Consider the following 113,541-nt stretch of genomic DNA (forward strand, 5'->3'; position numbering starts at 1 on the left):
TGTGCCTCGTGTTCGGGGGAGGCCAGCGCGACCGTCTCGTCCCACCAGAGATCGCGGCCTACCGTCCAGGGGACGTCCAGTCCGGTGCGCCGGACCACCAGCACGTGTTCCACCGACGAGTCGGCCACCCCCTCGGTGGCCGACTCATCGTGGGCGGCAAGCGCTTCGTCGACCGCGTACTTGATCGGCGCGGGCTTGCCCCGCCGCCACTGACCGTCGGTGGTGATGACCAATCGGGCCCGGGCGTCCTGCACGCGCTGGCGCAGGGCGCCGGCCGAGAAGCCCGCGAACACCACCGAATGCACCAGGCCGAGGCGGGCGCAGGCCAGCATGGAGACGATGGCCTCGGGGATCATCGGCATGTAGATCGCGACGCGGTCACCGGCCACCAGGCCGAGGTCGGTGAAGTAGTTGGCGGCGCGGGACACCTCGGCCAGCAGATCGGCGTAGGTCAGGTCGCGGGAGTCGCCCGGCTCGCCCTCCCAGTGGATGGCGACCTGATCGCCGTGCCCGTCCAGCACGTGCCGGTCGACGCAGTTGTAGGCGACATTGAGCTTTCCGCCGACGAACCAGCGGGCCACCGGCGCGCCGGACCAGTCCAGGACCTGGGACCACGGCTGATCCCAGTGCAAGCGTCCGGCCTGCTCGGCCCAGAACGCCTCCCGATCGGCGTGCGATCGGTCGTAGAGCGAGGCGTCGGTATTGGCCTGCGCCACAAAGGATTCGCTGGGTGCGAAGGTGGCGGGCCGTGCGATACCGGGTTCGGGGGCCGTGCTGGTCACTGCGTTGACTCCTGTTCCGAGGACGGGATGTTCTGGGGGCGGGGTGTTTGGGGGCGGGGTGTTCTGGGGGGCAGGGCGGAGAGGGGCTGTCATCGTGTGAGACAACCCCTCTCACGTCCGGTGCCGGGCGGCCGGCTACCTGCTCATCGTGGCGCGGCCGCGTGGATTCTCAATGGGAGACGGCCTTTTCGGCGCCGACGCCGGTGAGGGCGCGCACCTCCATCTCCGCGGCCTTGTACGGATCCTCCTTGTCGCGGCCGATGAAGGTTCCGACGATGCCCAGGACGAAGGCCAGGGGGATCGACACGATGCCGGGGTTGGACAGCGGGAACCAGTCGAAGTCCATGCTCGACAACATGGCGGTCTTGTTCCCCGATACCGCGGGGGAGAAGACGATCAGCACGATGGTGGAGATCAGGCCGCCGTACATGCTGAACAGCGCGCCGGTGGTGTTGAAGCGCTTCCAGAACAGCGAGTACAGGATGGTCGGCAGGTTCGCGGCCGCCGCGACCGCGAAGGCCAGGGCCACCAGGAACGCGATGTTCTGGCCGTTGGCGAGAATGCCCAGGCCGATCGCGATGACGCCGACCACGACGGCCGTGATCCGGGAGACCTTGACCTGCTCGTGCTCGGATGCCTTGCCGCGCTTGATGACTCCGGCGTAGATATCGTGCGCGAAGGAGGCGGACGCCGTGATTGTCAGGCCCGCGACCACCGCCAGGATGGTGGCGAAGGCGACCGCGGAAATGATGCCGAGCAGCACCACGCCGCCGAGTTCGAACGCCAGCAGCGGGGCCGCGGAATTCTGCCCGCCCGCCGCGGCCAGGATCTTGTCCGGGCCGACGATGGCGGCCGCGCCGTAGCCCAGCACCAGGGTGAACAGGTAGAACGCACCGATCAGGCCGATCGCCCAGACCACCGAGCGGCGAGCTTCCTTGGCGGTGGGGACGGTGTAGAAGCGCATCAGCACATGCGGCAGGCCCGCGGTGCCCAGGACCAGCGCCAGGCCCAGCGACAGGAAGTTCAACTTGGAGGTGCCGGTGCCGCCGTACTGCGCGCCGGGCGCGAGTACATCGCGTTGCGCCACAGCCTTACTGGTGGATTCCGAGACGTGTTCCTGGGCCGAACCCAGGATCTCGGACAGGTTGAAGCTGAACTTCGACAGCACCAGGACGGTCATGAACGCCGCGCCGGTGATCAGCAGCACGGCCTTGATGATCTGCACCCAGGTGGTGCCCTTCATGCCGCCGACCAGCACGTACGTGATCATGAGCAGGCCGACCACGGCGATCACGATGGACTGCCCGGTGCGGCTCTTGATATCCAGCAGCAGCGCGACCAGGCCGCCCGCGCCGGCCATCTGGGCCAGCAGGTAGAACAGCGAGACCGCCAGGGTGGTGAGGGCGGCGGCGGTGCGCACCGGACCCTGCTTCAGGCGGAAGCTCAGGACATCGGCCATGGTGAACTTGCCGGTGTTCCTGAGCATTTCGGCGACCAGCAGCAGGGCCACCAGCCAGGCCACCAGAAAGCCGATGGAGTACAGGAAGCCGTCGTAGCCGTAGACGGCGATGGCGCCCGCGATGCCGAGAAAGCTTGCGGCCGAGAGATAGTCGCCCGCGATGGCGATGCCGTTCTGCGGTCCGGAGAAGCCGCGACCGCCGGTGAAGAAGTCCGCGGCGGTGGCGTTGTTCCGGCTGGCGCGGATCACCACGACCATGGTGACGGCGACGAACACCGCGAAGATCGCGATATTGGCGGTCGGATTGCCGACGGTGGACTCTGCGGCAAGGGTGCTGGTGCTCACAGCCCGCCCTCCTCGATCTTGGTGCGGAGCGCGGCGGCGCGCGGGTCCAGTTCCCGGTTGGCGAACCGTACGTAGAAACCGGTGATCAGGAAGGTGGAGACGAATTGCGCCAATCCCAGGAGCAATCCGACATTGATGTTCCCGATCACCCTGTGTGCCATGAAGTCGTGCGCGTACGCGCCGAGCACCACGTACAGCACGTACCAGGTGAGGAAGAGGGCTGTCATCGGGAAGACGTACCGGCGCAGCCGGGTTCGCAGTTCCTGAAACTCCGGACTGGCTTGGACGGCCGCGAATTCCGCGGCGGTCGGGGTGTGCGGCGGGGTCCCGCCGATCTCCGTGCTCATCGAACGTCCTAGCTGTGTGACGTGGCTTACTTGACGCAGGACGTTAGCGAGGTCGGGGCGCGGATATCGGATGTGGCGGCGGTCACTCGGTGAAGGTGCCCGACGGTGCGCCGAACGGTCGGTTCGGCGCGACGAGCGGTCGAGGAGTCGATCTACCTGCGGCGCAGCTCGCCCTCGCGGTCCGACCCCAGTCCGAGGCGCTCGGGGGCGTGCAGCCGCACGAAGATTCGGCCGACCTCGCGAGCCGACTGACCATGGGTGAGCTTGCTGACCGCGATCATCGCGGCGAAGGCCAGCGGAACACTCACCGCCGCCGGATAACTCAGAATCGCCGCGAGCCAGCCGCTGGCCAGGTGTTCGTCGATGCCGCCCAGTACCGAGACCACCGTCGCCGCACCCGAGGTGAGACCACCCGCGAACAGTCCGGCCACGGCCCCGGTCGCGGTGAGTCCGCGCCACCAGATGCCCAGCACCAGCAGCGGGCACAGGGTCGAGGCGGCCACCGAGAAGGCCAGACCGACAGTGCGGGACAGGTCGAGGGAGGTGACGGCGATCGAAAGTGCCAGCGGCACAGCGCCGGACACGAGTGCGGCGACCCGGAAGTCGCGGATGCGGCCCCAGAGCATATCGGTGCCGATCACGCCCGCGATGCTCACCAGCAGGCCGGAGGAGGTGGACAGGAAGGCCGCGATGGCTCCCGCCGCCACCAGTGCGCCCAGGAGCTGACCCGGCAGTCCGGCGAGTACCGATCCCGGCAGCAGGAGCACCGCCGCGTCGGAGGCCCCGGTGATCAGCAGTTGCGGGACGTACAGGCGGGCGAAAACGCCCAGGACCGTGGGGAACAGGTAGAACAGGCCGACCATTCCGATGACCGTCAGTGCCGTCGCGCGGGCGGCCCGGCCGTCGGGGTTGGTGTAGAAGCGCACGAGGACGTGGGGCAGGCCCATGGTGCCGAGGAAGGTCGCGATGATCAGCGAGTACACCTGGTAGAGCGGGTGTGGTCCGCCCAGTCCGTTGCCGGGGCGCAGCCAGGCCGCGCCGTCCGCGGGTGCGCCCGCCACGACCGGCACCGCGTCACCGGCTCGCAGGACCAGCGTGGTGCCCGCCGAGAGACGATGTTCGCCGGCGCTCACCTGCACCGGGCCGTTCACCGGCTGTGAGTCCAGGGTTCCGTCGATCGAAATATGCTGCGCCGCACCGAACTGCACTCGTACATCGGTGCTGACGTCCACTGTGGTGCGCTGGCTCACGGTGGGCGGAGCGGGCGTGCCCAGTTCGCGCTCGGCGCCGAAGAAGTGCACCGCCAGCACCAGGGCCGGGATGGCGATGGCGGTCAGTTTCAACCAGTACTGGAACGCCTGCACGAACGTGATCGACCGCATGCCGCCGCCGACCACGGTCCCGATCACGATGGCGCCCACCGCGACCGCGCCCACCCAGCGGGGCAGACCCAGCAGGATCTGCAGGGTCAGTCCCGCGCCTTGGAACTGCGGAATCAGATACACCCCGCACACCAGCACCACGACCAGTGTCGCCAATCGCCGCAAACGCACTGAACCCAAACGGAATTCGGCGAAGTCGGGCACGGTGTAGGCCCCCGACCGCCGCAGCGGAGCCGCGACGAACAGCAGCAGTCCGAGGTAGCCGGCGGTGAAGCCCACCGGGTACCACAGCGCGTCCGCGCCGTACTTCGCGATCAGTCCCGCGACGCCGAGAAACGATGCGGCGGAGAGGTATTCGCCCGAGATCGCGGCGGCATTCCACCGCGCGCCCACACTGCGAGAGGCCACCAGGAAGTCCGACGTGGTTCGCGCCAGCCGCACGCCGTAGACCGCGAAACCCACCGTGGCCACCGCGGCCAGCACCAGCGCCGCCAGCGTGATCCACGAGCCCGAGGTCCACTCCACCTCAGTCCCCGGTCAATTCGCCGAAGTCCTGCTCGTTGCGCTCGGAGAGCCGCACGTACACCCGCCCCACCCCGTACAGCAGCGGATAGACCAGTACCCCCAGCAGCAGCCACGGCACCCGGACCCCGGCCAGGGTGGCGGTTCCCAGCGGTCCCAGGAACAGCAGGGGCAGTGCCCCCAGTGCCGCCACGGTCACCAACCCCAATCGCACCGCCACCCCGAACTGCGCCCGGATCAACCCCCCGATCAGCGCGGCCCCCACCTCTGTCTGCTCCTGCACTTCCACCCGGGTTCGCACCACCCGGGCTCCTCGCCGCGCAGCCAGGACCACCCGCACCCGCTGCTGACTCACCGCTGGGGCCCCGCGAAACCTGAAGCGGCACAGGGTGAACAGGTGACCGCGGATGAGGCCGTGTCGTGGCTGATCGACCCGATACCGCGGCACGTCGACGCCGAGTGTGCTCGATCCACCCGTCCGCCACTCGCATCCACCCAACTCGCGGTCAGGGTGTTGTCGTCACGTCGTTCGGGCGAAGGCAGCGGCGGTCGCGGCGCGCTCGCGCGCGAGGTGCACGAGAGCCGGGCCCGCGTCCGCACGCGAGATCCGGTCCGGTCGCGCCGTGGTTCCAGGCCCTCGGGCGTCCGGCGCTCGTCGGGCGGGACGCACCAGGTCCCGTGCGCCGATCGTCGATCGTCGGTGACGTGGTTGTCGGCGATGCGCGAACGCTGCCTCATCGCGTCCCGCGCGGGCGGTGCGGAATGAGCCGCTGCTTCAGATCGCGGACCTGGCGGCGGGCCACGGGCAGTTCCACGCAGGGGGAGTCGCCGTCGGCGCGGAGGCAGACGACGGTGCTCGTGCCGGTGTTTCGCAGGCCGGCGACCTGGTGCAGAGCCACCAGGTAGGAGCGGTGGACGCGCACGAAACCCGCTTCGTGCCAGCGTATTTCGAGTTCGGACAGGGGGATTCTGACCAGGTGGGAGCCGGTGCTGGTGTGCAGCCGGGCGTAGTCGCCGTCTGCCTCGACCCAGGTGACGGTGGCGCGGTCCACGAGGGTGGTGACGCCGCCGAGTTCGACGGGGATCACCTCGTGCGGATCCGATCGGGACGCGGCGGCGGGCGGTGCGGCGGTTCGCGTCGCGGCGATCCGGCGGACGGATTCGGCCAACCGGGCCTCGCGCAGCGGTTTCAGCAGGTAGTCGACCGCGCCGAGATCGAACGCCGCGACCGCCTTGTCGTCGTGGGCGGTCACGAACACCACGGCCGGCGGGTGGGCGAAAGCCGAGAGGATCCCGGCCAGTTCGAGTCCGTCGAGTCCGGGCATGTCGATGTCCAGGAACACCGCGTCCACCGGATGCGTGCGCAACAGCCGCAGCGCCGAGGTCGCGTCTCCCGCGCCGTGTATCTCCCCGACCTCGTCCTGCGCGCGCAGGAGATAGACCAGCTCGTCCAGAGCCGGCTTCTCGTCGTCCACGGCCAGCACGCGCAGCGCACCGGACCCGTTGTCGGTGGTCTGAGTCACAGCCGTTCCATCGTACGGTGAGCCCCCGGCGCCAGGGACTCGCGTCACGAATCTTCGCCGGATGTCGGTGGCGGCGTCACGTGCCCCGGCTGTGAGGTGGTGTCGGAGTGCGGGGGAGTTCGGCTCGCGAGGGATGCGGTGCGCCTGGCGGTGACGGGTGGTGTGCGGATGTGGTGGAGTTCTGCGGTGCGCGCGGCGGTGTCAGGTGATGGCCGGGTGTGGTGGAGTTCTGCGGTGCGCGCGGCGGTGTCAGGTGAGGGCCGGGTGTGGTGGAGTTCTGCGAGGTGTGATGCGGTGCGCGCGGCAGGAACCGGCGTCCGGGTGCGCGGGGATGCGGTCCGGGTGGCGCTCAGGCGCGAATGCCCGCGCGGAACTTGGGGATTCGCATGCTGACCTTGGTGCCGGCGCCGAGGGCGGTCTCGACGACGAGGCCGTAGTCGTCGCCGAAGGCCGCGCGCAGCCGGTCGTCGACATTGGCCAGGCCGACGTGGGCGGATTCGGTGGAACCCGATGTGCCGGGTGCGGTTCGGAGGGAGTCGAGTTCGCCGGAGCGCAGGAGTTCGGGGTCCATGCCGATGCCGTCGTCCTCGACGGTGATGACGCAGTCGGGGCCTTCGTCGGCGGCCACCAGGGTTACGGTGCCGCCCTTGGGTTTTCCGGCCAGGCCATGCCGGACGGCGTTCTCGACGAGAGGTTGCAGGGCGAGGAAGGGCAGGACCACGTTGAGGACTTCGGGGGCTATCTGCAGGCGTACCTGCAGGGCGTCGCCGAAGCGGGCGCGTTCGAGGATCAGGTAGCGGTCGATGTTCTTGAGTTCGTCTGCCAGGACGGTGAATTCGCCCGCGGTGCGGAACGAATAGCGGGTGAAGTCGGCGAAATCGAGAATGAGTTCGCGGGCTCGGGCGGGGTCGGTGCGCACGAAGGAGGCGATGGTGTTCAGGGCGTTGTAGATGAAGTGCGGGCTGATCTGCGCGCGCAGGGCGCGCACCTCGGCCCGGTCCAGGCGGGCGCGGGAGGCGTCCAGTTCGGCGAGTTCTATCTGGCCGCAGGCATATCGCGCCACCTCGGCGACCGCGCCGAGCTTGCCGGGGTCGGGCTGTTCGGTGGTCACCGCCCCGAGCGCGCCCACGATCCCACCGTGTTCGGTGGCCAGGGGCTGCGCGAGGAGGTTCAGTCCGGCGGTGCCGGGGCCCGAGACCAGCACCGGCCGGCCGGTCGCCACGGCCCGGCGCGCGGCGTCGGCGAACACCTCCCGGATCGGTTCGTACGGACCGTCCCACGCCAGCACGACCGCCTCGGCGTCGGCGATTCCCAGCGCCTCGGCGCCGGTGAGCACGCGCAGATGCGGCGCGGCCTCCCGCGCGGATTCCTCGGTGAGCCCGCGCCGCAACGGCCGGGCCGCCTGCGACGCGGTGTGCAGCGCCATGTGCACCGCGCGCTCGGCGGGCGTGGTCACCGTGCGCCGGGTGCGCGGCCACGCGAGCACCGCGCCGGCGATCAGGATTCCGGCGACCATGACCGCGGCGGCCGTCGCCGTCATCGGGACCGGACGGGCGCCGTCACGCAATCGCTCCGCAACCTCTCCATCCCCCGATTATCACTGTCCCGTTGCCGCAGTGACATTCACCACGCGAATCCGGACAATTCGCACGACACGCAAGGCCGCCACGCCGCCGGAACACCGATGCTCCGCGTGCCTTCAGAAGTAGTCGGTGGGGACGCTTAGTATGTCTGCGTGTCAGCCTCGTCGGGATCATTCGTTCACCTTCACAACCACACCGAGTACTCGATGCTCGATGGTGCTGCCAAGATCACGCCGCTGTTCAAAGAGGCGAATCGCCTGGGCATGACCGCGGTCGGTATGTCCGACCACGGCAATATGTACGGCGCCTCGGAGTTCTACAACTCCGCCAAGAAAGAGGGCATCAAGCCGATCATCGGCATCGAGGCCTACATCGCTCCGGAGTCCCGCTTCAACACCAAGCGTGTGCTGTGGGGCGATCCGTCGCAGAAGAGCGATGACGTCTCGGGTTCGGGTTCCTACACCCACATGACCATGGTCGCGGAGAACGCGACCGGGTTGCGCAACCTGTTCAAGCTCTCGAGCCTCGCCTCGATCGAAGGTCAGCTCGGCAAGTGGGCGCGTATGGACGCCGACATCATCGCCGAACACGCCGCGGGCATCATCGCGACCACCGGCTGCCCCTCGGGCGAGGTGCAGACCCGCCTGCGCCTGGGTCATGAGCGCGAGGCCCTCGAGGCCGCCGCCAAGTGGCAGGAGATCTTCGGCCCGGAGAACTTCTTCCTCGAGATCATGGACCACGGCCTGTCCATCGAACGCCGTGTGCGCGAGGGGCTGCTCGAGGTCGGCAAGAAGCTCGGCATCCCGCCCCTGGCCACCAACGACTGCCACTACGTGCACGAGCACGACGCGGGCAATCACGAAGCGCTGCTGTGCATTCAGACCGGCAAGACGCTCTCGGACCCCACCCGCTTCAAGTTCGACGGTTCGGGCTACTACCTCAAATCCGCCGAGGAGATGCGCGCCATCTGGGACGCGGAGGTCCCCGGCGCGTGCGACAACACGGTGCTCATCGGCGAGCGGGTGCAGTCCTACGACGACGTCTGGGAGCACCGCGACCGGATGCCGATCTTCCCGGTGCCCGAGGGTGAGACCCAGGGCAGCTGGCTGCGCCGCGAGGTCAAGATGGGCCTGGATCGCCGGTTCCCCAACGGGATTCCGCCGGAGTACGGCCCGCGCGCCGATTTCGAGCTCGACGTCATCATCGAAATGGGCTTCCCCGCCTACTTCCTCATCGTCGCCGACCTCATCACCTACGCCCGCTCGGTCGGCATCAACGTCGGCCCGGGCCGTGGTTCGGCCGCCGGTTCGCTGGTCGCCTACTCCATGGGCATCACGAACATCGACCCGATTCCGCACGGTCTGCTGTTCGAGCGCTTCCTGAATCCCGAGCGCGTGTCCATGCCCGATATCGATATCGACTTCGACGATCGCCGCCGCGGTGAGATGGTTCGCTACGCCACCGAGAAGTGGGGCAGCGACCGGGTCGCCCAGGTGATCACCTTCGGTACGATTAAAACCAAAGCGGCGCTGAAGGATTCGGCCCGGGTGCAGTTCGGTCAGCCCGGCTTCGCCATCGCCGACCAGATCACCAAGGCGCTGCCGCCGCCGATCATGGCCAAGGACATCTCGGTCTCCGGCATCATGGATCCCGAGCATGAGCGGTACAAGGAGGCCGCCGAGGTCCGGGAGCTCATCAACACCAATCCGGACGTCGCCAAGATCTACGAGACGGCGCGCGGCCTCGAGGGCCTGATCCGCAATGCCGGCGTGCACGCCTGCGCGGTCATCATGTCGAGCGAGCCGCTCACCGACGCGATCCCGGTCTGGAAGCGCGCCCAGGACGGCGCCATCATCACGGGCTGGGACTACCCGTCGTGTGAGGCCATCGGCCTGCTGAAGATGGACTTCCTGGGCCTGCGCAACCTCACCGTCATCGGTGACGCGCTGGTCAACATGAAGAACAACCGCGGCATCGATCTGGACCTGGACACGCTGCCGCTCGAAGACGCCGCCACCTACGAATTGCTCGCGCGCGGTGACACTCTCGGCGTCTTCCAGCTCGACGGCGGCGCCATGCGTGATCTGCTGCGCCGCATGCAGCCCACCGGCTTCGACGATATCGTCGCCGTGCTCGCGCTCTACCGCCCCGGCCCGATGGGCATGAACGCCCACAACGACTACGCCGACCGCAAGAACGGGCGGCAAGAGGTCAAGCCCATCCACCCGGAGCTCGAAGAGCCCCTGAAGGTGATCCTGGGCGATACCTACGGCCTGATCGTGTATCAGGAACAGATCATGCAGATCGCGCAGAAGGTCGCCGGGTACTCCCTCGGCCGAGCCGACATTCTGCGTCGCGCCATGGGTAAGAAGAAGGCCTCGATCCTGGAAGCGGAGTTCGAGGGCTTCGAAGCGGGCATGGTGGAGAACGGCTTCTCCAAGCCCGCCGTGAAGGCGCTGTGGGACACCATCCTTCCGTTCGCCGGTTACGCGTTCAACAAGTCGCACGCCGCCGGCTACGGCCTGGTGTCCTTCTGGACCGCGTACCTCAAGGCCAACTACCCGGCCGAGTACATGGCCGGTCTGCTCACCTCCGTCGGTGACGACAAGGACAAGGCCGCGGTCTATCTGGCCGACTGCCGCCGTCTGGGCATCCAGGTGCTGCCGCCGGACGTGAACGAGTCGCAGATCGAATTCGCCTCCGTCGGTGGCGATATCCGCTTCGGCATGGGCGCGGTCCGCAATGTCGGCGCGAACGTGGTGTCCGCGATCATCGAGGCGCGCAACGAGAAGTCGAAGTTCACCGACTTCTCCGACTATCTGAACAAGATCGACGCGACGGCCTGCTCCAAGAAGGTCACCGAATCCCTCATCAAGGCAGGCGCTTTCGACTCGCTGGGTCATCCGCGCAAGGGCCTGCTGCTGGTGCACTCCGATGCCATCGACGCGGTCATGTCGACCAAGAAGGCCGAGGCCATCGGCCAGTTCGACCTTTTCGGCGGGCTGGACGACGGCGACGACTCGCTCGCCAGCGTCTTCAACGTGAAGGTCCCCGACGAGGAGTGGGAGACCAAGCACAAGCTGGCGCTCGAGCGAGAGATGCTGGGCCTGTACGTGTCCGGCCATCCGCTCAACGGTGTCGAGCATGTGCTCGCGGCGCAGTCGGACACCAATATCCCGACCATTCTGGAAGGCGATATCAAGGACGGTGCACAGGTCACCATCGGCGGCATCTTCGCCAATGTGACCCGCCGCGTGAACAAGAACGGCTTGGCGTGGGCGTCCGCGCAGCTCGAGGACCTCACCGGTGGCATCGAGGTGCTGTTCTTCCCGCAGTCCTACTCGGTGTACGGCATGGACGTCACCGAGGACGCCATCGTGCTGGTGAAGGCTCGCGTGAACGCCCGCGACGACCGCATCTCGCTGATCGCCAACGACCTTGTGGTGCCGGATCTTTCGGCCATCGGCGTGGATCGCCCGCTCTCGGTGGTCATCCCGACGCGGCTGTGCACCCCGGACAAGATCAGCGCGCTCAAGCGGGTGCTCAGCAGCCACCCCGGAACCGCCGATGTGCACATCCGCCACGTCGGATCCCGCGAGCGCACCACGGTCCTCAAGGTGACCGACAATCTGCGGGTCTCGCACTCCTCGGCGCTGATGGGCGACCTCAAGGCGTTGCTCGGGCCCGGCTGCCTCGCGAGCTGATCACCGCCGAACAGACGTATCGAGGCCCCCGCACGCTCGTGCGGGGGCCTCGATACGTAGGTGGTCGGCGCCGACGGTCAGGGGCGCAGGACGGCGACTGCCCAGCGCAGGGTGGCCACCATGGCGGCCACCAGGACCGCGGCCGCCGGAGAGCCGGTGATCAGCAGCAGCACCAGCGCGGTGACCAGGCCGATCGCGAGGGCCTCGAGTTTGAAGACCGGCCACGCGGTGCCCGCGATATCCACGGTCGCCACCCGGGAACGGGTGCGCGCAGTCTGCGGAGGGTGAACCAAAGCCATATCCACAGGGTACCCGCAGACCTAAAGTTCGGTCCAGCGAACTTTTCTGTCGGGAACATAACAAGATCTGTCCGTGTTTACATCGGTCATGCCACTAACCGGAGAGTATGAACCCAGCACGTCCGACTGGGCACGCGATCAGGCCGAGAAGTACGAGGCATCCAACGGCGCCGAAGCCACCACCATCAAGGGCAAGCCGATCATCCTGCTCACCACGCGGGGCGCGAAGACCGGCAAACTTCGTAAGACCGCGCTCATGCGGGTCGAGCACGACGGCGAGTACGCGGTCGTCGCCTCGCTGGGCGGAGCTCCCAAGCACCCCGTCTGGTACTGGAACATCAAGGCCGAGCCGCACGTCGAACTGCGTGACGGCGCGAACCTGCGGGACTACACCGCCCGCGAGGTCACCGGCGAGGAGAAGGCCGTCTGGTGGGAACGCGCGGTCGAGGCCTGGCCGGACTACGCCGGCTATCAGACCAAGACCACCCGTGAGATTCCGGTGTTCGTGCTCTCGCCCCGCGACTGACCTGAATAATCCCGTTCGTCCGGTATTCAGCAAACGGCCCGCATACCGCCCCCGGCGGTGTGCGGGCCGTCGCGTGTGTCGCGCCGCGAGTTCTGCCGGTCGGGGGAATGTCGCGGCATCGGCCTCAGTAGCATGGTGCGGGTGTCTGACCCGCTTGCGTTTGCAGAGAAAGTGTCCACCCCGCTGCCCGAACTGACGGCGGACGAGATCGACGCTGCCGCGAAGCGAATTTCCGACATTATCGAGCCGACGCCGCTGCAGTGGAACGCGCGGCTATCGGCGCTGACCGGAGCCGAGGTCTTCCTCAAGCGCGAGGACCTCACCGCCGTGCGCAGTTACAAGCTGCGCGGCGCGTTCAACCTCATCGTTCAGCTGACCGACGCCGAGCGCGCCGCGGGTGTGGTGGCCGCCAGCGCCGGAAACCACGCTCAGGGTGTGGCTTTCGCGTGCAAGTCGATGGGCATCAAGGGCCGCATCTACGTGCCCAGGACCACCCCCAAGCAGAAGCGCGACCGAATCCGGGTGCACGGCGGCGAATTCGTGGAACTCATCGCCGTCGGCGACACCTACGATGCGGCGGCGACGGCCGCCGCCGAGGATGTGCGCCGCACCGGTGCGACCATGGTGCCGCCGTTCGACGATCCGCGCACCGCGGCCGGACAGGGCACCATCGCCGCGGAGTTCCTCGAACAGCTCGGCCGCACACCGGATCTGGTGATCGTGCCGGTCGGTGGCGGCGGCTGCCTCGCCGGTGTCGGCACCTATCTGCGCGAACGTTCCCCGGCCACGGCCATTCTCGGTGTCGAGCCGGGCGGTGCGGCGTCCATGACCGCCGCGCTGGTGGCCGGCGGTCCGGTCACGCTGCCCGAGATCGACCCGTTCGTGGACGGCGCGGCCGTGCGGCGGATCGGTGCGGTGCCCTATCGGGCGGTGTCGCGATTCGGTGGGGGAGTGCGCTCGCACGCATCGTTGCCTTTACTGACCACCACCGAAACCGACTCGGGCGCAGGCTCTTTCCGGATGCTCCACATCGACGAGGGCGCGATCTGCACCGCCATGCTCGAGCTGTACCAGAGCGAGGGCGTGGTCGCCGAACCGGCGGGCGCGCTGTCGGTGGCGGCGCTGCGCGAGGTGGACATCGAACCGGGCGCCACCGTGGTGTGCATCCTGTCCGGCGGCAACAACGATGTCTCGCGCTACGGCGAGGTCATCGAACGCTCGCTGGTGCATCGCGGCCTCAAGCACTACTTCCTGGTGGACTTCCCGCAGGAGCCGGGTGCGCTGCGCCGCTTCCTGGACGAGGTGCTGGGCCCGGACGACGACATCACCCTGTTCGAGTACGTCAAGCGCAACAACCGGGAAACCGGCGCGGCGCTCGTCGGTATCGAACTGGGCTCGCCCGACGGGCTGGAATCGCTGATCAAGCGCATGGACGAGTCGCCGATCCGGGGCGAGCGCCTGGAGCCGGGCACCCCGGCCTACCGCTACCTCACCTGAGCGCCGAGTAACCCGAGCACGCGAATATCGTGGGCCCCGAGTCGATGTCGACTCGGGGCCCACGGCGTCTCACCGCACTCGCGGCGGTCGGCCGGGCCGTCGATCAGACCCCCTGACGGTGCGAGCTAACGAATGCCCGCTCGCCGGGCGATTGATCGAGTAGTCGACTACGCGCGAAACCGGACGGTCCTGGCGGGAGGATCCATAGATGGCAAGGGCGGAGAGTTCGAAGGGGTGGGGGAGATGAAACGACTGATCGTGTGCTGTGACGGCACCTGGAAGGCCGAATCCAGCAGCACGGTGTCGAACATCGTGAAGATCGCGCAGACGGTGCGGCTGTCCGGGTCCGATCGCGGCGGGAATTCGGTCGGGCAGCGGGTGTACTACGTGTCCGGGCCGGGTGCGCGGGGCTTCGCCGGCGACCGGCTGCTTGGCGGCGCGTTCGGGCTCGGGCTCGAGGCGAACCTGTCCGCCGCGTACTGGCAGCTGGCGCTGAACTGGGAACCCGGCGACGAGATCTTCATCTTCGGGTTCAGCCGCGGCGCGTACACCGCGCGCAGCCTGGCCGGGATGATCAACCGCCTCGGCATCCTCACCTACACCGCGATGATCGACGGCAAGTATCCCGAGGCGCTGCGGATCTACCAGCAGCGCAAGCTGAACCCGGATGATCCCGATCCGCCCGCGTGGGCCGAATTCCGCAGGGAGAACTGCTATCCCGATCCGGTGACCATCAATTTCCTCGGCGTCTTCGATACCGTCGGCGCGATGGGGATTCCGGGTATCACCGCGTGGCGGCACCGCTTCCACGATGTGCGCCTGGGCCGGAACGTGTTGTGCGCCAGGCAGGCTCTGGCCATCGACGAGCGCCGCCGCGCGTTCGAGCCCTGTCTGTGGGAGGTGCCGGTCGAGCTGACGCCGAAGTACCGCAGGCCCGATCGGGTGAAGCAGGTCTGGTTCGAGGGCGTGCACAGCGATATCGGCGGCGGCTACGAGGAATGCGCGCTGTCCGACATCACGCTGCGCTGGATGATCGCCGAGGCGGAGTCCGAGGGGCTCGCCTTCGATCACGATCGGCTCGCCGTGCTGCACCGGCATTGCCCGTGCCCGCCGAAAACCCATTTCCGGCTGCATGATTCGCTCGGGGCCGGGTTCCGGATCCTGAATTTCGCTCGCCTGCTGCGGCATCCGCGCAGTCCGCGATTCTACTGGGATTCATGGCGGCGCATGCTCGAGCCGCGGGATCAGGCCAGCCGTCTGGCCTCGACGGTCGAACGCGACGGATACGAGCCGCCGAACCTGCGCCGCTGGCGCGAGGCGAGCCGCGGCCCCGACGCCGCACCGCTGATCATCGAGCCGATCCCGCCCGCATCGGATCCGGTGCAGGGCCCGCTGATGGAACCGCCGGACGCCACCCGGAGCCTCGCGGGCCGATCGACGGCCATGGCGCGGCCGGACGACGGGCCGCAGGCGGAGTTGGAGGCCGAGGCGCGGCGGGAAGCGGCCGTGCCCATCTTCGTGCCGGACCCCGGCGTCACGAGGCAGGTCGCCGCCGAGCCGGTGGAAGCGGGCACGGGCGCTCCCGCGTCGAACGGTGGAACACCTGCCTGACACGCCCCGGGACGCCCTTTGTGTCCCGGGGGTCGGTCCTCCGGCGGGTCTCAGCGCACGAGCAGTGCGATCGGCAGCCGGGCGAACAGTTTCTCCAGGCGAGCCCGCCCGGAGAAGGTGTGCCCGGTGAGCCGATCGGTCCAATGCCCCTGCGGCAGATCGAGCACGGTGTCCGCCCAGCCGCCCGCCTCGTCGAGCCGGATGCTGTGGCGGGTGACGGCGACGATCACCTCGGGAGTCTCACCGGAGCGCCCGCGCGCGAACGACACCAGATTGTTGGCGTGGTCGCCGGAGGCGAACAGCGGAGTGTAGGTGCCCCCGACGAAGCACTCCGGGCGTTCGCGGCGCAGCCACAGCGCGTACGCCACGATCCACATCTTCACCGCTCCGGAGGGATCCAGATCCGGTGTGCCGGTGAGGGATTGCAGCAGCAGCGAGCGGTGCGTGAAATCGACCGGGCGACGGTTGTCCGGGTCGACGAGGGAGTCCTCCCACAGTTCGCAGCCCTGGTAGATGTCCGGGATCCCCGGACCGCACAGCTGAAGCAGCTTCTGCGCCAGGGAATCCGACCAGGCGTGCGAGGCGAGATCGGTGACGAACTCGCCCAGCTCCGCGCCGACCGGGCCGTCGATGACGGTGTCGATCCAGCGATGCACCGCGGTCTCGAACTCGGTATCGGTCTCCTCCCAGGAGGATCGGGTGCCGGCCTCGCGAACGGCCTTCTCCGCGAACTGATGGATGCGCTCGCGGAATCCGGGCACCGCGGCGGCGGGGCGGCCGTCCGCGGGCCAGGCGCCGAACATGTTCTGCAGCAGGAAGAGTGTGGTCGCGCCGTCCGGACCGGGCGCGATGTCGTTCCACGCGCCGACCGCGCGCGCCCAGATGTCCGGGACCTGCGAGAGCATGCCGATCCGGGCGCGCACATCCTCGCCGCGCTTGGTGTCATGGGTGGACAGCGTGGACATGGTGGCCGGCCAGCGGATCGCGCGCGAGGCGTTGGCCAGGTGGAACTCGATGAGCGAGCAGCCGAACCGGGCCGGGTCCGCGCCCATCTCCTGCAGCGACACCAGCCGGGCCGCGCGGTAGAACATGGTGTCCTCCACCGCTTTCGCGGTGATCGCGCCGCCGGTCTGATGGAAGCGCGTCGTCGCCTCGCCGTTGATGCCCAGCGCGGTCACCAGCACCTGCAGCGGCGCGGTGAGCTCCTGGTTGCGCCGGGCCACCTCGGCCACGACCGCCCCGATCATCCCGGCCAGCGGTGCGTAGTCGGTGCGGTACACCGGCATGAAGGAGAGCACCTCGATGGTGGCGTTGGTCAGCGCCATGGTGTCGAAGGCGTCGGCGCGGGCATCGCGCTTGATCGCCGCGACCAGGCGGCGCACCTCCGGCACCAGCATGGTCTCGGCGACCGCGCGCTTGATCCGGTGCTCGTTCTCGGTGAACCAGGCGTGATCGCTGCCGTGCCCGGTGAATTGGCGGGACAGGTCGGTGAGCTGCTTCTCCCCGTCCGGGTCGATGAGCACGCCGCCGATATCGGCGAGGGCGTCGTAACCGGTGGTGCCGTCGATGGGCAGGGTCGCGTCGAGGGGTTCGCGATTGGACAGCACCTTCTCCACCAGCAGCAGGCGCTGCGGGCCGATCAGGGTGCGCAGGCGGGCCAGATACTGGGCGGGCTCGGCCAGGCCGTCCGGATGGTCCACGCGCACACCGTCGATGAGGTCGTGCTCGCACCAGGCCGACAGCTCGCGATGGGTGGCCTCGAAGACCGCCGTCTCCTCCTGCCGGATGGCGGCGAGCCCGCCGACGGTGAAGTAGCGCCGGTACCCGCACAGTCCGGACTTCCAGTTGACCAGGCGATAGTGCTGCTTGTCGTGGATGCGCAGCGCGTTCTCGCCGTCGGTGCCGGGTGCGATGGGGAATCGCATATCGCGCAGCGCCAGCATGGGTTCGGCGCCGCTGCGGTCCACGGTCAGCGCGGCGGGATCGTTCTCGTTGGCCAGCACCGGCAGCGCGATGCGCCCGCCCGCGCCGTTGCCCGCACTCCAGTCGATGTCGAACCAGTTCGCGTACGGCGAGGCCTTGCCGTCCCGAAGCACGTCCCACCACCACTGATTCTGCCGGGGATCCCCGACGCCCACGTGGTTCGGCACCACATCGACGATGAGCCCCATGCCGCGGCTGCGCACCTCGTCCGAGAGCGCCTTGAAGCCGCCCGGCCCGCCCAGCCCCGCCGACACGGTGGTCGGATCGGTGATGTCGTAGCCGTGCGTGGAGCCGCGCGTGGCGGTCTGCACCGGGGACAGGTACAGGTGCGAAATACCCAATTGCTGCAGGTATTCGGCGATCGCGCGCGCATCGGCGAAGGTGAGCGCGTCGGGCCGCAATTGCAGGCGGTAGGTGCTGCGGACGGTCGTGTGCCGGGCGATGGGGCCGGTGGTGTGTTCGGGCGTGCTGGTCATGGCGCTTTCGATCATGCCGTACGTCTCAGGACGAGCAGGCAGCGTGCGGGGACTTGCACGGTCGCGGTGGCCGGATGGTCGGTCTCGGTGGCCGGTGCGCCGGTCGGGGTGGAGCAGTCCAGGCTGACCGACCAGGAGTTTCCGTGGTCGGCGTCGGGCAGGGTGAAGGCGAGCGATTCGTCGTGCGCGTTGAAGCACAGTAGGAAGGAATCGTCGGTGATGCGTTCCCCACGCGGCCCCGGTTCCCGGATGCCGTCGCCGTTGAGGAAGACCGTGAGCGCGCGGGTGAAGCCGTTCTCCCAGTCCGCGTCGTTCATCGCCGCGCCGCCCGGGGTGAACCAGGCGATGTCGTCGGGATGGTCGTGGGTCGGCGCGGGCCGGCCGTCGAAGAAGCGGCGACGGCGGAACACCGGATGCGCGGCGCGCAAAGCGACTGCGCGGCGGGTGAATTCGAGCAGATCGGAATTGGTGTGCATGAGCTCCCAGTCCATCCACGACAGCGCGGAGTCTTGGCAGTAGACGTTGTTGTTGCCCTGCTGGGTGCGGCCGATCTCGTCGCCGTGCAACAGCATCGGGGTGCCCTGGGACAGCATGAGGGTGGCCAGCAGATTGCGGCTCTGCCGCGCACGCAGCTCGAGTACCCCGGGATCGTGGGTGGGACCCTCCGCGCCGCAGTTCCAGGAGCGGTTCCAGGTCTCGCCGTCCTGATTGCCCTCGCCGTTGGCCTCGTTGTGTTTGTCGTTGTAGGACACCAGATCCGCGAGGGTGAACCCGTCGTGCGCGGTCACGAAATTGATGCTCGCGCCGGGGCGGCGGCCGGTGGTCTCGTACAGATCCGAACTGCCCGTGAGCCGAGAGGCGAACTCGCCCAACGCCGCCGGTTGCCCGCGCCAGTAATCCCGCACGGTGTCACGGTATTTGCCGTTCCACTCGGTCCAGGCCGCCGGGAAATTCCCGACCTGATAGCCGCCCTCGCCGACGTCCCAGGGTTCGGCGATCAGCTTCACCTGGCTGACCACCGGATCCTGGTGCACCAGATCGAAGAACGTGGACAGCCGGTCCACGTCGTGCAGTTCCCGGGCGAGCGCTGCCGCGAGATCGAACCGGAAGCCGTCCACGTGCATCTCCAGCACCCAGTACCGCAGCGAATCCATGATCAGCTGCAGGGTGTGCGGATGGCGCACGTTGAGGCTGTTGCCGGTGCCGGTGTAATCCATGTAGTGCTGCGGATCATCGTCCACCAGACGGTAATACGCGGCATTGTCGATACCCCGGAAGGAGAGCGTGGGACCGAACTCGTTGCCCTCGGCGGTGTGGTTGTAGACCACGTCCAGGATGACCTCGATGCCCGCCGCGTGGAAGGCGCGCACCATGGCCTTGAATTCGGTGACCGCCGCGCCCGGGGTCTTGCTCGCGGCGTATTCGCGGTGCGGGGCGAAGTAACCGAAACTGTTGTACCCCCAGTAGTTTCGCAGTCCGCGATCCAGCAGGATGCGATCGTGCAGGAACTGGTGCACCGGCATGAGTTCGATCGCGGTGATGCCCAGGCGCACCAGGTGCTCGATGATCGCGGGATGCGCCATGCCCGCGAAGGTGCCGCGCAGCCGCGGCGGGACTTGCGGATGGGTGTGGGTCATGCCCTTGACGTGCGCCTCGTAGATGACCGTCTCGTGGTACGGGCGTTCGGGCGCGCGATCGCCGGCCCAGTCGAAGAAGGGGTCGATCACGACGCCGGTCATGGTGTGGCCGAGGGTGTTCCGGCCATGGTTGTACGGGGCTACGTCCGCGCCGAAATCGCCCTCGAATCCCTTGCCGTACGGGTCCAGCAGCAGTTTGCTGGGATCGCAGCGCAGGCCGCGCGCGGGATCGAAGGGGCCGTGCACCCGGAAGCCGTAGCGCTGACCCGGGGAGATGCCGGGTAGGTAGGCGTGCCAGACGTAGCCGTCCACCTCGTCCAGCGGGATCCGGGTCTCGCGGTTCTCCTCGTCGATCAGGCACAGTTCGACCCGCCGGGCCACCTCGGAGAACAGCGAGAAATTGGTGCCCGCGCCGTCGTAGGTGGCGCCCAGCGGATAGGCGGTCCCCGGCCACACACCCGGTGGTGCGGTGATCGGGGTTGCGGGAGCCATGCCCAGACCCTATCGGTCCCGGCCGAGCCTGGATTCCGGTGCCCGGGCATCGGCCGAAATACGGACTATTCGTACACTCACGCGAGTTCGCGCCGCCATTGCTGACCGAGCAGGTCGTGGCCGAACAGGTGCTGCGGATCCTCCTGCACCAGTTGGAATCCCGCACGCTCGTAGATTCGGCGCGCGGCGACCTGGGTGGCGGTCGTCCACAGCACGATCTCGCGGTAGCCGGCGCTCGCCGCGAAGCGCACGCATTCGGTCACGAGCGCGCTGCCCACCCCCAGTCCGCGGACCGAGGGCTCCACCAGCAGCACCCGCAGCCGGGCGGTGGTGTCGCTCTCGCGCATGCAGAAGACCGAGCCGACCGGCACGCTGTCGTGCTCGGCGATCCAGGCCCGTTCTCGTTGCGGGTCATGGGAATCGAGGAAATCGGCGACGATGCGCGCGACCAGCGCCTCGTAGTCGCGGGTCCAGCCGAACTCCTCGGCGTAGATCGCGCCGTTGCGCTGGATCACCCAGCCGTGGTCGCCGGGGCGCGGGGCGCGCAGGGTCACCGCGGTGGTGTCCGCGGCGGCGGGGGCGTCGAGGATCCGCTCGATGGTGTGCATCGCGCCGATCAGGTGGGCGCGGGTCGCGGGGGAGTGCGGGCCGAGCAACCGGCCGATATCGCGCTGGGTGCGTTCGTCGAGTTCGGCGAAGGCGGTGCGGCCCGCTCCCGTGAGTTCGACGACCTGGCGGCGGCCGTCGACGTCGGAGCGCCGCCGCGCGACCAGGGCGCGGCCCTCGAACTTGGCCAGGATTCGGCTGAGGTAACCGGCGTCCAGATCCAGGGCGCGGCGCAGTCCGACCACTTCGGCCGGGCCGAAATTGGCCAGTTCGAACAGGATTCGCGCTTCGGTGAGGGAGAATTCGGTCCCGAGCAGACCGCTGCGCAGCACGCCGATGATGCGGGTGTAATGCCGGTTGAAGGCGCGAACCGCGTCGATGTGCCGGATGTCGACGGAGTGGGCGGCCGGTGCGGGTCGTGCCTCGGCCGAGGGCGGTGTCTCGGTCGGGCTGGTTCCGGGCGCGTGGGGTGTCATCGCTGCTCCAATCCTTTGACGGAGTCAAAGGTACGCGCTGTGCGGCCGGTCCAGGGCCGGTTCTGGCCTATTCGGTGAATTCCGGCCCGCATGGCCCGAGCGGCTGTTCCGGTGGTAACTTGAACGGCGTTCAAGCCTGTTCCGGTGGCATCCGCGACAGGGTTCGCAGCCCCCGAAGGAAGTCCCGTGGCATTGGCTCCCGAAGAGATCACCGCCATCGACGCGGCGCACGTATGGCATCCGTACGGCGGCTTCCCGGCCACCACAGAGCCGCTCGTCGTAGCCTCCGCCGCCGGAACCCGGCTCACCCTCGCCGACGGTCGTGAACTCGTCGACGGCATGAGCTCCTGGTGGGCCGCGGTGCACGGGTATCAGCATCCGGTGCTGGACGCGGCATTGCTCGCGCAGTCGCGGCGGATGAGTCACGTCATGTTCGGCGGGCTCACCCACGAACCGGCGGCGCGGCTCTCGCAACTGCTCGTGGAACTCACTCCCGCGGGGCTGGACAAGGTGTTCCTGTGCGACTCCGGTTCGGTGTCGGTCGAGGTCGCGGTGAAGATGTGCCTGCAGTACCAGCGGGCGGCCGGGCGTCCCGGCAAGCACCGTCTGCTCACCTGGCGGGGCGGCTATCACGGCGACACCTTCACCCCGATGAGCGTGTGCGATCCCGAGGGCGGCATGCACGCGCTGTGGACCGATATTCTCGCGGAACAGCTCTTCGTGCCCGCGCCGCCGAAAGACTATGAGCTCGAGTACGTCTGGGATCTCGAGAGCCGAATCGCCGCGCACGCGCACGAATTGGCCGCGGTCATCGTGGAGCCGGTGGTGCAGGGCGCGGGCGGTATGCGCTTCCACGATCCGCGCTACCTGGCGGATCTGCGCCGGATCTGCGACGAGCACGGCGTGCTGCTGGTGTTCGACGAGATCGCCACCGGATTCGGCCGCACCGGAACGTTTTTCGCCGCCGACGCCGCCGGGGTCACCCCCGATGTCATGTGCGTGGGCAAGGCCCTCACCGGCGGCTACCTGACCCTCGCCGCCGCGCTGTGCACCACCGAGATCGCCGAAACCATCAGCCGCTCGCACGGCGGTCTCATGCACGGGCCCACCTTCATGGGCAACCCGCTGGCCTGCGCGGTCGCCGTCGCCTCGGTCGAACTGCTGCTCGCACGCGACTGGCAGTCCGAGGTGCGCCGCATCGAAGGCGAACTCCGCACCGGTCTGGCCCCGGCCCGCGACCTACCGGGCATCGCCGAGGTCCGGGTGCACGGCGCGATCGGCGTCATCGAACTCGACCACCCGGTCGACATGCGCAAAGCCACCCACGCGGCCGTCGACGCCGGCGTCTGGCTCCGCCCCTTCCGCAACCTGATCTACACCATGCCCCCGTTCATCAGCACGACCGACGACGTCGCCCGCATCACCACCGCCATGGTCGCGGCCGCCGCCACCTGATCGCGTCGCCGCGCGAGGAGTCGGCGCGGACCGTGGCGCCGGAATCTCCGCGAGGTCGCATCGTGGTCTCGGCTCGACCCTCACGGTGCACTCGTCGTATCTGTCGTCGTCCGCCGAACCGACGGCCTCACCCAGGCGGCGAGTCGATGCGGGGCGGGGGAATCGCTATGCGCGTCGAATGTCGGAATCGCCCATGCCATTCGGGCGAGCATCGCGCGAAACCCGGTACTGGTGCGTGGCCGGTGGCCGCCGGTGGCGAGGCGGTGCGGGAAGGTTGCTCCGGGACGAGCGGTTCGGCGGGATTTTCCATCGGAGGGCGGGTTCGATTGGGGCGGAGGCGGTCTCGGCCGTTTTTCGCGCGTGCCGATCTGGCCTCGTGGCCTCGCTGCCCCGTGTCGCCACCGGACGCCGCTCGCGGCGGGTGTGCGGTGGTGACGCTGGGATGTGGCCGCCTGCGTGCGGGCCGCTCGAGTGCGTCAGCTATTTGGCGCGTTTCTCTCGGACGCGTTCCGCGTTCTCGCTGTCCGACAAGACTTCCCACACACGGAATACGCAGTGGTAGCTGTCGGACCACCCTCGGGCGATCAGCATGAAGGTGTCGCCGTCGCGAAGGATGGTGCGGCGGCTGATCAACTTCGGATGATCGGGGGCGAATTTCGATACGAGGTCGGGCAGTTTCGCGAGTGCTTGTTCGCGGGTGCCCACCACCTCGCTGATGACTTTCGGGGTCCAGGATTTGCTGTCCCCGAAGCCGGTCGTCTGCTCGACCACTATTGCCCATCGTGGCATCGCGCAGCCTCCTTAGACCATCCAGCATAGTCCCGCCGACCGGGCGGGTACCGTCCTGAACGCCGTTCAAGTATGCTGCCGAGCTGTGAGTAGTGCCGATCCCCTCAGTTGGTTGGACGAGCGCGCCGCCGAGCGCGTGGACGCCGGATTGCGCCGGGAGCTGCGCGCGCGGGCCCCCGAGACCGCGAGCATCGACCTCGCCTCGAACGACTATCTCGGGCTGGTGCGCCACCCCGAGGTGATCGACGGCGCGATCGACTCACTGCGCCGCTGGGGCGCCGGCGCGACCGGGTCCCGCCTGGTGACCGGCACCACCGCCGAACACGAACTGCTCGAGCGTGAGCTCGCCGAATTCGCCGGTGCGCAATCGGGTCTGGTGTTCGCCTCCGGCTACGCCGCGAACCTGGGCGCCGTCACCGCGCTGGCCGGGCGCGGGTCGCTCGTGGTGTCGGACGCGGGCAGCCACGCGTCGCTGGTGGATGCCTGCCGGTTGTCCAGGGCGCGCGTCGAAGTCGCCGCACACCGCGATGTGGAGGCGGTGGACCGCCTGCTGGCCGGGCGTGCCGAGGAACGGGCGCTGGTGCTCACCGATTCGGTCTTCAGCGCGGACGGGGATCTGGCTCCGCTGGCGGACCTGCATCGCGTCACCCGGGCCAATGGCGCGGTGCTGATCGTGGACGAGGCACACGGACTGGGCGTGCGCGGCCAGGGCGGTCGCGGCCTGGTGCACGAGGCCGGTCTGGCGGGCGAACCCGATCTGGTGATCACCGCGACGCTGTCCAAAGGCTTTGCCGCACAGGGCGGTGTGGTGCTGGCGAGCGAACGGGTGCGCGCCCATCTCATCGACTCGGCCCGCACCTTCATCTTCGATACCGGCCTGGCCCCCGCCGCCGTGGGCGCCGCGCGCGCCGCGCTCGCGATCCTGCGCCGGGAACCGGAACTGGCCACCCGGGTGCTGGATCGCGCCGCCGATCTGGCGCGCATCGCCGGTGTGGCACAGCCGGATTCGGCTGTCGTGTCGGTCGTGCTGGGGGAGGCGCAGGTCGCGTACGACGCCGCCCAGGCCTGCCGCGCCCGCGGTCTCAGCGTCGGCTGCTTCCGTCCGCCGTCGGTGCCGGAGGGCACCTCACGCCTGCGCCTGACCGCGCGCGCCAACCTGACCGAGGCCGAACTGGCCACCATCGCAACGGTTCTCGGCGAAGTGCTCGCGCACGCCCGCACCCGCCAGGCGGTTTCGGCATGAGCCTGCTGTTCGTCACCGGCACCTCCACCGATGTCGGCAAGACCATCGTCACCGCCGCCCTCGCCGCCACCGCCCGCGCGGCCGGCGCGCACGTGGCCGTGTGCAAACCCGCCCAGACCGGCATGGGCCCGGGAGAACCCGGCGACCTGAGCGAGATCGAGCGCCTGTCCGGCGTGAGTCGCACCCTCGAGCTGGCCCGCTACCCCGATCCGCTGGCCCCCGACACCGCGGCCCGCCGCTGCGGCGCACCCCTGCTCACTCTCGCCGAAACCGCCGCGGCCATCGACTCCTGCGCCGATGCCGACCTGGTTCTGGTCGAAGGCGCGGGCGGCCTGCTGGTCCGGATGGGCGAATTCACCCTGCTCGACCTGGCCCAGAAGCTCGACGCCCCGGTCCTGCTGGTCACCGCGGCCGGGCTCGGCACCCTCAACCACACCGAACTCACCACCCGCACCCTGCACGCCGCCGGGGTGCGCTGCGCCGGTCTGGTGATCGGCTCCTGGCCCGAAACCCCGGACCTGGCCTCGGAATGCAACCGCACCGATCTCCCCGCCGTCACCGGCGTGGACATCGTCGGCACCCTCCCCTCCGGGGTGGGCCGCTGGTCCGGCGCGGAATTCAGCGACGCGGCCCCGGGATGGTTCGACCCCGAATGGTCGGCCCGCCACCTGCACCCGCACGGCTGAGCGCGGGATCGAGCTTCCCCGGATCGGCCTCGCTCTCGGGGTTCGGTGGCAACTCGCCGCGCGGTTCCACATCTCGCTCACCTGCTCACCGCGGCGAGAAAGACGACCCCGCACACCGACACTGTCCACGGGACGCTCGCCGGGCTCGACCCGGATCGGGAAGTCGTGCGGCGCGCCGAGTTCGAGACCGAGAATTCCGCGCTGCGGGGCGAGATGATCACCCGTACCCTGGCCGACTTACTCGGTAGACGCGAGCCGTCGCGCAGCACGACAGTCTGCCCCCGGGCATCTCCTCCGAGGACGTCGAGCTGGGCTTTCGCCTGTCCCCGGCCGAGTCGGCGGACCTCGCAGAGGCAGCGCAACGGCAGTCGGACGGCTGAAATCCGTCCGGCGGATGCTTACAGTGGTTTGGTATGGCCCTGCCGGATTTTCCGAATCCGTCCACGGCCGCCCAGTACGACGATGAGCGGCGGCGCGCTCGCCTGCGCGCTACGCGGCTCGGGCACGACTGGGTGCGGTGGCGGCGAACTCGACGGACGCTGCTGCGCGCCGCGCTGATTCCGGTGGTGTTGCTGGGGATCTTCGCGCAATATCTGGCCTGGGACGTGATGCCCGAGCGGGACCGGCTCGCCCGCACCGAACCGGCGGTGCTGCCCATCGCGGGACCGTCCGATCCCGAAGCCACCGATACCGCCGTGTTCGATCTGGTCGGGCTCGGCGTGCTGGACGCGAGCGATACCGCCCGAGCGCTGCCCGCGCTGAGGAAACTCGGATCGGTGTGGGCGGTGCGGTACGACAACGCCGGCATCGACACCAAGGTGATCGCCGATCTGATCGTGAAGGTCGCGGTCGCCTCGCACACACCCAACGTGATCCTGTCCGGGCACAGTATGGGCGGGGTGATCGCCCTGGAGATCGCCAAACACCTGCACACCGGCAGCGACCGCAAAGTCCTTGCGGTACTGCTGGATTGCACGCCGGTCGATCTGCACGCGGTGCGACCGGAGAGCCGTGATCAAGGCGAGGAGATGCAGCGCTGGATGGGCTGGATACCCGGGGCCCGTGAGAGCCGGGTGCTGCGCTTCATCGTCGAAATGTATGCCCGGCACGAGAATTACACCGGCGGCGGGAAGTACGGGATCCGCGGCGATCGGTTCCGGTATTCGGTCAGGCAGGTGCTGCGCGACAAGATCCTCAATTCCGACACCGCCAGCAACGGGCTGATCGAGGCCCAGTTCAAGGCGATCGTGGCCGGTGGCGCCATCGACGATCTGGACGCCCTGGCCAAACCCGCGCTGGGCAAGGCACGTCCGGCCATCGTGTTCATCCGACCGCACGACGCGTATCGGGATCCGATCGTGGACGTGGAGTATTCGCATCGGGTGCTCATCGAGCAGGTCGGCGGCGTGAACGGCAGGCTGCTGGTGGTCCTGACCCGCACCACCGCGCACGCCAATCCCATTCAGCGGCCCCGGGAGTACAACACCGTCATCGCACAGCAGGTGGTTCCGTTCGTGCGGCAGGTCGAGCGCGAGTCCACCGAGCGCGCCTCGGCGGCCGGGCGCTGAGGGCCGCGGCGAGCGTGTCGGGGTCCGGGATTCGCACTGCGGTAGTCAGGCGGTGGGGGAGACTCGGGAGGGAGCGGTGGGGGAGACTCGGGAGGGAGTTGGGTCGGCCGATGCAATGCCGAGATCCGAAGCGAATGCGCGCGCGAGTTTCACCGAACGCGAGATGTAGCCGGTAACCATCCTGGACGGGTTTCGCGCTCGCCCAATGGCTTTCGATCGTCCCGAGTTCAGCGGACGCGGGTGCCGAGCAGGTGACGCACGCCACTGATGAAGAGTTGCAGGCCGAAATCGAAACGCGAGGTGGCGTCCGTGGTGTCGTACAGCGGCGAATTCTCTTCCGTCAGTGCGCCCGCGGAGTCCATCTGGATGCGGGACTGCTCGTCGACGGTCTGGCCCAGCACGTAGTAGAGCAGGGTGTAGGCCGCGAGATCGGCTTCCTCCCTGGTCATTCCGGCGCGAATGGCGGCACTGGCCAGACGCTCGCGGCCCTTGCTGGTGGTCAGGCGGGAGGCGTAGGTGGCCGACACCAGTTCGGCGCCGTCGCGGTACGCGAGCAGGCAACTTCGCAGGCGGTGCGCCAATTCGCTGATCTGGCCGGACCATTCGTCGGAGTCGAGGGTGTCCTCCATGGGAGCGAGGATGCGGTCCGCCACCGCGCCGAGCAGCGCCTGCTTGTTCGGGAAGTGCCAGTACAGCGCACCGGGCTGCACGTGCAGTGAACCTGCGAGCCGCCGCATGGTCAGATCCGCGAGTCCGTACTGGTCGAGAATGGCGATCGCGCCGTCGACCACATCGGTGCTGTGGAGTTGCACTGAAAAATCCGACCTCTCGTGTTCCGGCTCACGTTCTCGGCTGCTAGCCTACCCTGAACACCGTTCAAGTTGCTCGGCCACACCGGCCGGACGAAGGGATTCGTACGTCATGACCCAGGCCACCGTCAGCTCCGACGCAGCCGCCGCCACCGGCGAAGACATTCTCGCGATCGCTCGTGAGCAGGTGCTCGAGGGCGGCGTCGGCCTGACCCGGGAGCAGACCCTCGAGGTGCTGCGCCTCGGCGACGACCGGCTCGAGGAACTGCTCGGTCTCGCACACGACGTGCGCATGAAGTGGTGCGGCCCCGAGGTCGAGGTCGAGGGCATCATCTCGCTCAAGACCGGCGGCTGCCCCGAGGACTGCCACTTCTGTTCGCAGTCCGGCCTTTTCCAGTCGCCGGTGCGCGCCGCCTGGCTGGACATCCCCAGCCTGGTCGAGGCCGCCAAGCAGACCGCCAAGACCGGTGCGACCGAATTCTGCATCGTGGCAGCGGTTCGCGGCCCGGACGAGCGCCTCATGGCGCAGGTCGCCGCCGGCGTCGAGGCCATCCGCAACGAGGTCGACATCCAGGTCGCCTGCTCGCTGGGCATGCTGAATCAGGATCAGGTGAACCAGCTCGCCGCCATGGGCGTGCACCGCTACAACCACAATCTCGAGACCGCGCGCTCGCACTTCCCGAACGTGGTCACCACGCACACCTACGACGAGCGCTGGGAGACCCTGCGCATGGTGCGTGAGGCCGGCATGGAGGTCTGCTGCGGCGGCATCCTCGGCATGGGCGAATCCCTGGAGCAGCGTGCGGAATTCGCCTCCGATCTGGCCTCGCTGGAGCCGGACGAGGTGCCGCTGAACTTCCTCAACCCGCGCCCGGGCACCCCCTTCGGTGACCTCGAGGTGCTGCCCGCCGCCGACGCGCTGCGTGCGGTCGCCGCCTTCCGGCTGGCGTTGCCGCGCACCATCCTGCGCTTCGCGGGCGGTCGCGAGATCACCCTCGGCGATCTCGGCGCCAAGCAGGGCATCCTCGGCGGCATCAACGCCGTCATCGTCGGCAACTACCTCACCACCCTGGGCCGACCCGCCGAGTCCGATCTGGATCTGCTCAGCGAGCTCAGCATGCCGATCAAGGCCCTGAACGAAACCCTCTGAGATCAGCGAGTCCTCCGAAGCCGGTACCGTGTCGGTACCGGCGCGGCTCGCGTGCCGCACTCGGCGGGGCACAATGAATTCGGCCGTGTGCGATCGCTTGCGGGTCGCTCGAAACAACACCGCTTGCGATCGCTTGCGGGTCGCTCGAAAGCTGCCGTCGGCGACCCTTCGCGGTCGGTCGACATGAGTCCGCTGGCGATCGCCTACGGCGTCGCGCGAAAGGGTACGAGGTGGTCGTGGAGATAGAGGAGCGCTACAACCCGTTCACGGGCAAGCGCATCGTGCCGGGCCTGGACGACGCCGTACCGGCCGCCGCCGCACTGGGTTTGGAGCCGCCGCGCTTCTGCGAGCAGTGCGGTCGCCGCATGATCGTGCAGGTGAGCCCGGACGGCTGGTGGGCCAAATGCTCACGTCACGGTGTGCTCGACTCCAAGAGCCTGGAACACCGCTAGTGGCAACCGCGTTCGCCGCCACCGACCTGCCGCGTCGGCAGGGCGGACCGCTGCTGCGCGAAGTGCGCGCCGCCGGAATCGTTTTCGTGTCGGTCGTCGCCGTCAGCGCGCTGGCGGGAGTGGTGTGGGCGTATCTGGCTCCCGCCGAACAACTTCTGGTGGTGGAGCCCGATCGCGGCTCCGCGCTGACGGGGGAGAGCGCGCACCGCTTCGACTCGCTCGCCATCTTCGTGCTGACCGGCATCGTGCTCGGCGTGCTGACCGCGGCCGCCACCTGGCGCTGGCGCCGGGCGCGCGGACCGCTGCTGCTGATCGGGCTGCTGCTCGGCTCGGGTGCCGGCACCGTGGTGGCGCGGCTGGTCGGCGAGGCGGTAGCCGAGCAATTGCACGCGCGCCCCGCGCATCCGGCGATCCACTCGATCGTCGAATTCGCGCCGACCATCGACGGTCTGTCGGTGCTGATCGTGCAGCCGCTGTTCGCCGCGCTGGCGATCTTGATCATGACGGCGCTGAGCACCTCGGACGATCTGGGCAGCGGCCATCGCGCGCCGTTCGGTGCGGATCCCGAGAACGCCGCGGGACCCGGCCAGTTCGGTTCGGAGATCAGTTACGGCCCGTATCCGGGGGCGCCGCAGGGCTATGTCCGCCAGGATCCGGTGGTTCCGTTCCAGGCCCCCGGCGAGCCGGAGTCCGACCCGGACCGCTGAGCCTTCGCCCGGAGCGCCTCGACCCATCTCGGTGACGGGTCACCACCACCTCGCCGACACTCCGTTCCCGCCGTCTCGACCCCCATCCGGGCTCCCGCGAAATTCGCTGGAGCCCGCCGGACTATCCGGCTACCGTTGCGCGTTGACATGCACGGACACGGGTACTTTCTGCACGGAGGGGGGCGGCGATGAGGGCCGAGACACGCACCGAGAACACGCCGAACGCCACCGAGGCGGAGCGGCCGGATCTCCTCGCCTGGCGCCAGCGCCACGAGCTGCGCCGCTCCAATGCCGCACAGCCCATCCCGAGCGGTCGTCGCTACCGTCGCACCACCAAACACCGCCGCCGCGAACAGGATTGATCACGCGCGGCCGAGGGGACCGCGCGGTTCGTGCGGCCCTCGGTCTACGGAGCCGTGAACTCGAACAGACCCCGCGAGGCGTGGCAGCGTGGCTCTCGGGTTGTGTCGGTGCCCGGCCGACTCGACGGAACTCACCCGGTCGGTACCTCAGCTGGGCGGTCGAAGTGCCGCGAATTCGTCGGTCACCCGGATCTCGGAATCGGTGAAGCGGTACACGGCAGCGGGTCGTCCGCCGGTGCGGCCGGGGGAGTTGGTCGCGCCGGTCGGCATGATCACCTTGCGGCGGGTCAGGACTCGCTGCAGGTTGGTGGTGTCCACGTCGTATCCCAATGCCGCGCAGTAGATTTCACGCAGCGTGGACATGGTGAAGCGGTCCGGGGCAAGTGCGAACGCCATGTTCGTGTAGGAAAGCTTGGCGGCCAGGCGGTTTCGGGCGTGGTCCACCACGATGCCGTGATCGAAGGACATGTGCGGCAGTGCCGATACCGGATGCCAGCGGGTGTCGGGCGGCAGCACCGGTTCGGCGGTCAGCGGCACCAAACCCAGATAGGCCGAGGCGATCCGGCGATCCCCGGGCACCCGGTGCGGATCGCTGAAGACCGAGAGCTGTTCGAGATGGGTGAGCTCCCGGACGTCGACCTTCTCGGCCAGCTGCCGCGCCGCCGAGGTGTCCAGATCCTCCAGATCCCGCAGTTTTCCGCCGGGGAGCGACCAGGTGCCCTTGGCCGGGTCCAGGGCGCGCTCCCACAGCAGCACCGCGAGTTCGGTCCGCTGATCGGGCGGGCAACGCCGGGCGATCGCCGTTTCCGGCGGTATCGAAGCGTCTCCACCTGCGGTGATGGTGGACGGGAAGCGACGAACCTGGAACACGGCGGTGAGCGTTTCGTGGATAGTGCTACGATGGGCCACGTTTTCGATTCTAAGTCGAAAACCGATTGGATGCGAATCGGCGAAGTGGCCGGTCGCATGAGAGAAGGAGCCAGCCATGGCTGCACCAGGTGCGACGATCTCGCTCACCGAGCGCATCGTCGACGGGCCGTCGGGTTTCGGTGGCGTCGATGCCACCCCCGAGTGGGCGCAGGAGATCAAGCGATTGGCGCGCGAGCGCAACGCGACCATCCTGGCGCACAACTATCAGCTCCCCGAGATTCAGGACATCGCCGACCACGTCGGCGACTCCCTCGCGCTGTCCCGGATCGCCGCCGAGGCGCCCGAGGACACCATCGTCTTCTGCGGTGTGCACTTCATGGCCGAGACGGCCAAGATCCTCAGCCCCTCCAAGACCGTGCTGATCCCCGATCAGCGCGCCGGCTGCTCGCTGGCCGACTCCATCACCGCGGCGGATCTGCGGGCGTGGAAGGACGAGTACCCGGACGCCGTGGTGGTGTCGTACGTGAACACCACCGCCGCGGTGAAGGCGCTCACCGACATCTGCTGCACCTCCTCCAACGCGGTGGACGTGGTCGCCTCGATCGACCCCGACCGCGAGGTGCTGTTCCTGCCGGACCAGTTCCTGGGCGCGCACGTCAAGCGCATCACCGGCCGCGAGAACATGCACATCTGGATGGGCGAGTGCCACGTCCACGCCGGTATCAACGGTGACGAGCTCAACGAGCAGGCCCGCACCCACCCCGATGCCGAACTCTTCGTGCACCCCGAATGCGGCTGCGCCACCTCGGCGCTGTACCTCGCGGGGGCAGGGGAGTTCCCTGCCGATCGGGTGCACATCCTCTCGACCGGCGGCATGATCGACGCCGCCAAGGCGGCAAAGTCCAAGCAGGTGTTGGTCGCCACCGAGGTCGGCATGCTGCACCAGCTGCGTAAAGCGGCCCCCGGCATCGACTTCCAGGCCGTGAACGATCGCGCCTCGTGCGCCTACATGAAGATGATCACCCCGGCCGCCCTGCTGCGCTGCCTGGTGGAGAACCGCGATGAGGTGCACGTCGACCTCGAAACCGCCGAACTGGCACGCGGTTCCGTCCAGCGCATGATCGAGATCGGCAACCCCGGCGGCGGAGAGTGACCATGCCCCGCAACGGGGCGGCGACATCGGGAAGCGAGCTCGCGTCAGAGCTTGCGCACCCGGGTCGCGCGATATCGGAAGCTGTCCTGCCGGGCGGCTTCGTGTTCGATGCCCTCGGCCATGCCCCGAGCATGCCAGGCGCCGGGCGATCGGGCGGGGACGCGGCAGCCACCTCGAGAGGTGATGAGAAGTGAACACGACTTTGTCCATCGCGTGGGAATTCGACGCGGATCTGGTGGTTGTCGGCGGCGGAGTCGCAGGGCTGACCGCCGCGCGTACCGCTTCTCGGCGAGGGTTGAGAGTGCTCACCCTGAGCAAGGGCGGGCCCACCGACACCTCCACGCAGTACGCCCAGGGCGGGATCGCCGTGGTTGCGCCACACGGGGATTCGGTGGAATCGCATGTGCAGGACACTGTGGTCGCAGGGGCCGGACTGTGTGATCCCGGCGCGGTGCGGTCCATCGTCGAAGGCGGCGTGGACGCCGTCGCGGCGCTGACCGATCTGGGCGCGGTGTTCGATCACGGACGAGACGGGGAGGTCTCCCGCACTCGCGAGGGCGGGCACAGCACGCGTCGGATCATTCACGCGGGCGGTGACGCCACCGGCGCGGAGGTCCAGCGGGCCTTGAACGCCGCCGGACTTCCGGTGCTGTTCGGCGCGGCCGTGGTGGAGATCATCACCGGTCCCGACGGCGTGCGCGGCGTGGTTGCGGTGTCCGAGAAGGGTTTCGGGATCGTGCACGCACCGGCGGTGCTGCTGGCGACCGGTGGTCTGGGGCAGTTGTACGCGTGCAGCACCAACCCCGCCGGCGCTACCGCCGACGGGATCGCGCTGGCCCTGCGGGCCGGGGCGCTGGTCTCGGATCTGGAGTTCGTGCAGTTCCATCCCACCGTGCTGTTCACCCCCGGCGGGCTGGGGCGGCGACCCCTGATCAGCGAGGCCGTGCGCGGCGAGGGCGCGATTCTCGTGGACTCCGAGGGTGATTCGGTGACCGCGGGGGTGCATCCGCGCGGTGACCTGGCGCCACGCGATGTGGTGTCGCGGGCGATCGCGGCCAGGATGCGCACGCTCGGGACCGACCATGTCTACCTCGACGCCCGAGCGATCGACGGTTTCCCGCAGCGGTTTCCGACGATCACCGCCTCGTGTGGCGCGGTCGGCATCGATCCGCGCACCGATCTCATCCCGGTGGCCCCGGCCGCGCACTACCAGTGCGGCGGCGTGCTCACCGATACCCACGGGCGCACAACGGTTCCCGGCCTCTACGCCGCGGGCGAGGTCGCCCGCACCGGCCTGCACGGAGCCAACCGGCTCGCCTCCAACAGCCTGCTGGAAGGTCTCGTGGTCGGAGAGCGGGTCGGTGCGACAGCGGCCGAACGTCTCGGCGAGGCGGCGCGGGTCACCGGGATCGCGCCGGTCCGGCATCCTCGTGCGGACCGGAAACTGCTGCAGGAGTTGATGACCGAGCACGCCTCGGTGGTCCGTGACGGTGACGGCATGCGTGCAGCGGTGCTGCGCCTGGTGGGGCTGCTCTCGGACGCGGCTGCCGCCGTCGACACCGATCGGGTCGACTCGGCGGCGGTGATCCGGGATCTCGAGGATTCCGCGCTCACCCTCACCGCACGCACCCTGTTGCTGGCCGCGGCCGCCCGCACCGAAAGCCGGGGCTGCCATACCCGTTCGGACCATCCGGACCCGCGCGAGGAGCTGCACCGCAGCACCGCCGTCCGCCTGGGACCGAACGGCCGGCCGCAATTGCTTCCCGCCGGAACCGATATCCACGTGTCGTGGTCCCGCTCGACCGCCCCCGTCGCGCCATGATCGGCGCACCGGCGTTGACGGCATCAACGAGCGATGTCGCCCCGTGGATCAGTTCGCCCGCCCGGTGCCGCACCGGCGCTCGCGGCGTGAGTACCCGCCCCGGCCACCCTGTTCCACGCGCGCGGGTGCATCACGGCATCGCCGTCCGGGAACAGCCGGAGTTCGTATCGTTGCCAGTTCGTTTCATCGAAGAAGGAGTGCAGTGATGGCCCTCGACACCGGAATCGACCGCGACGAAGTCCTCGCGCTCATCCGCCGGGCGCTGCAGGAGGACCTGCGCTACGGGCCCGACATCACCACCCTGGCCACGGTCCCGGACGACGCGATCGCCAAGGCGGCCATGGGTTCTCGGCAGATCGGCACCGTCGCCGGACTCGATGTCGGCCTGCTGGTTCTGGACGAGGTGCTCGGCGCGGGCAACTACGAGGTCACCGAGCGGGTGGCCGACGGGACCCGCGTGCAGCCCGGTGACATCGTCATGCGCTTCGTCGCGCCGACGCGCGGCCTGCTCACCGCCGAGCGCACCCTGTTGAACCTGGTCTGTCATCTGTCCGGCATCGCCACCGCGACCTCGGCCTGGGTGGACGCGGTGCAGGGCACGGAGTGCCGAATTCGCGACAGCCGCAAGACCCTTCCCGGTCTGCGCGCGCTGCAGAAGTACGCGGTGCGGGTCGGCGGCGGCGTCAATCACCGCATGGGCCTCGGCGATGCCGCGCTGATCAAGGACAATCACGTGGTCGCGGCCGGATCCGTGGTCGCCGCCCTGCGCGCGGTCCGCGCACTCGATCCGAACATCGAGTGCGAGGTCGAGGTGGACAGTCTCGAACAGCTCGACGCGGTGCTGGCCGAGGACGTGGAACTGGTCCTGCTGGACAACTTCCCGCTCTGGGCGACCCAGGCCGCGGTGCAACGCCGCAACACTCGTTCGCCGCGCACGAAACTCGAATCCTCGGGCGGGCTTTCGCTGGATCAGGCCACCGACTACGCCCGCACCGGCGTGGACTACCTGGCCGTGGGCGCGCTCACCCATTCGGTCACCGTGCTGGACCTCGGCCTCGACATGTAGCACCGACCGGCCCTGCCCGGGGCGGGTGCCGACTCGCTCGACAGGAGCCGGGTTCGAGGTCCGCCCTCGATGTGGTCCGGACCGTTCGGATGTGATTCCGGACCATTCATCCGGGCGCACGCTCCGAACCCGTTCGTGCCCCTTGCGATTCCGCAGGGGGCACAAGCGTGTGCGGCCTACCCGCGGCTGCGGATCAGAGCCCGAACTCCTGCGGGTCCAGATGCAGCACCTGGCAGACCTCTTTGACCGCCGCGACCTCGTGCGCGTCGAAATTGCCGTCGGCATTGCCGATCATGATGCCGATCTGCACCACGGCACGGGCCTCGGTGGGCTTATCGGTGACCTTCGCGATCTGCTGCATGACGTAGGCGCGGCCGAACGCCGGATCCATGGTGATCCGATTGCAGTTGTCCTCGAACAGGTTCCGCAGATCGTCGGTGGGGAAGTGCTGCAGGATCGGATCCGCGCCGATGGTCTGCGCGACCCGCATCTTCTCCGACGGATCGATGCTGCCGTCCGCCGCGGCGACCAGTGCGCAGATGCCCATGGTGGCGTCCCGGAAGGAGCCGCCGCGCAGATCGTTGCGCTTGGCCATCAGCTGTTCGCGCCACTGTGGTGCCTTGTCCATCAATTTGCTCAGTGAAGTAGCGTGGGAGACAAGGCGGTTCAAGAAGGACATGACACACTCCGAATAGATGTCCCGGACCGATCATCCCCCGTGTCCAGGTCCGGACTGTGCAAATGTACCCCCGAACCCTAACAGTCTCCGGGCTCGCGGGCGTGCGGAAATTCTTCGCAGCCGACCCCACTGCGACCCAGGTCGGCGGGCTGTCGCCGTCGAGTGACCGCAGGCGGTGGTTCGACCTGCGGGCGCGGGGGACGTGGCGAGGCTCGGTGAGGCGGGTGTATCAGGCGGTGAGCTCTCGCTCCAGCGGAGTGCGGAAGCGGGGGATGGGCCTGACCTCCCCGTACCAGGGCGTCAGTCGCGCGGCCTCGGCCTCGATCCGCGCGATGGCCTCGCCGCCGATGTCTTCCAGTGCCCGCCAGACGATTTCGCCGTCGGAGCGCTGTGCCCAGCCGCCCACGATGCGGCCGTTCCACCACACGCTCGGGCCGATATTGCCGTTGCGGTCGAACAGCGCGGGGGCGTGCTCGCCGAGATACCAGTCCCGCGTCTGCCAGCCCATCGGGGTCGGGTCCAGCGCGGGCAGCAGCGCCGCCCAGGGCTCGGGTTCGGGAGTGGGTTCCAGATCGTCGGACAGGACCAGTCCGGTGGTGCCGTCGAGCTCCACCTCGGTGGTGTCCAACTGCGCGAGCGCCTTTCGGACCTCGCCGAGAGACCAACCGGTCCACCATTTGATATCGCTCACCGGGGCCGGGCCGAAGGCGCGCAGCCAGGCCCGCACCAGCTCCGCCCGAGCGGTCTCGGCGGGGACGGCGGGAATCCCCGCCGGAATCCAGGATTCGACCGGGGACCAGGTGTACTGACTGCTGGACCACGTGCCGTTCGGGCGCCCGCGCACGATCCGGCCCGCCGCGCCGAGGGTCACCAGTACCCAGGTGGTGATATTGCCGGGTTTGGAATACGCCTTGCCCGGTGCGGCGTCGACCTGGGTGCGCAGCCGCGCCACGTCCTTGCCCAGCTGCGCCCCGGTCGCGGCCCCGCGCGCCAACAGCGCCGCGTGCGTCTCCTCCTCGACCTCTGTCCACCAGGAGGCGACGTCCTGGTCGATGACCCCGGCCTGTTCGATGAAGCGGCCGTAGGTCTTGCGCTGCTTGTGCGCGAGCGCATCGGCACACGAGGCCTGCAGGATCGGCACGAACTCCACCGGGGCGATGAACATGGTCCGGCGCATGGCCAGCATGCGCAGCAGCGTCCGATCCTCGTACAGCGCCTTCTCGATGTGCCCGGTCTCGACCTCGCGCCCGCGCGCGGCCACCGACAGGAACACCGTGGCCGGATCGGTGGCGTGCAGCACCACCAGGGAGCGCACCACCTCGTTCACGTCGTCGGTGCGCGAATCCATCGCCAGCCGGTGCCGAACCGCCAGTCGTGCGCGCCGCTCGGCCGCATCCATCGAACGCATGGTCGAATACTAGCTTCCGGCTCGCCAGTCGCACCGCTTGATCTTGTAGCAACTTCACAGCAGACTCGGACACGAAGTTCTCCAGCTCGGCGTTTCAGTCATTCGACGATCGCAAGGGAGATGCTCGTGTCGGTGTATCTGTACCGGTGGGGACGATTCGCCTTTCGCCGGAAATGGATCGTCCTGCCCGTCTGGCTCGTCCTGTTCATGGTGCTCGGCGGTCTCGGGGCGAAACTTTCGGAGCCGATGAGCAATTCCTTCGAAATCCCGAACCTGCCGTCCGAGCGTGCCACCGAGATCCTGGACAAGCACTTTCCGGGCATGTCGCAGGGTTTCCAGTTCGATGCCGTCACCGGCACGTACGTCATCGCGGCCCCGGCCGGGCAGAAGCTCACCGATCCGAACAATCACACGGCCATTCAGGGCCTGATCGGCAAGCTGGACGGGTTGGGCATCGTCGATCACGCCAAACCCCTCACCGATCCGATCGCGGCGGCCGAGGAGATGGGCTGCCTCACCGGTGACCGGCAGTCCGGCGCGTACATCTCCAAGTGCAGCGGTGCACCGCTGAACGTGCTGAACAAGACCGAGGCCGACACCGTCGCGGTGATCACGGTGCCGTTCACGCTGAAGGAATTCAGCGACGTCACCGCCGATGACCGCAAGGCCGCCTACGACATCGCCGACGACGCCCGCGCGGCCGGACTCACCGTCGAACTCGACGGCACCATCGCCATGGAGCAGCAGCAACCCGGCGGCAAGTCGGAAATGATCGGTATGGCCTTCGCCTTCGTGGTCATGATCATCGCCTTCGGCGCGATCGTGGCGGCCTTCGTCCCGATCATCACCGCGATCGTCGGTCTCGGCGCGGCCATGTCGGTGATCATGCTCGGCACCTCGGTGCTCTCGATCCCGAGTTTCACCACCTTCCTGGCCTCGATGATCGGCATCGCGCTGTCCATCGACTACGCGCTGTTCATCGTCTCGCGGTACAAACACGAACTCGCGGTGCAGGATTCGCCGGAGGCGGCGGCGGGCACGGCGGTCGGCACGGCCGGTGCGGCGGTGGTGTTCGCCGGCGGCACCGTGATCATCGCGTTGGTCGGGCTCAGCATCGTCGGTATTCGCTTCCTGACCTTCATGGGTCTGGGCGGCGCGCTCGCGGCGGCGTTCGCGGTGCTCACCGCGATCACGCTGATGCCCGCACTGCTGGGCGCGTTCGGCCGCTTCCTGTTCACTCCGAAGCTGCCGCTCATCGCCCAGCGCGATCCCGAGGACGACACCCAGGTCACCAACGGCACCCGGGTCGCGCACTTCATCGGCAAGGCCCCGGCCCTGACGCTCGTGCTGAGCATCGTGGTGCTCGGGCTGTTCGCGCTGCCGGCCACGCATCTGCAACTGGGTCTGCCGGGCGAGGACTCCATGCCCAAGACCATGACCATCCGCAAGGCCTACGATCTGCGCACCGCGGGCTTCGGCGAGGGCAGCAACGGCAAGCTCATGGTCGCCGCGGATCTGACGGACGTGCCGCAGGATCAGCGGACCGCCGCGGTGAACGCCCTGCGCGACAAGCTGACCGGCTACTCGGACATGGATTACGTGACCGAGCCGAAGATCAGCGAGGACGGCGCGGGCGCGCTGCTGGACGCGGTGCCCAAGTCCGGGCCCAACGATCAGAGCACCAAGGACCTGGTGCGCGAGGCCCGCGACGCGGAGGCCGGGCTGCACGAGCAGTACGGCATCGAATACGGCATCACCGGCACCACCGCCATCTACGCCGATGTCGACCACGCGCTGCTCAGCAAGATCGTGCCCTATCTGGCGATCGTCGCACTCGCGGCATTCCTGTTGCTGATCGCGGTGTTCCGCTCGGTGCTGGTGCCGCTGACCGCGGCCCTGGGCTTCCTGCTCTCCATGGCGGCCACCTTCGGCGCGACCGTGCTGATCTTCCAGGACGGCAAACTGGGGCTGATCGACGAACCCCGCCCGATCGTGAGCTTCCTGCCGATCATGTTGATCGGCTTGGTCTTCGGCCTCGCCATGGACTACCAGGTGTTCCTGGTGACCCGCATGCGTGAGGAGTACGTGCACGGTGCGTCACCGAGGGACGCGGTGATCAAGGGCTACCACCACGGCGCGCGCGTGGTGACCTCGGCCGCGGTCATCATGATCTTCGTCTTCGGCTCGTTCCTCATGGAGTCCGATGCCACCGCCAAATCCATGGGCTTCGCGCTGGCGGCAGGCGTCTTCTTCGACGCCTTCCTGGTGCGCATGGTGCTGATCCCGTCCCTGCTCATCCTGATGGGCAAGTCGGCCTGGTGGATTCCGAACTGGCTGAGCAAGATCGTGCCCGATATCGACGTGGAGGGCGCTCGTCTGGTGGAACTGCGCGAGCGGGACGCGGAGCGGGAAGAGAAGGTCTCGATCAGCTGATCTGCGGCTGTGGCTGACCGATGCGCCGCGACGGCCGTGCGATGATCTCGCGATGAGATCTCGCTACCGGCAGCGGATGTTCGGCATGGTGACGGGGCTGCTCGTCGCCACGGCCGTTGCGGCGCCCGGGGTTTCGGCCGAATCGGCGGACGTGTCGATGCGCGACGTGACCCTGACCGTGGACGGGGAGACCGCCACCGGCCGCGTCTACGAGCCGCAGGCCGGGGCCCGCGATCTCATCGTCGCCGTGCACGGGCACGCCGGAAGCGCGGCGGACTTCGAGGGCTATATGAAGTCGATCGTTCGCGACACCGGCGCGGCCCTGCTCACCATGGATCAGCGGTCGGCCGGCGGCACCTGGCGGACCGGCGAGTGGAACGTGTGGGCGGGCTGGCGCGACACCGTCGCGGCCACCCGGTGGTATCGCGGCGACCATCCCGGCCTGGGCCGCACCGTGCTGTGGGGTTGGAGTCAGGGCGGTGTCACCAGCGGCCTGGCGGCGGCGTACGCCCCACCCGGCACCTACGACTACTGGGTCGACACCTTCGGGCACGCGGGCGACGTCACCGCCTGGCTGGAAGCCGATCTGGCCGGACCGGGCCTGCGCCCCGAGATCGAACGCGATGCCGGCGGCTGCTCCCCGCTCACCTGCCCGCAGTCCTACCTCGATCGCTCACCGGCGTTGCTGGCCAACCGAATCGACGTCCGCCGAGCGATCCTCGTGCACGGCACCGGCGACCCCCTGGTGCCCTACGCGCAATCGCTGGAAATGCGCGCGGCCCTCACCGCCGCCGGAAAACCCGTCTCGATGTACACCATCGCCAGCGGCCGAGACATCGACGGCACCATCGCCCCCGGCAGCCACGGCCTCGGCCCGGTCTTCTACGAATCGGGTTGCGTGGTGGAGCGTCTCCTGCTGAACACCGAGCCGATCACCCCCGGCGACCACGACTACCTGGTGGACATCGCCCGCGGCGTGAACACCGCACCACCCGCCCCACCGAACGCCAAATGCGCCGCCTGACTGCGTTTCCCGGCTCTGCCGACGGCGTCCCGGGTATCCGCGCCCGCCCGCGGTCGATCTTCGTGCTCTGCGCCAGGTGAATTCGTGCCGAGGAGCGGTTCCCGTCGGTACGGCCTTCACACAGGCGGCAGTGCCGATGCGCTCGGGCACCGGCGCGGACCGGGTCGCGGTGCCGGGCGGACGCGCTCTCGAATTCGTTCCGGGCCGCGCCGTCGGGCCCGAGGTGCCCGTGCGCGAGGGCACCGGCCCGATGCTCTCTAGTCCGCGCTGACCGCGTCCACGATGTCGAGCCGTGCGGCGCGCAGGGCGGGCGGGATGGAGCCCAGGAGGCTCAGACCCAGTGCGCCGAGGGTGAATACGAGCAGGAGCGGGCCGGGGCGGAAGGTGACGTCTATGCCCATCAGGTCGGCGGCCAGGATCGAGTAGAGGTACTGGTTGGTCAGGCCGAAGGCCACACCCAGCGCCGCGCCGATGACGCCGATGGCGGCGGCCTCGGCCAGGACCATGCGCAGGGCGAAGCGGCGGCTGGAGCCGACGGCGCGCAGGATGCCGAGTTCGCGGCGGCGTTCCAGCAGCGCGAGGGTGAGGGTGTTGAGCAGGCCCATCGCGGCGATGACGGAGACGATGAACAGCATGATGCGGGACAGGACCAGGCCCTGCTCCATCGCTTGACTCACGCCGTCGAGGGCCCTCGCGCCGGAGTAGACGTGGAGCTCGGGAGGCACGACCTGTCCGATGGCGGAAAGCAATTCGTGTGGATCGGTCCCCGGGGCGGCGTCGATCTGCAGGGTGGTGGCCCCGGGGCGGGAGAACCACTCCCGCATCAGCGCCAGGCTGACGGCCGCGGTGCCGGTGAGCGCGGAGAAGTACGAGACCGAGGCGAGCACCTTCGCGTGCTTCTCGCCGCTGGGCGTCTGCACGATCAGATCGTCGCCGGTCGAAACCCCCAGGGCCCGGGCGAGATCCCGGGACAGCACCACGCCCGCCCCCGCCTGCAACTCGCGTTCGATCTCCGGATCCAGCGATCGGGACATGGCGTAGTTGCTGCCGGGCTCCACGCCGTAGACGAGCGCCTTGGTGCCACCGAGGGTCGCGAAGGCCAACTGGCCCTGCGTCACTCGCGCCACCCCGGGCACGGCCGCGATCCGATCGGGCAGCGCGGCGGGCAGCAGCCCGGTCGGCACCATGTCCTCGGGGGTGGTGGTCACCCACACATCGGTGTCGGCGAGGCTGGCGAAACTCGCACGCGCGGAACGCACTCCATCGGCATTGGCGCCGGTGATGGTGATCGTCATGGCCACGGCGATGGTGACGGTCATGAGCGTGGCCCACACCCGGCGCGGGGCGCGGTCGATGTTCACCCCCGCCAGCACCCCCGCCGGACCGAAGCGGCGCGCGAGCAAGCCCGCCAGCCACACGATCGGCCCGGTGGCGGCGAAGCCGAGCGCGATCTCCGCGCAGAACGCCGAACCCAGTGCGACCGAAGCGAAAAGCCCCAGATGCGCACGCGCGATCACGACCGTCGCGACGACCAGAACCACCCCGAGCAGCGCGGCCGAGAGCCGCAGCCGGCGCGGCACCACATCGGCCTGCCCGGCTCCCACGGGAGCCAGCGCCTCCACCGGCGAGACCCGATACACCTGTCGCGCCGCCACCGCCGAGGCCGCCACATTGGTGAGCGTGGCCGCCGCCACCGCGGCCGGTACCGCGTACCAGGGCAGCAGGTACCGCAGCCGGACCTCGGTCAGCTGGGTGAACGCGCCCGGAAGCAGACCGACCGCGTACCGCCCGGACACGATGCCCAGGAGCCCGCCGATCATCCCGCCGATCAGTCCGAAGGCCAGGGCTTCGGCGATGACGTCCCGCACGATGGTCTGCTTGCGCCCGCCGATGGCGCGCAGCATGGAGATCACCGGCCGCCGCCCCGCCAGCGCCATGCTCATCGTGTTGTAGATCAGGAACGCCGCCACCACGAAGGCGATGCCCGCGCCCATGCCTGCGATGAAGCGCAGCATGACTATGCCGTTGCCGGTCTGGGCGGCGCGGGCGCTCGGTTCGGCGACGAGTGCGCGTCCGGCCACCGCCGCGGTCACGGCCGAGTTCAACTGGGCCGCATCGATGTTCGGATCGGCCACGATCAGGATCGAATCGAGCTGTCCGAGACGCCCCGTGATCCGCTGGGCCAGGGGCAGCGGCGCGATCAGATAGTGCCCGCCGTTGAGCCGCTCGAGATCCGCGCCGTGCAGCACGGCCGCGACCGTGACCTGATTCGAGCCCACCGGGATGACGTCACCCTTGTCGTGTCCGGCTGCGGGACCGGCCAATACGCCATCGGGCACGCTCAGCAGCGCGGCCATGTCCCGGCTCTGCACCGCGCCCTTCAGATCGCTGTCGAGGGCCGCGCTGGAGGCGTCCACGCCCAGCACCAGCAGCTGATCCGATTCCGGTCCGACCGCCGCCCGCAGCATCGGCACGGCCGCCGCCACCCCGGGCACGGCCGCCACATCGGCGCGCACCGTCTGCGCGAATCCGGCATCGGTGACACCCGAAACCTCCAGTGCGGCATTGCCCGCCAGTCCGGAGGCCAACTGCTCGACCGAGCCCGTCAGCGATCCCGAGATCCCGATCACGGTCACCACGAAGGCGGCCGAGACGGCCATCACGAACACCGAGGCCGCCGTCCGCCCCCAGTGCGTGCTGAACTCGCGGAGATTGAACAACCGCAGACGATCGAGCAGCGCGATCATGATCTCAGGCTAAGTGCCTGAGACAGACCTGTCCACGAGGGTAGGGCCGGGCCGTACCCTCGAGGGAGGACACCATGGCGAGACGGGGAGTAGCGCAATGAAAGTCGTCGTAGCGGGGGCATCGGGAGCGATCGGGCGGCCACTGGTCACGGCGTTGCGCCTGGCCGGGCATCAGGTCTACGCCATCACCCGGGGCGCGCGCGGGGCCGAACGGGTGCGGGCGCTGGGGGCCACCGCGCTGGTGGCGGATGTGATGAATCGCGGGGAGCTGGTGCGCGCCACCGAGACCCTGCGGGCCGACGCGGTCATCCACGAGCTCACCGCGTACCGCAATTCCCCGCCGACCCACTACCGCAGCCCGGGTCTGCGCCGCACCAACGCGCTGCGCGCCAACGGCAGCAGCCATCTGGTCGAACTCGCCGAAAGAATCGGGGCGACACGGTATCTCACCCAGTCGCTGGTCCTCGGCTACGGCGTGCGGGATCACGGCCCCGAGCCGCTCACCGAGCTCGACCCCTTCGGACGACTGCGGGGCGATGACAACGATCCCGTCATCGCCGCCCTGTACTCGGCCGAATCGCAGGCCTGGCGCGCGGTCGGAGTGGACGGAATCGCGCTGCGCTACGGGCTGTTCTACGGTCCCGGCGCATCGGATCAGATGGTGCGCGCGATGAAACTGCGTCTGCTGCCGCTGCCGTCGGCCGCCACCGGGCACATCGGCTTCGTGCACATTCAGGACGCTGTGGCCGCGACCGTCGCCGCCCTCGAACACGGCCGGCCCGGCCAGGCCTACAACGTCGTCGACGATGAATCGGTCACCTGGGACACCATGTTCGACGCCATGGCCGCGGCGACCGGTGCGCGCCGGCCGCTGCGAATCCCGGCGCGCCTGCTGCGCCTGGGCGCCCCGCTGGCGGCGGCGCAGATGCTCGATATGTCCATGCGGGTCTCGAATGCGAAGGCCGGGGCCGAACTCGGCTGGAAGCCCGCGTTTCCGACCTACCGGGAGGGCGTGGCCACGCTGGCGAATCCACTGCGCTGAGAAGGTCGCGCACGGGGACGGAGGTGTGCCGCGCGGTGTGTCGCCACGCCTGGTGCCGCCTCGCGGAACAGGATCGGTTCGAGCGTGGTTGCTCGAACGGACACCACGCGACCGTGAGAGCGACCGAGAGGCAGCGATGAGCACACCGGCGGACCCGTCCTACCTTTGGAACGGCGCGGATCTGGACCTGGACGCGTATCTGAACCGGATCGGATTCTCCGGCAAGCGCACGCCCACCCTGGCCACCCTGCGTGCGCTCGTGCAGGCGCACACCACGACCGTTCCGTTCGAGAATCTCGAGATCATCCTGGGTCGCGGTGTCCCGCTCGACGTGCACGCCCTGCAGGACAAGATGATCCGTCGCCGGCGCGGCGGCTACTGCTACGAGAACGTGGGCCTGTTCGCGGCGGCGCTCGAGCGCATCGGGTTCGAGTTCACCGGACTGTCCGGCCGGGTCACCATGGGCGCGGCGGGACTGCGTCCGCCCACGCACGCGCTGCTGCTGGTGAGTCCGGCCGACGACGAGCGTCGCTGGTTGGTGGATGTCGGATTCGGTTCGGGCCCGCTCGAACCCGTCGAGTTGACCGGGGATCGCGGCGAATTCGAGCTCGGCGCATGGCGTTACCGGCTCGAGCGCGGCGCCGGCGCACTCGGCAGCGAATTGTGGACGCTGTACCAGTTCGGCCGGGACGGCTGGATCGATCGGCACACCTTCACGCTGAACCCGCAATACCGCATCGATTACGCGGTCGGAAACCATTTCGTCTCGACCTCGCCGCGTTCCCCGTTCACCATGCGGCCCTTCGTGCAGCGGTTCCTGCCGCACGTGCATCACCAGATCGACGGGACCACGTGGACCTTCACCTATCCGGACGGCACCGGCGAGGTGCGCGAGTTGGAGGCGGCCGAACTGCCGAAGGTGCTCGCGGAGGTGTTCGACATCGAACTCGACGAGGCCGACGCGGCGCGGCTGGCGCGAGCGGAGTGGGTGAACCACGAGTAGATCGCGACACGCGGCGATCAAGATCGTGACGTGGCGGTTACCACCTTTAAAGGGACTGCCCAGTACGTGTCACGTCATCTAGTGCCTCTGAGCTGCGAATATAGGTGACGCCGCACACGCTGGACGGGTGATTGCGGCGTAGGTCTCACCGAGATCTCGCTGATATCTCACGCTGACGTCGGCGTGATGCCCGGCGACCGCTACACTCATGCGGGGAAACACGCGGGCAACCGCCTCGTCACAGTCGTCTCGAAAAGAACTTCGGAGTACCGCCATCGAAACCGGCCAAGTGATCGCAGGGCATTACCGCCTGGTCGAACGGATTGGTAGCGGCGGCACAGGTGTCGTCTGGCGTGCCGTCGACGAGCGGCTGGAACGTTCGGTTGCGGTCAAGCAGATCATCACGCAGCCGAGCCTGTCGCAGGCCGACAAGGATGTGGTGCGTCAGCGCGCCGCGCGAGAAGCGCGGAACGCGGCGCGATTCCAGCATCCCAATGCCATCGTTGTATTCGACATCACCGAGCACGAGGGTGACCCGTGCCTCGTCATGGAATACCTTCCGTCCCAAAGCCTGGCGGTGGTGCTGTCCGCTCAGGGCACGTTGCCGCTGCCCCAGGTCGCGCGGATCGGTGAGCAGGTCGCCTCGGCGCTGATCGCCGCGCATCGCGTGAGCATCGTGCACCGGGACGTCAAGCCCGGCAACATCCTGCTCGGCGACAACGGCGCCGTGAAGATCACCGACTTCGGCATCTCCAAGGCCAAGGGCGACGTGACCCTCACCGCCACCGGGCTCATCTCCGGCACCGCCGCCTACCTCGCCCCCGAGGTGGCACGCGGCGCCGAGCCGAGCCCCGCCGCCGACGTCTTCGCGCTGGGCGCGACCCTGTTCCACGCGCTGGAGGGCGAACCGCCCTACGGCACCAACCCCAATCCGCTCGCGCTGCTCTACGCCGCGGCGAACGGTCAGATCAGCGAGCCGCGCAATGCCGGTCCGCTGAGCGACCTGCTGCTGTCGCTGCTCAGCTTCGAGCCCGAAGACCGGCCGAGCATGCACGAGGTGCGCGACCGGATGGCGGAGTTCGCCGAGGTCGGACCCGACGCCGAAGCCACCCGGGTGATGGCCTCGCGCCGTTCGGGCGGTCCGTCGAACCGGCAGCCCGAAAAGCCCTCGGCCCCGCGGTCCGCACCGCGTCAGGCTCGATCGCAGAACGCCGACATCCCGACCGGTGCGATGAGCGCGGCGGCCCTGCTCGAGACGCCGCCCCCGCGGCGGCCCGCGCCCGGCGGCCCACCCACCCGCTCCACCCCGGCGCCGAATCTGGACTACGACGACGTTCCGGCCTCGGGATCGAAGACCAAGATCATCGTTTCCGCCGCAGTCGCGGCGGTCGTGGTGGCGGGCGGTGTCGCCTTCGGCGTGCTGAGCTCCTCGGGCTCGGACAGCGCGGGCGGCGAAACCGGTGGCACCTCGTCGAATTCGACCCAGGCCGCTCCGAACACCACCAAGGGCAATACCCCGGCGCTCGGCCAGACCAAGAGCGCCAGCCAGGTGTCGGTGGGCACCGGTGCGGACACGGTCGACAAGTTCTTCGACAACCTCGTCAACATGAGCTTCAGCGACGCCTGGAATCACCTGACCCCGGCCGCGCAGAAGGTCTACGGCAGCCAGTCGGCCTTCCAGACCTACTGGACCAGCAACCGCGTCACCCGCTACTCCGCAATCTCCGGAGCCCGCGGCAACGACAGCGACAATTCCGATGGCTCGGTGGACATCTCACTGGCCAGCGTCACCTATGGCGACAAGTCCAAGTCCATGACCCTGCGGGTGATCGACGGCGGCAACGGAAACATGCTGATCGACAGCAACACCCAGTAATCGCGACGCCGCGACGAGCCCCTCGCACTCCGCCTGCCGCGGAAAGCGGGGGGCTCATTACGTTTTCCGCGCGTGTGCCGGCGGAACCCCTTCTGCCCGAAGCCGATTGCGGTGACACACCAGCCGGTCCCCGCCTCGGGCCACGCGGGGACCATGGCTGGTCCGGTTCAGGGCGGGGTCAGGACTCGGCGAGTGCCGCGAGCCGTTCCACGGAAGCCAGCAACTTGTCCGAAGTCGTCGCCCGAGCGCGCACGATGCGTTTCTCGTCGTTCAGATTCGTCCAGTCGTAGGTGTGGGTGACAGCCGTCCGCAGGTCACCCAGCGGCTCGACCTCCCACCGCCACAGATGCCCCGGCGGCGTCGCGCCCGGGACGGACGGCAGCCACGCGATCCGCCGCCCCTCCTCGAACTCCACCACGTGGTTCTCCCGAAGCGCCCCATCCTTGGTCAACTCCGTGACGAAAACGTCCCCGACCGCCCGAACCCGCTGCCCGGCATCAGCTTTCGCCAGATTGTCGTTCCCGTCCCATCGAGGCTGCTGCGACGGATCGGCGATCAACTCGAAGATCACCTCGGCGGGCGCGCCGATCTCCAGCCGGGTACTCACAATGCGTGCTTCGCTCTCGGTCATTCCCCGATCCTGCTACACCCGATCCGCCCCCGCACTACTCCAGCCACCCTGATTCCAATCCGGAACGGGCCCCGGCAGATCGTTCGCGACGGCCCTACCCGATCGGGCTGATGATGCCGGGCTTCGTGGTCATCGCGGCCTCGGAGTAGCGATGACCCCAATAACTGGGTTTGTCGTAGGTCCTGGCGACCCAGCTGAGGTCGTCTACCACCAGAGCTCCGTGCCCGAGCTCGATTTGCACGCCGGACGGACTGTTGATGTAGATCGATGTCATCAGATCGTTGGTGTGCCGGCCCAGGGTTTGCATGATCTCGGTGTTGTTGCGCTTCAGTAGATCTATCGCACGGCCGAGATCGTCGATGTTCTCGTACTCGAGCATGAGGTGATTGACGCCCACATGTCCGGGAAGCTCGGAAAGAGCCAGCGAATGATGACGGCCGTTGATGTGATAGAAGCGGACATCGGCGTAGTCCGTGATGATTCTGTCGGACAGTCTGAATCCGAGGACGTCGACATAGAAGCGACCGGCCTCCTGCAGGCTGGGCACCTGGAACACGATGTGGCCGAGGCCCTGATCCCCGGTGACGAAGCGGCCGCGCATCACTCGCCCGGGCTGAAAGGAGTTCGGTTCCGCGGTTTTGCCCCAGCTCAGCTCGTGGCGAAGTCCCCAGGGGTCCAGAAACCAGGCGAGTTCTGCGACTTCCCGCTCCCTGCACAGGTTTTCGGCTGCCCAGTGCACCTCGACCCCGTGGCTCCGGATGTGCTCGACGTAGGCGTGGAGGTCGGTTTCGTTGGCGAGCCCCCATCCCGCGTAGCGAAATTCGTCGATGTCGCCGGGATGGACAGCGATGCGGTACCCCACATCGTCGACCGCGAGCCGCACCGCACCGTCTTGTCCGTCGCCGGTCAGCATCGCGCCGAGCAGATTCGGTCCATAACCGCGCCACTCGTCGAAGCGCGGCGAGGCGAACCCCACGTACGAAAGTTCTTGAATCATCGGCATTCTCCCCGAGCCGGATGGCGTGCCACTCCTGCGGCACGCTCTCAGATTATGCAGGTGTGCCAATGATTGGCAAGCCCTTCTATTGGCAGGCGTGGTGATCTCCGTAAGCTGACCGGCATGGAACGGGAAGATGCGGTCTCGCCGTCGTTGAGCAGCCGCTTCGGGTACCTGCTGGTCCGATCGGCTCTGCGGGTGCGTCAGCGCTATGTCAACGAGCTGTCGACAATCGGCTTGCTGCCCAACCAGCACGCGATACTCAGCACGCTCAACGAGTTGGGTGCGTGTCACCAGAAGGAGCTGGCCGCTCGGATCGGGTTGGACACAGGCGATATCGTCGCCTATCTGGACGGCCTCGATGCTGAAGGCTTCGTCGAGAGAAACCGTGATCCCGCCGACCGCAGACGGCAGGTGGTTTCTCTGCTGCCGGCGGGAAAGGTCGTTCTGGCGACCGCCGACCGCGTGCTCGATGCGGTCGAAGCCGAAACGTTCGGGTGCCTCGATCCGGCCGAGCGTGTGGCGTTCGGGCGAAGCCTCGACAGGCTGTACGAGTCGTTGACCACTTAGCCGACCGGCGTCCGCGGATGTGGCATATCGCCATGTCTGCCACGGCGTGTCAGTCGAGTTCGAGTCGCGTGTCTTGTCCACGGCGACTTGGACATTCGGGCGCTCTGCGGGCGCATGTCCGGGGCGGGCCGCTATTCGGTGTGCCGTCTCGGCGGATCTATTGCCGCACTCTCGCGCCGACTGCTAACCTTGCTACAGAAGCGATTGCTCCGATTTAGCCATCAAGTATAATACCCGATATCTCTGCTGTTTCCACTGATTTAGCTTGCCGCGCCGTCGCATCCCTGATGCGCAGAAGTCGGTGAAAGCGAATACTCCTGCGGATTCATGACTGGTGCGAGAGATGTAAGACCTGCGCACTGTTTCATCTGTCTTGTCCGCGCTGAGAAGGTGCGTGAACAATGCTTACCCATGTGCAGCCGGACCGGTGGAGTGAATCGGTCGAAGTCAATCCTCTGTATAGCGGTCTGGTTCCGCCCGGCGGGGTGCCGAAATTCAAACTCTCCGAGTATCCGATGTCGCCCGACGCCGCCGCGGCGCTGATTCGTGACGAACTCATCTTGGACGGCAACGCGCGGCTCAATATGGCGACCTTCTGCACGACGTGGATGGAACCGCAAGCGCGCGAACTCATTGCGGAGTCCCTGGATCGCAATATCGTCGATCACGACCAGTATCCGCAGACCGCCGAAATGGAGGCGCGCTGCGTCAACATCCTCGACAACCTGTGGCGTGACCCCGACGGCATCAGCGTGGGATGTTCGACGAGTGGTTCCAGTGAAGCCGCGATGCTGGGCGGGCTGGCCATGAAATTCACGTGGCGCGAACGCATGCGGGCGCTGGGCCGCCCGGTCGATCGGCCGAACCTGGCGCTGTCCACCGCGGTGCACACCTGCTGGCCGAAATTCTGCCGGTACTGGGATGTCGAACCGCGGTGGATACCGATCGAAGAGGGGAGCTACACGCTCGACGCGTCACGCCTGCAGGAGTTCTGCGACGAGAACACCATCGGTGTGATCGGCGTGCTCGGGTCCACCCAGGTCGGCAATCTCGATCCGATCGCGCACATGTCGGCGGAGTTGGACGCACTGCAGCAGCGAACCGGCATCGACATCCCGATTCACGTGGATGCCGCGATCGGCGGATTCGTCACGCCGTTCCTGGAGCCGGATCTGGTGTGGGACTTCCGTTTACCCAGGGTGCAGTCGATCAATGCCTCGGGGCACAAGTTCGGCCTGGTCTTCCCCGGAGTCGGCTGGGTGGTATGGCAGGAGCCGTCCGCGCTGCCCCGGGATCTCGTGATGGATTGCGACCTGCTCGGTGGCAACGTGGAAACGTTCACACTGAGCTTCTCCCGGTCCGGGGCGCCGGTCATCGCCCAGTACTACAACTTCCTGCGCCTGGGTTTCGGCGGGTATCGGGCGGTCCAGCAGGCGTCGGTGGACGTCACGCGCTACCTCGCCGAACAGGTGGCCGACATCGAAGGCCTGCAGGTGATCTCGGGTGGTGAGCACCTGCCCATCCTCACCGTGCGGGTGAACTCCGACCACGAGCAGGTATTCACCGTCGCGGATCTGTCCGATCGGTTGAGACTGCGTGGCTGGCAGGCCCCGACCTACACGTTGCCGCCCGATCTGGAGCACATTTCGGTGGCGAGATTCGTCATTCGCAATGGATTCAGCAGGGCCGTCGCCGACATGCTCCTGACGGACATACGGCGCGAGGTGGCATTCCTCGACAGCAAGTGAGATCCGTAGTCGGGCAATGAATGTGCAAGTCCACACCAGTGACGTTTGGGGGATCTCCCATGTGCAGTGCCACCGTGTCCGGTCGTGACATGTCTCGCGACGGCCGGCCCGCCCGGCTCGCCGCGCACGTGTTGTCGCACTATGGACCGCTCTGGTCCGCGGTGAATCGCGTTACCCCGGTACAGCGCCGGCTGAACAGCGGGCTGACACAGATTGCGATGCGGAACCTGCCGACCCGTCCCGAGCCGTTGAGCGCTCGAAGTCCGTACACCAGCTGGCCGTCGCTGACCGATCGGACCTACATCGGACGGCAGTTGCCGCCGGTCGACGAACCGCGCCCAGGTTTGCCGACGCCCGCCGAGGCCGTCGAACTGTTCCGGCGATCGGGCGCGACCGTGACCGCCGAACGCTCGAGCGCTCTGCTCCCCGCATGGTCGCAGTGGTTCACCGACGGATTCCTGCACCGCGGAAACGATCCCGATCCCCGTCGCATCGACTCGACGCACGTGGTGGACGCCAGGCCGCTCTACGGGCACACCGAGGAGATCAGCAATGCCCTGCGGGACTTCGAGGGCGGGCGGCTGAAGAGTCGATGGGTCGGCGCCGCGGAATTCCCGCCGCTGTTGTGCGCGGGCGGGCAGATCAAAGAGGAATTCGCGTCGGTGGAACCGGTCCGCTTCGAACGCATTCCGTTCGAAAAGCGCGATTCCCTGTACGCGCTGGGTGGCGACGGCTCCAATTCCACCATCGGCACGCAAATGTTCGCCACCCTGTTCGTGCGTGAACACAACCGTATCGCCGGAATCATCGCGGCGGCACACGAGGGCTGGGACGACGAGCGACTCTTCCAAACCACCCGCAACGTGATGATCGTGCTGTTGACCCGGGTGGCGCTGGAAGACTACGTCAATCACCTCACGCCGTTTCACTTCCGTTTCTCACTCGATCCGAAACGCACCTACCGCGGCCCCTGGATTCAACCGAACTGGGTGACCATCGAATACAGCATGTCCTATCGCTGGCACAGCATGATTCCGTCCGAATATGTCATAGACGGCACCACCGTGCCGTTGGCCGATACGCTTGCCAACGGGAAACTCGTCGAAGCCCGCGGTCTGGGCCCGCTGTTCCAGGACCTGTCCACGCAACCGGCGGGCAGACTGGGATTGCTCAACACCGACGCGTCACTGCTGCCGACCGAAGAATCGACCATCGCGATGGGGCGAGCCCTGAACATGGCTTCCTACAACGACTATCGCGAGTTCGCCGGATTGCAGCGGGTGACGGACTGGCGGCAGATATCCAGCGACGACGCGGTGATCGCGAGCCTGCGGGAACGCTATCGCGAAATAGACGATATCGACTACTACGTGGGTCAAGCTGCCGAGGAACCCGCTGTCGGCGCGCTGTGGGGCCGCCTCATGGGGCGGATGTTCGTCGTGTCGGCCTTCTCCGAGTTGCTGAACCACCCACTGCTGTCACCGAGACTGTTCACCCCGGACACCTTCTCGCCCGAGGGCATGCGCATCATCGAGTCGACGCACTCGTTCTCGCAGATCCTCAACCGAAACACACCCGAGGACAAGGAAACTCACCTGGTCACGCTCGGCAGGAGCGCCCCCCGATGAGCGCACGCCGGCGGTTCGGGCGGGCCTCGGCGCGCGAGGCCCGGCAGGGGGACACGGTGCCGATCGGTGCGGGCCACCGACTCCTATCGCTGATCAGCCTGGTGATCCTGCCGCTGCTGGTGCTGATCGCCGCGGTTCCGATGGCCTGGCGATACGGGTGGGGGCCGTCATGGCTGGACGTCGGGCTCGGGGTGAGTCTGTACGCCGTGGCCATCTTCGGCATCACCGCCGGTTATCACCGTTGCTTCACCCATCGCTCGTTCGCCGCGCGCGGACCGCTGAAGGTGGCACTGGCGTTGTCCGGTGGTATCGCACTCGAGGGACCCGTCACGCTGTGGGCTGCCGAGCATCGCCGCCACCATCGGTTTTCCGACGCACCCGGTGACCCGCACTCGCCCTGGCGGTTCGGCACCGGTCCGATCGCGTTGCTGCGCGGCCTGATACACGCCCAGGTCGGCTGGTTCGCCACCGCGCCGAGCAGATCCGACCGCGAACGGTACGTTCCCGATCTGCTGGCCGACCCGATCCTGCGCTGGATCGACCGCTATTACCTGGTGATCGCCGCGGGTTCATTGCTCCTGCCCGCGGCGATCGGTGGCCTCGCGACCTCGAGTCGGCACGGTGCGATCACCGCGTTCCTCTGGGCCGGGCTCGTTCGCTATGCGCTGGTGCATCACGTCACCTGGTCGGTCAATTCGATCTGCCACGCGTTCGGTGACCGGCATTACCCCACCAGGGGCGCGGACCGATCCCGGGATGTGCGCTGGGTGGCTCTGCTGACCTTCGGCGAAGGCTGGCACAACCTGCACCATGCCAATCCGACCAGCGCCCGCCACGGCGGACTCCCTGGACAACACGACCCGACAGCGGCCCTCATTCGGGTGTTCGAGCGCCTGGGCTGGGCCTATGATGTTCACTGGCCGGTCGCACCCCGGTACGAGGACCCCGGCGCGGCGGCCCCGGTCCGGTGATGGGTCCGGGCCGCTACCGGGTGCCGCGTTCGGCGGGGGAGGGATACGGGTGGTCCGCGGCCCAGGTCGCGAGGAGGTTCAGCGCGGTGGCGCTGGGGGAGTTCGGCTCCACGGTATGGGCGATCAGAGCCTGATCGGGATCGTCCGGCAGCCGCAGGGTTTCGAACCCGAGGTCGATGCGGCCGACGACCGGGTGCAGGTAGACGTAGCGGCCGTGGGTCTTGTCCTTGAGTTCGTGGCGGTCCCACAACTGACGGAATTCCGCACTTGCGGTGGACAATTCGTCGATGAGGGCGGCTATCTCGACATCGGCCGGATTGCGGGTGGCGTCCAGGCGCAGATAGGCGACCACATCGGCGGCCTTACCCGGCCAGTCCTCGTACAGCTCGCGCATGCCCTCGTCCAGGAAGACCAGGCGGGCGAGATTGCGCTCGCGCGGGGGGAGCGCGGAGAAGTCGGTGATCAGCGCGGCGGTGAGCTGATTCCAGGCCAGCACATCGGTGCCGCGCCCGACGATGTACGCCGGGACGTCGGCCGAATCCAGCAGGCGGCGCAGGCCCGGGCGAACCTGCTGTTCGGCGGGCGGTTCCTCCCCGGACCAGGGCCTGGCCAGACGATAGAAGTGGTCGCGCTCGAGCGGATTCAGGCGCAGTGCCCGAGCGACCGCGTCCAGCACCGACTCCGAGAAATGCAGGGTGCGGCCCTGCTCCAGGCGCACGTAATGGTCGACGCTCACCCCGGCGAGCAGGGCCAGCTCCTCGCGCCGCAGGCCCGGGACCCGGCGGCGCGCGCCGTGATCGACCAACCCCACCTCGTCCGGCCGCAGCCGGGCGCGGCGGGAGCGCAGGAATTCGCCGAGTTCGGCACGCCGGTCCAAGGTCATGCCGACCAGTATCGCGGGTGCCCGCCGCCCGCATCCTGGTCATGCCGTGCCCAGGCTCGCGCGGCACTGTTTGCCCGGTGTGCGAATCGCGAAAGTAGTGGTCACAGCCGGAACCGATCCGGCAGCGAACAGGAGTTCCGATATGACCACAGCGTCGCGCAGCAACCCGGTGCAGGACGGCGGCCAGGTCCGCCGCTTCGGTGACACCGGCATGGACATCACCCCGCTCGGCTTCGGCACCTGGGTGATCGCCGGTTCCGGCTGGCAGTACTCCTGGGGCGCCACCGCGGACGCCGAGTCGATCGCGGCCGTTCGCCATGCGGTCGACAGCGGCCTGAACTGGCTCGACACCGCTCCCGCCTACGGCCTCGGCCACGCCGAGACGCTGGTGGGCCGGGCGCTGGCCGACATCCCGGAATCGGAGCGGCCGTACCTGTTCACCAAGACCGGCCTCATCTGGGAGGACGGCGACGATCGCCAGGGTCCGCCCCGGCGCATCATGCGCCCCGATGCCGTGCGCGCCGAGCTGGAAGGTTCGCTGCGCCGCCTGCGTGTCGAGCACATCGACCTCTACCAGGTGCACTGGCCCGACACCGGCGCGGTCTTCGTCTACGGCGGTGCGGGCGAAGGCGTCGCCGCCCCGACCCCGCTGGAGGAGTACTGGCAGGTCATGGCCGATCTGAAGCAGGAGGGCAAGATCCGCGCGATCGGACTGTCCAATCATGATGTGGCCGAGCTGGAACGAGCCGAGGCCATCGCCCACGTGGACGCCATCCAGCCGCCGTTCTCGGCGATCAACCGCACCGCCGCCCCCGAAATCGCCTGGGCGAACGCGCATTCCACCGGCGTCATCGCCTACTCACCGCTGCAGTCCGGCCTGCTCACCGGCGCCTTCACCGCCGACAGGGTGCTGTCCGAGGACGACTGGCGTTCCGGCAGCCCGGATTTCACCACCGGCCTGCCCGGCAACCTCGCGCTGGTGGACGCGCTGCGCCCGATCGCGACTCGGCACGGTGTCACCGTCGCGGCGGTGGCCCTGGCATGGGTCAACGCCTGGCCCGGTATCACCGGCGCGATCGTCGGCGCTCGCACCGCGGCTCAGATCGACGGCTGGACACCCGCCGCCACCCTCGCGCTCACGGCAACCGACCTGGCGGAAATCGAAGCCGCCCTCACCACCACCGGCGCGGGCGCCGGCCCCACCCACGTCTGAGAAAAGGAAGATCATGTCCCTGCACGTCGTCGCCGAACTCCGTGCCACCCCAGGCCAGGAAGACCGCCTGCGCACCGCCCTCGAGTCGATGATCGAACCATCGCTCGCCGAACCGGGCTGTCTCTCCTACCGGCCCTTCGCCGACCCCAACGACCCGGCGCACATGGTCGTCGTGGAGGAGTGGACCGGACCCGGGTCACTCGACGAACACTTCGCCACTGCACATTTCACTCATATCGCGAGCGTGCTGCCGGGCATCCTCGCCGAACCCATGATCATCCGCCGACTCGTCGCGGAATGAGCGAGGTGGTCCGTTCACGGTGTGGCGACCGGGCTCGGACTCACTTTTCTGAGACGACTTGTGTTCTTGGGAGTGGCAATTCGGGGATCATCGCTATTCACGGGCTAACGTCTTGGGTATCGGACGACTCGAGGAGGCTCACGTGCGGGGACATCGCGGCGCTGCGGCGGTGCATGTCGATCCGCAGAATTTCGTGCGGGCCGAGAGCCACTTCTACATGAGCAAGCGGGTCGACGCGGGGATGTTCGGGGAGTTCGTGGGCGTCGAGCCGCCCGGCCCCTCCGACGATCAGCCCGTGGTGCGGATGAACCGGGATGTGCTGTGCTGCTGGGCCGTACTGGATCTGGACCAGCCCGCCGTGGTCACCCTGCCCGAGACCGGTCGGCGGTACATGTCGATGCGGGTGATCAACGAGGACCATCACATCACCTCGACGGTCTACGAGCACGGTGAGCATGTGCTGGATCGGGACTCGAACGGAACTCGCTACGCGCACATCGCGATCCGGTTCTTCGTCGATCCCAGCGACCCCGAGGATCTCGCGATAGCCAAGGCGTTGCGGGATCGGGTCACGGTGGCACAGTCGGAGGTCGGCGCCTTCGAGATTCCGGACTGGGACGACCGATCCAGGACGCTGGTGCGCACCGGGCTCAAGACCATGGGCTCGACCCTGCGCCACCTCGACGGGATGTTCGGGAGTGTGGACGAGGTCGATCCGGTCATGCACTTGATCGGCACCGCCGGCGGGTGGGGCGGCGGCCCCGCCCGTGACGCGATGTTCCTGAACGGGACGCCCGAAAAGAACAACGGCACAATCGCTTACGCATTGACGGTGCCCGCCTCGGTGCCGGTGGACGGGTTCTGGTCCGTCACCGTGTACACCGAGGACGGGTATCTGTGGAAGAACGATCGCGATCTCTACACGCGCAGTGACGCGACCTCGACCCCGGATCCGGACGGGTCGGTGACCGTCCGCTTCGGCGGCGATCCGGACGCCCCGAACTTCCTGCCGATCTTCCCGGACTGGAACTACACGATCCGGCTGTACCGCCCGCGCCCGGAAATCCTCGACGGCAGTTGGGTCTTTCCCGCACCGCAACCGGCCGACTGAGACCACGACCGCGTGTGACTCGCGCCATCGGCGATCGTCTCGGCCGCCGGGTAGGCTCGCACCGTGGTCACACGGATGCATTCGACAGCGCTGATGGTGCTGGCGTTCGTGGTGTCCGCGTGGGCGGTGCTGTTCCTGGCCGCGGCCGAGCCGAACTCGCTGGTGGTTCTCGGTGCGGTGGCCCTCGTCGCCTTCACCGCGGCCCTGCTGGTGTCGCGTGGCCCGCTGGTGGCGGTGGCCGCGAACTCCGGTCCGCCCGAATCGGCGGGCAAGCGGCTGCGGGGCGCGTTCCTGCGGCAGAGCAATCCGGATACCCCGGGACGTCCGCGTCCCCGAGCGCCGGGAGCAGGCGCGGCCTGACCGTGCCCTGATGGTGCGGACGGGCCTTTCGCAGCCCCGATCCGCTCCGCCCGCGGTCGATCCGCGGGTGCCTCACCGCGAGGTGTCCATGCTCGATTTCATCTATTACCCCGTGTCGGCCGTGCTCTGGTTGTGGCACACGGCTTTCGCGTCCGTACCCGGCGCGAGCAGTGGCCTGGCCTGGGTGCTGGCCATCGTCCTGCTCGTCATCACACTGCGCGCGCTGCTGCTGCGGCCGTTCCTGGCGCAGTTGCGGTTCCAGCGCACCATGTCGCGCCTGGCACCGCAGATCAAGGAGCTGCAGCGCAAGCACGCCGGCGACAAGCAGAAGCAGGCCGCCGAGGTGCAGAGGTTGCAGCGGGAGAACGGGGTGAACCTGCTGCTCGGCTGCCTGCCGATCGTCGGGCAGTCCCTGGTGTTCCTCGGCCTGTTCCACGTGTTGCGCTCGTTCCAGAACGCGCAGACCGCCAACTATGTGTTCGGGCCCGATCAAGTGCATTCGTTCCTGCAGGCCACGCTGTTCGGCGCGCCGATCGGCGCGACCCTGTCCTCGGCGGGCGACGCCTTCGGCGCGGTCGCGGCGGTGGCGATTCCGCTCATGATCATCGCGGCGGTCGCCACCCACTTCACCGCGCGCTACTCGATCGCCCGGCAGCGCGAGCTCGGCGTCGAGCCCACCGCGCAGACGAACATCATGAACATGATGTCGCTGTGGGTGTTCCCGATCGGCGTGATCGTGTCCGGCGCGATCTTCCCGGTCGCGATCCTGCTGTACTTCGTCACCCAGAACGCGTGGACCTACGTACAGCAGCATGTGGTGTATCGCAGGCTCGACGCCGAGGACGCGGCGAAAGCGCCTGTGGCGCAACCCGTGACGAGGGGCGGGACGAAGCCGGTTCCGGGCGCGAAGCCGGTGTCCGACAAGCTCGCGGTGACGAAGGCCGCGACCACAAAGGCAGCGGCGAAAAAGGCAGCGGCGAAAAAGGCAGCGACGAAAAAGGCAGCGGCGACGAAGCCCGCTGTCAGCTCAGCTTCTCGGCGATCTCGCGGACGGTGATCTCGCCGCGCCGCTCGGGATGGGCGACCATGAATTCCATGGTCGCCAGCAGCGCCTCCGGACGCACCGCCAGACCTTCCAGCAGGATCTTGTAGGGGCGCGGCCCGGTCCCGTCGTCCGGGAACGATTCGACGGGGCCGGTGTGATCGATCACCGCCGAAGCGTCGCAACGGAATTCGATCTGTGCTCGTTCGATACCGCTCGAGCCGGGCTTGACGTGCTCGAGTCGCACGTCCGAGAGCGCCTCCCAGGGGAATTCGCGATCCCGACGGGGGAGCGAGAGCCGAATTCCGGTGCGCGCGACCTCGAGTCGATTGCGTCCGGTGGTGATCGCGGAGTACGTCATGAACGCGGCGATCACCAGCAGGATCAGCCCGACCGCGCTGGACAGCCAGGCACCGGCCGCCACACTCACCAGCACCCAGAGCGCCGCGCTCAGCGTCCACCATCCGAAGCAGTAGAACAGGCCGTTGTTCAGCACACCCCGATGCACCACGACGCTGTTCTTCGTGAGCAGGAACGGCGGTCGCAGCAGTGCGATGCCGACGGTCAGCGCGGCGATACAGGTGATGAACAGCAGCAAGCCGAGCGAAAACCCGAACCTGCCGTAGATATCGAACTCACCGTCAGCGACCGCCCGAGTACCCGTCCACACCGCGATCACGCCCAGGGCCCCGACGACACTCGCCAGCACCACGGCCGTACTTCGGGTCACCGTCGGCGGCCGGGTCGCGTCGTCCGGCCAGTAGCCGTCACCCGTTGTCGGAATTGTCGATTTCTGCCCTCTCCCCATGGGTGCGGGACTCTACCGCTCGACTGTGACTCCGCAAGAGGACCGAACGCGCGCCACCACCGGTCAGCCGAGCAGCGGCCGTACTTCCTCACCGGCGAAACGAACGAACTCGACAGGATCCGGATGATCGGAGATCGGCTCCAGCACGACGGTGTCCGCACCGGCCTCGGCATAGCGGCGCACCGCGTCCGCGATGGTCTCGGCGCCGCCCGCGACACCGGCGCCGACCTCGGTACCCTCGCGTTCCTGGGCCACCTCGAGCCGGGCCGCCGCGTCGGGTCCGGTCGCGGTGCGCAGGTAGACGATCACCTGATGCGCGTCGGTGCGCCCGGCCTTCGCGCGTCCCTCGTCGATGAGCGCGCGAGCGGTGCGAACCCCGTCGGGTGAGGTGCGCGCGGTGAGGATGGTCGCGTCGGCGAGTTCACCCGAGAGCCGGACGGTGCGCGGGCCGGTGGCCGCGGCCGCCAGCACCGGCGGCGTAGTGGGCGGCCAATCCAGCGCGACCCCGTCGAGCTGGACGTATCTGCCCGCGGTGCTGACCTTCTCACCGTTCAGTAGCGACCGCAGTGCGAGGAGTTGTTCACGCAGCAGCGTCATCGGCGATTCGACGCCCGCCCCGACCTGAGCCATCCAGTCCTGAACGCCGTGCCCGACACCCGGAATCAGCCGATCCGGATACAGCCGCGACAGCGTGGCCACCTCCATCGCCGTCGACGCCACGTTCCGCAGCGGCACCGGCATCACCCCGATGCCGACCCGCACCCGCTCGGTGCGCGCCAGAACCGTTGCCGCCGCGGCGATTCCGCCACCCCAGAAACAGTCCTCCCACAGCCACAGCTGCTCGAGCCCGCTGTCCTCGGCCGCGCGACACACCTCCCCGAGACGCTCAGGAGGAATCTGGGGCATCGACACCGCGCCGAGAACAGTCACCCAGTCAACGTATCCAAGCCCACCCGCCCGCGCACCCCGCTGCTCACCTTCGCACCCCCGGGTCGTGAGTGGAACGGTCGAATGCCGCGGCGCTCGATGCTCACCGTGGATCGGCAGCCGACCCGCCCGAACGCACGACCGCGCACTCGTCCGGTGTGACCTGGGTCGCCTCACGTCCCGGTCGTCCCGGTCGTCCACGGTGTCGCGGATAAGCGCTGGCGGCGACCCGATAGGCTGGGGGCTGGTCGCGAGCGGTTTCGGATGTCCCGAACACCGGAAACGGCGACTACCTGAAACAGCACAGACAAGGACTGCACAGCGCTATGACCAGCCGCATCGAGCTCGCCCGCGTGGATCTGCGCGGACGTACGCCCACTGCCGCCGAACTCCGGGCGGCGCTGCCGCGCGGAGGCGTCGACGTGGACTCGGTGCTGCATCACGTGCGCCCGGTTGTGGAGGCTATCCGCGATCGGGGCGTCGAGGCAGCGCAGGAGTACAGCGAGAAGTTCGACGGCGTGAAGCCGGTCGTGGTGCGGGTGCCCACGGCCGAACTGGCCAAGGCGCTCGAGGAACTCGATCCGGCCGTGCGCGCCGCGCTGGAGGTCGCCATCGAGCGGACCCGCAAGGTGCACGCCGATCAGCGTCGCACCGACAAGACCACCCGGGTGGTCGAGGGCGGCACCGTCACCGAACGCTGGTTGCCGGTCGAGCGGGTCGGGCTGTACGTACCGGGCGGCAATGCCGTCTACCCGTCGAGCGTGGTCATGAACGTGGTCCCGGCTCAGGCCGCGGGCGTCGAATCGCTGGTGGTGGCCTCGCCGCCGCAGCAGCAGTTCGGCGGACTCCCGCACCCGACCATCCTGGCGGCCGCGCGGCTGCTGGGCGTCGAGGAAGTCTGGGCGGTGGGCGGCGCACAGGCGGTCGCCCTGCTGTCCTACGGCGGCACCGACACCGACGGCGCGCAGCTGGAGCCGGTCGACCTGATCACCGGGCCGGGCAATATCTATGTCACCGCCGCCAAGCGGCTGTGCCGCGGGCTGGTCGGCATCGACGCCGAGGCCGGTCCCACCGAGATCGCGATCCTGGCCGACGCCACCGCCGATCCGGTGCACGTGGCCGCCGATCTCATCTCGCAGGCCGAACACGACGTGCTCGCAGCGAGTGTGCTCGTCACCGACAGCGTGGAGCTGGCCGACGCGGTCGACGCCGCGCTGACCGCGCAGATGGCCGTGGTCAAGCACCACGACCGGGTCGCGGAAGCGTTGTCCGGCAGGCAGTCCGGCACCGTCCTGGTGGACGACATCACCCAGGGTCTGCGCGTCGTGAACGCCTACGCCGCCGAACATCTGGAGATCCAGACCGCCGACGCCTCCGCCGTCGCCGCCCGGGTGCGCAGCGCCGGAGCGGTTTTCGTCGGCGCCTGGTCCCCGGTCAGCCTCGGCGACTACTGCGCGGGCTCCAACCACGTGCTCCCGACCGCCGGATGTGCCCGGCACTCTTCGGGTTTGAGCGTGCAGACCTTCCTGCGCGGCATCCACGTCGTGGAGTACACCGAGGCCGCGCTGAAGGATGTCGCCGGACACGTCGTCGCCCTGGCCAACGCCGAGGATCTGCCCGCACACGGTCAGGCCGTGCAGGTGCGGTTCGGGGAGCTGTCATGAGCGCCGCGACCGTGCCCGGCTCCGCCGCCTCGCTGGAGGATCTGCCGCTGCGGGACAACCTGCGCGGCAAGAAGCCTTACGGCGCACCGCAATTGACGGTGCCCGTGCAGCTCAACACCAATGAGAACCCGCACCCGCCGAGCCGGGCGCTGATCGACGACGTCGCCGAATCCGTGCGCGCCGCCGCCGCCGATCTGCACCGCTACCCGGACCGCGACGCCGTGGGCTTGCGCACGGATCTGGCCGACTACCTGACCCGGCAGACCGGTGTCGCGGTGGACGTGTCGAACGTGTGGGCCGCCAACGGTTCCAACGAGATCCTGCAGCAGCTGCTGCAGGCCTTCGGCGGACCCGGCCGCAGCGCACTGGGTTTCGTGCCCTCGTACTCGATGCACCCGATCATCTCCGAGGGCATCGACACCGAGTGGATCGAAGCCAAGCGCAACGGCGACTTCTCCCTCGACATCGACTACGCCGTCATGGTGATCGCCGATCGAGGCCCCGACGTGGTCTTCGTGACCAGCCCCAACAACCCGACGGGCCACAGCATTCCGCTGGACGATCTGGTCCGGATCCTCGATGCCGCCCCCGGCATCGTGGTGGTGGACGAGGCGTACGGCGAATTCTCCAGCGCCCCCAGCGCCATCGAGCTCATCGATCGGTACCCGGCCAAGCTGGTGGTGACCCGCACCATGAGCAAGGCGTTCGCCTTCGCCGGTGGACGCCTCGGTTACCTCGCGGCGGCACCGGCCGTCATCGACGCGCTGCTGCTGGTGCGCCTGCCGTACCACCTGTCAGTGGTCACCCAGGCCGCCGCGCGCGCCGCGCTGCGCCATGCCGACGAAACCCTCGGCAGCGTCGCGGAATTGGCGGCACAGCGCGATCGCGTGATGTCCGCGCTGACCGCGCTGGGTTACGAGGTCATTCCGTCCACGGCCAACTTCGTGCTCTTCGGCCGCTTCGCCGATGCTCCGCGCACCTGGCAGCGATACCTCGACGACGGCGTCCTGATCCGCGACGTCGGCATCCCCGGATACCTGCGCGCCACCATCGGTCTGGCCGCCGAGAACGACGAATTCCTGCGTGTCAGTGAGAAATTGGCCGCGACCGAGGTGGTCACCCGATGAGTACGGAAGCGAGCATGAACCGAATTGCCCGGGTGGAACGCACCACCCGCGAATCCAGCATCGTGGTCGAACTCAACCTCGACGGCACCGGTAAGACCGACATCTCCACCGGCGTCCCGTTCTACGACCACATGCTGACCGCGTTCGGTCAGCACGGCAGCTTCGATCTGACCGTCGCCGCCAAGGGCGACATCGAGATCGAGGCGCACCACACCGTCGAGGACACCGCCATCGTGCTGGGTCAGGCGCTGGCGCAGGCGCTCGGTGACAAGAAGGGCATCCGCCGCTTCGGCGACTCGTTCATTCCGATGGACGAGACCCTCGCCCAGGCCATCGTGGACGTCTCCGGGCGTCCCTACTGCGTGCACACCGGCGAGCCGGAACACCTGCTGCACACCGTGATTCCGAGCGCGGGCCCCGGCGCGTCCTACTCGACGGTCCTGAACCGCCACGTGTTCGAGTCGATCGCGTCCAACGCGCGCATCGCCCTGCACGTGCGGGTGCTGTACGGCCGCGACCAGCATCACATCACCGAAGCCGAATTCAAGGCTGTCGCACGGGCTTTGCGTGCCGCCGTCGAACTCGACCCGCGCGTGAGCGGCGTCCCCTCCACCAAGGGAACCCTATGACCGTCAAGAAGCTGGTCCTGCTCGACTACGGTTCGGGCAATCTGCACTCCGCCGAGCGCGCCCTGGTGCGCGCCGGCGCGGAGGTCACCGTCACCGCCGACGCCGAAACCGCCTTGAACGCGGACGGTCTCGTGGTGCCGGGCGTCGGCGCGTACGCCGCCTGCATGGCCGGACTGCTGGGTGTGCGCGGCGACCGGATCATCGGCAAGCGCCTCGCGGGCGGCCGTCCCATCCTCGGCATCTGTGTGGGCATGCAGATCCTCTTCGAGCGCGGCGTCGAATTCGGCATCGAGACCGAGGGCTGCGGCGAATGGCCCGGCACCGTCGAGCGTCTCGACGCCCCGGTTCTGCCGCACATGGGCTGGAACACCGTCAAGGCTCCCGAGGACTCCACCCTCTTCGCCGGTATGGACGCGGACACCCGCTTCTACTTCGTGCACTCCTACGCCGCCCAGACCTGGACCTGGAACGACCCCACCTCCAGTCACATCGCCCCCGCGAAGCTCACCTGGGCCGAACACGGCGTCCCGTTCCTGGCCGCGGTGGAGAACGGCCCGCTCAGCGCCACCCAGTTCCACCCGGAGAAGTCCGGGGACGCCGGCGCCCACCTCCTGCGCAACTGGGTCCAGTCCCTCTAGTTCCCACGCGAACTCGTTCCGCGAAACCCCCGTCGACCGCGGGGGTTTCGCGCATGTGCACAGTCCCCCCGCGATCATCGAGCGGACGACTGTGTCACGAGGACGGGTCAGCGCGGCTGATCAGCCAGCGGCCGTTCACGTTGTCGAGTTCGTCCACGGTGCTGACGTGGTCTGAGCGGGGGCCGGATTTGGTGTTGGCGATGGTGTCGAATTCGAGCGCGACTCTGGCGTGCTCGGAGTCACCCGAGATCAGGGTGCACTGGACGTTGCCGGCCTCCGAATGTGCCTGCGCGGCGACCAGCGCCGCTCGCAGGGCCGATTGATTGTCCTGGAACATCTGCCGGAATTCGCCGGTCGTGCGGTCGAGAATGCCGGCCAGATGGGTATCGATGTCGCGGTAGTCGTAAGTCGCGATGGCGGTGGCGAAGTCGCAGCCCGCCACGCGGGCTTCCTCGGGAGTGGACGCGTGCGCCGAAGTCGCGATCACTCCGATCCACGCCTGCGCCGACACGAACAGTGCGGCAGTGAAGACAGCTCGGGTACGGATGGTTCCTCCAGGGTGTGCGGTGATCAAACTGTGGGTCGGGCCAACAATTATTGCTACTGTCCCGATATGGAGATCGCTCACGACGGGGCGTCCGGGAGATTGCGGGCGTTGCCCACCCGGTTGGTGAATCAGGTGGCGATCCTCGCCAATCGGTTGACGGATCGGGCGCTGGAATCGACCGGGTCGCGGCCGTATCACTACGCGCTGCTGGTCACGCTCGATGAATTCGGGCCGGCGAGTCAGGCCGAGCTGGGACGACGCACCACTATCGATCGCAGCGATATCGTGGCCACCGTCAACGACCTCGCGGCGCGCGAGTTCGTGCACCGCGCCTCGGATCCGGACGACCGTCGCCGCAATATCGTCACCCTCACCCCGGCGGGTGTCGAGCACCTGCGAGACCTCGATGCGCGACTCGCCGTGGCGCAGAACGAATTGCTGCCCGGCTTCAGCGCCGCCGAACGCGCCAACTTCGTCCTGATTCTCACCCGGATTCTGGAACTGCACGCCGACGGCTGACTCCGAGGCACGCGGAAATCGATTCCGTGGCAACGATTTCCGCGCTGGGAGTCAGGCGTCCCGAACCCGGATCAGCTGTCCACGTCGGCGCTGGAGACCAGCCACTGCCCGTCGACGTTCTCGGCGACCACCGTCATCCCGTAGGAACTCGTACGGGGTTGATCGGACTCGACATTGCGCGTGACCTGCGTCAGGTTCACATGAACGGTCGCCGTGCGCTCGTCACCCGAGGTGATCGTGCAGTCGATCGCCGAGACCTGCGCCTCCGCGCGGCTCTGGGTGAGCAGCGCGCGAATGGACTCCCGGCGACTTTCGAAGTTGTCGTGCAGGTTTCCGGTGGTCAGCCCGAGCAGGCGCTCGATCGAGGCATCGAAGGTCGAATAGCTCATGCCGCCGATTTCCGCCGCGGCCGCGCAGGCGGCTACCCGTGCGGCGTCAGGGGCGGCTGCGGAGGCGGCGGGCATCGCGCCACACACGGTGGCCGCCGCCGAAAGCAGAAGGGTCGTTGCGAGCGTGCGTCGAGTAGAGATGATTCCCCCAGGGTGGTGAATGATTCTGTGCCGGAAGGCGATACGAAAGATACCGGTACCCACCGACATCCGCGATATCGTGCCCCGTCCGAGGGTCGGCGCGGCCACGAGGCGCGGGTGGCGCGCCCGATGTCGACGACCCCGGCCGCTGTTCGCGCGCGCGGAGGCCTACCGGCACGCGGCCACCGAGTCGCGCCGCCGAGAACCGGCGCAAAACCCCAGGCCGACGCTGGACCCGCTCTCAGCAACCACTAAGCTGCTCCCGTGAGTCTTGTGCTGCTACCTGCCGTCGATGTCGCCAATGGTGAGGCCGTGCGCCTGGTTCAGGGGGAGGCGGGGAGCGAGACCAGCTATGGTTCGCCGCGCGATGCCGCCCTGGCTTGGCAGAACGACGGAGCCGAATGGGTGCATCTGGTCGATCTGGATGCCGCGTTCGGCAAGGGCAGCAACCGTGAGTTGCTGGCACAGGTCATCGGCGAGCTCGATGTGAAGGTGGAGTTGTCCGGCGGTATCCGCGACGACCAGTCGTTGAAGGCCGCCCTGGCCACCGGCTGCGCGCGGGTGAATCTCGGCACCGCCGCCATCGAGGATCCGCAGTGGTGCGCCCGCGCCATCGGCGAGTACGGCGACAAGATCGCCGTCGGCCTGGACGTGAAGCTCATCGACGGCGAGTACCGGCTGCGCGGGCGCGGCTGGGTCACCGACGGCGGCGACCTGTGGGAGGTGCTCGAGCGCCTCGAGCGTGACGGCTGCTCGCGCTACGTGGTCACCGACGTGAGCAAGGACGGCACCCTGACCGGCCCGAACCTGGAGCTGCTGAGCCAGGTCGCCAATGCCACCGACTCCCCGGTGATCGCCTCGGGCGGCATCTCCGCCCTGGAGGACCTGCGCGCCATCGCGACCCTGGTCGAGGAGGGCGTCGAGGGTTCGATCATCGGCAAGGCCCTGTACGCGGGCCGATTCACCCTGCCCGAAGCTCTCGCGGCGGTGCGCTAGCCCGTGACCGACCTCGCCGAGCTGCTCAGCATTGCCCGAGACGCGCTCGACGGCGCCGCATCGCGGTTCGTGGAGGGTGTGGGCGCGCCCAGCGCGGTGCAGAAGGGCCGCAACGATTTCGCCACCGAGGTGGATCTCGAGCTCGAGCGAACTCTGTCGCGAGAACTGCTGGAGCGCACCGGAATTCCGGTGCACGGCGAGGAATTCGGTGGACCGGAACTGACCTCGGGCACCGCCTGGGTGCTCGATCCGATCGACGGCACGTTCAACTACTCGGCCGGGCATCCCCTTTCCGGCATGCTGCTGGCGCTGGTGCGCGAGGGCACACCGGTGCTCGGCCTGACCTGGTTGCCCGGATTGGGGCAGCGCTACGCCGCCACCGTCGAGGGCCCGGTCCACCTGAACGGCCAGCCGCTGCCCCGTCTGGAACCGAGCAAGCTGTCCGCGGCCATGATCGGTTTCGGAACCTTCAATATCGATGGCGAGGGCCGTATTCCGGGCATCTTCCGGTTCAATCTGATGGGTGCGCTGAGCCGCCTGTCCGGCCGCATGCGCATGCACGGCTCCACCGGAATCGACTTGGCATACACCGCATCCGGCGTGTTGGGTGGAGCCGTGGTGTTCGGCCACCATCCCTGGGACAACGCCGCGGGGGTCGCACTGGTACGCGCCGCGGGTGGCGTGGTCACCGATCTGCGCGGCCGGCCCTGGACCATCGAATCGGGTTCGGTGCTGGCGGCCGCGCCGGGGGTGCACGAGGAATTACTGGACATGATCAACGACACCGTCGACAACATGTCCGAGGAGAGGTAGAGCAATGACGTTGGCAGTGCGCGTGATTCCGTGCCTGGACGTGGACGCCGGCCGCGTGGTCAAGGGCGTCAACTTCGAAAACCTCAGGGACGCGGGCGATCCGGTCGAACTGGCCGCCGCCTATGACGCCCAGGGCGCGGACGAGCTGACCTTCCTGGACGTGACCGCCTCCACCGGCGACCGCGGCACCATGATCGACGTGGTGACCCGCACCGCCGAGCAGATCTTCATCCCGCTCACCGTCGGCGGCGGCGTGCGCACCGTCGAGGACGTGGACCGTCTGCTGCGCGCGGGCGCGGACAAGGTCTCGGTCAACACCGCCGCCATCGCGCGCCCCGAGGTGCTGCGCGAAATGTCCGAGCGCTTCGGCTCGCAGTGCATCGTGCTGTCCGTCGATGCCCGCACGGTGCCCGAGGGTTCGCAGCCCACCCCGTCCGGCTGGGAGGTCACCACCCACGGCGGCAAGCGCGGCACCGGCATCGACGCGGTCGAATGGGCAACACGCGGAGCCGAACTCGGTGTCGGGGAGATCCTGCTCAACTCGATGGACGCCGACGGCACCAAGGCCGGCTTCGACCTGACCATGATCCGCGCCGTGCGCGCGGCCGTCTCGGTCCCGGTCATCGCCTCCGGTGGCGCGGGCAAGGTCGAGGACTTCGCCCCCGCTGTTCAGTCCGGCGCGGACGCGGTGCTGGCCGCGAGCGTCTTCCACTTCGGTGACCTGACCATCGGCCAGGTCAAGGACGCGATGCGCGTCGAGGGCATCGTCGTGCGCTGACGATCGTGGAACCCGCGCCCTGTATAACAGTGGAATGAGCCTCGACCCCGCGATCGCCGCCCGCCTCAAGCGCAACGAGGACGGTCTGTTCGCCGCCGTCGCGCAGGAGCGCGGCACCGGCGATGTGCTCATGATGGCGTGGATGGACGACGAAGCTCTCGCGCGCACGCTGGAGACCCGCAAGGGCACCTACTACTCGCGCTCGCGTCAGCAGTACTGGGTCAAGGGCGAGACCTCCGGCCACACCCAGTACGTGCACGAGGTCCGGCTGGACTGCGACGGCGACACCGTGCTGCTCGTCGTCGATCAGGAGGGCGCGGCGTGCCACACCGGTACGCACACCTGCTTCGACACCGACGTTTTGCTGGCGAAGGGCGACGCTCTGCTGACCGACGAGGCCTGAGCCGCCGCCGCTGGAATCCCTTCCGCGCTAACGGTTTTCGTGGTCCTCGAGCCCGAAGTTCGTGACCGGCCGCGTGGACCGACCGAGCCCGCGGGTCAGCCCCCTGTCCAATTGCGCGACCATCGCCTCGCCGAGCTCCCGCAGCTGCCGCGTCTGCTCGTCGTCGAGACCGTCGAAGACCAGCCCGCGCACGCATTCGACATAGCCCGGGGCGGCCTCGGTGACCTTGCGGAATCCGGCGTCGGTGAGGACGGCCTGCGCGCCACGCCGTCCGGAGATCGAGACACGCTCGGCCCAGCCCAGTCGTTCGAGCTTGGACACCACATGCGACAGCCGTGATAGCGATGCGTTTGCCTTTTGCGCCAGCTCGTTCAGTTGCAGGCGATGGCCTGGTTCTTCGGAGAGCAGAGTCATCACGAAGTATTCGAAATGGGTAATCCCCGACTCACGTTGGAGCTGGGTATCCAGGGCGGCCGGGAGGCGGGTCATCAGCCCCACGAGGGTCCGCCAGGCGCCCTGTTCCATGGGATTCAACGACTTCGTCACCGTGCCAGCCCTCTCGTAGCAGCCAAGTGACATGTTGCTCTGAAGGGGAGTGCGACGCGCCGGCCAATCGGACGGCCGACGGAGCAACAACACCGAGTCACTTGCACGTCAAAGTTTGCCACGATTTCGCTCGACGTGCACGAGGTTGCTGTTTGACGTGACATCCATCACGCGTGTCGAGGTGATAATTCAGATCGTGCCGGAGCCGGGCGGTGTGGGCGGAATTTCCACCGGCACGTGCTGCTTTTCCGGTACGCCCCGCTGCTTCTCGGCACGATTGCGACGAAATCGCCTGCGGATCACAAGAAATGCCACCACCGCGAAAAGCAGTGCGGCGACGATCGCGCCCACCAGGACCGCGCCGCGGTAACCCGGGGCATCGACGTCGAGAATGCGCTCACCGGCGTGTGCGGCATTGGAGTCGCCGAGCACGATGGTCAGCGTCATCAAATTCGGAATCGCCGCGAGGATGGCGAGAACGGCCGAAGCGCCCGCAATAAACGGACCGCTCCGTTTACGCCAGGTCATTCCCGCGGTCAGCAACAGGAAAAGTGGCACCGCCGTGCATATGATGCCGATCGCCAATCCGGACCAAATTCCCTTGGCGAAACTCCCGTGCACGTTTTCCGCGATTCGCTGGGCCCACCAGCGCGGAATGAATGCGGCCAGAATCAGATACGACACCCACAGCACCACCGCGAGCACCACCAGCGCGATGATCCGATTGCGCCAGGTGACGAAGGATGATCGGGTCGGCTCCGGCCGGGCATCGCCAGGAGCGGTCTCGCTGGGCGTAGTCATCAGCCCAGCGTATGCCCGCCCGTCCGGCGTGGCGGCGAGCGCCACTCCGGAGTCGGGCGAACGAACGCAGGACGGGGGAGAGGCTCAGGCCCGGGACTTCAGGAACTCGAGTGCCTCGTCGGCGTGCACGTTGGCGCGCAGTTCGCTGTTGATGACCTTGGCGATGGTGCGGTCCTTGTCGATCACGAACGTGGTGCGCTTGACCGGAACCAGCGCGCCCAGCAGCCCGCGCTTCACGCCGAACTCGGCGGCGATCTTCGCGCCCGGGTCCGAGAGCACCGGATAGCCGAGGCCCTGCTTCTCCGCGAAGCCGGACTGCACGTCGACCGAATCGGTGCTGATCCCGACGCAGGACGCGCCCAGCGCCTTGAATTCGCCTGCCAGATCCCGGAAGTGGCACGCCTCGGCGGTACACACCGGAGTGTTGGCGGCCGGATAGAAGAACAACACCACCGGACCGTCCGCGAGCAGTGAGTCGAGAGAGCGGGGGGTGCCGGACTGATCCGGAAGCTCGAAGTTCGGAGCGAGCTGACCTGACTTCATACGCAGCAGATTACGGGAAACGATCGGCCCGCGGACGGGCCGGTGTGGTCCGTGCGCGGGCCGGGAAAGCCTGCGGCGTCATCAGACGCCGATGAGGGCCGCCACCTCCGGGTTCTTGATCTCCATGACATCGAGGATGCCGTGGGCCCGCAGGAACGGCTTGAGCTCCCGGATGCGGTCGCTGTGCTCGGCGTACTCCTCCGGGAAGCTGCGGGGGTCGAGCGATTCCAGCGCCTTGACGTACGTGACGAACGAGGCGATGGCGGAATACTTGCCGCCCCCCTGGTTCATGTTCATCATCCGCGGGGGCTGACCGGGGTGAGAACCCATGCCGACCTGCGGTGCGGCGTGACGTGGTCCCTCCGGAGCTACCGGTTGCGAGGGGTACATCTGTGTTGAACTCCTCTCGATTGGGCGATGCGTGTTCAGGGCAAGGTTGTACGTGTTTTCCGAGCCGAGCGTCGCGGGAATCGCGAAATTTGCCGCGAGTGCAACGAGACCGCATCGTGTATTCGCGGCCGGTGGCTGCTCGGCTGGGCGGGGATAGCGATTTAGATGCCGACCGACGGGCCTGGAATGATGGGTGGATGCGCGGCGCCTCGATGACCTCGACCACCTCCCGGGAACAGTTCCGTCTGCTGGCCGCCGATCATCGGGTGGTTCCGGTGATCCGAAAGGTGTTGGCGGACTCCGAGACTCCCCTGTCGGCATACCGGAAACTGGCCGCCGACCGGCCGGGCTCCTTTCTGCTGGAATCGGCCGAGAACGGCCGGTCATGGTCACGATGGTCGTTCATCGGCGCCGGGAGCACGTCCGCGCTGAGCGTGCTCGACGGCCAGGCGGCCTGGCTCGGCCAGACGCCCGCCGACGCTCCCGCGGGCGGCGATCCGCTCGCGGCGCTGCGCGAGACGCTGCAGTTGCTGCGCACCGAGCCGCTGCCGGGCATGCCGCCGCTCACCAGCGGCATGGTCGGCTACCTCGGCTACGACGCGGTCCGGCGGATGGAACGGCTGCCGAGCATCGCGGCCGACGATCTCGAACTGCCCGAGATGGTGCTCATGCTCGCCACCGATCTGGCCGCCTTCGATCATCACGAGGGCGCGATCACCCTGATCGCGAACGCCGTGAACTGGAACGGCACCGACGAACGCGTGGACGAGGCCTACGACGACGCCCTCGCCCGGCTGGACCGGATGACCGAGGCGCTCGCCGCGCCCGCAGACTCCACCGTGTCGGTCTTCGAGAGCCCCGAGCCGAGCTTCCGCCGCCAGCGCACCTCCGAGGAATTCGGGGCCGGTGTGCGTCGCCTGATCAAGGAGATCGAGGCGGGTGAGGCGTTCCAGGTGGTGCTGTCGCAGCGCTTCGAGATGGAGTACGGCGGCACGCCGCTGGATCTGTACCGCATGCTGCGCGCGTCGAATCCGAGTCCGTACATGTACCTGATGCACATTCCGGACGGTTCGGGCGGAACGGCCTTCTCCATCGTCGGCTCCAGCCCCGAATCGCTCGTCACGGTCAAGGACGGGGTCGCCACGACCCATCCGATCGCCGGCACCCGCTGGCGCGGGGTCACCGAGGAGGACGACCTCCTGCTCGAGAAGGGCCTGCTCGCGGACGAGAAGGAGAACGCCGAGCACCTCATGCTGGTGGATCTGGGCCGCAACGATCTGGGCCGCGTCTGCGAACCGGGGACCGTGCGGGTCACCGAGTACCGGCACATCGAGCGCTACTCGCATGTCATGCACCTGGTGTCGACGGTCTCGGGCCGCCTGGCCGCGGGGAAGGTCGCGCTGGACGCGGTGCAGGCGTGTTTCCCGGCGGGCACGCTCTCGGGCGCGCCCAAGGTGCGCGCCATGGAGTTGATCGAGGAACTCGAGCCCACCCGCCGCGGCATCTACGGCGGCGTCGTCGGTTACCTCGATTTCGCCGGTGACGCCGACACCGCCATCTGCATCCGCACCGCGCTGCTCAAGGGCGGCACGGCCTACGTGCAGGCGGGCGCGGGCGTGGTCGCGGACTCCGATCCGGACTACGAGGACGTCGAATCGCGGAACAAGGCGATGGCGGTGCTCAAGGCGATCGCCGCCGCTGAAACGGTCCGGGCCTACCGGCCGAACGGTGACGCGTGATGAGTGACCCGGACACCGAATCGGATAAGCCGGTGGCACAACCCGATTCGGACGCTGCCGGCGCGAAGGCCGCGGCCGGGCAGGCCGAGACCGACGCCGCGCTGGCCGCCGCAGACGCGCGGACCGCGGAAGCCGATGCGGCACAGGTGCGTACCCGTCCGATCGGCGCGGTGATCCTGCTCGCGATCGCGGCGGGACTGCTGTGGGCGGCCTCGCGGATGACCTGGGTGAAGCTCGAGGTGACCTCCGACTTCGGGGTGTCACGGACGGTGAACCTGGGTGGCGCGACCTGGTTCGGCGCGTTGACGCCGCTGGCGCTCGCGCTGGTGGCCACGATCGCCGCGGTGTTCGCCGCGCGCGGCTGGCTGCGCCGGATTCTGGGCGTCGTGGTGGCGGTGCTGGCCGCGGTCTCGGCGGTACCGGCGTACGCGCTGCTCATGGGCCAGGGCAAGACCTCCGAACGGGCGGGACGACTGGCCGAACTACGAGGCTGGGAGCACGCCGGAAACGCCGATACCTCGACGCTGCCGGCCGTGCTCACGCTGATCGGCGCGGTGGCCGCGTTCGCCGCCGGGGTGCTGCTCACCCGTATGCCCGCTCAGGCCGCGCAGATGTCCGGAAAGTACGACAATCCGGTGTTCCGGCGGTCGGAGGCGACCGAACAGGTCGCCGAGCATCACGCTCAGACCCAGGACGCGGATTCCACCTCACAGTCCGGGTCGCGGGAGCAGTTGTCGGGGCGCGTGCTGTGGGACGCGCTGGACGCCGGCACCGACCCGACCGACGACGAGACCAATGCCGCTGCCGCACACGATGATCCAGGTAGCGGCCCGGCGGGGCACAAAACCCGCTGAGCAGGGGGCCTGGACCGCACCCGGTCCTGGACCCAGACCCGCCGTCACAGACGGGAACATAGCCATTTACTCTTTATCAGCATCGGTGAGACAGCGCCTGGGGGGATTCTCAGGCAGCAAGACCGTCTCCCCAGAAAGGATTCGAGCCAGATGACGGTACTCGACTCGATTCTCGACGGGGTCCGCGCGGATGTGGCCGCTCGGGAAGCCCTCCTGGATTTGCAGGGTGTGAAGAAGGCCGCCGCGGCGGCCCCCTCCCCGCGTGACGCCAAGGCCGCGCTGCACGCGGACGGCATCGGCGTCATCGCCGAGGTGAAGCGCGCCAGCCCCTCCAAAGGCTCCATCGCTTCGATCCCGGATCCGGCCGTGCTGGCTCGCGCCTACGAGGACGGCGGCGCGCGCATCATCAGCGTGCTGACCGAGCAGCGCCGCTTCAACGGCTCGCTCGCGGACCTGGACGCCGTGCGCGCGGTGGTGGACATCCCCATTCTGCGCAAGGACTTCATCGTCGGCCCGTACCAGATTCACGAGGCCCGCGCCCACGGCGCGGATGTCATCCTGCTGATCGTGGCGGCACTCGAGCAGGACGTGCTGTCCGCGCTCATCGACCGCACCGAATCGCTGGGTATGACCGCGCTGGTCGAGGTGCACACCGAGGAGGAAGCGGACCGGGCCCTCGAGGCCGGCGCGACCGTGATCGGCGTGAACGCCCGCAATCTCAAGACACTCGAGGTGGATCGGGATGTGTTCGCACGCATCGCTCCCGGTTTACCCAGCGACGTGATCCGGATCGCCGAGTCCGGCATTCGCGGCACCGCCGACCTGCTGGCCTACGCCGGGGCGGGCGCGGATGCCGTGCTCGTCGGCGAGGGCCTGGTGACCAGCGGTGATCCGCGCGCCGCCGTGGCCGAGCTGGTGACCGCCGGAACCCACCCGTCGTGCCCGAAGCCGGTCCGCAGGGGCCGGTGAAAGACCTGATGAATCAGACCGACATTCTCGGTACGAACGGATTCCCGCAGGCCAGCGAGGGCGTCTCGCACAAGAGCACACACGATCCGGACCTGGGCGGCCACTTCGGCGTCTACGGCGGACGGCATGTGCCCGAGGCGCTCATGGCCGTGATCGAAGAGGTCACCGCCGAGTACGACAAGTGCCGGGTGGATCCGAACTTCCTGAACGAGCTGGACCGGTTGCAGCGCGACTACACCGGGCGGCCGTCCCCGGTGTTCGAGTGCGTGAATCTCGCCGAGCACGCGGGCGGCGCCCGCATCCTGCTCAAGCGAGAAGACCTGAACCACACCGGTTCTCACAAAATCAACAATGTGCTGGGGCAGGCGCTGCTCGCCAAGCGCATGGGCAAGACGCGCGTCATCGCCGAGACCGGAGCGGGCCAGCACGGCGTCGCCACGGCCACCGCGTGCGCGCTGCTCGGCCTGGAATGCCTCATCTACATGGGTGCGGTCGACACCGCGCGCCAAGCCTTGAACGTGGCCCGCATGCGGCTGCTGGGCGCCGAAGTCATCAGTGTGACAACGGGTTCGCAGACACTCAAGGACGCGATCAACGAGGCGCTGCGTGACTGGGTCACCAATGCCGAGCAGACCTACTACTGCTTCGGCACCGCCGCGGGACCGCATCCGTTCCCGCTCATGGTGCGCGACTTCCAGCGCATCGTCGGCCTCGAGGCGCGGGTTCAGGTTCCGGCCCACACCGGTCGCCTGCCCGATGCCGTGGTCGCCTGTGTCGGCGGCGGCTCCAATGCCATCGGCATCTTCCACTCCTTCATCGATGATCCGGGCGTGCGCCTGATCGGTTACGAGGCGGCGGGCGACGGTGTCGAAACCGGCCGTCACGCAGCCACTTTCGCCGGTGGACGGCCCGGCGCCTTCCAGGGCGCGTACTCGTACCTGCTGCAGGACGAGGACGGGCAGACCATCGACTCGCACTCGATCTCCGCGGGCCTGGACTACCCGGGCGTCGGCCCGGAGCACTCCTACCTCAAGGACATCGGCCGCGCCGAGTACTACCCCATCACCGATACCGAGGCGATGGACGCGCTGCTGCTGCTGAGCCGCACCGAGGGCATCATCCCGGCCATCGAGTCGGCGCACGCGGTCGCGGGTGCGTTGAAGCTCGGCAAGGAATTGGGCGAGGGCGCAATCATTCTCGTGAATCTCTCCGGTCGCGGCGACAAGGACATGGACACCGCCGCCAAGTGGTTCGGACTCTTCGACGCCGCCGAGGACTCGGAGTGAGCGACGATCGCGTCGCGGCCCGCTCCGCCGACCGGGTGCGGATGTCCCGCATGACTTTGGAGGCCGACCAGTGAGCCAGCAGTCCCGTCTCGCCGACACCTTCGCGGCCTGCCGTGCGGAGAACCGCGCCGCGCTGATCGGATACCTGCCCGCCGGGTACCCGGATGTGCAGGGCTCCATCGACGTCTGCCGCACCATGGTCGAATCCGGTTGCGACGTCATCGAAGTCGGCGTCGCCTACTCCGATCCGGTGATGGACGGCCCGACCATCCAGGCCGCGGCCGAGCAGGCGCTGCGCGGCGGCGTGCGCGTGCGCGACGTGTTCAAGGTCGTGGAGGCCATCAGTCAGGCCGGCGGCAAGGCCGTGGTCATGGCGTACTGGAATCCGGTGCTGCAGTACGGCGTCGACAATTTCTCCCGCGATCTGGCGGCGGCGGGCGGCCTCGGGCTGATCACCCCGAACCTGATCCCGGAGGAGGCCGACGACTGGTTCGCCGCCTCCTCGGCCCACAATCTGGATCGCATCTTCCTGGTCGCCCCCTCTTCCACGGAGGAGCGTCTGGTGAAGACCCTCGACGCCTCGCGCGGCTTCGTCTACGCCGCCTCCACGATGGGCGTCACCGGTGCGCGCGACGCGGTGTCCTCCATGGCTCCGGCGCTGTGCGCCCGGATCCGCGCGCACTCGGACATTCCGATCGGCGTCGGCCTGGGTGTGCGCTCCGGTGCGCAGGCCGCCGAAATCGCTTCCTACGCAGACGGTGTCATCGTCGGTTCCGCGCTGGTGAGCGCCGCCGCGCAGGGCCTGGACGCGGTCCGCACCCTGACCGAAGAGCTCGCCAAGGGCGTGCGCTCGGCGGTCGTCGCCTCGTAGTGGCACAGCCGCGTTCGCCGCGGCACGGCGGCGTGGCCACGGTGTTCGGGACTCGTTCGGCTACGGTGGGCGCGTGACCATACGAGCCCTGGCCGCGAATCCGGTCTCCGACGTGCTGGCATACATTCCGAGTCCGCCCCGTGGTGTGTGGGATATCGGCGGGTTCCCGCTGCGCGCCTACGCCCTGTGCATCATCATCGGCATCATCGTCGCCATCTGGTGGGGCGAGAAGCGGTGGCAGGAGCGCGGCGGGCAGTCGGGCATGGTGCTCGACGTTGCCATGTTCGCGGTGCCGCTGGGACTGATCGGCGGACGGCTGTACCACGTGGCCACCGACTGGCAGAAGTACTTCGGTGAGGGCGGGCATCCGCTGGACGCGCTGAAGATCTGGCAGGGCGGCCTGGGTATCTGGGGCGCGGTGCTGCTGGGCGGCGTCGGCGCGTGGATCGGCTGCCGTGTGTACCGGATTCCGTTGCCCGCCTTCGGCGATGCCATCGCACCCGGCATTCTGGCGGCGCAGGCCATCGGCCGGCTCGGCAACTACTTCAATCAGGAACTGTACGGCCGCACCACCACCGCGCCGTGGGGTCTCGAGATCTACGGGCGCTACGACAAAAACGGTCAGCTGGACATGATGAACGGCGTCTCCACCGGTGCGGTGGAGAAGATCGTGCAGCCGACCTTCCTGTACGAGCTGGTGTGGAACCTGCTCGGCGTGGCGGCGCTGGTGTATCTGGACCGCAAGTTCCGGATCGGACACGGCCGGTTGTTCGCGCTGTACGTGGCGATCTACTGCTTCGGCCGCTTCTTCGTGGAACTGCTGCGCGACGACGAGGCCACCCATATCGCGGGCCTGCGGATCAACACCTTCACCGCGGCGATCGTGTTCGTCTGCGCCGTCGCCTATTTCGTGTTCGCGACCAAGGGCCGGGAGACGGCCGAGCAGGTGCGGGCCGGGATCGAGCGTCCGTGGCCGTGGCAGCTGTCCAAGGTGCGCGCCTTCGGTGCGGCGGGTGCGGCGGGCGCCGCCGGGGCGGTCTCGGCGGATACCACGGACAGGTCTGCGGCAGGCGAGGAGTCATCCGATGATTCCGAAGCCGTTGTCCTCGAGAAGTCCGAGTCATCCGACACCGCTGCACCTTCGGACACCGCTGGGCCCTCGGACACCACTGGGCCATCCGAGGACACCGCCGCCTCCGAATCTGCTTCGAAAGGCAACGAATCCGGGAAGAACGGCGATAACTCTTCCGAACCCGGCGATTCGGCGCCGGAAGTGACGGAGTCGGCTGTGCTCGGGGAGACGAAAACGGTCGACTCCGGCAAGAATGACTCCTGACCACAGCTATTCAGGAGGATTCGAGTGACCGATCCATTCAGCAAGCAGCCGGAACAGGGCGGCCCGCAGTACGGCGCGCCCGGTACCGGACCGCAGTACGGGCAGCCGCAGCAGCAGCCGTACGGCCAGCAGTCGTACGACCCGCAGCAGTCGCAGCCCCAGCCGTTCCCGGGCCAGCCGCAGCAGCCGTACGGTCAGCAACCGTACGGCCAGCCGCAGCCCGCCTATGGTCAGCCGCAGCCCTACGGTCAGCCCGGGCAGTTCGGTCAGCCCGGTTTCGGCGCCGACCCGGAGGCCCCGTACGGCCGTGACATGTACGGCGTCCCGTACTCGGACAAGAGCAAGCTGACCGCGGGCCTGCTGCAGCTGCTCATCGGTTCGCTGGGTATCGGCCGCTTCTACCTCGGCTACACCACCATCGGTGTGCTGCAACTGATCACGTGTGGCGGCTTCGGCGTCTGGGCGCTGATCGACGCCATTCTCATTCTCACCGGCAAGGTTCCGGATCCGCAGGGGCGTCCGCTGAAGGACTGAACCGGGGGCGACACACCTGACGCGGCGGGCACCACGGGACTCGGTGGTGCCCGCGCGCCGTTATCATCACGAACGGTGATCCTGCAAGGTTTTCTCGCGGCGTGATCATTGGCGTGCTGTCCGGTTGGTTTCCGGCGTACCCTTTGTCGGTTGTTCAACGCGTGACTGGTTATGACCGGTTGCGCCTGAGGAGAGGTCCCCCTCGTGCGCCGTAAGCTTTTCGCCGCAGTGCTCGCCGTGGTCGCCGCCACCGCGGCCCTGACCGCGTGCAGCAGCAACGATGACCCGAACGTGCTGAAGGTCGGCACCGAGGGCACCTACTCCCCGTTCAGTTACCAGGAGAACGGCGCGCTCACCGGTTACGACATCGAGGTGGTCGAGGCCATCGGTGAAAAGCTCGGCCGCAAGGTCGAATTCGTGCAGACACCGTGGGACGCCATCTTCGCGGGCCTCGAGTCCAAGCGTTTCGACCTCGTCGCCAATCAGGTGACCATCAGTCCCGAACGCGCGCAGAAGTATTCGCTCTCGCAGCCGTACACGGTCTCGGACGGCGTCATCGTCGCCAAGTCCGACAACAACGGCATCCACGCGCTCGCGGACCTGAACGGCAAGACCTGCGCGCAGTCCACCACCAGCAACTGGAGCAAGGTCGCCTCCGGCGCCGGTTGCAAGGTCGAGGGCGTCGAGGGCTTCGTGCAGGCCATCCAGTTGCTCAAGAACGGCCGCGTGGACGCCACCGTCAACGACACCCTGGCCGTCGCCGAATACAACAAGAAGACCGGCGACAACAGCGTGAAGGTCGTCGGCAAGACCGGTGAGACCAGCCGGCAGGGATTCGCCGCCCGCAAGGACTCCCAGCAGCTGATCGATCAGATCGACACCGCGCTGGATCAGCTGCGCTCGGACGGCACGCTCGCGAAGATCTCCGAGAAGTACTTCGGCACCGACGTCAGCAAGTAGGCGGTAGAGGACTCGGGCGGTAGAAGACTCAGACGATGGACGCCTCCACCTGGGCCCTCATCCGGCAGAACCTGTGGCCCATGCTGGAGGCCACCGTCAAGACGACGCTGCCGCTCACGGCCATCAGCTTCGCGATCGGCCTCGTGATCGCGCTGTTCGTGGCGCTGGCGCGCATGTCGGCGGTCCGGCCGCTCTCGGCGGCGGCCCGGCTGTACATCTCGATCATTCGCGGAACACCGCTCCTGGTGCAGCTGTTCATCATCTTCTACGCGCTGCCGCAGTTCCACATCCTGCTGGACCCGTTCCCGGCCGCGGTCATCGCCTTCAGCCTCAATGTCGGCGGTTACGCGGCGGAAGTCATTCGCGCCGCGATCCTTTCGGTCGCGCACGGGCAGTGGGAGGCGTCGTACGCGGTCGGTATGAACTACGCGCAGGCCCTGCGCCTGATCATCTTGCCGCAGGCCTCGCGCATCGCGGTGCCGCCGCTGTCCAACACCCTCATCTCGTTGGTGAAGGACACCTCGCTGGCCTCCACCATCCTGGTGACGGAGTTGCTGCGAACTGCCCAACTCGCCGCCGCGCCGACCTTCGACTTCTTCGCGCTCTACGGCGTGGCCGCCATCTACTACTGGGTCATCTGCCTGATCCTCGGCTTCGGCCAGACTCGTCTGGAAACGCGGTTGGCGCGCCACGTAGCGCGTTGACCCACGCGGGTCTCGGCGAGCCGATGTTCGTACCGGGCGTCGTGAATCGCCAGGGCGTAGCTGTCAGCACCGCCTCGCCGGGTTCGCGGCCCGCCCCGGTTCCGGACCGACGGAGCGGGGGAGCGGAGGAGGGAAGAACCGGGGTCACAAGGGCCGCGAACAGCCGTAGCGCAGCGGAGGCAAATCAAACACAGCGCTGACCGTGGGTTTGCTGAACGGGAGGTATATATCTTCCCGAACAGTGTGTGCCCGTTCAGCGGGACGTTTGTCACAGGACTAGGGTTGTGGCCGTGATGCGACGAACGAAGATTGTGTGCACACTCGGCCCGGCTGTGTCGTCCGAGGACCGAATTCGTGAACTCGTCGAGAGTGGCATGGATGTCGCTCGCTTGAACTTCAGTCACGGCGAGCATTCAGACCATGCCGACAACTACAAGAAGGTGCGTCAGGCGAGTGACTTACTCGGCCGCGCCGTAGGCATTCTCGCCGATCTCCAGGGACCGAAGATCCGACTCGGCCGGTTCCTCGAGGGTAAGACCGTGTGGGCGACAGGTGAGGAAGTACGCATCACCGTCGATGAGATCCAGGGCACCCACGACCGCGTCTCGACCACCTACAAGCAGCTCGCGCAGGACGCCAAGGCCGGCGACCGCCTGCTCGTGGACGACGGCAAGATCGGGATGACCGTCGTGCGCGTCGAGGGCAACGACGTGGTGTGCCGGGTGACCGAGGGCGGTCCGGTCTCGAACAACAAGGGCGTCTCGCTGCCCGGTATGGACGTGTCGGTTCCGGCGTTGTCGGAGAAGGACATCGAGGATCTGGAGTTCGCGCTCAATCTGGGCGTCGACTTCATCGCGCTGTCATTCGTGCGTTCGCCCTCGGACGTCGAACTGGTGCACGAGATCATGGACCGGGTCGGACGGCGGGTGCCGATCATCGGCAAGCTCGAAAAGCCCGAAGCCATCGACAATCTCGAGGCCATCGTGCTGGCCTTCGACGCCGTCATGGTCGCCCGCGGCGACCTCGGTGTCGAGCTGCCGCTAGAGCAGGTGCCGCTGGTGCAGAAGCGTGCCATCCAGATGGCGCGGGAGAACGCCAAGCCGGTCATCGTGGCCACCCAGATGCTCGAATCGATGATCACCAACTCGCGCCCGACGCGCGCCGAGGCCTCCGATGTGGCCAACGCGGTGCTCGACGGTGCGGACGCGGTGATGCTCTCGGGTGAGACCTCGGTCGGCGACTACCCGATCGAGACGGTCCGGACCATGGCGCGCATCGTGCACGCGGTGGAATCCGAATCCTCCACGCGCGTACCACCTCTGACCCACGTGCCGCGCACCAAGCGCGGTGTCATTTCCTATGCGGCCCGCGATATCGGCGAGCGGCTCAACGCCAAGGCGCTGGTGGCCTTCACCCAGTCCGGCGACACCGTGCGCCGCCTCGCACGACTGCACACCCCGCTGCCGCTGCTGGCGTTCACGCCGAACTCGGCTATCCGCAACCAGCTCGCATTGACCTGGGGCACCGAGACTTTCATCGTGCCGTCGGTGCAGAACACCGACGAGATGATTCATCAGGTCGACAACGCCCTGCTGTCCATCGGCCGATACAAGAAGGGCGATCTGGTGGTCATCGTGGCCGGATCCCCGCCGGGAACGGTAGGTTCCACCAATATGATTCACGTGCACCGTATCGGCGAGGAGGACCACTAGGTGAGTGCGTCGCTGGGCGAGGCAACCGCGGATTCCGAGGGCTCGGGCCTATCGGATGATCTGCGGGTGCTGTTGAGCCTGCTCGATCTCGAGGAGCAGGCCACCGACACCTTCATCGGACAGCATCCGGAGAAGGTGTGGAGCCGTACGTTCGGCGGTCAGCTGGTGGCGCAGGCCATCGTCGCCGCCGGCCGGACGGTCGGACCCGAGCGCCCGGTGCACGCGGTCAACGCGCATTTCGTGCGCGGCGGTGATCCGAAGAAGCCGATCGAATACCACGTGGACCGCCACCGCGACGGGCGCTCGTTCGCCAACCGCACGGTGACCGCCTCGCAGGACGGCGACGAGCTTTTCGTCATGCTCGCCGCGTTCCAGGACTGGGGCAAGGGACTCGAGCATGGTGCGCCGCTGCCCGAGGTGCCCTCGCCGGAAGATCTTCCGCGCGTGGAGGAGTCGTTCGCCGGGCTCGAGGACAAGCTCGAAATGTTCGTAAAGGCGCCGCATCCCATCGACATGCGGTACACGAACGATCCGGCCTGGATTCTCAAGGGGACCGGCGAGAAGCTCAACCACAATCGCGTGTGGATGCGCACCGACGGCGCGCTTCCCGACGATCCGCTGATTCACGTTGCGGCGCTGGCTTATTCGTCCGACACCACGGTGCTGGATTCGATCATCACCACGCACGGCCTGTCCTGGGGCCTGGATCGCATCCTCGCCGCGACGGTCAATCACTCGATCTGGTTCCATCGCCCCTTCCGCTTCGACGACTGGGCGCTGTACGCGACCGAGTCGCCGGTGGCGGCGGGATCGCGCGGGCTGGCGCGCGGAATGTTCTACGCCCGCAACGGCGACCTGCTCGCGACCACCGTGCAGGAGGGCGTGATCCGGCACTTCCCCAAGCGCTGAGCGTCGACGCGGAGACAGGCCGTACCCGAAGGGGTGCGGCCTGTTTCGTCCGAAAGGGCACTGTTTCGCCCGACAGGGCGTGTGGGGTGTGCCCCGCGGGCGATCGTCGGATCCTTTCAGATCAACTCGCGGTTTTCCTCCAGCTCGAAGTTCTCGCGCTGCAGGGCGTGCACGATGTACGGGATCGGCTCGTCCGCGGACAGCTCCAGGATCAGACGCTGTTCGAGTTTGGCGATGCCCGCCTTGGTGAGCTGGCGTGCCTCACCGACCAGGCTGAGCGCGATCTCGAAGGTGCGGCGCTCGCCCGGCTCGGCGCCGGGATGGTCGAGCCGCCACTGTGTTTCGAGCACGGTATGGGTGGGTTCGTCGCACTCCACGGGAAGCGTGAATCGCCACGCGAAGATATCCCGGTCTGCCACATACTCATCGACCACGCGGCACACGGTTTCCGTGACGCGATGCAAGGTCTGGGGTGTCACATAAACATGGAGCGAAACATCCGAAATTCGCTTCGGCATGTCCTCTAGTCCTGTTCTTGTGTCGCAACCACCGGCGGTGGTGTTCCGCGGCGAAGTGTAATCGCTTACCGGACCAATCGCGCAGACAGGTCCATTGACACGGTGTGTTCGACAGGATTTCGAGTGGTTACCGGGCAGTACGAAGTTCCGGGTGCACGGGTTGCACTGGGTATTCGCGGCTTTCGGCGTGTTTGACGGAATTGGAAAGTCCGCCGGGAAGCACCAGCAGTGAAGGTCGTTGCGCACCGGCGTCACTGGCGGCGGTACGAGGGTGGACGGTGTGCTGTGGATGCTCGTGCGCGTGCAGCGCCAGCAGCAGTGGAACGAGCGCTTCGGCGATCCGATCGCCGACCTCGCAGAAGGCCTGGGGTGAGAGTCCGACCGGATCGGAGATGTTCTCGCGGCCGACATAGGCCAGATCGTCACGCGCGGTGTGCAATCCGACGACGGTGCGCGCGCCGCTGACCTTCGCGATGCGATAGGCCTCCAGCAGCGTGAAGGTGCGGGGGAGTGCCTCGGGCACGAGATCGCGTACCTGGTCGCGGATCTTGTCGGTCATGGTGACGACGAGATCGGCGCGGTGCACCATCTCCGGTTTCAGCCGGCGCGCCTTGAACTCGGAGGCGTCGCCGCCGAGTCCGACGATGGTCTGGGCCGCAAGCGGTTCGGCCGGAAACCCGACCAGGGCCCGGACCCCGGCGCTCTCGGCCGACAGGTCCGATAGTCCGTGTTCAGCGGCCACAGCCAGGGTGAGGCGCTCGGCAATGACGGAGCGGCAAACGTTTCCGCTGCACACGAACAGCACATGCATGAGGACAAGCTATGCCCATCGAGACCCGTCCGAAACGCTTCCGAGACCTGATCACACCCATCTACCAGGATGTTCATTCCCCGGCAGAGTGTCGGTCGCCTGCTGTTCGCTCCCACGTATCGATCGGCCCGCCGAGGATCGAATCGGGCCGGATTCGTCGCGGCCGTGGAAATCCGAGCATGCTGGTTTCGGCCCGCCGAATCAAGAGCTGCGCGGGATCTACTCCTCCGGGGATCCGTAGTACTCGGATTCGCCGACCACCGGGGTGATCTCGGGCGGGGTGTCGCGCACCCGGCTGCGGGTGGAGAACAACCGTCCCCGGGCGGGCACGATGGGTGCGAACTTGCCCAGCCCCGTCGGCCGGGCCATATCGTCGTAGACCGAGTCGATCCCGCCGCGCGCGAAATACGCCTCGTGCCAGAAACCGGTCCCGCCGGAGTCCGCGAGGAACCGCGTCCACCACACCCGGTGCGGATCGGAGCGGGTCCACTTCTCCAGGCTCTCCAGATCCCGCCAGTACTGCCGCGCGCCCCAGTGCGGGGGGAACAGCGACCAGATCACGTCCTCGTGCGCGAGCAGGCCGTCCGGACGCCCGCGCTGGGAGCTGTAGAGCTTGGGGCCGACCCCCAGCAGGCGCACTATCCCCCGGGGCTTGTGCACCCGCATGCCGAGCAGAACGACCACCAGGTCCGGATACTCGGACAGGTCCGCTGTCTGCCGATTCACCCGCATGCGCCGCCTCCGCACGTATCGATCTTTCTGTGCGGTTGTACGAAATACACCCGCCTCCGGTTCACTCTTCCGCAGAAACCGTGCGCTGACCTCCGAACAGCGTTTCGAGGTGGTTCTGCACGCTCGGATCGGTCCGCGGAACGGCCCGTGTGCCCCCGCTCGCTTCGCACCGTATCGATGATCGAGACGAATTCTTCCTTCCACCCCGATCAGAATTCCGTCCAGTTTTCTCTCACCCGAATCTGTCCGGATCGCGGGGATGTCGATCACGCTTTGTGGCAAGGGTTTCGGGGACGATGTTCCGGTCGATCGAGGTGTGGACCGTTGGTCCGACGAGGAGGCGGGGAACTATGGCAGTGGATTACGAGCAGGCACACAAAGTGGTCCGCGATTCGTTGCAATCCGAATGGCGCTGGGGCACTTTCTGTCTGGATGATCGGCACATTGTCGAGAATGACGAACTGTTCGTCTTCAACGTGGGAGCCAGAGAACTTCTGATCGACCGGGACTTCTCGTACGCGGTGTCCACGGCCGTCTCGGTCGTCTACAAGAACGACGGCCGGTTGGCCGCGCTGCCGTCCTCGACGGTGGGTCTGGACCCCACCATGCGGGTGCGGCCGAATCCGAATCCGACTGTGGGCTAACCGATATCGGCTGCCGTGCCGAGGAAGTCGATCAGTCCGAAGGGGGCGCGGTCGCCGAGGCAGAGATCCAGGATCTCATCGGCGTCCACCGCCTCGGACTCGCTGCGCGGGAACAGGGCCTGCTCGTAGGTGGTGAGCGCGGCCTCGAGGTCGTCCGGGTGGGCCGCGATGGCGTTCCCGAGTTCCGCGCCGTCGAACATGGCGAGGTTCGCGCCCTCGCCGGCGGGCGGCATCAGGTGCGCGGCATCGCCCACCAGGGTCACGCCGGGCACGCGGTCCCAGCGGTATCCGTCCGGGGTCGCGTGGATCATGCGCGCGACAGGGGCGGTGTCGCCCTCGGTGATCAGCGCGGTGAGTTCCGGTGCCCACCCGTCGAATTCGGCCGCGATGCGGGCACTCGCGGCGGCGGCGTCGCCGAAGTCGATGTCGGCGAACCATTCCGCGGGCCGGACGAGTTCGACGTACGTGTGCAGGATGTCCCCGGCCTCACGGTGCGCGACGATCCCTTTACCCGGGGTGAGCGCGTACATCGCGCCGCTGCCTACGGCTTCGGCTGTCGCGGAGTGCTTTTCGTCGACGTCGTACAGGTAGGTCTCGACGAATGTCGCACCGGCGTAGACCGGCGTCGCGTCGGTCAGCAGCGGCCTGACCTTCGACCAGGCGCCGTCCGCGCCCACCAGCAGTTCGGTGATGACGGTGGATCCGTCCGCGAAGGTCAGTTCGTGCCGCCCGTCACCGAGGGATGTGACTGCGGCGAGTTTCCTGCCCCATCGAACGGTGTCCTCCGGTAGCGAGTCGAGCAGGATTCGGCGCAGGTCCCCGCGCAGGACCTCGGGCCTGCCGCCGTCGCCCTCGGGTTCGTCGTGCAGCGAATTTCCCTCGGGGTCGAGCATGCGCAGGGCATCGCCGCCCTCGTGGATGATCGCGCGGAACTCCTCGGTGAGGCCCGCGGCCTCGAGTGCCCGCTGTCCGTTGTGCTGGTGAATGTCGAGCTGGCCGCCCTGCGTGCGGGTCTGCGCCGAAGGCTCGGCCTCGTAGACCGTCGCGGCGATGCCGTGCATGTGCAGGACGCGGGCCAGGGTGAGGCCGCCGAGGCCCGCACCGATGATCGTGATCGTCGTCATTGTCGTACTCCTCTCGAACGGTTCTGGAACGTTGTTCCATGAATCCATCTTGGAACGACGTTCCAGATATGTCAAGATGGTCCGCATGGCGACCAAGTCACACCGCGGCGAGCGTCGCACCGAAGCGCTGTCGAAGGATCGCATCGTGGCCGCGGCGATCGACATCCTCGACGCCGACGGTGAGGCGGCGCTGACCTTCCGGGCGCTGACCGCGCGCCTGGCGACCGGCGCGGGTGCGATCTACTGGCACGTCGCGAACAAGGACGAGTTGCTCGCCGCGGTCACCGACGATGTGCTGTCCCGTGTGATGTCCGATGCCGCAAGCGATTCCGAGCCCGCTCGGGCGATACGCGCGATCGCGCTCGGCGTGTTCGACGCGATCGACGCGCATCCCTGGATCGGCACCCAGCTCAATCGCGAATCCGGTCAGTCCGCCATGCTGGAGATCTTCGAGCGGGTGGGGGTTCAGCTCCGGGCGCTCGGCGTCCCCGCGGGTTCCCGGTTCGACTCCGCCTCGGCGCTGGTCAACTACATCCTCGGGGTGGCCGCCCAGAATGCCGCCGCGGCGCGCCTCAACGCGCACCTCACGGATCGGTCCGCTCACCTCGCGGCCATTGCCGCTCGGTGGCAGCAGCGCGACCCCGCGCTGTATCCGTTCGTCCACGAGGTGGCCGCCCAGCTTCGCGACCACGACGACCGTGATCAATTCCTGGCCGGGATCGATCTCATCCTCGCGGGCATCGCGACACTGCACTGAGCATTTCGGGGTAAAACGACACAGGTTCGTCGTTCTTGCTGTGGGTGCCGGCTGGGTCGCTCGAGGGTAGCCCTGGATCAGAATTACCCGCCGAACAGGAATTCGGCCGATGGCTGACCGTCCACTCGCAGTTCTGACATGCGTTCATTTCGGATTCTGATCCGTAACACGTTCCACCATGATCAAATGAGCCCAACACGGGTGCATCAGCGCCTCGATGACGATGTCGAGGGGCACCCGCTGTACGTGGGAGAAACAATGGTGGACAGAAGAATGCAGCGGACGGCCGGTACCTTGGCCGCGTTCGCGGTGGCGGCCGGCTTCGCGGTCGCGGCGATGCCCGGCACGGCCTCGGCCGCACCCGGGACGATCACCTGGAACGACGGGAACAGCAAGTTCACCCGTACGGTGTCGAACACCAATCCGGTTGTCGGTGACACCATCACCGTCACGACGATGTTCGAGCGCACCGGTATTCCGGTCGAGTACATCTACTCGGTCAAGGATCTGCACCCCTCCTGCCTGACCCCCGTCGCGGGCTCGGCGAAGATGGGCGGCGACCAGGTCCAGCTCGACACCTCGTCCTCGGACTGGGTGCGCGCGGAGTTCGGCATCACCAAGTACCCGGTGTACCCGAACATCAATCCGAAGTCGCAGACCTTCGAGGTGCAGTACAAGGTGGGCGTCAACTGCGCCCGGGACACCCCGCTGCCGACCTCCATGCACTACGGCGGTTCGCTCGGTGACGGCACCTACCAGGGCAAGGGGCCGAACATCACGGTCTCCAGCGACGCCACCTCCACCACCTCGATCACCGATGTGTCGGGCGCCAAGACCGGCGTGGCCGTCACCCTCGAGGCGACGGTATCCCCGGCGGCCGCGGGCGGCACCGTTCAGTTCAAGGCGGGCGACAACGTCCTGGGCGACATCCCCGTCAACGCCAACGGCAAGGCCACGATCGTCTGGACCCCCGGCGCCGCCGGTTCCTACACCATCGGCGCCACCTTCTCCGGCCGCAGCGGCGTAGCCGGATCCACCACCACCAAGGTGGTCACCGTGGCCGAACAGCCCACCGACCCCGGCCCCACCAAGCCCAGCACCGGATCCTTCGGCTCCTGATCGCTGACGCTCGAACCCCAACGGCCCGAGGATATCTCGGGCCGTTGGCGTAGGCGGGGGGATGTCACCGGCGGCTGCCACACCGGCCGCGTCCGGCGGGTGGGCCCGGCCGGTTTGGTCCAGTGGCTCTCCAGCTCAACGGGATTCGCTGGTCGGCCCGGCCTCGTATGCGCGGGTCGTCCAGCCGGTTTTCTCTCGGGCTTAGTCGATCCATCCGAGAGAGCAGGTGCCGCTGGCGCCCGCGGACAGCGTCCGGCGGAGATCCTCCAGCGCGCAGAAGAGCTGCTTGGGGGCGTTCGCGCTGCCGCTGTCGGCGACCTGATCGCTGGCGGGGGCCGGGCTCGCCGGCGCGGCGGTCGCCGGCACTGTAGCGAACGCGGGGGCGAGAATCATTGCGCCGGTGAACATCGCGGCACCGAGACGAGTTCGCATACAGAGGTCCTTTCGGGGAGTGGGCGGAATCGCGCCGCGGACCGAACCTATCCAGGCGTGCCCGGCCTGGACAGCCCCGGAAAGCGTTGTCACCGGAAAGGCGGGGACATCTCGGGTGAATAGTCGAACATATGTTCGATGATCGGGTAAGCTGCGCCGGGTGACCACACATTCGACCGCGCTGGCGCCGAACGCTCCAGCCTCGGGATGGCCGGAACTGACCGATGTCGACCTGCTGCGCACCCTCGTGGAAACCGAACGCCGCCGGAGGCGACTGAATGCCGCCATGCGCGCGGCCGTCGCCGAAGCCGAACGTCGCGGCCTCGCCGCGGACACCGGCTATCGGGACACCGTGGAACTGCTGACCGACCTGTTGCGGATCAGCGCCGAGGACGCGCGCCATAGAATCGAATCCGCGGCTCCGCAGGTGCGCTCGCGTTCCAGAAAGGTGTGGAGGGTGCTGGCTGCGGCGAGCTGAGGCCGAGGCGTGCTCTCGCCTGGTTCGGTTATCCGCGACTCCGGCTCGAAGAACTCGAGTGAGCTGTGATGCCGCGGGGGCGCGCCGACCGATTCGGTCGGCGCGGACCGGTGGAAGGTGAAGGGGCTGTGCGGGTTCGGCATCGTCCGCGCACCAGGCGTCGACTGTCGAGTGGTTACGGGCGAGGCATGGCGGCGGGCGGGCGGAGCCGGGTGATGGCCCGGGTGGCGAGCCCCGCGCCGCGCATCAGCCACTTGAAGGCCGTGCTCGAGGGGCCCGGCACGATTCCGGCGAGCTGTACGCCGTCGAGCAGGTCGTAGAGCGTTTCGCCCTCGTACATCAGGTGATCGGTGTTGAAGTGGTATCGGTCCACGGCGGTGCACTGGATGAACGCGCCGTTGCCCGGGATGGTGGCGGCGTCCGCTCCGTAGGGATGCAGTTTCAACGGTCCGACGAGGTGACCACTACCGAAGTAGCGCACGACTATTCGGACTTCGCCGTCGGGTGTCAGGTCGATGTAGCACTGGCCGGGTATCGGGTCGTAACGCCAGTCGGGGATGGCGTCGAAGAACGCGAAGTTGTAGGCCACGAATTCGTCGAGGCCGACCATGGTCGCGCCGAGCGTGGTCACATCCTTGTAGCGCAGATCCGCGGTGTAGAGCTCGTGGTTGTGGCTCATGTCCCGGGTCTGCCAGCTCCACCAGTACTTTTTCGCCCACTCCAGGGTCCAGGCGATATCGAGGCCGTGCCCGGCGTAGAACTCGATCTTCTTCTCGTATTCGTCGAACCATTGTCGCGTCATGGCGGTCAGCGCGGACTCGTCGAGGACTTCGACCGGCTCGGCGCGGTTGGTCAGCAGCGTCGGAATCGGCTGGGCCAGGCGTGGCTGTAGCAATGACAGCTGGAACTGCTCGTCGGTGAACATCACCTTCTCCATCCGGAAGCAGGTGCTTCCTGATGAATGATGGTTCTTGTAAAGTGATGCCGTGTCAAGGAGCTACGGCGGGCAGACCGCGCAGGGGCGCGCCGACGACCGGCGGGCGCGCCTGATCGATGTCGGTGTCGAATTGGTTGGCACACAGGGTGTTTCCGCCCTGGGGATGCGCTCGGTCTGCCGAGAGGCGGGGCTGAGTCAGCGGTTCTTCTACGAGAGCTTCGCCGATGCGGACGCGCTGCTGCACGCGGTGTACCGGGCAGCGCTCTCTCGCCTGGAACACGCGGTGGCGTCCGCGGTGGCAGCCGGTGATCTGCATGCGGTGGTCGAGGCCGCCGCCCGTCTCATGGAGACCGATCCACGTATCTGCCGCATCCTGCTGGTCGAACCGGTCGCGGACGCACGACTGAGAGGGCATGTGCGAGAGACGATTCCGGCCATCGCGCTGGCCGCGCTCGGCGATCGCGTCACCGGTTCGCCGGAGGACCCCAGCGTCCGGATGCGCTTCTCGGCGCTCTTCGGCGCCCTGATCTCGCTGTTCGTCGAGTGGACCGAAGGCAGCCTCGGTACCGACCGCGACGCCTTCGCCACCCACGTGACAGCGGTCGCGATCCAACTCCTCGGTGAGCCCGGCTCCACTGGAGCACGCGGCCGATGAACGGGGCGAGCGCGCCCGTTCGTGGTGGTCACAGCCCGTGCCCGATGAGCGCTCACCGCGCGCTGAGCAGCCGCTCGATGCGCCGCTGCCTGCCGCCGGTTCGGGCGATCGAACCGGCGGCAGCTCTTTCGGGCGGCATTCAGGTCGAGGCGAGCGCGGGCACGGACCGCCCGTTCACCTGCGCACGCCGGCGGTCTCAGCCGCCCAAGTTGCAGTTGCCGTCACTGGACCAGTAGCAGGTGTTCCATCCGCTGGCCGGGAATCCGACGACCTGAAGGTTCGGATTGGAGTGGCCGAAGCCGGAACTATTGAGTTGGAGATAGAAGCCGGAGGCGCCGCTGCGCCCGCCGGTGCCCCAGAGATATCCCTGATTGTTGCCCGGTCCCGTGCCCCGGTAGATGACGAAGTTCCCGTCCCCCTGCATGACCGCGAACACCTGCGAATGGCCTGAGGTCCCGGAGCACCAGACCCCGCCCAGATTGTTACTCGGCCCCGTCCCTCGATACACGCAGAAGTTGCCGTCCCCCTGCAGGATTGCGAAGGCCGCGGTCCCCTGATTCGTGGTCAGGTAGTCACCCTGGGCAAGTACATGATTCGTATCCAGAACATTGCCGATAGCGCCGGCATTGGCCTGTCCGACATTCATCGACACCATCGCGGCGACCGACATGACAACGGCGGCAACGTACTTCGTGAGCTTCATACACACACTCCAAGGGCGAGCCGGGCCTGATCGACCCGATCTGGCGAGGAGGCTACCCAAGATCAATTGGAAGCGTGGGCGTTTCGGAATGAAGACCGCACAGACCCTCGGCATGCTCCCTCCGAGCCGCACAGCCCTTCCCGGCGGTACGTGATGGACGTCGAAACCCAGTGCGGCCCAGCAGTATCTACCAGTGCCAACGGCAGCGGTGACGCTTCGCGAAGCGACGTTTCACCGCCGCTCGGCTCGAATCGAGGAGGGAGCACACGCGATCGTGCTCAGCTTCCTCTGAAGGGTGCCGTAACTCCTGGTCGACCGGAGAGCGCCGGACGAGAGTCGGCGGGTGCAAGCGAGCACGGCAACGCGAGGACCTCCCTCGGCCGAATCCGCTGTCGGGCGGGGTCCGTCCGACAGCGCGAGTCTTCGATCCGAAGCGGGCTCTATGACTTTGTGGGGAGAGTCTTTCGGGCCGTGTACCTCTTGTGTAGATAGAAGTACAGCTTCACGTACTGACCGACCAGGATTGCGTTGATGATCGTTCCCTCGCGGATGAAATGGGGTGCGCCGAGGAAGATCAGGCCGATGGTTGCGGAGAGGGCGAGCAGGGTGCAGTCGAAGACGGTTTTGATATTGCCCCATTTGCGGCCGGTCTTCTGCTGGATGGTGTTCACGAACAGGTCGATGGGCATCAGCATCAGGTTGGCGCGAATCATGAGGAACAGGCCGAAGGCCAGCATCGCGTCGGCGAGGAACAGCAGGGCGAGATTCGCCGTGTAGGGCCGCAGGGCTATCCAGCCGGTGATCGACAGGTTGAGGTCGAGCAGCAGTGCCAAGACCAGCGCGGGGACCAGTGCCAACAGGTAGCCGGCCTTGAACGCTCGCGGCCGGACCAGGAAGGTCAGCACGAGCATGATGACCTCGAGGATGAGGTTGACATTGCCCTGGCTCAGCTGGGGAACCACCAGGGTCATCGTGCGAGTGAGGCTGCTCTGCGGGGAGATGCCGATCCCCGCCCGGATGGCCAGGCTCAGCCCCAGTGTCAGGATGTAGATTCCGGCAATGTAGATGATCCAGCGTCGCACCTTGTTTCCGGTGTCGATGATCTCTGGCTGAGTGTCGTGCTGCATGGTGGTCGCATCCCTTGCTCTCGAGTCCGTGCGACGAGGATCTGGTGCTGGAAAACGCTGGTGTACGCGCTACTTCATGAATCCGAAACGGTCGAGCGAGATGAACAGGGTCAGCAGCTTGTTGACGACCGGTTCGCCCTCGTTGTGATTGCCGAGCTTGTCCAGCGCGTCGTCGATCGATCGGGTCGCCTCGACCAGTTCGGCCAGGTCCATATCCGCCATCACGCCGTAGAAGTTCAGCGGCAGAACGGCTTTCACCTGCCGGTCCTCGGTCACGATGCACCCGCCGACCAGTCCGTCCAGCTGCGCGAGGTTGTCACGCATCTCGGCGCTGTCGGTTCCGACGACCACGAAGTAGGCCGAGGGCGCGGGCCAGAACGTGGAGACCGCGCCGCGCTCGATCGAGACGCCCTTGAACACTCCGTTGACCACGTGCCGCTCACCGTCGGCGTAGCGCTGTACGAGGGAGATTCGGTTGAGCTGCGCGCCTTCGTATTCGGGCACCACCGCCCCGTCCCGGTAGGGAACCCACACTTCCTGGGCGAACTTCAGATGCCCGCGCCCGTAGACGTCGAAGAGCAGCACCTTGGCCTGCGAGCCGTCATCGGAGATCTCGATCGGGGTCAGATCGAGCTGCGCGGCGCGCAGATCATCGAGGCCGGGTTTCGGCTCCTTGGCCAGGGCCGAGTAGTCGATGCCGACCGCATCGATCAGCTTGCGGTCCGCGGCGACGAGCTTGCCGCCCTTGAACACGTACCGCGGGTTGATCTTCGACAGACTGTCCGTCAGCACGATGTCGGCGAACCGCCCCGGGCTCAGTGAGCCGAGGTCGCGGTCCCGGTGGAAGGAGCGCGCGGTGTACAGCGTGCCCATCTTGATCGCCTGGATCGGCGGCATTCCCATCTCGACGGCCAGCGAGATGACCCAGTCGATATGCCCCTGCCGCAGAACGCGATCCACCGAGATGTTGTCCGCGCACAGCTGGAAGTTCTCGGCCGGCCAGCGTCGCTTCACGATGGCGCGCAGCATGTTCCGGATGACCTCGGGACTCCCGACGCCGAACTTGATCTGCGTGTTCAAGCCGTAGCGAACGCTCTTCTCGATATCGGCTTCGTTCCAGACATCGTGGTTGTTGTCGACGCCGATGGCGGGCATGTAGTTCAGCAGCATGTCCGAGAGCGCCGTCACGCCCCAGTGGCAGTTCACGACTCCCGCGTTGCTGCGCCCGAGCGCGGACTTGCGGAAGTCGTCCGCATTGCCGGTCATGTAGGACAGGTGCGCCAGTTCCCCCAAACCGATCACCGGATCCATGCCCAGCATCGCCTCGGTGACTTCGGGTGAGGTCTTCTTGCCCGGCGCGAAGGCGTAGAGCCGGTACGGAAGCTTGTCGTGATCGGCGAACAGCACCCGAACGGCCTCGACCGCCTCCTCGCCCGTCGCGCTCGCGAAGTCGAGCGTCTCCCCGAAAACCGTTGTGGTGCCGCTGGGTACGATCGCCTCGCCGAACGCCGCCGGATGCGCGAGCTGGGACTCGAAGTGCAGGTGCGCGTCGATCAATCCGGGGATCGCGTAGAGGCCCTGACCGTCGAAGCTCTCGCGGTAGCGCACGATCGACTCGTCCGGGTTCAGCGCGATGATGCGTTCACCGTGCACCAGAAGTGTTCCGGCGTAGACGGTTTCGCTGTGCACATCGAGGATGTGCAGGTTGCGCAGCAGTAGATCGGCTTCCTGCTCGCCCTCCAGAATGCCGAAGATCATTCGAACGTGATCGTCCTGGGCGGCCACCTGGTCGGAGCCTGCGGGTGCGGTGTCGGTCTGGGGCATGGCGGTCCTCACGTCGGTTCACGTAGTTGCAGGTGAAGGGGCCGCAGTGGCCCCTGGGCCTGGTTCTGATAGAACTCGACGTCACCGTTGCCGACAAGCATCCGTTTTCGCGCAAGGTGTACTCATTTTTCGTACACTGCGCGCAGGAGGTGAGCAATGCTCCACTCACGACTGCTGCAGTACATCGACGAGGTGGCGCGGTTCGGATCCATTCGCGCGGCCGGAGCGCGGCTGCACGTCGCGCCGTCGGCGATCAACCGCCAGATCCTGCTACTGGAAGCGGAACTCGGTCAGCCGCTGTTCGAGCGCCTGCCCCGTGGTATGCGTCCCACCCCGGCCGGCGAAGCGCTGCTCGCCCATATTCGCGGGACCCTGCGGCAGTATCGCGAGACCGTCGCGGACATCCGTGATCTCCACGGTGTGGGCAGCGGTGAGGTCGTGATCGCCACCATGACCGGTTTGGCCAGCGGTGTCGTCGCCACCGCCGCGACGGCGTTCCGCGCCCGGCATCCGCAGGTCCGGATCTCGATCCGCACCATGTCGACGCAGGAGATTCTGCGCGCGGTCGAGAACAGCGAAGCCGATCTGGGACTCGGCTTCAACATCCCGGCATCGACGCAGCTCGAGGTCCGCTGGCAGATGAATACTCGACTGGGAGTTGTTGTCGCCCCGCATCATCCGCTGGCGCACATGGATACGATTCCACTCGCGCAGTGCTCGCCGTATCCGCTGATCTTCGCCGACCGCTCCATGGTGATTCACGGCATCGTCGCCGAAGCGTTCGTTAACGCCGAGCTGGACATCGAACCGGCATTCCACACCAACTCGATCGAAACGATGAAGCGGCTCGCCACCTCGGGCGAGGCCATCGCGTTCCTCAGTGAGTTCGACATCGCCGAGGAGCTGCGTGACGGGCGGCTCGCCTTCCGTCAGGTGCGTGACGCGTTCAGCAACAATGTCGTCTCGCTGGTGCGGCGGGAGAAGCACGGTCACGGCCTGGCCCCGGTGCTGCTCGCGGACGAGATCGTGAGTGCGCTGCAGCCCGGAGTGCCTCGCGCCGTGGCTGATTCGACCACTCGGCGGTGACGAGGGCCGACGCTCTCGACGCCACTCCGCTGTCCGCGCACTGCCATTCGTCGAATTCCGCTGTCGCGCAACGAACCCGGGACTCCTACCCTGAGATCCAAGCCCCGGGGAGCGCACGATGAAACAGTTCCTGTTCCTGACCATGGCGGTGGTGATCGCAGGTTCGACCTACGGCTACGCCAAGTCACCAAGCCCCTATCCGGTCGTCGTCCTGACAGGGGTCGTGCTCGCGCTCCTGTTGTTCGGCCGCTACATGCGATAGAGCGGTCAGTAGTAGACCGGCCCCGGCACGCCGCCGCCTGCGGCGATGGCGTCGCCGGTGATCGCGACGCTGCGCGGCGAAGCCAGGAATGTCACGACGTCCGCGACCTCCGAGGCGTCGATGACACGGCGTAGCGAGTTGCGTGCCGCCGCGTGCTCGAGGTCGGCTATCGACGTGCCCTGCTCCTCGGATTCCGCGGTCAGGCGTCGAGTCAGGCGTTCGGTTCTGGTCAGCCCGGGATGCACCACCGTCACGTTGATGCCGTGCGGGCCGAGTTCGTCGGCCAGGTTCTTCGTCAAGGCCGATACGCTGACGTTGCGGATGGTCTGTGCGATCGAATTCGCCTGGCGCGCACCGAGTCCGCTGATATTGATGATGCGACCCCAGCCCTGTTCGACCAGGTGCGGGGCCACCGCCCGCGCGGTGCGCAGGTAACCGAGCACCTTGATCTCCACCTCGCGGCGCACCACCTCGTCGGAGGTCGCGGCGAGATCGGCGTTCGCGCCGGCGCTCCAGGGCGTCGCGGCCGAGTTCACCAGAATGTCGACCCCGCCCAATTCCTCGACGGTGCGGGCGATCAATCGCCGCACCTGCTCGTCGTCGCCGGTGTCGGTCGGCACGGCGATCACGCGCCTGCCGGTCGCCTCGGACACTTCGCGGGCGGCGGCCTCGAGCGGCTCGGCCTCGCGCGCCGCGATCACCACGTCCACGCCTTCGTGTGCGAGCGCCCGCGCCACCGCCAAGCCGATACCCCGGCTGCCGCCGGTGACGATCGCACGCTTTCCATCCAGATCCAGGTTCACCCGGCGAACGCTAACAACAGTTCAGGTGGAGGTGACCGATCCTGCTCGGCCTGATCCGAAAGCGGGTGTTCGAATTCGGGCTGTGCTGATCACTTCCGGCCCTATCCTCCATTTTCGAGGCTGTTCGGGCGGGAAACCGGCAAATATGTGGGTTCAGTGGAGGCTCAGGCCGGATCCTTCTCCCTCGAACGTCGACCACCTGAACCCTGTCCACGACACACGCTCGAATCAGTCATGAACATGAGCGTCATCCCGCGAACCCGCCGGGCAAACACGCCAACCGCGATGAGTTTCACCGTCACGCTCAGTCTCAACCGATGTAACCGTTCGCATTATCCGAGGAGGGCATCATGACCGCTATCTACACGTTCGACGTCTTCACCAGTCTCGACGGCTTCGGCGGCGCCGGCGGCGATTGGACCGGCTACTGGGGCAAACAGGGACCGGAGCTGCTCGGACATCGACTCGCCTCCTACGAAGGGGAGCAGCGAATGGTGTTCGGGGCGAACACATATCGTCTCTTCGTTCAGATGCTGGCCGAGAGCTCCGAGGACTCCGACGTGCGCGACCCCTGGGTGACCCGGATGTGGAACCTGCCCACCACGGTGGTGTCGAGCACGCTGGGGACGTCCGATCGGCCGGACGTGACCATCGCGAAGGGAGACGCCGTCGACGTCGTCGCCCAGCTCAAGAAGGATTCCGACGTACCGCTGCGCTCGCACGGCAGCCTCTCGATGAACCGAGCGCTGATGGCGGCCGGCCTGGTCGACCGGGTCCAGGTGACGCTCTTCCCCGTGATCACCGGTAAGACCGGCCTGGACCCGATCTTCCACGGCGCGGAAGACTTCGACCTCGAACTGATCGAGAGCCGAACCCTCGACGGCAATATCCAGGAGCTCGTCTACCACCCCACCCTGCACCCCTGAACAGGGTCCGGACCGGGTTGATGGTGATCGACGGATACGGCCGGTCCATCCGCTCGAGCCTGAAATACGCTGTCCTGCAACCGCGTCGCCTCGACCTTCGGATCCCGCCTCGGTGGGCGCGGCGAACATGCAAGTCGCGCAACTCATGTGAAGGCGTTGACCTTCTCGATTCGTCGACCTCCGGTCGCAGGATCGCGGCGGCGTGCTCGCAAGCCTACGTCAAGGCCGGACGGCGTGGATCAGAGTAAAAGAGGGGCGCACTCGGCAACCGAGTACGCCCCTCTTTTCTGGTGCCGAGTGTGGGAATCGAACCCACACGCCCTTTCGGGCAACGGTTTTTGAGACCGTCGCGTCTGCCTATTCCGCCAACTCGGCGCACCGGGTGGAAAGTGTAGCGGGTGGGGGGCTCGCCGGACTAATCGGAGGGGGAGTGGGGGTGTGACGTTGTGATACTGGTCAGTTTGCGCTGGGTACGTGGGTTGTGTCGGCGGGTGGACGGTACTCTTTGGATAACTCGGGTACGTGCCGATCCGTTGAGGGTGGCTTCGGACCGGTGTGCATCGGGTGTTGGTAACGGAGCGACAGGGGTTCATCTATGGGAACGACAGCAGGGGGCGGTTCGAAGAAGGACGCTGCGGCGTCCGCCCCCATGCGGGTGGTGGTTGCCGAAGACGAGGCGCTCATCCGGATGGACCTGGTTGAGATGCTCTCGGAAGAGGGTTATCAGGTGGTGGGCGAAGCAGGGGACGGTCAGCAGGCGGTGGACCTGGCCGAGGAACACCGGCCCGATCTGGTGATCATGGACGTGAAGATGCCACGGCGTGACGGGATAGACGCCGCCGCGGAGATCGCCTCCAAACGCCTTGCGCCGGTGGTGATCCTGACCGCCTTCAGCCAGCGTGACCTGGTCGAGCGGGCCCGTGACGCGGGCGCCATGGCCTACCTGGTGAAGCCGTTCACCAAATCGGATCTGGTTCCGGCCATCGAATTGGCGGCCAGCCGTTTCCACGAGATCACCGCCCTCGAAAGCGAAGTCGCGAATCTCGCCGACCGCCTCGAGACGCGCAAGCTGGTGGAGCGTGCCAAGGGTGTGCTCATGCAGACGCAGGGCCTCTCGGAGCCGCAGGCCTTCAAGTGGATCCAGCGCACGGCCATGGACCGGCGCACCACGATGAAGGCGGTAGCCGAGGTCGTTCTGGAGAACCTCGCACCCAAGTAAGTCGGATTACTCCGAGTTTGCCCCTCTGTTGCCAAAAATGCGCTGAAGTGTTTTACGCGGTGGTAACAGCAGGGGCACTTTCGTATGTTGCGATGTCACATGGATGAATCGAATGTGATGCGGAGCTAACGTGGCGCGGCTATGTTCTGATCCAGGCCGATCGATGAGGCGGCCTCCTCGGTGCGCCGAGGAGCACAGGACATATGAGGTGAATCGTGCTTGGTTCAATGACGCGGGGCTCCGGAACCTTCCGGAGCAGCCGGGTGGCACGGACCGCGCTGGTGATCGGGGCGGCGGCCGTGCTCACTGTGGCGGGGTGTAGCAGCAAATCCACGGATAACGGATCCGGGGGTGGTGACGGTGCCGGCCTCACCATCCAGCAGGTCGTCCAGATCGATCTGGACGGTAAAGAGGTCCCGGCGGGCGACAACTCCGCCGCCGCGAATCCCGCCAGCGATGGCAAGGACAAGTGCGCCCCGCAGGCGATCGGTTACGCGGGCCCGCTGACCGGCCCGAACGCGAACCTCGGACTCAATATCGTCCGCGGCGTGAAGCTGGCGCTGGACCAGCACAACAAGGCCAACCCGGACTGCCAGGTGTCGGTGAAGGAATTCGACACCGAGGGCAACCCGCAGAAGGCCACCCAGGTCATCCCGACGATCATCAACGATCCGTCGATCATCGCGCTGATCGGCCCGACCTTCTCGGGTGAGACCAAGGCGACCGGCGGCATCCTGAGCGAGGCGGGCCTGCTGTCGCTGACCCCGTCGGCCACCAACGTCAGCCTCACCACCAACGGCTGGAAGACGTTCTTCCGGGGCCTGGGCAATGACGGCATTCAGGGACCCGCCGTGGCGAAGTACCTGGCCGCGACCGGTAAGTACAAGAAGATCTGCGTCGCGCAGGACAACACCGACTACGGCACCGGCCTGGCCAAGACCATGACCGAGACCCTCGGCGCGCTGGCGGATCCGAGCTGCGCGGTGCAGGTCAAGGAAGGCGACAAGGACTTCTCGGCCGCCGTGTCCAAGCTGGCCGCGGCCAAGGCCGACGCGATCTTCTACGCGGGCTACTACGCCGAGGCCGCCCCGTTCGTGCAGCAGTTGCGCTCGGGCGGTGTCACCTCGGTGTTCATCTCCGATGACGGCACCAAGGACGTCGAATTCGTGAAGCAGGCCGGCGACGCGTCGAAGGACGCCCTGCTGTCGTGCCCCTGTGGTCCGGCTCCGGACAAGTTCGCGACCGACTACAAGGCGTCGAGCGGTTTCGACGCGGGCACCTATTCGGTCGAGGGCTACGACCTGTCCACGATCGTGCTCAAGGGCATCGCGGCCGGTAAAGTCACCCGCCCCGATCTGGTCGAGTACGTGCGCTCCTACCAGGGCCAGGGCCTGGCTCGCGAATACAAGTGGGATGCCACCGGCGAATTGTCGAAGGCGCTGATCTGGATGTACCAGGTCAAGTAACTGCTCCGAGATTCGGTTGCGGCGTGCGCTTTCGGATGCCTTGAACGGTATGGAAAACGTACGCCGCTTCCTCGACGGCGAAAGTGACGAATGTCTTCACCCGCATTGGACGGTGTGGCCCTATTAGCGAACGGGTCCATCGAATTCAACGTCTCGGGCGTGGTCGACCAATTCTGGCGACTTACCGTGGACGGCTTGGCATATGGCTCGATCTACGCTTTGGTCGCCGTCGGTTACACGCTCGTTTACGGTGTGCTCCGGCTGATCAACTTCGCCCATTCGGAAATATTCATGGTGGGCATGTTCGGTCAGTACGTGGCCCTCATGCTGCTGGGCTTCGGGCCCAGCGGAAACGCGTATTCGGCGGGTGTCGTTCTCACCATCGTGTATCTGGGCGCGGCGATGCTGTTCGGCATGGCCGTGTCGGGAGCCACGGCGGTGGGGCTGGAACGCGTCGCCTATCGCCCGCTGCGCAGGCGCGGGGCGAAACCCCTGATCTTCCTGATCACCGCGATCGGAATGTCGTTCGTGCTCCAGGAATTCGTGCACTACGTGCTGCCGAAGATCTGGCCCGCTTTGCACCTGCACGACGCCCTGCCCAGCGTCTCGGAGAATCTGGGCGGCACCAACGCCCAGCAGCCGATCATGCTGGTGCGGCCCACCGAACAGTTCACCATCTTCGGCGCGTCGGTCACCAACGTGACCATCGTGATCATCGTCGCGGCGGTGATCCTGGCGGCCGCGACCGAAATCCTGATCAACAGAACGAAATTCGGCCGCGGCATCCGCGCGGTCGCGCAGGATCCGGACACCGCGACGCTGATGGGCGTCTCGCGGGAACGGATCATCATGCTGACCTTCCTGCTCGGCGGCCTGCTCGCGGGCGCCGCCGCGCTGCTCTACACCCTGAAGATCCCCAACGGCATCATCTACTCCGGCGGATTCATCCTCGGTATCAAGGCATTCAGCGCCGCGGTCCTGGGTGGCATCGGCAATCTGCGCGGTGCGCTGCTGGGTGGATTGATCCTCGGGCTGGCGGAGAATTACGGGCAGATCCTGTTCGGTACGCAGTGGCGTGACGTGGTGGCCTTCGTGCTGCTGGTGACCGTGCTGATGTTCCGCCCCACCGGCATTCTCGGTGAGAGCCTGGGGAGGGCGCGGGTATGACCGACATGGCTCGATCACCGAGACCGGAGAAGGGTGGCATTCTGCCACCGGCCTGGAAGCAGGACTTCGGCCCGGAGAAGGCGCGCGGTCGCGGCATCGGAGATGGCCTGCGCAACTGGTGGAACGGATTGTCGCGACCCGCACAGTGGGGTGTCGGCGTACCGGCCATCTTGATACTGGCGGTACTGCCGCTGTTCCGAGTTCCGCTCCTGGACACACCCGGCACCAGCTTCGGTGGTGTCATGGCGCAGTTCGCCATGACCGCGCTGATCGCTATCGGCCTGAATGTCGTTGTCGGACAGGCGGGTCTGCTCGATCTGGGATACGTCGGCTTCTACGCGGTCGGCGCGTATTCGGTCGGCTTGCTCACCAGTCCCAACAGTCCGTGGAACCAGACCGACGGTGGCTGGCTCTCGCCCAGCTGGGCGTGGCTGGTCTGCGTGCCGATCGCGATCATCGTCACCGCGATCTCCGGCCTGATCCTGGGCACGCCCACGCTGCGGCTGCGCGGTGACTACCTGGCCATCGTGACCCTCGGCTTCGGTGAGATCGTGCGTCTGCTCGCGGACAATCTCGGCGACATCACCAATGGCAGTCTCGGACTCTCCGGTATCGCCTATCCGCGCGTCGGGGAGTCCGACGCCCATCCGACCGGGTATTTCTCCTCCGGCAATCTGGGCGACCGGAGCACCTGGAACCCGTTGGACCGGGCCAACTCCGGAGTCTGGTGGTTCTGGATCGGCATGGTGATGGTGATCGTCGTGCTGCTCGTGGTCGGCAATCTGGAGCGCAGCCGGGTCGGCCGCGCCTGGGTCGCCATCCGTGAGGACGAAGACGCCGCCGAGATGATGGGTGTGCCCACCTACAAGTTCAAACTGTGGGCGTTCATGATCGGCGCGGGCATCGGCGGCATGTCCGGTGCGCTGTACGCCGGCCAGGTGCAGTTCATCAACCCGACCGGGTTCAACATCATCAACTCGATGCTGTTCCTGTGCGCGGTGGTGATCGGCGGCCAGGGCAACAAGCTGGGCGTGATCGTCGGTGCGTTCCTGATCGTGTACCTGCCCAACCGGCTGATGTCGGTGCGGATCGACGATCAGTCCCTCGGCGACTACAAATACCTTTTCTTCGGCGTGGTTCTGGTGGTGATCATGGTGTTCCGGCCCCAGGGTCTGTTCCCGGTCCGCCAGAAACTGCTGGCCTATGGCAGGCAGATCACCCGCGCCGTGCGCCGGGTGCCGGCCACCGACGCGACGACGGGAGCGGAGCGATGACCGGACCCGGCGGAGCCCTGTTCGACAACGAGGACATGGCCGCGGGTTATCAACCCCCGGCCGAGGAAGCCAGCGCGGGCACGCTCGACCTGACCGAGGTGCTGCCGGAGCTGAAGGATCCCGAGGCGGTCGCGGAAGTCGTTGCGCCGCATCGTGATATCGAGACCGCCGTCGGCGAGCCGCTGCTGCGCACCGATGGGCTCACGGTCAAATTCGGCGGTCTCACCGCGCTGGACGGGGTCACCTTCGACATTCGGCGCGGCGAGATCCTGGGCCTGATCGGACCCAACGGCGCGGGCAAGACGACCTGCTTCAACGCCATCACCGGCGTGTACCGCCCGGCGAGCGGCACCGTGTACTTCGACGGCAAGCCGCTCACCAAGTCCAAGCGCAACGAGATCACCCGGCTCGGCATCGCCCGCACCTTCCAGAACATCAGGCTCTTCGCCGAGATGACCGCGCTGGAGAACGTGGTGGTGGGCGCGGACGCGCGGCACAAAACCTCGGTCCCCGGAGCCGTCTTCCGCACCGCCCGGCACCGCCGTGAGGAACACGACGCCATCGAAAGGGGCATGGCGCTACTGGAATTCGTGGGTATCGCACCGCGAGCGGTGGAGAAGGCGCGCAATCTCTCCTACGGCGAGCAGCGCCGGCTCGAGATCGCGCGTGCGCTGGCGACCGAGCCCAAGCTGCTGTGCCTGGACGAACCGGCGGCCGGATTCAATCCGAGCGAGAAGTCGGCGCTCATGGATCTGATCCGCAAGATTCGCAACGACGGGTTCACCGTATTGCTGATCGAGCACGATATGCGCCTGGTCATGGGCGTGACCGATCGTGTCGTGGTGCTGGAGTTCGGCCGCAAGATCGCGGACGGCCTGCCCGCCGAGATCCGCGAGGATCCCAAGGTGATCGCCGCCTATCTCGGCGTGCCCGACGAGGAAGTGGGTGAAACCCGATGACATCGCTGGACAAGACGCCGTCCGCCGGTACGAGCTCCACCCCGCTCCTCGAGGTCGAGGACCTCGTGGTCAACTACGGGAGAATCGAAGCACTGCACGGGATCTCACTGTCGGTGGCGGAGGGGGAGTTGGTGACCCTGCTCGGCGCGAACGGCGCGGGGAAAACCACCACCATGCGCGCGCTGTCGGGTCTGCTCCCGCTGACCAGGGGCCGGATTCTGTTCGAGGGCAACGACATCACTCGGATGAAGGCGCACGAACGAGTCGGTTTGGGGCTCATCCAGACTCCCGAGGGGCGCGGGGTGTTCCCGGGCATGACCGTCCAGGAAAACCTCGACATGGGTTGCTACTCGCGCACTTTCAAGGACAAGGCGGCCTACAACAGCACTCTGGAGTGGGTCTTCGGCCTCTTCCCCCGGGTGCAGGAGCGGCGCACGCAGGTCGGCGGCACCCTCTCAGGCGGTGAACAGCAGATGGTCGCCATCGCCCGCTCGCTGATGGCACGTCCCAAGCTGCTGCTGCTGGACGAACCGTCGATGGGCTTGGCTCCCATGGTGATTCAGCAGATCTTCCGGATCATCGCCGACATCAACGCCCAGGGCACCACGGTCCTGCTGGTCGAACAGAACGCCCAGCAGGCCCTGACCCGCAGTGACCGCGCCTACATCCTGGAGACCGGCGAGGTCACCAAGACCGGACCCGGTCGTGAACTCCTGCACGACCCGGCGGTCAAATCCGCCTACCTCGGCGTGGGCTGACCCGCACCGAGCGCGATCCTGCGGTCCGATCGCGAGGCACGACCGCGAGCGCTGTGCGCGGACACCCACGGGTGACCCGCCACAGCGCTCGCGGTGTATTCGGCCGGGGACGTCGTGTCCGCGTCGAGAGGTCAGCGGGGCAACTCTCGCTCGCTACGCGCTGACAGACCCCTACGCGGTGCCTACCCGACCGTCGGCGGTCTCGCGCCGGGCGGTGACCCGGGAGTCGGTGCATCGCACCGCGATACGCGTGGCGACGTAGCCGGGTCTACGGCTGCGGGCGGACGTGCGCGGGTGCCCGCCGCGCCTAGGTTCAGATCCGAAAGCACTTGTCCCCGCCTACTTTCGGAGTTCCCATGGCTCGTCGAGCGCCGGGTAGTCTGCCCCCGCTGCTGCCCGCATTCGCATTCGCCGGATTCACGATCGCCGCGATCGCGCTGTCCGCCCGCATTCCACGCCCGGACGCCTCCACGGCGGAGTTCTACGCGTACGTGGCCGACCACCGCGACCTGCTCCGGCTCAGCGGCCTGCTGTTCGTTCCGGCGGCGCTGCAGCTGGGCGTGTGGACCGCGACCGTGCACCATCGGGTCCGCATCCTGGCCGATGATCCACCCGGCGCCACCATCGCCCTCGTCGGCGGAATCCTGGCAGCCGTGACCGGCATGCTCACCGGACTGCTGGGCTGGGCGATCAGCCGCGCACCGGAGCCGAGCGCGGCAGCGGCCCTGCGCGATCTGCAATTCGCCATGGGCGCACCGGGTTTCATCGTGTCCCTGGCCCTGCTCATCGGTGGTGTCAGCATCAGCCTGCTGCTGTCCGGCCACTCCCGCGCCCTCGCCCTGTCGGGACTGGTGGTGGCCGCGATCGAGGGCCTGTCCCTGCTGTCCCTGTTCACCCTCGACCTGGCCGTCATTCTGCCGATCGGCAGATTCACCGGCATGCTCTGGATCCTCGCGGCCAGCGTCGTCCTGACCCGCGTGACTCCACCCCGAAAGCCGGTCGCGGTCGCCGTCTGAGCTACCCGGGTGAAAAGCATTCGGGGCGACCCACGTGAAAAGCATTCGGGCCGGTCATCCGAGGATGACCGGCCCGAAGCCTTCTGCAGGGGCGACAGGAATTGAACCTGCAACCTGCCGCTTTGGAGACGGCTGCTCTGCCAATTGAGCTACGCCCCTTTGCGAACGATCACGCTACCAGGTGTCGCGGCCATGATGAAATCGGTTTCGGTGACCTGCGGCGACGTGCGGAGTATGCCCGCTGCTCACGGATGTCGGTGCGGCTCCCTAGACTCTCTCGCGTGACCCCTGCCTCTACCGATCAGCGTCCGAGTGCCGTGTCCGCCCCTACCGCCCCCGGCTCCTCCGGTGAGCAGCCGACGCTGCTGCTGCTGGACGGGCATTCGCTCGCGTATCGAGCGTTCTACGCATTGCCCGCGGAGAACTTCAAGACGGCGAGTGGGCAGACCACGAACGCCGTCTACGGCTTCACCTCGATGCTGATCAACCTCATGCGGGACGAGAAGCCCACGCATGTGGCGGCGGCGTTCGACGTGAACCGCAAGACGTTCCGCGCCGAGGCGTATCCGGAGTACAAGGCGAACCGCATCTCGACCCCGGACGAATTCCGCGGGCAGGTGGAGACCACCCAGGAAGTGCTGGGCGCGCTGGGCATTCCGGTGATGGCGATCGAGGGCTTCGAGGCCGACGACATCATCGCGACCCTCGCCACCCAGGCGGTGCCCGAGGGGTTCCGGGTGCTGATCGTGACGGGTGACCGTGACTCGCTGCAGCTGGTGAACGACAACGTCACCGTGCTCTACCCGAAGAAGGGCGTCTCGGAGCTGACCAGGTTCACCCCGGCGGCGGTGGAGGAGAAGTACGGCCTGACTCCGGCGCAGTACCCGGATTTCGCGGCTCTGCGCGGTGACCCGAGTGACAATCTGCCCGGCATCCCGGGCGTGGGGGAGAAGACCGCGACCAAGTGGATCCGCGAGTACGGCGATCTGAACGCCCTGGTGGACCGGGTGGACACGGTCAAGGGCAAGGTCGGAGATGCCTTGCGCGCCAACCTGTCCGCCGTGGTCCTCAACCGCCAGCTCACCGAGATGGTGCGGGACATGTCGCTGCCCTACACCCCGGAACAGCTCGCGGTGCAGCCGTGGGATCGGGAGAAGATCCACGCCCTGTTCGACGAACTCGAGTTCCGCGTGCTGCGCGACCGGCTCTTCGACACCCTGGCCCCGGTGGCCCCCGAGGCGGAGTCCGGCTTCGAGATCAGCGGTGCGGCGATCGCCCCCGGATCGGTCGGGAACTGGCTGGTCGAACACGCCGGAGCCGGTGAGCGGCACGGTGTCTCGGTGGTGGGCAACGGTTCGGCCATCCACGGCGACGTGCAGGCCATCGCGCTCGCGGCCGCCGACGGCGAGGGCGGTTACCTCGATGTGCACGGCCTGACGCCGGAGGACGAGAAGGCCCTCGGCGCATGGCTGGCGGATCCGCAGACCCCGAAGGCGTTGCACGAGGCCAAGTCCGCCATGCACGCGCTGCGCGGGCGCGGCTGGCAGCTGGGCGGGCTCACCAGCGACACCGCGATCGCGGCCTACCTGGTGCTGCCGGGCCAGCGCACCTTCAACCTGGACGACCTGTCGCTGCGCTACCTCAAGCGCGAGCTGCGGGTGGACGATGTCGGCGAGGCCCAGCTGTCCCTGCTCGATGACGAGGACCAGGTCGACGCCGAGGTCGCCAACGCCGAAATGCTGCGCGCCCGAGCGGTTTCCGACCTCGCGGAAGCCTTCGACGAGGAACTGCGCCGCATCGAGTCCACCGCGTTGCTCGACGATATGGAACTGCCCCTGCAGAGCGTGCTCGCCGATCTGGAGGTCGCCGGCATCGCGGTGGACGCGGCTCAGCTCGAGGAGTTGCAGCGTCAGTTCGCCGACCGGGTTGGCGAGGCCGCCAACGCCGCGTACGAGGTGATCGGCAAGCAGATCAACCTCGGCTCGCCCAAGCAGCTGCAGGTGGTGCTGTTCGACGAGCTCGACATGCCCAAGACCAAGCGCACCAAGACCGGCTACACCACCGACGCGGACGCGCTCGAGAGCCTGTACGAGAAGACCGAGCACCCGTTCCTGCAGCATCTGCTCGAACACCGCGACGCCACCCGCCTGAAGGTGACCGTGGACGGGCTGCTCAAGTCGATCGCCGACGACGGCCGCATCCACACCACCTTCAATCAGACCGTCGCGGCGACGGGCCGGCTCTCCTCCACCGAGCCGAACCTGCAGAACATCCCGATCCGCACCGACACCGGCCGCCGTATTCGCGACACCTTCGTGGTCGGCCCGGGCTTCGAATCGCTGATGACCGCGGATTACAGCCAGATCGAAATGCGGATCATGGCGCACCTGTCCAAGGACGAGGGCCTGATCGAGGCGTTCAACTCCGGCGAGGATCTGCACAATTTCGTCGCCTCCAAGGCCTTCGACATTCCGATTTCCGATGTCGATCCGGAATTGCGCCGCCGCATCAAGGCGATGTCCTACGGCCTGGCGTACGGACTTTCCGCGTACGGCCTGTCGCAGCAACTCAAGATCAGCGCCGAAGAGGCGAAGGTCCAGATGGACATCTACTTCTCCCGATTCGGCGCGATTCGCGACTATCTGCACGATGCCGTGGACGAGGCGCGCAAGGTCGGCTACACCTCGACCCTGTTCGGCCGCCGCCGCTATCTGCCCGATCTGGATTCGAGCAACCGCCAGCGCCGCGAGGCCGCCGAGCGGATGGCGCTCAACGCCCCGATCCAGGGCACGGCCGCCGACATCATCAAGGTGGCCATGATCGACACGCAGCGTGCCATCCAGGCGTCCGGACTGAAGTCCCGAATGCTGCTGCAGGTACACGACGAGCTCATCTTCGAGGTCGCCGAGGGGGAGCGGGAGCAGCTCGAAGCCCTTGCCCGCGAGCACATGTCGAACGCGATCGAACTCTCGGTGCCGCTCGAGGTCTCGGTCGGCGTCGGCCGCAGCTGGGACTCCGCCGCACACTGACGAGGTGGTCCCGGGGCGACGCAGGCTCCGGGACCTGTGAGGAGAGCCGCCCGCGCCGCATCGGCGCGGGCGGCTTCGTGCATGGAGCAGCGGATGCGCCGGGCGGGGGGTGCGGCGTGATGCGGCCGTCGGGGCGAGGGTCGGATCGGTGATCCTGCGGGCGGTGCGGATCGGTGACCCTGCGGGCGGCGCGGATCGTGGAACTGTCTCTGGTGCCGCGAATTCGGCGCGAGTTCGAATTCGACGCGAGCGAATGCGGGTGCGTTGCGACACACCGACGCGGTGAACAAAGCTGTGAGCCGCCTCGGGTACGAGCCGACACGCGCGGCGTGAAGATCGCGACGCGCCGATTCACACAATGTTGGCCCCGAATTCGTCCGGAGAGATTCGGACGTAGCCAGATGTTCCGGCACCGATTCGGCCGACCGAATTCGGCGTGTCGATGGGTGTGTCCGGTTGGTCCGGGATGTCGGTGACCGGGCTGTTCACGAACAGTTCGATCGACGCTCCGGTGAGATTTGCCCGCTGTGGCCCAGAGCACTGTTATGGAAGCATCCGCACACCAGGTGACCTGCGGCAAAGTTACTCGTGGGTCGATTGCGAATATGGTTGCCAATGCGTGGGTATGCCCTTATGCTCGGTGCCGTGCCGAATCCCGCCTACAGCCGCAGCGCTGCGCTCGAAGTCGCCGACCGCGACCGCGCAACGCTTGGTCCGCTCACCGCGATGGTGGCTGTGGCGCGCGTACTCGTAGTTCTCCGCCGTAGCGGGGTCTGATTCGGACCGGCCCCTCGCTGCGGCCGTTGACACTTTTTCTGCGCTGGTCCCCAACTGCCATTCTGGACAAAGAAGCCGGGAAGACCTAGTTCAATGACCATCACCATTGATACCCACACGTTCATCAACGCCGCCCCCGCGAGCCTTCGGGCCGAGAGCCGCGACCTCAGCCCCGCCGAATTCCATGATCGCTACTGCGATCACGCGGGCCCGATCAAGCTCGGCGACTGGACCAGGCGGCACGCCGCCGATTTCACCGCCACCCTCGAATTCGCCGGTCACCTCCGTACCGTGACAGCGGCCGGCAGCCCCGTCGCCGCGCTGACCTCCGCGCTCTACGACGAGGGCTATCCGGTCGAGATCCTGCAGTTCCACCAGCGCAACACCGGGATCGGCACCGCCACCTTCGTGCAGTGCGAGGTCAACGGTCGTCGCGGCTGGGGCGCTGCCATCGCCGACGACGGCGCCGAGTCCATGGTCCGCGCAATGATCGCGGGCCTCAACCGATTCGGTAACTAGCGCGCTTCGGTAACCCTCGCGCTGCCCTGTCCCGCGAAAACCTTGCGGGACAGGCTTACTCACCGTTAGACCAGCCAAAGAGAATGCGCCGCAACCTGATCGGTTGCGGCGCATTTGTGTCTCGGTGTGTGGAGCCGTCTGCGGCTCAGGCCTCGGCCTGCTGCTCGGCGAGTTGCTTGCGGACGTCGTCCATATCCAGGGCCTTGATCTGGGTGACCAGATCCTCGAGCGCGGGAGCGGGCAGGGCGCCAGGCTGCGCGAAGACGAGCACGCCCTCGCGGAAAGCCATGATGGTCGGAATCGACCGGATGTTCGCGGCCGCGGCCAAACCCTGCTCGGCCTCGGTGTCGACCTTGCCGTGCACCACATCGGGGTGCTTCTCGGACGAGGCCTCGAAGGTCGGGGCGAAGCTGCGGCACGGACCGCACCACGATGCCCAGAAGTCGACGAGTACGACGTCGCTCGCGGTCACGATCTCGTCGAAGTTCTGCTCGGTCAAGTTCTGCGTGGCCATGGTGTCCTCTCGTGGTCGTTTACCCGGTCAACACCGGGCCCTGCGGTTATCTTCCCCAGCGCGAGCAGGCCGAAGCCGACGCGCCACTGCACCGCGGTTACCCACAACCGTAGCCGCGAAATCATCGGCGGCCGGATCTCGATCGGCGCATCAGCGTGTGCCGCCGCCGCGGGGGCGTGCCGGTTGCGCGAGGATCACTCACATGAGCAACAGCGAGACCCGGCTCCGGCTGGGGTTGATCGAGGGTGACGGGATCGGGCCGGAAATCGTCCGAGCCACCCGCGATGTGATGGATGACGCGTTCGCGGTCGTGGGGTTGCCGCCGATCGAATGGGTGCCGCTGCTGATCGGGCATGCCGCCATCGAGGAGTACGGCGATCCGGTGCCGGAGCAGACGCTGTCCGCGCTGGCGGGACTCGACGCCTGGATCATGGGACCCCACGACAGCGCGTCCTATCCGCCCGAACATCGCCGCGGACTGCCGCCCGGCGGCGCGGTCCGCAAGCGGTTCGGCCTCTACGCCAACCTGCGTCCGGCGCGGGCGCTCGAGGGCGTGCGCGCCACCGTGCCCGAGATGGAACTGATGATCCTGCGGGAGAACAGCGAGGGCCTGTACGCCGATCGCAATATGTTCGCCGGTTCGGGGGAGTTCCAGCCGACGCCCGAGATGGCCCTTGCGGTAGGGGTTTTCACCCGTGAGGCGATCGAGCGGATCGCGCGCATCGCGTTCACGGTCGCGGGACTGCGCCGCAAGAAGGTCACCATCGTGCACAAGGCCAATGTGCTGCCGATGACCATGGGCATGTTCCGGGACGTCTGCTACGAGGTCGCGCGCGAGTATCCCGATATCGAGGTGAACGACGAGCACGTCGACGCGGCCGCCGCGCATCTGGTGCGCGCGGGCGGCGATTACGACGTGATCGTGACCGAGAACCTGTTCGGCGACATCCTGTCCGATCTCGCGGGCGAGCTGAGTGGTTCGCTCGGGATGGCGCCGTCACTGAATTGCTCCGATACCCAGGCTATGGCCCAGGCGGTGCACGGTTCCGCGCCGACCATCGCCGGGCACAATCGGGCCAATCCGGTGGCGCTGCAACTCTCGGCGGTCATGCTGCTTCGGCGACTCGCCGACCGCGATGCGCACAGCGCGCTGCGTCGAGCCGCCGAGCGGATCGACCACGCGGTAACTGACACGTTGCGGGCCGGGGTCGCCACATCCGATTTGGGTGGGTTAGCATCTACCACCGAATTCACCGAGCAGGTGCGGGCCCGGCTGCACCGCTGGTGAGCGCACTTCCGGAACCGGGCGTGTATCGGCCCGCAACGGCGTGTCGCCGATTAATGTTCGGTTACCGACCCGCACGGACGGTTCGACTCGCCTAAGTTTCAAAACGGGCGGGCGACGCCCGGATGTCGCGCAACCGAATTGTGGAGGACCTGTGTCTGTTTTCTCTCTCCGCGGGCGTGCCCTGCGGGCTGCCTGCCTAGTCGCGGGCGGCGCTCTGGCTCTGACCGCGTGTACCAGCAACTCGGATGACGCACCCAGCGTCGACAAGGTCGATGTCTCGAAGGTGGATTCGATCGCCGCCAAGGTGCCGCACGAGTTGATGAGCTCGGGCAAGCTGACCGTCGGGGTCAACGTGCCGTACCAGCCGAACGAGTACAAGGACCCCGGCACCGGCAAGATCGTCGGCTTCGATGTGGACCTGGTGGACGCGGTCGCCAAGGTGCTCGGCCTGCAGGCCGACTTCAAGGAAGCCGACTTCGAGAAGATCATCCCGAGCGTCGAGGCCGGAACCTACAACCTCGGCATGTCCTCCTTCACCGACAACAAGGAACGCGAGCAGACCGCGGACTTCGTCACCTACTTCTCCGCCGGCAGTCAGTGGGCGCAGCAGAAGGGCAAGACGATCGATCCGAACAATGCCTGCGGCAAGCGAGTCGCGGTACAGCGCACCACCGTTCAGGACACCGACGAGATCCCCGCCAAGAGCGCCGACTGCGTGAAGGCCGGTAAGCCCGAGATCGTGAAGGTCGCCTACGACGAGCAGAGTGCCGCGGCCACCGCGCTGGTACAGGGCCAGGTCGACGCCATGTCCGCCGACTCCCCGGTCACCGCGTACGCGATCAAGCAGAACGTGGACACCATCGAGGCCGCCGGCCAGATCTTCGACTCGGCGCCGTACGGCTGGCCGGTCAAGAAGGGCTCCGCGCTGGGGCCGGTGCTGCAGGAAGCCGTGCAGCACCTGATGGACAACGGCCAGTACAAGAAGATCGCCGAGAACTGGGGCGTCCAGGAGGGCGCGATCACCAAGTCGGTCAT

108 protein-coding genes and 2 tRNA genes (1 of these 110 only partly in view) are annotated in these 113,541 nt (G+C 67.5%); 69 read left to right on the forward strand and 41 right to left on the reverse strand.

Annotated elements, in window-relative coordinates:
- From NJ1_RS21560 to NJ1_RS21590, 7 genes are all read right to left on the reverse strand, one after another.
- Window positions 1-782, reverse strand: a 782-nt coding sequence (locus NJ1_RS21560; protein ID WP_245717514.1) for an AMP-binding protein, incomplete at its 3' end; no start/stop codon positions are given.
- Window positions 783-951: 169 nt separating this feature from the next.
- Window positions 952-2,586: a monocarboxylic acid transporter gene (locus NJ1_RS21565; RefSeq protein ID WP_067697293.1), complete on the reverse strand. Its 1,635-nt coding sequence runs from the start codon at window positions 2,584-2,586 to the stop codon at window positions 952-954.
- Window positions 2,583-2,933, reverse strand: coding sequence for a DUF485 domain-containing protein (locus tag NJ1_RS21570; RefSeq protein ID WP_067697295.1), 351 nt, complete (start codon window positions 2,931-2,933; stop codon window positions 2,583-2,585). Before NJ1_RS21570 ends, NJ1_RS21565 begins: the two co-directional genes overlap by 4 nt.
- A 152-nt stretch (window positions 2,934-3,085) precedes the next feature.
- Window positions 3,086-4,840, reverse strand: coding sequence for a sodium/solute symporter (locus tag NJ1_RS21575; RefSeq protein ID WP_067697296.1), 1,755 nt, complete (start codon window positions 4,838-4,840; stop codon window positions 3,086-3,088).
- Window position 4,841: 1 nt separating this feature from the next.
- On the reverse strand, window positions 4,842-5,171 hold the full coding sequence (locus NJ1_RS21580; RefSeq protein WP_067697651.1) for a hypothetical protein: 330 nt from the start codon (window positions 5,169-5,171) through the stop codon (window positions 4,842-4,844).
- A 400-nt stretch (window positions 5,172-5,571) separates the two neighbouring features.
- On the reverse strand, window positions 5,572-6,360 hold the full coding sequence (locus NJ1_RS21585; RefSeq protein ID WP_067697297.1) for a LytR/AlgR family response regulator transcription factor: 789 nt from the start codon (window positions 6,358-6,360) through the stop codon (window positions 5,572-5,574).
- Between the two features lie 349 nt (window positions 6,361-6,709).
- The gene (locus NJ1_RS21590) at window positions 6,710-7,900 is read right to left on the reverse strand and encodes a sensor histidine kinase (protein WP_067697298.1); all 1,191 of its coding nucleotides are present in this window, start codon (window positions 7,898-7,900) and stop codon (window positions 6,710-6,712) included.
- Window positions 7,901-8,095: 195 nt separating this feature from the next.
- On the opposite strand from NJ1_RS21590, the gene dnaE reads away from it, so the two are divergent.
- Window positions 8,096-11,647, forward strand: coding sequence for a DNA polymerase III subunit alpha (gene dnaE / locus NJ1_RS21595; protein WP_084478600.1), 3,552 nt, complete (start codon window positions 8,096-8,098; stop codon window positions 11,645-11,647).
- A gap of 77 nt (window positions 11,648-11,724) precedes the next feature.
- Here dnaE and NJ1_RS21600 read toward each other — a convergent pair whose 3' ends face one another.
- A complete protein-coding gene (locus tag NJ1_RS21600) occupies window positions 11,725-11,946 on the reverse strand; it encodes a hypothetical protein (RefSeq protein ID WP_067697300.1) in 222 nt (73 codons plus the stop codon).
- Window positions 11,947-12,034: 88 nt separating this feature from the next.
- Between NJ1_RS21600 and NJ1_RS21605 the strand changes: the two genes are divergently transcribed.
- The 3 genes from NJ1_RS21605 (at window position 12,035) to NJ1_RS21615 (ending at window position 15,580) form a co-directional block, all read left to right on the forward strand.
- Window positions 12,035-12,472: a nitroreductase family deazaflavin-dependent oxidoreductase gene (locus NJ1_RS21605; RefSeq protein ID WP_067697301.1), complete on the forward strand. Its 438-nt coding sequence runs from the start codon at window positions 12,035-12,037 to the stop codon at window positions 12,470-12,472.
- A 132-nt stretch (window positions 12,473-12,604) separates the two neighbouring features.
- Window positions 12,605-13,969, forward strand: a complete 1,365-nt coding sequence (gene ilvA / locus NJ1_RS21610) for a threonine ammonia-lyase IlvA (RefSeq protein WP_067697306.1) — start codon at window positions 12,605-12,607, stop codon at window positions 13,967-13,969.
- A 243-nt stretch (window positions 13,970-14,212) separates the two neighbouring features.
- Complete coding sequence (locus tag NJ1_RS21615; RefSeq protein ID WP_067697308.1) at window positions 14,213-15,580, forward strand: T6SS phospholipase effector Tle1-like catalytic domain-containing protein; 1,368 nt, start codon at window positions 14,213-14,215, stop codon at window positions 15,578-15,580.
- Window positions 15,581-15,630: 50 nt separating this feature from the next.
- On the opposite strand, the gene treY is transcribed toward NJ1_RS21615, so the two are convergent.
- From treY to NJ1_RS21630, 3 genes are all read right to left on the reverse strand, one after another.
- Complete coding sequence (treY, locus tag NJ1_RS21620; protein ID WP_067697310.1) at window positions 15,631-18,039, reverse strand: malto-oligosyltrehalose synthase; 2,409 nt, start codon at window positions 18,037-18,039, stop codon at window positions 15,631-15,633.
- An 11-nt stretch (window positions 18,040-18,050) separates the two neighbouring features.
- A complete protein-coding gene (glgX, locus tag NJ1_RS21625) occupies window positions 18,051-20,168 on the reverse strand; it encodes a glycogen debranching protein GlgX (protein WP_067697312.1) in 2,118 nt (705 codons plus the stop codon).
- 77 nt (window positions 20,169-20,245) lie between these two features.
- Entirely contained in the window at window positions 20,246-21,250 is a 1,005-nt protein-coding gene (locus NJ1_RS21630; protein WP_084478601.1) for a bifunctional helix-turn-helix transcriptional regulator/GNAT family N-acetyltransferase, read from the reverse strand.
- 186 nt (window positions 21,251-21,436) lie between these two features.
- Here NJ1_RS21630 and NJ1_RS21635 point away from each other — a divergent pair, with 186 nt between their 5' ends.
- Window positions 21,437-22,705, forward strand: a complete 1,269-nt coding sequence (locus NJ1_RS21635; protein ID WP_067697314.1) for an adenosylmethionine--8-amino-7-oxononanoate transaminase — start codon at window positions 21,437-21,439, stop codon at window positions 22,703-22,705.
- A gap of 480 nt (window positions 22,706-23,185) precedes the next feature.
- On the opposite strand, the gene NJ1_RS21640 is transcribed toward NJ1_RS21635, so the two are convergent.
- Window positions 23,186-23,494: a hypothetical protein gene (locus NJ1_RS21640; protein ID WP_157574141.1), complete on the reverse strand. Its 309-nt coding sequence runs from the start codon at window positions 23,492-23,494 to the stop codon at window positions 23,186-23,188.
- An 85-nt stretch (window positions 23,495-23,579) separates the two neighbouring features.
- Here NJ1_RS21640 and NJ1_RS21645 point away from each other — a divergent pair, with 85 nt between their 5' ends.
- The 3 genes from NJ1_RS21645 to NJ1_RS21655 all read left to right on the forward strand — a co-directional run bounded on the left by NJ1_RS21645 (window position 23,580) and on the right by NJ1_RS21655 (window position 26,991).
- Window positions 23,580-24,737 (forward strand): 8-amino-7-oxononanoate synthase, encoded by a 1,158-nt coding sequence (locus tag NJ1_RS21645; RefSeq protein WP_067697318.1) that lies wholly within the window; start codon window positions 23,580-23,582, stop codon window positions 24,735-24,737.
- Window positions 24,734-25,423 (forward strand): dethiobiotin synthase, encoded by a 690-nt coding sequence (gene bioD / locus NJ1_RS21650; RefSeq protein ID WP_067697320.1) that lies wholly within the window; start codon window positions 24,734-24,736, stop codon window positions 25,421-25,423. The genes NJ1_RS21645 and bioD overlap by 4 nt, the downstream gene beginning before the upstream one ends.
- Window positions 25,424-25,836: 413 nt before the next feature.
- Window positions 25,837-26,991 carry an alpha/beta fold hydrolase gene (locus tag NJ1_RS21655; protein WP_067697322.1) on the forward strand — a complete coding sequence of 385 codons (1,155 nt, stop codon included), beginning with the start codon at window positions 25,837-25,839 and terminating at the stop codon, window positions 26,989-26,991.
- Between the two features lie 227 nt (window positions 26,992-27,218).
- On the opposite strand, the gene NJ1_RS21660 is transcribed toward NJ1_RS21655, so the two are convergent.
- Window positions 27,219-27,803 carry a TetR/AcrR family transcriptional regulator C-terminal domain-containing protein gene (locus NJ1_RS21660; RefSeq protein ID WP_067697324.1) on the reverse strand — a complete coding sequence of 195 codons (585 nt, stop codon included), beginning with the start codon at window positions 27,801-27,803 and terminating at the stop codon, window positions 27,219-27,221.
- Window positions 27,804-27,912: 109 nt separating this feature from the next.
- On the opposite strand from NJ1_RS21660, the gene bioB reads away from it, so the two are divergent.
- From bioB to NJ1_RS39765, 4 genes are all read left to right on the forward strand, one after another.
- Window positions 27,913-28,950, forward strand: a complete 1,038-nt coding sequence (gene bioB / locus NJ1_RS21665; RefSeq protein ID WP_067697326.1) for a biotin synthase BioB — start codon at window positions 27,913-27,915, stop codon at window positions 28,948-28,950.
- A gap of 236 nt (window positions 28,951-29,186) precedes the next feature.
- Window positions 29,187-29,402: a biotin synthase auxiliary protein BsaP gene (gene bsaP / locus NJ1_RS21670; protein ID WP_169813182.1), complete on the forward strand. Its 216-nt coding sequence runs from the start codon at window positions 29,187-29,189 to the stop codon at window positions 29,400-29,402.
- Entirely contained in the window at window positions 29,402-30,109 is a 708-nt protein-coding gene (locus NJ1_RS21675; RefSeq protein WP_067697328.1) for a DUF2567 domain-containing protein, read from the forward strand. The genes bsaP and NJ1_RS21675 overlap by 1 nt, the downstream gene beginning before the upstream one ends.
- Window positions 30,110-30,297: 188 nt before the next feature.
- A complete protein-coding gene (locus NJ1_RS39765; RefSeq protein WP_169813178.1) occupies window positions 30,298-30,471 on the forward strand; it encodes a hypothetical protein in 174 nt (57 codons plus the stop codon).
- Window positions 30,472-30,618: 147 nt separating this feature from the next.
- Here the strand turns inward: NJ1_RS39765 and NJ1_RS21680 are convergent, their stop codons facing one another.
- Window positions 30,619-31,380, reverse strand: a complete 762-nt coding sequence (locus NJ1_RS21680) for an NUDIX hydrolase (RefSeq protein WP_067697330.1) — start codon at window positions 31,378-31,380, stop codon at window positions 30,619-30,621.
- A gap of 76 nt (window positions 31,381-31,456) precedes the next feature.
- Here NJ1_RS21680 and nadA point away from each other — a divergent pair, with 76 nt between their 5' ends.
- From nadA to nadC, 3 genes are all read left to right on the forward strand, one after another.
- Window positions 31,457-32,494 (forward strand): quinolinate synthase NadA, encoded by a 1,038-nt coding sequence (gene nadA / locus NJ1_RS21685; protein WP_067697332.1) that lies wholly within the window; start codon window positions 31,457-31,459, stop codon window positions 32,492-32,494.
- Window positions 32,495-32,684: 190 nt separating this feature from the next.
- Entirely contained in the window at window positions 32,685-34,316 is a 1,632-nt protein-coding gene (locus NJ1_RS21690; protein ID WP_067697334.1) for an L-aspartate oxidase, read from the forward strand.
- A gap of 205 nt (window positions 34,317-34,521) precedes the next feature.
- On the forward strand, window positions 34,522-35,382 hold the full coding sequence (gene nadC / locus NJ1_RS21695; protein WP_067697336.1) for a carboxylating nicotinate-nucleotide diphosphorylase: 861 nt from the start codon (window positions 34,522-34,524) through the stop codon (window positions 35,380-35,382).
- Between the two features lie 193 nt (window positions 35,383-35,575).
- On the opposite strand, the gene NJ1_RS21700 is transcribed toward nadC, so the two are convergent.
- Window positions 35,576-36,010, reverse strand: a complete 435-nt coding sequence (locus NJ1_RS21700) for a tellurite resistance TerB family protein (RefSeq protein WP_157574142.1) — start codon at window positions 36,008-36,010, stop codon at window positions 35,576-35,578.
- Between the two features lie 280 nt (window positions 36,011-36,290).
- Entirely contained in the window at window positions 36,291-37,469 is a 1,179-nt protein-coding gene (locus NJ1_RS21705) for a winged helix DNA-binding domain-containing protein (RefSeq protein WP_067697340.1), read from the reverse strand.
- A 126-nt stretch (window positions 37,470-37,595) separates the two neighbouring features.
- On the opposite strand from NJ1_RS21705, the gene NJ1_RS21710 reads away from it, so the two are divergent.
- The 3 genes from NJ1_RS21710 to NJ1_RS39315 all read left to right on the forward strand — a co-directional run bounded on the left by NJ1_RS21710 (window position 37,596) and on the right by NJ1_RS39315 (window position 41,197).
- Window positions 37,596-39,902 (forward strand): MMPL family transporter, encoded by a 2,307-nt coding sequence (locus tag NJ1_RS21710; protein WP_067697657.1) that lies wholly within the window; start codon window positions 37,596-37,598, stop codon window positions 39,900-39,902.
- Window positions 39,903-39,954: 52 nt separating this feature from the next.
- On the forward strand, window positions 39,955-40,926 hold the full coding sequence (locus tag NJ1_RS21715; protein WP_245717515.1) for an alpha/beta hydrolase family protein: 972 nt from the start codon (window positions 39,955-39,957) through the stop codon (window positions 40,924-40,926).
- 130 nt (window positions 40,927-41,056) lie between these two features.
- Window positions 41,057-41,197 (forward strand): hypothetical protein, encoded by a 141-nt coding sequence (locus tag NJ1_RS39315; protein ID WP_157574143.1) that lies wholly within the window; start codon window positions 41,057-41,059, stop codon window positions 41,195-41,197.
- Here the strand turns inward: NJ1_RS39315 and NJ1_RS21720 are convergent.
- Window positions 41,184-43,673, reverse strand: a complete 2,490-nt coding sequence (locus tag NJ1_RS21720; RefSeq protein ID WP_067697342.1) for an ABC transporter permease — start codon at window positions 43,671-43,673, stop codon at window positions 41,184-41,186. The two genes, NJ1_RS39315 and NJ1_RS21720, sit on opposite strands and share 14 nt — an antisense overlap.
- A gap of 97 nt (window positions 43,674-43,770) precedes the next feature.
- Here NJ1_RS21720 and NJ1_RS21725 point away from each other — a divergent pair, with 97 nt between their 5' ends.
- The 3 genes from NJ1_RS21725 to NJ1_RS21735 all read left to right on the forward strand — a co-directional run bounded on the left by NJ1_RS21725 (window position 43,771) and on the right by NJ1_RS21735 (window position 47,594).
- Window positions 43,771-44,715 (forward strand): NAD-dependent epimerase/dehydratase family protein, encoded by a 945-nt coding sequence (locus NJ1_RS21725; protein WP_067697344.1) that lies wholly within the window; start codon window positions 43,771-43,773, stop codon window positions 44,713-44,715.
- A 136-nt stretch (window positions 44,716-44,851) separates the two neighbouring features.
- On the forward strand, window positions 44,852-45,718 hold the full coding sequence (locus NJ1_RS21730) for an arylamine N-acetyltransferase family protein (protein WP_067697346.1): 867 nt from the start codon (window positions 44,852-44,854) through the stop codon (window positions 45,716-45,718).
- 289 nt (window positions 45,719-46,007) lie between these two features.
- Window positions 46,008-47,594, forward strand: a complete 1,587-nt coding sequence (locus tag NJ1_RS21735; RefSeq protein ID WP_067697348.1) for a serine/threonine-protein kinase — start codon at window positions 46,008-46,010, stop codon at window positions 47,592-47,594.
- Between the two features lie 178 nt (window positions 47,595-47,772).
- Here the strand turns inward: NJ1_RS21735 and NJ1_RS21740 are convergent, their stop codons facing one another.
- The gene (locus NJ1_RS21740; protein ID WP_067697350.1) at window positions 47,773-48,225 is read right to left on the reverse strand and encodes an SRPBCC family protein; all 453 of its coding nucleotides are present in this window, start codon (window positions 48,223-48,225) and stop codon (window positions 47,773-47,775) included.
- A 94-nt stretch (window positions 48,226-48,319) separates the two neighbouring features.
- A complete protein-coding gene (locus NJ1_RS21745) occupies window positions 48,320-49,222 on the reverse strand; it encodes a VOC family protein (protein ID WP_067697661.1) in 903 nt (300 codons plus the stop codon).
- 123 nt (window positions 49,223-49,345) lie between these two features.
- Between NJ1_RS21745 and NJ1_RS21750 the strand changes: the two genes are divergently transcribed.
- The 4 genes from NJ1_RS21750 to NJ1_RS21765 all read left to right on the forward strand — a co-directional run bounded on the left by NJ1_RS21750 (window position 49,346) and on the right by NJ1_RS21765 (window position 54,139).
- The gene (locus NJ1_RS21750; RefSeq protein ID WP_067697352.1) at window positions 49,346-49,792 is read left to right on the forward strand and encodes a MarR family winged helix-turn-helix transcriptional regulator; all 447 of its coding nucleotides are present in this window, start codon (window positions 49,346-49,348) and stop codon (window positions 49,790-49,792) included.
- Window positions 49,793-50,193: 401 nt separating this feature from the next.
- Window positions 50,194-51,540 (forward strand): glutamate decarboxylase, encoded by a 1,347-nt coding sequence (gad, locus tag NJ1_RS21755; protein WP_067697354.1) that lies wholly within the window; start codon window positions 50,194-50,196, stop codon window positions 51,538-51,540.
- Window positions 51,541-51,758: 218 nt separating this feature from the next.
- Window positions 51,759-53,168, forward strand: coding sequence for a peroxidase family protein (locus tag NJ1_RS21760; RefSeq protein ID WP_169813179.1), 1,410 nt, complete (start codon window positions 51,759-51,761; stop codon window positions 53,166-53,168).
- Window positions 53,165-54,139, forward strand: a complete 975-nt coding sequence (locus NJ1_RS21765) for an acyl-CoA desaturase (RefSeq protein WP_067697358.1) — start codon at window positions 53,165-53,167, stop codon at window positions 54,137-54,139. Before NJ1_RS21760 ends, NJ1_RS21765 begins: the two co-directional genes overlap by 4 nt.
- 13 nt (window positions 54,140-54,152) lie before the next feature.
- Here the strand turns inward: NJ1_RS21765 and NJ1_RS21770 are convergent, their stop codons facing one another.
- Window positions 54,153-55,022 (reverse strand): helix-turn-helix transcriptional regulator, encoded by an 870-nt coding sequence (locus tag NJ1_RS21770; RefSeq protein WP_067697360.1) that lies wholly within the window; start codon window positions 55,020-55,022, stop codon window positions 54,153-54,155.
- 142 nt (window positions 55,023-55,164) lie between these two features.
- Between NJ1_RS21770 and NJ1_RS21775 the strand changes: the two genes are divergently transcribed.
- From NJ1_RS21775 to yidC, 5 genes are all read left to right on the forward strand, one after another.
- Window positions 55,165-56,235: an aldo/keto reductase gene (locus tag NJ1_RS21775; RefSeq protein ID WP_218025242.1), complete on the forward strand. Its 1,071-nt coding sequence runs from the start codon at window positions 55,165-55,167 to the stop codon at window positions 56,233-56,235.
- A 13-nt stretch (window positions 56,236-56,248) separates the two neighbouring features.
- Window positions 56,249-56,536 carry a putative quinol monooxygenase gene (locus NJ1_RS21780; RefSeq protein WP_067697362.1) on the forward strand — a complete coding sequence of 96 codons (288 nt, stop codon included), beginning with the start codon at window positions 56,249-56,251 and terminating at the stop codon, window positions 56,534-56,536.
- Between the two features lie 142 nt (window positions 56,537-56,678).
- A complete protein-coding gene (locus NJ1_RS21785) occupies window positions 56,679-57,647 on the forward strand; it encodes a DUF1214 domain-containing protein (RefSeq protein ID WP_245717516.1) in 969 nt (322 codons plus the stop codon).
- Window positions 57,648-57,710: 63 nt separating this feature from the next.
- The gene (locus NJ1_RS21790) at window positions 57,711-58,007 is read left to right on the forward strand and encodes a DUF6412 domain-containing protein (protein WP_245717517.1); all 297 of its coding nucleotides are present in this window, start codon (window positions 57,711-57,713) and stop codon (window positions 58,005-58,007) included.
- An 88-nt stretch (window positions 58,008-58,095) separates the two neighbouring features.
- Entirely contained in the window at window positions 58,096-59,064 is a 969-nt protein-coding gene (gene yidC, locus NJ1_RS21795) for a membrane protein insertase YidC (protein ID WP_067697669.1), read from the forward strand.
- Here yidC and NJ1_RS21800 read toward each other — a convergent pair.
- Both NJ1_RS21800 and NJ1_RS21805 read right to left on the reverse strand, forming a co-directional pair.
- Window positions 59,030-59,857 (reverse strand): PH domain-containing protein, encoded by an 828-nt coding sequence (locus NJ1_RS21800; RefSeq protein ID WP_157574144.1) that lies wholly within the window; start codon window positions 59,855-59,857, stop codon window positions 59,030-59,032. The two genes, yidC and NJ1_RS21800, sit on opposite strands and share 35 nt — an antisense overlap.
- Window positions 59,858-59,920: 63 nt before the next feature.
- A complete protein-coding gene (locus tag NJ1_RS21805) occupies window positions 59,921-60,787 on the reverse strand; it encodes an LLM class flavin-dependent oxidoreductase (RefSeq protein ID WP_067697366.1) in 867 nt (288 codons plus the stop codon).
- 323 nt (window positions 60,788-61,110) lie between these two features.
- On the opposite strand from NJ1_RS21805, the gene hisD reads away from it, so the two are divergent.
- From hisD to hisH, 4 genes are read left to right on the forward strand one after another with little or no spacing between them, the layout of a single operon-like run.
- Window positions 61,111-62,448, forward strand: coding sequence for a histidinol dehydrogenase (gene hisD / locus NJ1_RS21810; RefSeq protein ID WP_067697368.1), 1,338 nt, complete (start codon window positions 61,111-61,113; stop codon window positions 62,446-62,448).
- Window positions 62,445-63,575, forward strand: coding sequence for a histidinol-phosphate transaminase (locus NJ1_RS21815; protein WP_067697370.1), 1,131 nt, complete (start codon window positions 62,445-62,447; stop codon window positions 63,573-63,575). The genes hisD and NJ1_RS21815 overlap by 4 nt, the downstream gene beginning before the upstream one ends.
- Window positions 63,572-64,204 carry an imidazoleglycerol-phosphate dehydratase HisB gene (hisB, locus tag NJ1_RS21820; protein ID WP_067697372.1) on the forward strand — a complete coding sequence of 211 codons (633 nt, stop codon included), beginning with the start codon at window positions 63,572-63,574 and terminating at the stop codon, window positions 64,202-64,204. Before NJ1_RS21815 ends, hisB begins: the two co-directional genes overlap by 4 nt.
- Entirely contained in the window at window positions 64,201-64,842 is a 642-nt protein-coding gene (hisH, locus tag NJ1_RS21825) for an imidazole glycerol phosphate synthase subunit HisH (protein WP_067697374.1), read from the forward strand. The genes hisB and hisH overlap by 4 nt, the downstream gene beginning before the upstream one ends.
- Window positions 64,843-64,936: 94 nt before the next feature.
- Here hisH and NJ1_RS21830 read toward each other — a convergent pair whose 3' ends face one another.
- Complete coding sequence (locus NJ1_RS21830; protein ID WP_157574145.1) at window positions 64,937-65,329, reverse strand: hypothetical protein; 393 nt, start codon at window positions 65,327-65,329, stop codon at window positions 64,937-64,939.
- A 126-nt stretch (window positions 65,330-65,455) separates the two neighbouring features.
- Here NJ1_RS21830 and NJ1_RS21835 point away from each other — a divergent pair, with 126 nt between their 5' ends.
- Entirely contained in the window at window positions 65,456-65,908 is a 453-nt protein-coding gene (locus tag NJ1_RS21835; RefSeq protein ID WP_067697378.1) for a MarR family winged helix-turn-helix transcriptional regulator, read from the forward strand.
- Between the two features lie 71 nt (window positions 65,909-65,979).
- On the opposite strand, the gene NJ1_RS21840 is transcribed toward NJ1_RS21835, so the two are convergent.
- On the reverse strand, window positions 65,980-66,372 hold the full coding sequence (locus tag NJ1_RS21840; RefSeq protein WP_067697380.1) for a hypothetical protein: 393 nt from the start codon (window positions 66,370-66,372) through the stop codon (window positions 65,980-65,982).
- A 330-nt stretch (window positions 66,373-66,702) separates the two neighbouring features.
- Between NJ1_RS21840 and priA the strand changes: the two genes are divergently transcribed.
- Genes priA through hisI form a run of 4 tightly spaced genes read left to right on the forward strand, consistent with a single transcriptional unit; the run spans window position 66,703 to window position 69,428 of the window.
- The gene (gene priA / locus NJ1_RS21845) at window positions 66,703-67,434 is read left to right on the forward strand and encodes a bifunctional 1-(5-phosphoribosyl)-5-((5-phosphoribosylamino)methylideneamino)imidazole-4-carboxamide isomerase/phosphoribosylanthranilate isomerase PriA (protein WP_067697384.1); all 732 of its coding nucleotides are present in this window, start codon (window positions 66,703-66,705) and stop codon (window positions 67,432-67,434) included.
- Between the two features lie 3 nt (window positions 67,435-67,437).
- Complete coding sequence (locus NJ1_RS21850) at window positions 67,438-68,247, forward strand: inositol monophosphatase family protein (RefSeq protein ID WP_067697386.1); 810 nt, start codon at window positions 67,438-67,440, stop codon at window positions 68,245-68,247.
- A gap of 4 nt (window positions 68,248-68,251) precedes the next feature.
- On the forward strand, window positions 68,252-69,025 hold the full coding sequence (gene hisF / locus NJ1_RS21855) for an imidazole glycerol phosphate synthase subunit HisF (RefSeq protein ID WP_067697388.1): 774 nt from the start codon (window positions 68,252-68,254) through the stop codon (window positions 69,023-69,025).
- Window positions 69,026-69,059: 34 nt separating this feature from the next.
- Entirely contained in the window at window positions 69,060-69,428 is a 369-nt protein-coding gene (gene hisI / locus NJ1_RS21860) for a phosphoribosyl-AMP cyclohydrolase (RefSeq protein WP_067697390.1), read from the forward strand.
- A 27-nt stretch (window positions 69,429-69,455) separates the two neighbouring features.
- Here the strand turns inward: hisI and NJ1_RS21865 are convergent, their stop codons facing one another.
- The 4 genes from NJ1_RS21865 to NJ1_RS21880 form a co-directional block, all read right to left on the reverse strand.
- Window positions 69,456-69,953, reverse strand: a complete 498-nt coding sequence (locus NJ1_RS21865; protein ID WP_245717518.1) for a MarR family winged helix-turn-helix transcriptional regulator — start codon at window positions 69,951-69,953, stop codon at window positions 69,456-69,458.
- A gap of 210 nt (window positions 69,954-70,163) precedes the next feature.
- Window positions 70,164-70,775 carry a spermidine synthase family protein gene (locus NJ1_RS21870; RefSeq protein WP_067697671.1) on the reverse strand — a complete coding sequence of 204 codons (612 nt, stop codon included), beginning with the start codon at window positions 70,773-70,775 and terminating at the stop codon, window positions 70,164-70,166.
- 84 nt (window positions 70,776-70,859) lie between these two features.
- Window positions 70,860-71,318, reverse strand: a complete 459-nt coding sequence (locus NJ1_RS21875) for a peroxiredoxin (RefSeq protein ID WP_067697394.1) — start codon at window positions 71,316-71,318, stop codon at window positions 70,860-70,862.
- Window positions 71,319-71,399: 81 nt separating this feature from the next.
- Entirely contained in the window at window positions 71,400-71,609 is a 210-nt protein-coding gene (locus NJ1_RS21880; RefSeq protein WP_245717519.1) for a hypothetical protein, read from the reverse strand.
- A gap of 296 nt (window positions 71,610-71,905) precedes the next feature.
- Here NJ1_RS21880 and NJ1_RS21885 point away from each other — a divergent pair, with 296 nt between their 5' ends.
- The 11 genes from NJ1_RS21885 (at window position 71,906) to NJ1_RS21935 (ending at window position 83,582) form a co-directional block, all read left to right on the forward strand.
- Window positions 71,906-73,447, forward strand: coding sequence for an anthranilate synthase component I (locus tag NJ1_RS21885; protein WP_174557105.1), 1,542 nt, complete (start codon window positions 71,906-71,908; stop codon window positions 73,445-73,447).
- Window positions 73,447-74,301, forward strand: a complete 855-nt coding sequence (locus tag NJ1_RS21890; RefSeq protein ID WP_067697398.1) for a TIGR02234 family membrane protein — start codon at window positions 73,447-73,449, stop codon at window positions 74,299-74,301. Before NJ1_RS21885 ends, NJ1_RS21890 begins: the two co-directional genes overlap by 1 nt.
- A 150-nt stretch (window positions 74,302-74,451) precedes the next feature.
- On the forward strand, window positions 74,452-75,270 hold the full coding sequence (trpC, locus tag NJ1_RS21895; RefSeq protein ID WP_067697400.1) for an indole-3-glycerol phosphate synthase TrpC: 819 nt from the start codon (window positions 74,452-74,454) through the stop codon (window positions 75,268-75,270).
- Window positions 75,271-75,278: 8 nt separating this feature from the next.
- Window positions 75,279-76,556 (forward strand): tryptophan synthase subunit beta, encoded by a 1,278-nt coding sequence (trpB, locus tag NJ1_RS21900; protein WP_067697675.1) that lies wholly within the window; start codon window positions 75,279-75,281, stop codon window positions 76,554-76,556.
- A 70-nt stretch (window positions 76,557-76,626) separates the two neighbouring features.
- Window positions 76,627-77,427, forward strand: coding sequence for a tryptophan synthase subunit alpha (gene trpA / locus NJ1_RS21905; protein WP_067697402.1), 801 nt, complete (start codon window positions 76,627-76,629; stop codon window positions 77,425-77,427).
- A gap of 73 nt (window positions 77,428-77,500) precedes the next feature.
- Window positions 77,501-78,763 (forward strand): prolipoprotein diacylglyceryl transferase, encoded by a 1,263-nt coding sequence (lgt, locus tag NJ1_RS21910; RefSeq protein ID WP_422615766.1) that lies wholly within the window; start codon window positions 77,501-77,503, stop codon window positions 78,761-78,763.
- Between the two features lie 24 nt (window positions 78,764-78,787).
- Window positions 78,788-79,297: a TM2 domain-containing protein gene (locus NJ1_RS21915; RefSeq protein WP_067697405.1), complete on the forward strand. Its 510-nt coding sequence runs from the start codon at window positions 78,788-78,790 to the stop codon at window positions 79,295-79,297.
- Window positions 79,298-79,501: 204 nt separating this feature from the next.
- Complete coding sequence (locus NJ1_RS21920) at window positions 79,502-80,257, forward strand: amino acid ABC transporter substrate-binding protein (RefSeq protein WP_067697407.1); 756 nt, start codon at window positions 79,502-79,504, stop codon at window positions 80,255-80,257.
- Between the two features lie 35 nt (window positions 80,258-80,292).
- The gene (locus NJ1_RS21925; RefSeq protein WP_067697409.1) at window positions 80,293-80,961 is read left to right on the forward strand and encodes an amino acid ABC transporter permease; all 669 of its coding nucleotides are present in this window, start codon (window positions 80,293-80,295) and stop codon (window positions 80,959-80,961) included.
- A gap of 290 nt (window positions 80,962-81,251) precedes the next feature.
- Window positions 81,252-82,673 (forward strand): pyruvate kinase, encoded by a 1,422-nt coding sequence (gene pyk / locus NJ1_RS21930; RefSeq protein WP_084478628.1) that lies wholly within the window; start codon window positions 81,252-81,254, stop codon window positions 82,671-82,673.
- On the forward strand, window positions 82,674-83,582 hold the full coding sequence (locus NJ1_RS21935) for an acyl-CoA thioesterase (protein WP_157574147.1): 909 nt from the start codon (window positions 82,674-82,676) through the stop codon (window positions 83,580-83,582).
- Between the two features lie 116 nt (window positions 83,583-83,698).
- On the opposite strand, the gene NJ1_RS21940 is transcribed toward NJ1_RS21935, so the two are convergent.
- From NJ1_RS21940 to NJ1_RS21950, 3 genes are all read right to left on the reverse strand, one after another.
- A complete protein-coding gene (locus NJ1_RS21940; RefSeq protein WP_245717520.1) occupies window positions 83,699-84,016 on the reverse strand; it encodes a hypothetical protein in 318 nt (105 codons plus the stop codon).
- A gap of 211 nt (window positions 84,017-84,227) precedes the next feature.
- Window positions 84,228-84,911 (reverse strand): arsenate reductase/protein-tyrosine-phosphatase family protein, encoded by a 684-nt coding sequence (locus tag NJ1_RS21945; protein WP_084478604.1) that lies wholly within the window; start codon window positions 84,909-84,911, stop codon window positions 84,228-84,230.
- 219 nt (window positions 84,912-85,130) lie between these two features.
- Entirely contained in the window at window positions 85,131-85,643 is a 513-nt protein-coding gene (locus NJ1_RS21950) for a monooxygenase family protein (RefSeq protein ID WP_067697413.1), read from the reverse strand.
- Window positions 85,644-85,993: 350 nt separating this feature from the next.
- On the opposite strand from NJ1_RS21950, the gene NJ1_RS21955 reads away from it, so the two are divergent.
- Window positions 85,994-86,287: a hypothetical protein gene (locus NJ1_RS21955; protein WP_157574148.1), complete on the forward strand. Its 294-nt coding sequence runs from the start codon at window positions 85,994-85,996 to the stop codon at window positions 86,285-86,287.
- On the opposite strand, the gene NJ1_RS21960 is transcribed toward NJ1_RS21955, so the two are convergent.
- Window positions 86,284-87,411 (reverse strand): FAD-dependent oxidoreductase, encoded by a 1,128-nt coding sequence (locus NJ1_RS21960; protein ID WP_067697417.1) that lies wholly within the window; start codon window positions 87,409-87,411, stop codon window positions 86,284-86,286. The two genes, NJ1_RS21955 and NJ1_RS21960, sit on opposite strands and share 4 nt — an antisense overlap.
- An 85-nt stretch (window positions 87,412-87,496) precedes the next feature.
- Between NJ1_RS21960 and NJ1_RS21965 the strand changes: the two genes are divergently transcribed.
- Window positions 87,497-88,168, forward strand: coding sequence for a TetR/AcrR family transcriptional regulator (locus NJ1_RS21965; RefSeq protein ID WP_245717521.1), 672 nt, complete (start codon window positions 87,497-87,499; stop codon window positions 88,166-88,168).
- Between the two features lie 186 nt (window positions 88,169-88,354).
- On the forward strand, window positions 88,355-89,287 hold the full coding sequence (locus NJ1_RS21970; RefSeq protein WP_245717522.1) for an Ig-like domain-containing protein: 933 nt from the start codon (window positions 88,355-88,357) through the stop codon (window positions 89,285-89,287).
- A 201-nt stretch (window positions 89,288-89,488) separates the two neighbouring features.
- Here the strand turns inward: NJ1_RS21970 and NJ1_RS21975 are convergent, their stop codons facing one another.
- Window positions 89,489-89,719, reverse strand: a complete 231-nt coding sequence (locus tag NJ1_RS21975; RefSeq protein ID WP_067697421.1) for a hypothetical protein — start codon at window positions 89,717-89,719, stop codon at window positions 89,489-89,491.
- 160 nt (window positions 89,720-89,879) lie between these two features.
- Between NJ1_RS21975 and NJ1_RS21980 the strand changes: the two genes are divergently transcribed.
- Window positions 89,880-90,197 (forward strand): DUF222 domain-containing protein, encoded by a 318-nt coding sequence (locus NJ1_RS21980; protein WP_245717523.1) that lies wholly within the window; start codon window positions 89,880-89,882, stop codon window positions 90,195-90,197.
- 175 nt (window positions 90,198-90,372) lie between these two features.
- On the opposite strand, the gene NJ1_RS21985 is transcribed toward NJ1_RS21980, so the two are convergent.
- Window positions 90,373-91,122, reverse strand: coding sequence for a nuclear transport factor 2 family protein (locus NJ1_RS21985; protein WP_067697683.1), 750 nt, complete (start codon window positions 91,120-91,122; stop codon window positions 90,373-90,375).
- Window positions 91,123-91,183: 61 nt separating this feature from the next.
- On the opposite strand from NJ1_RS21985, the gene NJ1_RS21990 reads away from it, so the two are divergent.
- Window positions 91,184-91,789: a TetR/AcrR family transcriptional regulator gene (locus NJ1_RS21990; protein WP_084478605.1), complete on the forward strand. Its 606-nt coding sequence runs from the start codon at window positions 91,184-91,186 to the stop codon at window positions 91,787-91,789.
- 196 nt (window positions 91,790-91,985) lie between these two features.
- Here the strand turns inward: NJ1_RS21990 and NJ1_RS21995 are convergent, their stop codons facing one another.
- From NJ1_RS21995 to NJ1_RS22005, 3 genes are all read right to left on the reverse strand, one after another.
- A complete protein-coding gene (locus NJ1_RS21995) occupies window positions 91,986-92,492 on the reverse strand; it encodes a hypothetical protein (RefSeq protein WP_067697425.1) in 507 nt (168 codons plus the stop codon).
- A 440-nt stretch (window positions 92,493-92,932) separates the two neighbouring features.
- On the reverse strand, window positions 92,933-93,619 hold the full coding sequence (locus tag NJ1_RS22000) for a YczE/YyaS/YitT family protein (protein WP_067697427.1): 687 nt from the start codon (window positions 93,617-93,619) through the stop codon (window positions 92,933-92,935).
- A 69-nt stretch (window positions 93,620-93,688) separates the two neighbouring features.
- The gene (locus NJ1_RS22005) at window positions 93,689-95,443 is read right to left on the reverse strand and encodes an adenine deaminase C-terminal domain-containing protein (RefSeq protein ID WP_157574151.1); all 1,755 of its coding nucleotides are present in this window, start codon (window positions 95,441-95,443) and stop codon (window positions 93,689-93,691) included.
- Window positions 95,444-95,599: 156 nt separating this feature from the next.
- Between NJ1_RS22005 and NJ1_RS22010 the strand changes: the two genes are divergently transcribed.
- Together NJ1_RS22010 and NJ1_RS39320 are read left to right on the forward strand one after the other, a co-directional pair.
- Window positions 95,600-96,529, forward strand: coding sequence for a LysR family transcriptional regulator (locus NJ1_RS22010; protein WP_067697431.1), 930 nt, complete (start codon window positions 95,600-95,602; stop codon window positions 96,527-96,529).
- A gap of 118 nt (window positions 96,530-96,647) precedes the next feature.
- Window positions 96,648-96,791, forward strand: coding sequence for a hypothetical protein (locus NJ1_RS39320; protein WP_157574152.1), 144 nt, complete (start codon window positions 96,648-96,650; stop codon window positions 96,789-96,791).
- Window positions 96,792-96,796: 5 nt separating this feature from the next.
- Here the strand turns inward: NJ1_RS39320 and NJ1_RS22015 are convergent, their stop codons facing one another.
- A complete protein-coding gene (locus NJ1_RS22015) occupies window positions 96,797-97,594 on the reverse strand; it encodes an SDR family NAD(P)-dependent oxidoreductase (protein ID WP_067697433.1) in 798 nt (265 codons plus the stop codon).
- 350 nt (window positions 97,595-97,944) lie between these two features.
- On the opposite strand from NJ1_RS22015, the gene NJ1_RS22020 reads away from it, so the two are divergent.
- Complete coding sequence (locus NJ1_RS22020; RefSeq protein WP_067697436.1) at window positions 97,945-98,520, forward strand: dihydrofolate reductase family protein; 576 nt, start codon at window positions 97,945-97,947, stop codon at window positions 98,518-98,520.
- 288 nt (window positions 98,521-98,808) lie between these two features.
- On the opposite strand, the gene NJ1_RS22025 is transcribed toward NJ1_RS22020, so the two are convergent.
- Window positions 98,809-98,895 (reverse strand) — tRNA-Leu (locus NJ1_RS22025).
- A gap of 220 nt (window positions 98,896-99,115) precedes the next feature.
- Between NJ1_RS22025 and NJ1_RS22030 the strand changes: the two genes are divergently transcribed.
- The 7 genes from NJ1_RS22030 to NJ1_RS22060 all read left to right on the forward strand — a co-directional run bounded on the left by NJ1_RS22030 (window position 99,116) and on the right by NJ1_RS22060 (window position 106,379).
- Window positions 99,116-99,739 (forward strand): ANTAR domain-containing response regulator, encoded by a 624-nt coding sequence (locus tag NJ1_RS22030; RefSeq protein WP_067697438.1) that lies wholly within the window; start codon window positions 99,116-99,118, stop codon window positions 99,737-99,739.
- 227 nt (window positions 99,740-99,966) lie between these two features.
- Window positions 99,967-101,205: a branched-chain amino acid ABC transporter substrate-binding protein gene (locus NJ1_RS22035; RefSeq protein ID WP_084478606.1), complete on the forward strand. Its 1,239-nt coding sequence runs from the start codon at window positions 99,967-99,969 to the stop codon at window positions 101,203-101,205.
- A 90-nt stretch (window positions 101,206-101,295) separates the two neighbouring features.
- On the forward strand, window positions 101,296-102,372 hold the full coding sequence (locus NJ1_RS22040; protein ID WP_067697442.1) for a branched-chain amino acid ABC transporter permease: 1,077 nt from the start codon (window positions 101,296-101,298) through the stop codon (window positions 102,370-102,372).
- Window positions 102,369-103,646 carry a branched-chain amino acid ABC transporter permease gene (locus tag NJ1_RS22045; protein ID WP_084478607.1) on the forward strand — a complete coding sequence of 426 codons (1,278 nt, stop codon included), beginning with the start codon at window positions 102,369-102,371 and terminating at the stop codon, window positions 103,644-103,646. Before NJ1_RS22040 ends, NJ1_RS22045 begins: the two co-directional genes overlap by 4 nt.
- Window positions 103,643-104,605 carry an ABC transporter ATP-binding protein gene (locus tag NJ1_RS22050; protein WP_067697444.1) on the forward strand — a complete coding sequence of 321 codons (963 nt, stop codon included), beginning with the start codon at window positions 103,643-103,645 and terminating at the stop codon, window positions 104,603-104,605. The genes NJ1_RS22045 and NJ1_RS22050 overlap by 4 nt, the downstream gene beginning before the upstream one ends.
- Window positions 104,602-105,363: an ABC transporter ATP-binding protein gene (locus NJ1_RS22055; RefSeq protein WP_067697446.1), complete on the forward strand. Its 762-nt coding sequence runs from the start codon at window positions 104,602-104,604 to the stop codon at window positions 105,361-105,363. Before NJ1_RS22050 ends, NJ1_RS22055 begins: the two co-directional genes overlap by 4 nt.
- 356 nt (window positions 105,364-105,719) lie before the next feature.
- The gene (locus NJ1_RS22060) at window positions 105,720-106,379 is read left to right on the forward strand and encodes a hypothetical protein (protein ID WP_067697448.1); all 660 of its coding nucleotides are present in this window, start codon (window positions 105,720-105,722) and stop codon (window positions 106,377-106,379) included.
- Window positions 106,380-106,465: 86 nt separating this feature from the next.
- On the opposite strand, the gene NJ1_RS22065 is transcribed toward NJ1_RS22060, so the two are convergent.
- Window positions 106,466-106,538 (reverse strand) — tRNA-Trp (locus NJ1_RS22065).
- A 92-nt stretch (window positions 106,539-106,630) separates the two neighbouring features.
- On the opposite strand from NJ1_RS22065, the gene polA reads away from it, so the two are divergent.
- Window positions 106,631-109,408: a DNA polymerase I gene (gene polA, locus NJ1_RS22070; protein WP_084478608.1), complete on the forward strand. Its 2,778-nt coding sequence runs from the start codon at window positions 106,631-106,633 to the stop codon at window positions 109,406-109,408.
- Between the two features lie 870 nt (window positions 109,409-110,278).
- The gene (locus tag NJ1_RS22075; protein WP_067697450.1) at window positions 110,279-110,704 is read left to right on the forward strand and encodes a 2-isopropylmalate synthase; all 426 of its coding nucleotides are present in this window, start codon (window positions 110,279-110,281) and stop codon (window positions 110,702-110,704) included.
- A 145-nt stretch (window positions 110,705-110,849) separates the two neighbouring features.
- Here NJ1_RS22075 and trxA read toward each other — a convergent pair whose 3' ends face one another.
- Window positions 110,850-111,218, reverse strand: coding sequence for a thioredoxin (gene trxA, locus NJ1_RS22080; protein WP_067697451.1), 369 nt, complete (start codon window positions 111,216-111,218; stop codon window positions 110,850-110,852).
- Window positions 111,219-111,420: 202 nt separating this feature from the next.
- Between trxA and NJ1_RS22085 the strand changes: the two genes are divergently transcribed.
- Complete coding sequence (locus tag NJ1_RS22085) at window positions 111,421-112,506, forward strand: isocitrate/isopropylmalate dehydrogenase family protein (RefSeq protein ID WP_067697452.1); 1,086 nt, start codon at window positions 111,421-111,423, stop codon at window positions 112,504-112,506.
- Between the two features lie 151 nt (window positions 112,507-112,657).
- A protein-coding gene (locus NJ1_RS22090; RefSeq protein ID WP_174557106.1) for an ABC transporter substrate-binding protein crosses the window boundary here: on the forward strand, window positions 112,658-113,541 show its 5' portion. It continues 16 nt past the right edge of the window; the window shows 884 of its 900 coding nt (coding positions 1-884); the start codon lies at window positions 112,658-112,660; the stop codon falls past the right edge of the window.

Origin of the sequence: Nocardia jejuensis NBRC 103114, assembly GCF_001613145.1 — a bacterium.
Classification (GTDB): Bacteria; Actinomycetota; Actinomycetes; order Mycobacteriales; family Mycobacteriaceae; genus Nocardia; species Nocardia jejuensis.

What these genes read in the sequence shown, in the direction of transcription:
- NJ1_RS21570 (WP_067697295.1), bottom strand. Translation starts at nt 2,933, where the DNA reads ATGAGCACGGAGATCGGCGGGACCCCGCCGCACACCCCGACCGCCGCG.
- NJ1_RS21590 (WP_067697298.1), bottom strand. Translation starts at nt 7,900, where the DNA reads ATGACGGCGACGGCCGCCGCGGTCATGGTCGCCGGAATCCTGATCGCC.
- NJ1_RS21600 (WP_067697300.1), bottom strand. Translation starts at nt 11,946, where the DNA reads ATGGCTTTGGTTCACCCTCCGCAGACTGCGCGCACCCGTTCCCGGGTG.
- NJ1_RS21605 (WP_067697301.1), top strand. Translation starts at nt 12,035, where the DNA reads ATGCCACTAACCGGAGAGTATGAACCCAGCACGTCCGACTGGGCACGC.
- ilvA (WP_067697306.1), top strand. Translation starts at nt 12,605, where the DNA reads ATGGTGCGGGTGTCTGACCCGCTTGCGTTTGCAGAGAAAGTGTCCACC.
- NJ1_RS21615 (WP_067697308.1), top strand. Translation starts at nt 14,213, where the DNA reads ATGAAACGACTGATCGTGTGCTGTGACGGCACCTGGAAGGCCGAATCC.
- treY (WP_067697310.1), bottom strand. Translation starts at nt 18,039, where the DNA reads ATGACCAGCACGCCCGAACACACCACCGGCCCCATCGCCCGGCACACG.
- glgX (WP_067697312.1), bottom strand. Translation starts at nt 20,168, where the DNA reads ATGGCTCCCGCAACCCCGATCACCGCACCACCGGGTGTGTGGCCGGGG.
- NJ1_RS21630 (WP_084478601.1), bottom strand. Translation starts at nt 21,250, where the DNA reads ATGACACCCCACGCGCCCGGAACCAGCCCGACCGAGACACCGCCCTCG.
- NJ1_RS21640 (WP_157574141.1), bottom strand. Translation starts at nt 23,494, where the DNA reads ATGCCACGATGGGCAATAGTGGTCGAGCAGACGACCGGCTTCGGGGAC.
- bioD (WP_067697320.1), top strand. Translation starts at nt 24,734, where the DNA reads ATGAGCCTGCTGTTCGTCACCGGCACCTCCACCGATGTCGGCAAGACC.
- NJ1_RS21655 (WP_067697322.1), top strand. Translation starts at nt 25,837, where the DNA reads ATGGCCCTGCCGGATTTTCCGAATCCGTCCACGGCCGCCCAGTACGAC.
- bioB (WP_067697326.1), top strand. Translation starts at nt 27,913, where the DNA reads ATGACCCAGGCCACCGTCAGCTCCGACGCAGCCGCCGCCACCGGCGAA.
- NJ1_RS39765 (WP_169813178.1), top strand. Translation starts at nt 30,298, where the DNA reads ATGAGGGCCGAGACACGCACCGAGAACACGCCGAACGCCACCGAGGCG.
- nadA (WP_067697332.1), top strand. Translation starts at nt 31,457, where the DNA reads ATGGCTGCACCAGGTGCGACGATCTCGCTCACCGAGCGCATCGTCGAC.
- nadC (WP_067697336.1), top strand. Translation starts at nt 34,522, where the DNA reads ATGGCCCTCGACACCGGAATCGACCGCGACGAAGTCCTCGCGCTCATC.
- NJ1_RS21700 (WP_157574142.1), bottom strand. Translation starts at nt 36,010, where the DNA reads ATGGACAAGGCACCACAGTGGCGCGAACAGCTGATGGCCAAGCGCAAC.
- NJ1_RS21705 (WP_067697340.1), bottom strand. Translation starts at nt 37,469, where the DNA reads ATGCGTTCGATGGATGCGGCCGAGCGGCGCGCACGACTGGCGGTTCGG.
- NJ1_RS21715 (WP_245717515.1), top strand. Translation starts at nt 39,955, where the DNA reads ATGAGATCTCGCTACCGGCAGCGGATGTTCGGCATGGTGACGGGGCTG.
- NJ1_RS21720 (WP_067697342.1), bottom strand. Translation starts at nt 43,673, where the DNA reads ATGATCGCGCTGCTCGATCGTCTGCGGTTGTTCAATCTCCGCGAGTTC.
- NJ1_RS21725 (WP_067697344.1), top strand. Translation starts at nt 43,771, where the DNA reads ATGAAAGTCGTCGTAGCGGGGGCATCGGGAGCGATCGGGCGGCCACTG.
- NJ1_RS21730 (WP_067697346.1), top strand. Translation starts at nt 44,852, where the DNA reads ATGAGCACACCGGCGGACCCGTCCTACCTTTGGAACGGCGCGGATCTG.
- NJ1_RS21740 (WP_067697350.1), bottom strand. Translation starts at nt 48,225, where the DNA reads ATGACCGAGAGCGAAGCACGCATTGTGAGTACCCGGCTGGAGATCGGC.
- NJ1_RS21745 (WP_067697661.1), bottom strand. Translation starts at nt 49,222, where the DNA reads ATGATTCAAGAACTTTCGTACGTGGGGTTCGCCTCGCCGCGCTTCGAC.
- NJ1_RS21750 (WP_067697352.1), top strand. Translation starts at nt 49,346, where the DNA reads ATGGAACGGGAAGATGCGGTCTCGCCGTCGTTGAGCAGCCGCTTCGGG.
- gad (WP_067697354.1), top strand. Translation starts at nt 50,194, where the DNA reads ATGCTTACCCATGTGCAGCCGGACCGGTGGAGTGAATCGGTCGAAGTC.
- NJ1_RS21760 (WP_169813179.1), top strand. Translation starts at nt 51,759, where the DNA reads ATGCGGAACCTGCCGACCCGTCCCGAGCCGTTGAGCGCTCGAAGTCCG.
- NJ1_RS21765 (WP_067697358.1), top strand. Translation starts at nt 53,165, where the DNA reads ATGAGCGCACGCCGGCGGTTCGGGCGGGCCTCGGCGCGCGAGGCCCGG.
- NJ1_RS21770 (WP_067697360.1), bottom strand. Translation starts at nt 55,022, where the DNA reads ATGACCTTGGACCGGCGTGCCGAACTCGGCGAATTCCTGCGCTCCCGC.
- NJ1_RS21775 (WP_218025242.1), top strand. Translation starts at nt 55,165, where the DNA reads ATGACCACAGCGTCGCGCAGCAACCCGGTGCAGGACGGCGGCCAGGTC.
- NJ1_RS21780 (WP_067697362.1), top strand. Translation starts at nt 56,249, where the DNA reads ATGTCCCTGCACGTCGTCGCCGAACTCCGTGCCACCCCAGGCCAGGAA.
- yidC (WP_067697669.1), top strand. Translation starts at nt 58,096, where the DNA reads ATGCTCGATTTCATCTATTACCCCGTGTCGGCCGTGCTCTGGTTGTGG.
- NJ1_RS21800 (WP_157574144.1), bottom strand. Translation starts at nt 59,857, where the DNA reads ATGGGGAGAGGGCAGAAATCGACAATTCCGACAACGGGTGACGGCTAC.
- hisD (WP_067697368.1), top strand. Translation starts at nt 61,111, where the DNA reads ATGACCAGCCGCATCGAGCTCGCCCGCGTGGATCTGCGCGGACGTACG.
- NJ1_RS21815 (WP_067697370.1), top strand. Translation starts at nt 62,445, where the DNA reads ATGAGCGCCGCGACCGTGCCCGGCTCCGCCGCCTCGCTGGAGGATCTG.
- hisB (WP_067697372.1), top strand. Translation starts at nt 63,572, where the DNA reads ATGAGTACGGAAGCGAGCATGAACCGAATTGCCCGGGTGGAACGCACC.
- hisH (WP_067697374.1), top strand. Translation starts at nt 64,201, where the DNA reads ATGACCGTCAAGAAGCTGGTCCTGCTCGACTACGGTTCGGGCAATCTG.
- NJ1_RS21835 (WP_067697378.1), top strand. Translation starts at nt 65,456, where the DNA reads ATGGAGATCGCTCACGACGGGGCGTCCGGGAGATTGCGGGCGTTGCCC.
- NJ1_RS21840 (WP_067697380.1), bottom strand. Translation starts at nt 66,372, where the DNA reads ATGCCCGCCGCCTCCGCAGCCGCCCCTGACGCCGCACGGGTAGCCGCC.
- hisF (WP_067697388.1), top strand. Translation starts at nt 68,252, where the DNA reads ATGACGTTGGCAGTGCGCGTGATTCCGTGCCTGGACGTGGACGCCGGC.
- hisI (WP_067697390.1), top strand. Translation starts at nt 69,060, where the DNA reads ATGAGCCTCGACCCCGCGATCGCCGCCCGCCTCAAGCGCAACGAGGAC.
- NJ1_RS21865 (WP_245717518.1), bottom strand. Translation starts at nt 69,953, where the DNA reads ATGGAACAGGGCGCCTGGCGGACCCTCGTGGGGCTGATGACCCGCCTC.
- NJ1_RS21870 (WP_067697671.1), bottom strand. Translation starts at nt 70,775, where the DNA reads ATGACTACGCCCAGCGAGACCGCTCCTGGCGATGCCCGGCCGGAGCCG.
- NJ1_RS21875 (WP_067697394.1), bottom strand. Translation starts at nt 71,318, where the DNA reads ATGAAGTCAGGTCAGCTCGCTCCGAACTTCGAGCTTCCGGATCAGTCC.
- NJ1_RS21880 (WP_245717519.1), bottom strand. Translation starts at nt 71,609, where the DNA reads ATGAACCAGGGGGGCGGCAAGTATTCCGCCATCGCCTCGTTCGTCACG.
- NJ1_RS21885 (WP_174557105.1), top strand. Translation starts at nt 71,906, where the DNA reads ATGCGCGGCGCCTCGATGACCTCGACCACCTCCCGGGAACAGTTCCGT.
- NJ1_RS21890 (WP_067697398.1), top strand. Translation starts at nt 73,447, where the DNA reads ATGAGTGACCCGGACACCGAATCGGATAAGCCGGTGGCACAACCCGAT.
- trpC (WP_067697400.1), top strand. Translation starts at nt 74,452, where the DNA reads ATGACGGTACTCGACTCGATTCTCGACGGGGTCCGCGCGGATGTGGCC.
- trpB (WP_067697675.1), top strand. Translation starts at nt 75,279, where the DNA reads ATGAATCAGACCGACATTCTCGGTACGAACGGATTCCCGCAGGCCAGC.
- NJ1_RS21925 (WP_067697409.1), top strand. Translation starts at nt 80,293, where the DNA reads ATGGACGCCTCCACCTGGGCCCTCATCCGGCAGAACCTGTGGCCCATG.
- NJ1_RS21945 (WP_084478604.1), bottom strand. Translation starts at nt 84,911, where the DNA reads ATGCATGTGCTGTTCGTGTGCAGCGGAAACGTTTGCCGCTCCGTCATT.
- NJ1_RS21950 (WP_067697413.1), bottom strand. Translation starts at nt 85,643, where the DNA reads ATGCGGGTGAATCGGCAGACAGCGGACCTGTCCGAGTATCCGGACCTG.
- NJ1_RS21955 (WP_157574148.1), top strand. Translation starts at nt 85,994, where the DNA reads ATGGCAGTGGATTACGAGCAGGCACACAAAGTGGTCCGCGATTCGTTG.
- NJ1_RS21960 (WP_067697417.1), bottom strand. Translation starts at nt 87,411, where the DNA reads ATGACGACGATCACGATCATCGGTGCGGGCCTCGGCGGCCTCACCCTG.
- NJ1_RS21965 (WP_245717521.1), top strand. Translation starts at nt 87,497, where the DNA reads ATGGCGACCAAGTCACACCGCGGCGAGCGTCGCACCGAAGCGCTGTCG.
- NJ1_RS21970 (WP_245717522.1), top strand. Translation starts at nt 88,355, where the DNA reads ATGAGCCCAACACGGGTGCATCAGCGCCTCGATGACGATGTCGAGGGG.
- NJ1_RS21975 (WP_067697421.1), bottom strand. Translation starts at nt 89,719, where the DNA reads ATGCGAACTCGTCTCGGTGCCGCGATGTTCACCGGCGCAATGATTCTC.
- NJ1_RS21985 (WP_067697683.1), bottom strand. Translation starts at nt 91,122, where the DNA reads ATGTTCACCGACGAGCAGTTCCAGCTGTCATTGCTACAGCCACGCCTG.
- NJ1_RS21995 (WP_067697425.1), bottom strand. Translation starts at nt 92,492, where the DNA reads ATGAAGCTCACGAAGTACGTTGCCGCCGTTGTCATGTCGGTCGCCGCG.
- NJ1_RS22000 (WP_067697427.1), bottom strand. Translation starts at nt 93,619, where the DNA reads ATGCAGCACGACACTCAGCCAGAGATCATCGACACCGGAAACAAGGTG.
- NJ1_RS22005 (WP_157574151.1), bottom strand. Translation starts at nt 95,443, where the DNA reads ATGCCCCAGACCGACACCGCACCCGCAGGCTCCGACCAGGTGGCCGCC.
- NJ1_RS22010 (WP_067697431.1), top strand. Translation starts at nt 95,600, where the DNA reads ATGCTCCACTCACGACTGCTGCAGTACATCGACGAGGTGGCGCGGTTC.
- NJ1_RS39320 (WP_157574152.1), top strand. Translation starts at nt 96,648, where the DNA reads ATGAAACAGTTCCTGTTCCTGACCATGGCGGTGGTGATCGCAGGTTCG.
- NJ1_RS22020 (WP_067697436.1), top strand. Translation starts at nt 97,945, where the DNA reads ATGACCGCTATCTACACGTTCGACGTCTTCACCAGTCTCGACGGCTTC.
- NJ1_RS22030 (WP_067697438.1), top strand. Translation starts at nt 99,116, where the DNA reads ATGGGAACGACAGCAGGGGGCGGTTCGAAGAAGGACGCTGCGGCGTCC.
- NJ1_RS22035 (WP_084478606.1), top strand. Translation starts at nt 99,967, where the DNA reads ATGACGCGGGGCTCCGGAACCTTCCGGAGCAGCCGGGTGGCACGGACC.
- NJ1_RS22040 (WP_067697442.1), top strand. Translation starts at nt 101,296, where the DNA reads ATGTCTTCACCCGCATTGGACGGTGTGGCCCTATTAGCGAACGGGTCC.
- NJ1_RS22045 (WP_084478607.1), top strand. Translation starts at nt 102,369, where the DNA reads ATGACCGACATGGCTCGATCACCGAGACCGGAGAAGGGTGGCATTCTG.
- NJ1_RS22050 (WP_067697444.1), top strand. Translation starts at nt 103,643, where the DNA reads ATGACCGGACCCGGCGGAGCCCTGTTCGACAACGAGGACATGGCCGCG.
- NJ1_RS22055 (WP_067697446.1), top strand. Translation starts at nt 104,602, where the DNA reads ATGACATCGCTGGACAAGACGCCGTCCGCCGGTACGAGCTCCACCCCG.
- NJ1_RS22060 (WP_067697448.1), top strand. Translation starts at nt 105,720, where the DNA reads ATGGCTCGTCGAGCGCCGGGTAGTCTGCCCCCGCTGCTGCCCGCATTC.
- polA (WP_084478608.1), top strand. Translation starts at nt 106,631, where the DNA reads ATGTCGGTGCGGCTCCCTAGACTCTCTCGCGTGACCCCTGCCTCTACC.
- NJ1_RS22075 (WP_067697450.1), top strand. Translation starts at nt 110,279, where the DNA reads ATGACCATCACCATTGATACCCACACGTTCATCAACGCCGCCCCCGCG.
- trxA (WP_067697451.1), bottom strand. Translation starts at nt 111,218, where the DNA reads ATGGCCACGCAGAACTTGACCGAGCAGAACTTCGACGAGATCGTGACC.
- NJ1_RS22085 (WP_067697452.1), top strand. Translation starts at nt 111,421, where the DNA reads ATGAGCAACAGCGAGACCCGGCTCCGGCTGGGGTTGATCGAGGGTGAC.